At 72.5% G+C, this 114,722-nt stretch carries 104 protein-coding genes and 1 pseudogene (2 of these 105 cut by a window edge); 60 read left to right on the forward strand and 45 right to left on the reverse strand.

Translation table 11 applies throughout. The features are described 5' to 3' along the window. Nucleotides 1–11, reverse strand: the 5' portion of a protein-coding gene (locus tag K377_RS29070; RefSeq protein ID WP_111666535.1) for an ATP-binding protein. Its footprint begins 487 nt before the window's first position; 11 of the gene's 498 nt are visible here — the first part of the coding sequence; it begins with the start codon at nt 9–11; its stop codon lies off the left edge, out of view. Nucleotides 12–249: 238 nt separating this feature from the next. Continuing rightward, entirely contained in the window at nt 250–567 is a 318-nt protein-coding gene (locus tag K377_RS29075; RefSeq protein ID WP_111666536.1) for a hypothetical protein, read from the reverse strand. A gap of 373 nt (nt 568–940) precedes the next feature. Here K377_RS29075 and K377_RS29080 point away from each other — a divergent pair, with 373 nt between their 5' ends. Continuing rightward, the gene (locus K377_RS29080; protein ID WP_111666691.1) at nt 941–2,038 is read left to right on the forward strand and encodes a PLP-dependent cysteine synthase family protein; all 1,098 of its coding nucleotides are present in this window, start codon (nt 941–943) and stop codon (nt 2,036–2,038) included. 16 nt (nt 2,039–2,054) lie between these two features. Here K377_RS29080 and K377_RS29085 read toward each other — a convergent pair whose 3' ends face one another. Further along, nucleotides 2,055–2,543 carry an SRPBCC family protein gene (locus K377_RS29085; RefSeq protein WP_111666537.1) on the reverse strand — a complete coding sequence of 163 codons (489 nt, stop codon included), beginning with the start codon at nt 2,541–2,543 and terminating at the stop codon, nt 2,055–2,057. A 106-nt stretch (nt 2,544–2,649) separates the two neighbouring features. Then, the gene (locus tag K377_RS29090) at nt 2,650–3,486 is read right to left on the reverse strand and encodes a DeoR/GlpR family DNA-binding transcription regulator (protein WP_111666538.1); all 837 of its coding nucleotides are present in this window, start codon (nt 3,484–3,486) and stop codon (nt 2,650–2,652) included. 213 nt (nt 3,487–3,699) lie between these two features. Here K377_RS29090 and K377_RS29100 point away from each other — a divergent pair, with 213 nt between their 5' ends. Beyond that, a complete protein-coding gene (locus K377_RS29100) occupies nt 3,700–6,048 on the forward strand; it encodes a hypothetical protein (protein WP_111666539.1) in 2,349 nt (782 codons plus the stop codon). On the opposite strand, the gene K377_RS29105 is transcribed toward K377_RS29100, so the two are convergent. The 4 genes from K377_RS29105 to K377_RS29120 form a co-directional block, all read right to left on the reverse strand. Next, nucleotides 6,018–8,426, reverse strand: a complete 2,409-nt coding sequence (locus tag K377_RS29105) for a right-handed parallel beta-helix repeat-containing protein (protein ID WP_111666540.1) — start codon at nt 8,424–8,426, stop codon at nt 6,018–6,020. The two genes, K377_RS29100 and K377_RS29105, sit on opposite strands and share 31 nt — an antisense overlap. 127 nt (nt 8,427–8,553) lie before the next feature. Next, the gene (locus tag K377_RS29110) at nt 8,554–9,159 is read right to left on the reverse strand and encodes a hypothetical protein (RefSeq protein ID WP_181512670.1); all 606 of its coding nucleotides are present in this window, start codon (nt 9,157–9,159) and stop codon (nt 8,554–8,556) included. Between the two features lie 178 nt (nt 9,160–9,337). Then, nucleotides 9,338–10,165, reverse strand: a complete 828-nt coding sequence (locus K377_RS29115) for an MOSC domain-containing protein (protein WP_111666542.1) — start codon at nt 10,163–10,165, stop codon at nt 9,338–9,340. A 75-nt stretch (nt 10,166–10,240) separates the two neighbouring features. Then, a complete protein-coding gene (locus K377_RS29120) occupies nt 10,241–10,699 on the reverse strand; it encodes a DUF6643 family protein (protein WP_111666543.1) in 459 nt (152 codons plus the stop codon). Nucleotides 10,700–10,887: 188 nt separating this feature from the next. On the opposite strand from K377_RS29120, the gene K377_RS29125 reads away from it, so the two are divergent. Beyond that, complete coding sequence (locus K377_RS29125) at nt 10,888–12,108, forward strand: TerD family protein (protein WP_237551939.1); 1,221 nt, start codon at nt 10,888–10,890, stop codon at nt 12,106–12,108. A 9-nt stretch (nt 12,109–12,117) separates the two neighbouring features. Here K377_RS29125 and K377_RS29130 read toward each other — a convergent pair whose 3' ends face one another. Next, a complete protein-coding gene (locus K377_RS29130; protein ID WP_111666545.1) occupies nt 12,118–13,284 on the reverse strand; it encodes a glycosyltransferase in 1,167 nt (388 codons plus the stop codon). Between the two features lie 58 nt (nt 13,285–13,342). On the opposite strand from K377_RS29130, the gene K377_RS29135 reads away from it, so the two are divergent. Together K377_RS29135 and K377_RS29140 are read left to right on the forward strand one after the other, a co-directional pair. Next, nucleotides 13,343–14,125, forward strand: coding sequence for a glutamate racemase (locus K377_RS29135; protein WP_161195172.1), 783 nt, complete (start codon nt 13,343–13,345; stop codon nt 14,123–14,125). A 76-nt stretch (nt 14,126–14,201) separates the two neighbouring features. Then, the gene (locus tag K377_RS29140; RefSeq protein WP_111666546.1) at nt 14,202–14,765 is read left to right on the forward strand and encodes a hypothetical protein; all 564 of its coding nucleotides are present in this window, start codon (nt 14,202–14,204) and stop codon (nt 14,763–14,765) included. Between the two features lie 23 nt (nt 14,766–14,788). On the opposite strand, the gene K377_RS29145 is transcribed toward K377_RS29140, so the two are convergent. Further along, a complete protein-coding gene (locus tag K377_RS29145; protein ID WP_258395154.1) occupies nt 14,789–15,838 on the reverse strand; it encodes an O-antigen ligase in 1,050 nt (349 codons plus the stop codon). A 178-nt stretch (nt 15,839–16,016) separates the two neighbouring features. Next, nucleotides 16,017–16,538 carry a MaoC family dehydratase gene (locus tag K377_RS29150; protein ID WP_111666547.1) on the reverse strand — a complete coding sequence of 174 codons (522 nt, stop codon included), beginning with the start codon at nt 16,536–16,538 and terminating at the stop codon, nt 16,017–16,019. A gap of 158 nt (nt 16,539–16,696) precedes the next feature. On the opposite strand from K377_RS29150, the gene K377_RS29155 reads away from it, so the two are divergent. Further along, the gene (locus K377_RS29155) at nt 16,697–16,975 is read left to right on the forward strand and encodes an SHOCT domain-containing protein (protein ID WP_258395155.1); all 279 of its coding nucleotides are present in this window, start codon (nt 16,697–16,699) and stop codon (nt 16,973–16,975) included. A 19-nt stretch (nt 16,976–16,994) separates the two neighbouring features. Here the strand turns inward: K377_RS29155 and K377_RS29160 are convergent, their stop codons facing one another. From K377_RS29160 to K377_RS29170, 3 genes are all read right to left on the reverse strand, one after another. Beyond that, nucleotides 16,995–17,879 (reverse strand): universal stress protein, encoded by an 885-nt coding sequence (locus tag K377_RS29160; RefSeq protein ID WP_111666548.1) that lies wholly within the window; start codon nt 17,877–17,879, stop codon nt 16,995–16,997. A gap of 25 nt (nt 17,880–17,904) precedes the next feature. After that, nucleotides 17,905–20,268 carry a phosphoketolase gene (locus K377_RS29165; protein WP_111666549.1) on the reverse strand — a complete coding sequence of 788 codons (2,364 nt, stop codon included), beginning with the start codon at nt 20,266–20,268 and terminating at the stop codon, nt 17,905–17,907. Between the two features lie 71 nt (nt 20,269–20,339). Then, nucleotides 20,340–21,203 carry a universal stress protein gene (locus K377_RS29170; RefSeq protein ID WP_111666550.1) on the reverse strand — a complete coding sequence of 288 codons (864 nt, stop codon included), beginning with the start codon at nt 21,201–21,203 and terminating at the stop codon, nt 20,340–20,342. Between the two features lie 167 nt (nt 21,204–21,370). On the opposite strand from K377_RS29170, the gene K377_RS29175 reads away from it, so the two are divergent. From K377_RS29175 to K377_RS29195, 5 genes are read left to right on the forward strand one after another with little or no spacing between them, the layout of a single operon-like run. Continuing rightward, nucleotides 21,371–21,880, forward strand: coding sequence for a hydrogenase maturation protease (locus tag K377_RS29175; RefSeq protein WP_111666551.1), 510 nt, complete (start codon nt 21,371–21,373; stop codon nt 21,878–21,880). A gap of 16 nt (nt 21,881–21,896) precedes the next feature. After that, nucleotides 21,897–22,262, forward strand: coding sequence for a HypC/HybG/HupF family hydrogenase formation chaperone (locus K377_RS42870; RefSeq protein ID WP_111666552.1), 366 nt, complete (start codon nt 21,897–21,899; stop codon nt 22,260–22,262). Continuing rightward, complete coding sequence (locus tag K377_RS29185; protein ID WP_111666553.1) at nt 22,259–22,993, forward strand: CBS domain-containing protein; 735 nt, start codon at nt 22,259–22,261, stop codon at nt 22,991–22,993. The genes K377_RS42870 and K377_RS29185 overlap by 4 nt, the downstream gene beginning before the upstream one ends. Before the next feature lie 29 nt (nt 22,994–23,022). Next, complete coding sequence (locus K377_RS29190; protein ID WP_111666554.1) at nt 23,023–23,565, forward strand: flavodoxin domain-containing protein; 543 nt, start codon at nt 23,023–23,025, stop codon at nt 23,563–23,565. A 4-nt stretch (nt 23,566–23,569) separates the two neighbouring features. Beyond that, the gene (locus K377_RS29195; protein ID WP_111666555.1) at nt 23,570–24,127 is read left to right on the forward strand and encodes a hypothetical protein; all 558 of its coding nucleotides are present in this window, start codon (nt 23,570–23,572) and stop codon (nt 24,125–24,127) included. An 18-nt stretch (nt 24,128–24,145) separates the two neighbouring features. On the opposite strand, the gene K377_RS29200 is transcribed toward K377_RS29195, so the two are convergent. The 3 genes from K377_RS29200 to K377_RS29210 are packed head-to-tail and all read right to left on the reverse strand — an operon-like array spanning nt 24,146 to nt 28,220. Further along, on the reverse strand, nt 24,146–26,584 hold the full coding sequence (locus tag K377_RS29200; protein ID WP_258395156.1) for a glycoside hydrolase family 65 protein: 2,439 nt from the start codon (nt 26,582–26,584) through the stop codon (nt 24,146–24,148). Then, a complete protein-coding gene (locus K377_RS29205; RefSeq protein ID WP_111666556.1) occupies nt 26,581–27,327 on the reverse strand; it encodes an HAD family phosphatase in 747 nt (248 codons plus the stop codon). The genes K377_RS29200 and K377_RS29205 overlap by 4 nt, the downstream gene beginning before the upstream one ends. 41 nt (nt 27,328–27,368) lie before the next feature. Next, nucleotides 27,369–28,220: a universal stress protein gene (locus tag K377_RS29210; protein WP_111666696.1), complete on the reverse strand. Its 852-nt coding sequence runs from the start codon at nt 28,218–28,220 to the stop codon at nt 27,369–27,371. 44 nt (nt 28,221–28,264) lie between these two features. On the opposite strand from K377_RS29210, the gene K377_RS42875 reads away from it, so the two are divergent. The 9 genes and pseudogenes from K377_RS42875 (at nt 28,265) to K377_RS29255 (ending at nt 36,351) form a co-directional block, all read left to right on the forward strand. Beyond that, a complete protein-coding gene (locus K377_RS42875; protein WP_375605972.1) occupies nt 28,265–28,651 on the forward strand; it encodes a 4Fe-4S dicluster domain-containing protein in 387 nt (128 codons plus the stop codon). Beyond that, entirely contained in the window at nt 28,648–29,112 is a 465-nt protein-coding gene (locus K377_RS29220) for a Crp/Fnr family transcriptional regulator (protein ID WP_111666558.1), read from the forward strand. Before K377_RS42875 ends, K377_RS29220 begins: the two co-directional genes overlap by 4 nt. After that, nucleotides 29,109–29,924: an FAD/NAD(P)-binding protein gene (locus tag K377_RS29225; RefSeq protein ID WP_111666559.1), complete on the forward strand. Its 816-nt coding sequence runs from the start codon at nt 29,109–29,111 to the stop codon at nt 29,922–29,924. Before K377_RS29220 ends, K377_RS29225 begins: the two co-directional genes overlap by 4 nt. A 141-nt stretch (nt 29,925–30,065) precedes the next feature. After that, nucleotides 30,066–30,716, forward strand: a complete 651-nt coding sequence (locus K377_RS29230; RefSeq protein WP_258395157.1) for a CBS domain-containing protein — start codon at nt 30,066–30,068, stop codon at nt 30,714–30,716. Beyond that, a pseudogene (locus K377_RS29235) lies at nt 30,716–31,194 on the forward strand (hypothetical protein). The gene K377_RS29230 and the pseudogene K377_RS29235 overlap by 1 nt, the downstream one beginning before the upstream one ends. Before the next feature lie 67 nt (nt 31,195–31,261). Continuing rightward, complete coding sequence (lnt, locus tag K377_RS29240; RefSeq protein WP_111666560.1) at nt 31,262–32,887, forward strand: apolipoprotein N-acyltransferase; 1,626 nt, start codon at nt 31,262–31,264, stop codon at nt 32,885–32,887. 25 nt (nt 32,888–32,912) lie between these two features. Further along, nucleotides 32,913–33,407, forward strand: coding sequence for an NUDIX domain-containing protein (locus tag K377_RS29245; protein WP_111666561.1), 495 nt, complete (start codon nt 32,913–32,915; stop codon nt 33,405–33,407). Nucleotides 33,408–33,491: 84 nt separating this feature from the next. Beyond that, the gene (locus K377_RS29250) at nt 33,492–34,280 is read left to right on the forward strand and encodes a 3-hydroxybutyrate dehydrogenase (RefSeq protein ID WP_111666562.1); all 789 of its coding nucleotides are present in this window, start codon (nt 33,492–33,494) and stop codon (nt 34,278–34,280) included. A 133-nt stretch (nt 34,281–34,413) separates the two neighbouring features. Then, entirely contained in the window at nt 34,414–36,351 is a 1,938-nt protein-coding gene (locus K377_RS29255) for a GAF domain-containing protein (protein WP_111666563.1), read from the forward strand. A 44-nt stretch (nt 36,352–36,395) separates the two neighbouring features. On the opposite strand, the gene K377_RS29260 is transcribed toward K377_RS29255, so the two are convergent. Next, a complete protein-coding gene (locus K377_RS29260; protein WP_111666564.1) occupies nt 36,396–37,787 on the reverse strand; it encodes an MFS transporter in 1,392 nt (463 codons plus the stop codon). 351 nt (nt 37,788–38,138) lie between these two features. On the opposite strand from K377_RS29260, the gene K377_RS29265 reads away from it, so the two are divergent. The 4 genes from K377_RS29265 (at nt 38,139) to K377_RS29280 (ending at nt 43,728) form a co-directional block, all read left to right on the forward strand. Continuing rightward, nucleotides 38,139–40,355 carry an MMPL family transporter gene (locus K377_RS29265; protein ID WP_111666698.1) on the forward strand — a complete coding sequence of 739 codons (2,217 nt, stop codon included), beginning with the start codon at nt 38,139–38,141 and terminating at the stop codon, nt 40,353–40,355. 117 nt (nt 40,356–40,472) lie between these two features. Further along, nucleotides 40,473–41,783: a sensor histidine kinase gene (locus K377_RS29270; protein ID WP_111666565.1), complete on the forward strand. Its 1,311-nt coding sequence runs from the start codon at nt 40,473–40,475 to the stop codon at nt 41,781–41,783. Next, entirely contained in the window at nt 41,780–42,436 is a 657-nt protein-coding gene (locus K377_RS29275; protein WP_111666566.1) for a response regulator transcription factor, read from the forward strand. The genes K377_RS29270 and K377_RS29275 overlap by 4 nt, the downstream gene beginning before the upstream one ends. A 194-nt stretch (nt 42,437–42,630) precedes the next feature. Continuing rightward, complete coding sequence (locus K377_RS29280; RefSeq protein WP_111666567.1) at nt 42,631–43,728, forward strand: hypothetical protein; 1,098 nt, start codon at nt 42,631–42,633, stop codon at nt 43,726–43,728. A gap of 53 nt (nt 43,729–43,781) precedes the next feature. Here the strand turns inward: K377_RS29280 and K377_RS29285 are convergent, their stop codons facing one another. Continuing rightward, a complete protein-coding gene (locus tag K377_RS29285; RefSeq protein ID WP_111666568.1) occupies nt 43,782–44,501 on the reverse strand; it encodes a TetR/AcrR family transcriptional regulator in 720 nt (239 codons plus the stop codon). An 85-nt stretch (nt 44,502–44,586) separates the two neighbouring features. Between K377_RS29285 and K377_RS29290 the strand changes: the two genes are divergently transcribed. Both K377_RS29290 and K377_RS29295 read left to right on the forward strand, forming a co-directional pair. Then, a complete protein-coding gene (locus K377_RS29290) occupies nt 44,587–45,429 on the forward strand; it encodes an NAD(P)H-binding protein (protein WP_111666569.1) in 843 nt (280 codons plus the stop codon). 269 nt (nt 45,430–45,698) lie between these two features. Continuing rightward, on the forward strand, nt 45,699–46,340 hold the full coding sequence (locus tag K377_RS29295) for a hypothetical protein (protein ID WP_111666570.1): 642 nt from the start codon (nt 45,699–45,701) through the stop codon (nt 46,338–46,340). Nucleotides 46,341–46,366: 26 nt separating this feature from the next. On the opposite strand, the gene K377_RS29300 is transcribed toward K377_RS29295, so the two are convergent. Next, nucleotides 46,367–48,133: a hypothetical protein gene (locus K377_RS29300; protein ID WP_111666571.1), complete on the reverse strand. Its 1,767-nt coding sequence runs from the start codon at nt 48,131–48,133 to the stop codon at nt 46,367–46,369. A gap of 3 nt (nt 48,134–48,136) precedes the next feature. Further along, nucleotides 48,137–48,919, reverse strand: coding sequence for a hypothetical protein (locus K377_RS29305; protein WP_111666572.1), 783 nt, complete (start codon nt 48,917–48,919; stop codon nt 48,137–48,139). A 253-nt stretch (nt 48,920–49,172) separates the two neighbouring features. Here K377_RS29305 and tsaD point away from each other — a divergent pair, with 253 nt between their 5' ends. Continuing rightward, complete coding sequence (gene tsaD, locus K377_RS29310) at nt 49,173–50,225, forward strand: tRNA (adenosine(37)-N6)-threonylcarbamoyltransferase complex transferase subunit TsaD (RefSeq protein ID WP_111666699.1); 1,053 nt, start codon at nt 49,173–49,175, stop codon at nt 50,223–50,225. 118 nt (nt 50,226–50,343) lie between these two features. Further along, on the forward strand, nt 50,344–51,096 hold the full coding sequence (locus K377_RS29315; protein ID WP_111666573.1) for a trypsin-like serine protease: 753 nt from the start codon (nt 50,344–50,346) through the stop codon (nt 51,094–51,096). Between the two features lie 6 nt (nt 51,097–51,102). Here the strand turns inward: K377_RS29315 and K377_RS29320 are convergent, their stop codons facing one another. From K377_RS29320 to K377_RS29330, 3 genes are all read right to left on the reverse strand, one after another. Continuing rightward, complete coding sequence (locus tag K377_RS29320; protein WP_111666574.1) at nt 51,103–52,002, reverse strand: NAD(+)/NADH kinase; 900 nt, start codon at nt 52,000–52,002, stop codon at nt 51,103–51,105. Next, nucleotides 51,999–53,009 carry an SPFH domain-containing protein gene (locus K377_RS29325; RefSeq protein WP_111666575.1) on the reverse strand — a complete coding sequence of 337 codons (1,011 nt, stop codon included), beginning with the start codon at nt 53,007–53,009 and terminating at the stop codon, nt 51,999–52,001. The genes K377_RS29320 and K377_RS29325 overlap by 4 nt, the downstream gene beginning before the upstream one ends. A gap of 89 nt (nt 53,010–53,098) precedes the next feature. Further along, entirely contained in the window at nt 53,099–54,142 is a 1,044-nt protein-coding gene (locus tag K377_RS29330) for a LacI family DNA-binding transcriptional regulator (protein WP_258395158.1), read from the reverse strand. A gap of 224 nt (nt 54,143–54,366) precedes the next feature. On the opposite strand from K377_RS29330, the gene K377_RS29335 reads away from it, so the two are divergent. The 14 genes from K377_RS29335 (at nt 54,367) to K377_RS29400 (ending at nt 74,631) form a co-directional block, all read left to right on the forward strand. After that, entirely contained in the window at nt 54,367–55,533 is a 1,167-nt protein-coding gene (locus K377_RS29335) for a Gfo/Idh/MocA family protein (RefSeq protein WP_111666577.1), read from the forward strand. Further along, on the forward strand, nt 55,530–56,453 hold the full coding sequence (locus K377_RS29340) for a PmoA family protein (RefSeq protein ID WP_111666578.1): 924 nt from the start codon (nt 55,530–55,532) through the stop codon (nt 56,451–56,453). Before K377_RS29335 ends, K377_RS29340 begins: the two co-directional genes overlap by 4 nt. Continuing rightward, nucleotides 56,447–57,175 carry a cupin domain-containing protein gene (locus K377_RS29345; protein ID WP_111666579.1) on the forward strand — a complete coding sequence of 243 codons (729 nt, stop codon included), beginning with the start codon at nt 56,447–56,449 and terminating at the stop codon, nt 57,173–57,175. The genes K377_RS29340 and K377_RS29345 overlap by 7 nt, the downstream gene beginning before the upstream one ends. 79 nt (nt 57,176–57,254) lie before the next feature. Continuing rightward, nucleotides 57,255–58,580: an ABC transporter substrate-binding protein gene (locus K377_RS29350; protein WP_111666580.1), complete on the forward strand. Its 1,326-nt coding sequence runs from the start codon at nt 57,255–57,257 to the stop codon at nt 58,578–58,580. Next, entirely contained in the window at nt 58,577–59,542 is a 966-nt protein-coding gene (locus K377_RS29355; protein WP_111666581.1) for a carbohydrate ABC transporter permease, read from the forward strand. Before K377_RS29350 ends, K377_RS29355 begins: the two co-directional genes overlap by 4 nt. Then, nucleotides 59,539–60,408 carry a carbohydrate ABC transporter permease gene (locus K377_RS29360; protein WP_111666582.1) on the forward strand — a complete coding sequence of 290 codons (870 nt, stop codon included), beginning with the start codon at nt 59,539–59,541 and terminating at the stop codon, nt 60,406–60,408. The genes K377_RS29355 and K377_RS29360 overlap by 4 nt, the downstream gene beginning before the upstream one ends. 6 nt (nt 60,409–60,414) lie before the next feature. Further along, entirely contained in the window at nt 60,415–61,032 is a 618-nt protein-coding gene (locus K377_RS29365; protein ID WP_111666583.1) for a hypothetical protein, read from the forward strand. Nucleotides 61,033–61,082: 50 nt separating this feature from the next. Next, nucleotides 61,083–62,885: a sugar-binding domain-containing protein gene (locus K377_RS29370; protein WP_111666584.1), complete on the forward strand. Its 1,803-nt coding sequence runs from the start codon at nt 61,083–61,085 to the stop codon at nt 62,883–62,885. Between the two features lie 122 nt (nt 62,886–63,007). Beyond that, nucleotides 63,008–66,136, forward strand: a complete 3,129-nt coding sequence (locus K377_RS29375; protein WP_111666585.1) for a discoidin domain-containing protein — start codon at nt 63,008–63,010, stop codon at nt 66,134–66,136. A 142-nt stretch (nt 66,137–66,278) separates the two neighbouring features. Continuing rightward, the gene (locus tag K377_RS29380) at nt 66,279–67,142 is read left to right on the forward strand and encodes an ABC transporter ATP-binding protein (RefSeq protein WP_111666586.1); all 864 of its coding nucleotides are present in this window, start codon (nt 66,279–66,281) and stop codon (nt 67,140–67,142) included. Further along, a complete protein-coding gene (locus K377_RS29385) occupies nt 67,139–68,122 on the forward strand; it encodes an iron-siderophore ABC transporter substrate-binding protein (protein WP_111666587.1) in 984 nt (327 codons plus the stop codon). The genes K377_RS29380 and K377_RS29385 overlap by 4 nt, the downstream gene beginning before the upstream one ends. A 4-nt stretch (nt 68,123–68,126) precedes the next feature. After that, on the forward strand, nt 68,127–70,199 hold the full coding sequence (locus K377_RS29390; RefSeq protein WP_111666588.1) for an iron ABC transporter permease: 2,073 nt from the start codon (nt 68,127–68,129) through the stop codon (nt 70,197–70,199). Between the two features lie 127 nt (nt 70,200–70,326). Continuing rightward, nucleotides 70,327–72,546 (forward strand): NADP-dependent isocitrate dehydrogenase, encoded by a 2,220-nt coding sequence (locus K377_RS29395; RefSeq protein WP_111666589.1) that lies wholly within the window; start codon nt 70,327–70,329, stop codon nt 72,544–72,546. Between the two features lie 123 nt (nt 72,547–72,669). Next, nucleotides 72,670–74,631 (forward strand): M13 family metallopeptidase, encoded by a 1,962-nt coding sequence (locus K377_RS29400; RefSeq protein WP_111666590.1) that lies wholly within the window; start codon nt 72,670–72,672, stop codon nt 74,629–74,631. Between the two features lie 103 nt (nt 74,632–74,734). On the opposite strand, the gene K377_RS29405 is transcribed toward K377_RS29400, so the two are convergent. The 6 genes from K377_RS29405 to rho all read right to left on the reverse strand — a co-directional run bounded on the left by K377_RS29405 (nt 74,735) and on the right by rho (nt 81,104). Beyond that, nucleotides 74,735–75,445, reverse strand: coding sequence for a dienelactone hydrolase family protein (locus tag K377_RS29405; RefSeq protein ID WP_111666591.1), 711 nt, complete (start codon nt 75,443–75,445; stop codon nt 74,735–74,737). A 117-nt stretch (nt 75,446–75,562) separates the two neighbouring features. Next, nucleotides 75,563–77,071 (reverse strand): MFS transporter, encoded by a 1,509-nt coding sequence (locus tag K377_RS29410; protein ID WP_111666592.1) that lies wholly within the window; start codon nt 77,069–77,071, stop codon nt 75,563–75,565. Nucleotides 77,072–77,289: 218 nt separating this feature from the next. Then, complete coding sequence (locus K377_RS29415; RefSeq protein WP_111666593.1) at nt 77,290–78,498, reverse strand: hypothetical protein; 1,209 nt, start codon at nt 78,496–78,498, stop codon at nt 77,290–77,292. A 314-nt stretch (nt 78,499–78,812) separates the two neighbouring features. Continuing rightward, the gene (locus tag K377_RS29420) at nt 78,813–79,328 is read right to left on the reverse strand and encodes an inorganic diphosphatase (protein WP_111666594.1); all 516 of its coding nucleotides are present in this window, start codon (nt 79,326–79,328) and stop codon (nt 78,813–78,815) included. A gap of 75 nt (nt 79,329–79,403) precedes the next feature. Then, the gene (locus K377_RS29425) at nt 79,404–79,904 is read right to left on the reverse strand and encodes a GNAT family N-acetyltransferase (protein WP_111666595.1); all 501 of its coding nucleotides are present in this window, start codon (nt 79,902–79,904) and stop codon (nt 79,404–79,406) included. A gap of 30 nt (nt 79,905–79,934) precedes the next feature. Next, entirely contained in the window at nt 79,935–81,104 is a 1,170-nt protein-coding gene (gene rho, locus K377_RS29430; RefSeq protein ID WP_111666596.1) for a transcription termination factor Rho, read from the reverse strand. Nucleotides 81,105–81,475: 371 nt separating this feature from the next. On the opposite strand from rho, the gene K377_RS29435 reads away from it, so the two are divergent. Both K377_RS29435 and K377_RS29440 read left to right on the forward strand, forming a co-directional pair. Further along, nucleotides 81,476–82,195 carry a class I SAM-dependent methyltransferase gene (locus tag K377_RS29435; RefSeq protein WP_111666597.1) on the forward strand — a complete coding sequence of 240 codons (720 nt, stop codon included), beginning with the start codon at nt 81,476–81,478 and terminating at the stop codon, nt 82,193–82,195. A gap of 230 nt (nt 82,196–82,425) precedes the next feature. Next, complete coding sequence (locus K377_RS29440; protein ID WP_111666700.1) at nt 82,426–83,457, forward strand: C40 family peptidase; 1,032 nt, start codon at nt 82,426–82,428, stop codon at nt 83,455–83,457. 22 nt (nt 83,458–83,479) lie between these two features. Here the strand turns inward: K377_RS29440 and K377_RS29445 are convergent, their stop codons facing one another. After that, nucleotides 83,480–83,992 (reverse strand): NUDIX hydrolase, encoded by a 513-nt coding sequence (locus K377_RS29445; protein WP_111666598.1) that lies wholly within the window; start codon nt 83,990–83,992, stop codon nt 83,480–83,482. Nucleotides 83,993–84,067: 75 nt separating this feature from the next. On the opposite strand from K377_RS29445, the gene K377_RS29450 reads away from it, so the two are divergent. Next, nucleotides 84,068–84,832 (forward strand): NAD(P)-binding domain-containing protein, encoded by a 765-nt coding sequence (locus tag K377_RS29450; RefSeq protein WP_111666599.1) that lies wholly within the window; start codon nt 84,068–84,070, stop codon nt 84,830–84,832. Nucleotides 84,833–84,838: 6 nt separating this feature from the next. On the opposite strand, the gene K377_RS29455 is transcribed toward K377_RS29450, so the two are convergent. Beyond that, nucleotides 84,839–86,062, reverse strand: coding sequence for an esterase family protein (locus K377_RS29455; RefSeq protein ID WP_111666600.1), 1,224 nt, complete (start codon nt 86,060–86,062; stop codon nt 84,839–84,841). A 162-nt stretch (nt 86,063–86,224) separates the two neighbouring features. Here K377_RS29455 and K377_RS29460 point away from each other — a divergent pair, with 162 nt between their 5' ends. Beyond that, nucleotides 86,225–88,003 carry a phosphatidylglycerol lysyltransferase domain-containing protein gene (locus K377_RS29460; protein WP_111666601.1) on the forward strand — a complete coding sequence of 593 codons (1,779 nt, stop codon included), beginning with the start codon at nt 86,225–86,227 and terminating at the stop codon, nt 88,001–88,003. On the opposite strand, the gene K377_RS29465 is transcribed toward K377_RS29460, so the two are convergent. Then, the gene (locus K377_RS29465) at nt 87,930–88,862 is read right to left on the reverse strand and encodes an oxidoreductase (RefSeq protein ID WP_111666602.1); all 933 of its coding nucleotides are present in this window, start codon (nt 88,860–88,862) and stop codon (nt 87,930–87,932) included. The two genes, K377_RS29460 and K377_RS29465, sit on opposite strands and share 74 nt — an antisense overlap. Before the next feature lie 82 nt (nt 88,863–88,944). Here K377_RS29465 and K377_RS29470 point away from each other — a divergent pair, with 82 nt between their 5' ends. Together K377_RS29470 and K377_RS29475 are read left to right on the forward strand one after the other, a co-directional pair. After that, a complete protein-coding gene (locus K377_RS29470; RefSeq protein ID WP_111666603.1) occupies nt 88,945–89,574 on the forward strand; it encodes a TetR family transcriptional regulator in 630 nt (209 codons plus the stop codon). A gap of 85 nt (nt 89,575–89,659) precedes the next feature. Continuing rightward, a complete protein-coding gene (locus tag K377_RS29475; protein ID WP_111666604.1) occupies nt 89,660–90,454 on the forward strand; it encodes a VOC family protein in 795 nt (264 codons plus the stop codon). Between the two features lie 3 nt (nt 90,455–90,457). Here K377_RS29475 and def read toward each other — a convergent pair whose 3' ends face one another. Beyond that, on the reverse strand, nt 90,458–91,111 hold the full coding sequence (def, locus tag K377_RS29480) for a peptide deformylase (protein ID WP_111666605.1): 654 nt from the start codon (nt 91,109–91,111) through the stop codon (nt 90,458–90,460). A gap of 177 nt (nt 91,112–91,288) precedes the next feature. On the opposite strand from def, the gene K377_RS29485 reads away from it, so the two are divergent. Then, complete coding sequence (locus tag K377_RS29485; protein WP_111666606.1) at nt 91,289–92,044, forward strand: GNAT family N-acetyltransferase; 756 nt, start codon at nt 91,289–91,291, stop codon at nt 92,042–92,044. Here K377_RS29485 and K377_RS29490 read toward each other — a convergent pair. Continuing rightward, nucleotides 92,017–92,445, reverse strand: coding sequence for a MarR family winged helix-turn-helix transcriptional regulator (locus K377_RS29490; protein ID WP_181512672.1), 429 nt, complete (start codon nt 92,443–92,445; stop codon nt 92,017–92,019). The genes K377_RS29485 and K377_RS29490 overlap by 28 nt on opposite strands. A gap of 293 nt (nt 92,446–92,738) precedes the next feature. Here K377_RS29490 and K377_RS29500 point away from each other — a divergent pair, with 293 nt between their 5' ends. The 3 genes from K377_RS29500 (at nt 92,739) to K377_RS29510 (ending at nt 96,572) form a co-directional block, all read left to right on the forward strand. Next, entirely contained in the window at nt 92,739–93,836 is a 1,098-nt protein-coding gene (locus K377_RS29500) for a tyrosine-protein phosphatase (RefSeq protein ID WP_111666609.1), read from the forward strand. A gap of 91 nt (nt 93,837–93,927) precedes the next feature. Next, the gene (locus tag K377_RS29505) at nt 93,928–95,943 is read left to right on the forward strand and encodes an NADPH-dependent 2,4-dienoyl-CoA reductase (protein ID WP_111666610.1); all 2,016 of its coding nucleotides are present in this window, start codon (nt 93,928–93,930) and stop codon (nt 95,941–95,943) included. 98 nt (nt 95,944–96,041) lie between these two features. Beyond that, a complete protein-coding gene (locus K377_RS29510) occupies nt 96,042–96,572 on the forward strand; it encodes a PadR family transcriptional regulator (RefSeq protein WP_111666611.1) in 531 nt (176 codons plus the stop codon). A gap of 61 nt (nt 96,573–96,633) precedes the next feature. On the opposite strand, the gene K377_RS29515 is transcribed toward K377_RS29510, so the two are convergent. Together K377_RS29515 and K377_RS29520 are read right to left on the reverse strand one after the other, a co-directional pair. Beyond that, complete coding sequence (locus K377_RS29515; RefSeq protein WP_111666612.1) at nt 96,634–97,125, reverse strand: hypothetical protein; 492 nt, start codon at nt 97,123–97,125, stop codon at nt 96,634–96,636. A 161-nt stretch (nt 97,126–97,286) separates the two neighbouring features. Beyond that, nucleotides 97,287–98,288, reverse strand: coding sequence for a fibronectin type III domain-containing protein (locus K377_RS29520; protein ID WP_258395161.1), 1,002 nt, complete (start codon nt 98,286–98,288; stop codon nt 97,287–97,289). A gap of 208 nt (nt 98,289–98,496) precedes the next feature. Here K377_RS29520 and K377_RS29525 point away from each other — a divergent pair, with 208 nt between their 5' ends. Then, a complete protein-coding gene (locus tag K377_RS29525) occupies nt 98,497–99,216 on the forward strand; it encodes a glycoside hydrolase family 75 protein (RefSeq protein ID WP_111666613.1) in 720 nt (239 codons plus the stop codon). 31 nt (nt 99,217–99,247) lie between these two features. Here the strand turns inward: K377_RS29525 and K377_RS29530 are convergent, their stop codons facing one another. The 3 genes from K377_RS29530 to dhaK are packed head-to-tail and all read right to left on the reverse strand — an operon-like array spanning nt 99,248 to nt 101,309. Beyond that, complete coding sequence (locus tag K377_RS29530) at nt 99,248–99,661, reverse strand: PTS-dependent dihydroxyacetone kinase phosphotransferase subunit DhaM (protein WP_111666614.1); 414 nt, start codon at nt 99,659–99,661, stop codon at nt 99,248–99,250. Then, entirely contained in the window at nt 99,658–100,269 is a 612-nt protein-coding gene (dhaL, locus tag K377_RS29535; RefSeq protein WP_111666615.1) for a dihydroxyacetone kinase subunit DhaL, read from the reverse strand. The genes K377_RS29530 and dhaL overlap by 4 nt, the downstream gene beginning before the upstream one ends. 47 nt (nt 100,270–100,316) lie before the next feature. Continuing rightward, nucleotides 100,317–101,309 (reverse strand): dihydroxyacetone kinase subunit DhaK, encoded by a 993-nt coding sequence (gene dhaK, locus K377_RS29540; RefSeq protein ID WP_111666616.1) that lies wholly within the window; start codon nt 101,307–101,309, stop codon nt 100,317–100,319. A 349-nt stretch (nt 101,310–101,658) separates the two neighbouring features. Here dhaK and K377_RS29545 point away from each other — a divergent pair, with 349 nt between their 5' ends. Further along, entirely contained in the window at nt 101,659–101,946 is a 288-nt protein-coding gene (locus tag K377_RS29545) for a hypothetical protein (RefSeq protein ID WP_111666617.1), read from the forward strand. 72 nt (nt 101,947–102,018) lie between these two features. On the opposite strand, the gene K377_RS29550 is transcribed toward K377_RS29545, so the two are convergent. After that, a complete protein-coding gene (locus tag K377_RS29550; RefSeq protein ID WP_111666702.1) occupies nt 102,019–102,252 on the reverse strand; it encodes a hypothetical protein in 234 nt (77 codons plus the stop codon). A gap of 235 nt (nt 102,253–102,487) precedes the next feature. Here K377_RS29550 and K377_RS29555 point away from each other — a divergent pair, with 235 nt between their 5' ends. From K377_RS29555 to K377_RS29570, 4 genes are all read left to right on the forward strand, one after another. Then, nucleotides 102,488–102,670, forward strand: coding sequence for a hypothetical protein (locus K377_RS29555; protein WP_111666618.1), 183 nt, complete (start codon nt 102,488–102,490; stop codon nt 102,668–102,670). A 94-nt stretch (nt 102,671–102,764) separates the two neighbouring features. Next, on the forward strand, nt 102,765–103,136 hold the full coding sequence (locus K377_RS29560) for a hypothetical protein (protein ID WP_111666619.1): 372 nt from the start codon (nt 102,765–102,767) through the stop codon (nt 103,134–103,136). A 294-nt stretch (nt 103,137–103,430) separates the two neighbouring features. Next, a complete protein-coding gene (gene arr / locus K377_RS29565) occupies nt 103,431–103,841 on the forward strand; it encodes an NAD(+)--rifampin ADP-ribosyltransferase (protein ID WP_111666620.1) in 411 nt (136 codons plus the stop codon). Between the two features lie 144 nt (nt 103,842–103,985). Further along, nucleotides 103,986–104,687: a hypothetical protein gene (locus tag K377_RS29570; protein WP_111666621.1), complete on the forward strand. Its 702-nt coding sequence runs from the start codon at nt 103,986–103,988 to the stop codon at nt 104,685–104,687. Between the two features lie 32 nt (nt 104,688–104,719). Here K377_RS29570 and K377_RS29575 read toward each other — a convergent pair whose 3' ends face one another. From K377_RS29575 to K377_RS29590, 4 genes are all read right to left on the reverse strand, one after another. After that, nucleotides 104,720–108,637 (reverse strand): WD40 repeat domain-containing protein, encoded by a 3,918-nt coding sequence (locus tag K377_RS29575; RefSeq protein WP_111666622.1) that lies wholly within the window; start codon nt 108,635–108,637, stop codon nt 104,720–104,722. A gap of 5 nt (nt 108,638–108,642) precedes the next feature. Further along, nucleotides 108,643–110,031, reverse strand: coding sequence for a hypothetical protein (locus K377_RS29580; RefSeq protein ID WP_111666623.1), 1,389 nt, complete (start codon nt 110,029–110,031; stop codon nt 108,643–108,645). Beyond that, nucleotides 110,028–111,161 carry a hypothetical protein gene (locus K377_RS29585; RefSeq protein WP_146614770.1) on the reverse strand — a complete coding sequence of 378 codons (1,134 nt, stop codon included), beginning with the start codon at nt 111,159–111,161 and terminating at the stop codon, nt 110,028–110,030. The genes K377_RS29580 and K377_RS29585 overlap by 4 nt, the downstream gene beginning before the upstream one ends. A 127-nt stretch (nt 111,162–111,288) precedes the next feature. Continuing rightward, nucleotides 111,289–112,971, reverse strand: a complete 1,683-nt coding sequence (locus K377_RS29590) for a hypothetical protein (protein ID WP_146614771.1) — start codon at nt 112,969–112,971, stop codon at nt 111,289–111,291. Nucleotides 112,972–113,082: 111 nt separating this feature from the next. On the opposite strand from K377_RS29590, the gene K377_RS29595 reads away from it, so the two are divergent. Both K377_RS29595 and K377_RS29600 read left to right on the forward strand, forming a co-directional pair. Beyond that, complete coding sequence (locus K377_RS29595) at nt 113,083–114,027, forward strand: hypothetical protein (protein ID WP_111666626.1); 945 nt, start codon at nt 113,083–113,085, stop codon at nt 114,025–114,027. A 120-nt stretch (nt 114,028–114,147) separates the two neighbouring features. Then, on the forward strand, nt 114,148–114,722 hold the 5' portion of the coding sequence (locus tag K377_RS29600) for an HAD family hydrolase (RefSeq protein ID WP_111666627.1). 130 nt of this gene lie beyond the right edge of the window; 575 of the gene's 705 nt are visible here — the first part of the coding sequence; the start codon lies at nt 114,148–114,150; its stop codon lies beyond the right edge, outside the window.

Here is a 114,722-nt window from a genome sequence, read left to right on the forward strand (position 1 = left end):
TGGCTGATCACGGCTGCGACTCCCCGAATTGAGTCCGGAAGAAGACGAGATCGGATCGAGCGGAGCGACCGCGGTGTGACAGGGTCGCCCGCTGCAGTGTCCGGCGGGCTGGTTCGCAGCGTCATCGCCGGTAAACCCTGAGTAGTGATGTGTGACCAGCGTGACCCAGGGGGTGCGGGCGTGCAACTTCGGCCGGTGACGCTCGTGCTCCGGTGAGCGATGAGGGAGGCGTGCGGGCGGTCGGCGACCCTACGTCGCGCGCCCCGTCGCCTTGCGCACGGCGTCGATGAAGCGGCGGGCCGCGGGCGGTCCGGCGTCCCCGGTGTGACCGCCGCCGAGCCGCAGCAGGTAGCGCCTGCCGTCGACGTCGGCGGTCGCGCGGTCGTCGGAGCCGAACCAGGGCTTGCCCGCGCGGACTTCGCCCAGTGGCGCGCTGTCTATCTCGCTGCCGTAGCTCGTGAGCAGTTCCAGCCTGCCGCCCGTGATCCGGACCTGTCCGGCCCGGGTCAGTGAGCGCAGACGGCGCCCGATCCGCACGCCCGTCGCCGTGAACTCCGGCTCCGTCATGCCGCGTCGCCCCCTCTGAGTGCGTTGGTGCGGTGCAGTCTGCACGCACCGGGCCAGGAGCACCAGTGTGCATGTGGACGCGGCGTGAAGCAGTGGGCGCAAACGGATTTCGCGCCCCCTCCCCACGCCTTCCCGCCCATGGGGCCAGGCGTGCCTTTGAGGCTCCCAAAGATGCGTTTATGCAGGTGAGAAGCGTGTGGAAGGTGTCTATGATCGAGGCGTCCGGTCACGTTCGACCGACCCGGCAGCGGTTTCTTCGACGCCTCTTCGGGGGGTCCCGTCGGAGCGGACGCTCGGAACGAAGCGAAGGAGCCGCGTGGTGAGCACCGTCGATCAAGGCCGCACCGGGGACGGGCGCCCGCCCGCGGAGCCGATGCCGACGCTGGACGTCGACCACACGGATCCCGGCTACCGGAGCTGGCTGAAAGAAGCAGTGCGCAAGGTTCAGGCCGACAGCAACCGCTCGGCCGACACCCACCTGCTCCGCTTCCCGCTTCCCGAGCACTGGGGCATCGACCTCTATCTGAAGGACGAGTCGACCCACCCCACCGGAAGCCTCAAGCACCGCCTCGCGCGCTCGCTCTTCCTCTACGGTCTGTGCAACGGCTGGATCCGCCCGGACCGCCCGGTGATCGAGGCGTCCAGTGGCTCGACCGCGGTGTCGGAGGCGTACTTCGCCAAGCTCGTCGGGGTCCCCTTCATTGCGGTGATGCCGCGTACGACGAGTGCCGAGAAGTGCCGACTGATCGAATTCCACGGCGGGCAGTGCCACTTCGTCGACGACTCCAGGACGATGTACGAGGAGGCGGCCGCCCTCGCGGCGCGTACCGGCGGCCACTACATGGACCAGTTCACCTACGCGGAGCGGGCGACGGACTGGCGCGGCAACAACAACATCGCCGAGTCGATCTACCGGCAGATGGAGCTGGAGCGCTACCCCTGCCCGGCCTGGATCGTCGCCACGGCCGGCACCGGAGGCACCTCGGCGACCCTCGCGCGCTACGTCCACTACATGCAGCACGACACCCGCATCTGCGTCGCCGACCCGGAGAACTCCTGCTTCTTCGAGGGCTGGACGACGAACGACCCGGACGCCACCAGCGACTGCGGCTCCCGCATCGAGGGCATCGGCCGCCCGCGCATGGAGCCGAGCTTCGTGCCCGGCGCGATCGACCGCATGATGAAGGTCCCCGACGCGGCCAGCGTCGCCGCCGTTCGCGCCCTGGAGGTCACCATCGGCCGCAAGGCGGGCGGCTCGACCGGTACGGGCCTGTGGAGCGCCCTGAAGATCGTCGCGGAGATGGTCGCCGAGGGCCGCAGGGGCAGCGTGGTCACCCTGCTGTGCGACCCGGGCGACCGCTACCTGGACAAGTACTACTCGGACCAGTGGCTGGCGGAACAGGGCCTGGACGTGACGCCGTACCTGGAGGCGATCAACAGGCTGCTCACGTCGAGCGCCTCGGAGGCCTGAGTTCCGGTCCCCGACGTCACGCGGCGGCGGTGGCCAGCCGCCGCTCCAGCTTCGCCACCGCGTCCCGGAACGCCCGGCCGAGACCGGAACGCCCCACCTTCACGCCCGCCAGGAACAGCGCGGCCCCGTCGGCGGCGAACGTCCACTGCACCCGCGAACCGCCGGGCACCGGCGTGATCCGCCACTCCTCCAGGAGGGCCCGCACCCCCGGCGCGTTGGCCTCGTCGACCCGGTACGCGTAGACCTCGTCGGGCCGCGCGGCCACGATCGTCTCCAGGAACCGCCCGCCGCCCTTGAGCCGTATCTCCCGCCGCGGCCCGTCCGCCCCGGCCTCGGCCGGCCGCGCCAGGGTCACCGCGGAGAACCACTGCGGCCAGCCCTCGACGTCCTCCGCCAGCGCCCGGTACACGGCGGCGGGCGGCGCGGCCACCTCGCGGGCGAACACCAGTCGCAGGGGAGCGGTCTCGATGAAGTCGAGACCGACCGGGAGAAGATGACGTGCCATGAGCGCTCAGCCCCCAAGCAGGACGACGATACAGGCGCCGGGCCGGCCCAACGGGCAGCAGGATTAGACCAGTTGACCGGGTACGGTCACCATAGCTGGCGGCCCGTCAGATGTCTGCACCACCCGGAGCGGAATCGGGGTCACCGGCCACGACCAGCCGCATGTGCTCGGAGATCTCTGTGCGGGCGTCGACCGGCAGCCCCGCGTCCGTCACCAGCGTGTCCACCTGATCGAGGGCGGCGAACGAACTGAGGCCCACCGTCCCCCACTTGGTGTGGTCGGCGAGCACGACCACCCGCCGCGCGGACTGCACCAGGCGCCTGTTGGTCTCCGCCTCCGCCAGATTCGGCGTCGACAGGCCCGCTTCCGGGCTTATCCCGTGCACCCCGAGGAACAGCACGTCGAAGTGGAGTGCCGCGATCGCCTGGTCGGCCACCGGCCCCACCAGCGAGTCGGACGGCGTGCGCACCCCACCGGTGAGGACCACCGTCGCCGCGCCCTGCCGGGTCCCCGCGGTGCGCTGCGCGACGTGGAACACGTCCGCCACCCGCACCGAGTTGGTCACCACCGTCAGGTCCGGCACGTCGATCAGGCGCTGCGCCAGCGCGTACGTCGTCGTACCCCCGGACAGCGCGATCGCCGTACCGGGCGCGGCCAGCGGCGCCGCCGCCCGCGCGATGTCCTCCTTGGCCGTCAGCTCCAGGCCCGACTTGGCCTCGAAGCCCGGCTCGTGACTGCTCGCCTCGACGACCGGGACCGCGCCGCCGTGCACCTTCTCCAGCACACCCTGGCGGGCCAGCGCGTCCAGGTCCCGCCGGACCGTCATGTCGGAGACGCCGAGCTTCCTCGTCAGCTCGTTGACCCGGACGCCGCCGCGGCGCCGGACCTCGTCGAGGATCAGAGCGCGGCGCTGCTCAGCGAGGAGGTTCTGATTCTCGCTCACGTCCCGTCGGGTCCCTTCGCCTCGTCCCCATCACCACCCGGCCGCTCGGCCCCGGGTGCCGTCATCCTCGCACGCGCCACCGACACCCGTCCCACCGCCCGCACCCGCCACCAGCGCGTACGGCTCGAAAGGAGCGAGGAGATTCCGTGACGAGGGGTGCACGAGGGGGCGCCGAGGCGGAATCCTTGAGTCTGCAAAGAACGGGGGACGCACATGACCACGGCGCCTGAACAGCACACCGGAACCGGCGCGGTCGCCGACGAGACCGCCCTGGAACTCCTCGTCCACGGAGTGGGCGGCACCACACCGCAGGAGATGCTCGACGACCCGCGCACCGTCCGGGTGTCGGGCGATGCGACGGCGGCCGTCTACCGCCGCGCCGAGGACGTCGACGCGGAGACCAGGCCCGACGACTACCGGGGCAGACCCGTGCCCGAGGCGTACGTGTGGTGCAACCTCACCTCCGGCAACGGATCACGGGCGCTCTGGCTCGTTCTGCTGCCCTTCATGGTGGTCAACCTCGCCCACTGGATGCGGCCCAACGCACTCCGCAGGACCGGCACCGTACGCCTCTACGGCCTCCTCGTCCGCCTCGCGGGCCTCACCCTCACCGTGCTGCTCGTCGCCGCCGCCTGCGCGGTCGCGCTCGACCTGACGGCCTGGCAGTGCGCGGGCACACCGGCCTGCGCCGAGCGCAGGACCTGGCTCGGATTCCTCGCCGACGGCTGGTGGAGCCAGCCCGGCCGCCGCCTGGCCCTCGCCGCGCTCGTACCGACCGCGCTGACCGTCTTCCTCTGGTACCTCTCGCACCGCACCTGGAGCGCGTACGAGGCACAGCGCCCGCTGCCCCACCAGCCTGACCCCGAGGGCAGCGACGGCTCCGCGGACAACGCGCTGGCGCGGCCCGGATTCTGGTACGGACGCCGCATGGTCTCCCGGCTGCGCGCCGCGCACACCGCCGCGGGGCTGCTCACCGTGACGGCGGCCGTCGGCACGTCGGCCGCCCGCTACGACCGCCGCGCCGGCGGCCCCGTGCTCCTCGACGTCCTGGGGCACGTCTTCTCCGGCGCCCTGATCGCGGGCCTCGTCGCGGTCCTCGCCGTCGTCGTCCTGCGCGGCCGCACCGAGGACCGGCTCGACCTCCACCTGGACCGCACCCTGGTCCGCGTCCTGCCCTACGGCGCGCTCACCCTGCTCGCCCTGACCCTGGTGTACGCGGGCTGGTCCCGCCCGTACTGGCACTCCTCGGGGCGGCTCCCGGGCGACGCGGCGTTCGGCGGGATCGCGCTCGCCCAGGTGGCCCTCGTCGTGGCTCTCGCCGTGGTGGCCAGGGCGATCTACCGCACGGCCGTCGACCGGCGCACCGCCCTGCGGGGCCTCGGCGGACCCGCCACCGCGATGCTGGCCTGCGGCCTCGGCGGCGTGATGACCGGCGGCGTCGCCCAGCGCGTCGCCGACTGGCTGGACGGCACGAGCGGACTGATCCCGGGCCCGCCCGTCCTGCTCTCCTGGCAGGCGTCCGTCATCCCCCCGCTGCTGGTCGTCGTCGCCGTCATGTGCGCCGTCCTCGCCGTGCGCACGGCCCGCATCAAGAAGGCCGAGACGGTCCGGGTCGAGGCCGACTACCACCTCGACGAGCACGCCGGTGCCTCCGGGGAGCGCCCGGACGCCGCCCGTACATCGGCCATCGCGGGCACGCGCGCGCGTGCCGCCCTCACCGACCGGGCCCCCGTGATCATCGGCGTGGTCTCGGCCGTGTCCCTGCTCCTCGGCGCGCTGGCCGTCGCCGGGGCCTGGTTCACCGGCAAGCTCCCCGGGACCGCCACCGAGGGCACGTTCCCCCTGCTGGAGGGCGCCGCCGACACGGCACAGGCGCTCGGCTCCTGGCTGATCGGCGCCGGCTTCATACTGTTCGTGACCTGGGGCCGCCGCGCCTACAAGGACCCCGCCGCCCGCCGCACCATCGGCATCCTGTGGGACGTGGGCACCTTCTGGCCGCGCGCCGCCCACCCCTTCGCACCCCCGTGCTACGCGGAACGCGCGGTACCCGACCTGACCTGGCGGATGGCCACCTGGACGCGCGCGACCGGCGGCCGGCTCATCCTGTCCGGCCACTCACAGGGCAGCGTCCTCGCGGCAGCCGCCGCCTGGCAACTGCCGCCCTCGGTACGGCGACGCGTCGGACTGCTCACCTACGGCTCGCCCCTGGAGCGGCTGTACGGGCGCTGGTTCCCGGCACAGTTCGGACCGGCGGCCCTGGCGTCCCTGCACCGCCAGGTCGACTGCTGGCGCAATCTGCACCGTGACACGGACCCCATCGGCGGCCCGATCGGCCTGCCCGGCGACTGCGGCCCCACGGTCGACCACCCGGCCCTGCTGGACCCGCTCGCCTACGGCCGCACCGAGCAGCACCCGCTGCCCGCCCCGATTCTCGGCCACGGCGACTACCAGGCCGACCCGGTCTTCGCCGAGGAGCGGGCCCGGCTGCTGGCCCGCCTCAAACACGCGGTGCCCACGCCGCGAACCCAGGGTCAGGGCAGCTCGGGCAGGTCCTCCGGGTAGAGGAGCGTGAGGTCGTCCGTGCTCGGTTCGCCGAGCTGGGCGACCCGCCCCGCGTGCTGCTCCACCATCGACTCGAACGTCTGCCGGGCCGTACGGCCGTTGCCGAACGCCGGGCCCTTCGGGAGCGCCGTGAAGTACTTCAGGAGCGCTTCCGAGGTCCCGGTGCCGAGGCGGTACTCGTGCTCGTCGGTCTGCTGCTCCACGATCCGCAGCAGCTCCTCGGGCACGTAGTCGGAGAAGGTGATGGTCCGTGAGAAGCGGGACGCCACACCGGGGTTGACCGACAGGAACCGCTCCATCTCCGCCGTGTAGCCCGCGACGATCACGACGACCGCGTCCCGCTGGTCCTCCATGAGCTTCACCAGCGTGTCGATCGCCTCACGGCCGAAGTCGCGGCCCGAGTCCTCGGGGGAGAGGGCGTACGCCTCGTCGATGAACAGGACGCCGCCATGGGCCCGCTGGAACGCCTCCTGGGTGCGGATCGCGGTCGAGCCGATGTGCTCGCCGACCAGGTCGACCCGGGACACCTCCACGAGGTGCCCCTTGTCGAGCACACCGAGGGAGGCCAGGATCTCGCCGTACAGCCGGGCCACCGTCGTCTTGCCGGTGCCGGGGGAGCCGGTGAACACCAGGTGACGGCGGACCGAGGCCGCCTTGAGGCCGGCCTCCTGCCGTCTGCGCCCCACCTCGATCATGTCGGTGAGCGCCCGCACCTCGCGCTTGACGCTCTCCAGGCCCACCAGCGTGTCGAGTTCCCCGAGCACGGCCTGCGACGTGCGCGCGGGCGTCTCCTCCTCGGCGGGCGCCTCGGCCCGCTGGTCGGGGACCTGGCTCAGCAGGCCGACGGTCTGGGTCGCGGACTGCGTCTGCACTGCGGGCTGCGGCGCGGCGGACGCACCCGGCCTTATCCCGCCGCTCTCGTCGCTCGTGCACTCCTCGACGAGCGGGCCGTCCTCGGAGAACTCGTAGCCACCGCGCGCACACCGCTCCGTGCGGCACTTCTTGAGGGTCGTGCGGCAGCCGTCGATGACATGGAAGCCGTAGCCCTCGCTGCCCGTCACCCGGCAGCCCTGGAACGTGCCCCGGCCGCCCGCGGAGACGTAGAAACCGGCCTCCGCCGGGGACGTCACCGTGCAGCGCTCGATGGTCGGGTCGGCGCCCTTGGTGACGATGACGCCCGTCTGGATCGCGTCGACCGTGCAGTTCGCCAGCGTGCCGCCGCTGCCGTGGTCGCGGAACCAGGCGCCGGTCGCGGCCTCCCGGATCCGGCAGTCGTCCAGCTGCGCCGTGGCCCCGTCGCTCACCGACACCGCCGTGTTGCGCACCTGCGACAGGTCGCTGTCGACGACGTCCACGCGCGAGCCGCGGTCCAGTACGAAGAGCGCGTCCGGCACGTCGTGCACCCGGCACGCGTCCAGCACGGCGGTCGCGCCGTCGCTGACCCACACCGCGGGGTAGTCGCCGGTGCTGTCGTGGATCTCGCACTGATTGGCGTCCACTCGCGTGCCCGGGTCCCACACCGACAGACCGTTGCGCCCGAACTGGCGGACGGTGGAACGCGTCAGCGTCAGGACGGACCGGGAGCGCAGATCCACCGCGTTCTCCGGGATGTCGTGGATGTGGCAGTCCGCGAGGGTGAGCACCGCGTCCGTGTCGAGCGTGATCCCGTCCGAGGTGGTGCGGTGCACGTCGCAATTGGTCAGATGGGCGGTGGCCCGGCCGGTGATCTGCACGCCCGAGCCCTTGATCTCGTAGATCTCGCAGCCCACGGCCTCCAGGCCGCTGTGCTCGCCCGTCGCCGAGAGCCCGGCCCCGGAGGCGTGGTGCACCCGGCAGCGCTCCAGACGCGGGTGCGCCCCGCCGCGCACCGCCACCCCGGCCTGCCCGGCCGCGACGACCTCGCACTCCTCGAAGACACCGCCCCCGCCGTCCAGGACCGCGATGCCGATCCCGCCGGGATTGTCGACCGTGCAGCGCCGCACGGTGGGGCGGGCCCCGCCGCGGACCTCGATGCCGGACGCGGACCGGGTCACCACCCGTACGTCGACCAGCTCCGGAGCGCCCTCCTCGACGAGGAGCGCGGGCGCCGCCGAGTCCTGGCCCTCCACATGGAGGTCCTGGACCGTCGCCGAGGCCCGGACGGTCAGCGGCACCCCGTCGACCGGCGCGATGCGCACCGATCCGGGGGAGCCCTCGGGACCGCGCAGCGTCACCGCGCGCTGCACGATCAGATTCTCCCGGTACGTGCCCGGGGCGACGGTCAGCACGTCGCCGTCCCCGGCCGCTTCGAGAGCGGCGGCCAACGACGGGTACTCACCTGTGCGGCGCCGCCACCGTGATGTGCCGGTGTGCGTCACCTGGACCGTGCCCTGTGCCATAACGGTGCTGTGCCCCCACCTCGTCGTACGCGGGTCCTGCTCACGCCCTGACGGGCGCTCTTCCTGAGAAAGGTGGGTCCACCGTAGCGCGCGCGGAGCACGGCAGTTGACCGGAGTCGCGACCCTGTCAGCTGCCCGTGCCGGTCCTGCCCCAATCAGGGCCCGCTATGTCCCAGGCGTGGTCCCAGCGCGCGTACCGGCGCCGGACCATCCGCCACACGACGAGCCTGCGCGTGCCCTCGAAGAGACCGCCGACGGCGACGGCCGTGCCGAAACCGGCCAGTACCGCGTGGGTCGTCGCCGTGGCCCGGTCGAGCGGACGGCCGACCACCCGGCCCCGCTCGTCGGTCCACAGCGGGAAGGTGTCCCCGCGGTGCGGGGACTGGAGCGCGGCGATGACGCGGTCACGGTGCGCGGTGCCGTCCGGCGCGATCCAGGTCGCGACGACGCGGCTGTGCGCGTCCCGCGCGGTGGACGTCTCGGGGTCGGAGTCGAGGGGCGGCTGCGCCACTTTCCGTACGACGGTCGCCGTGATCTCGTGACGCCGGCTGTGCTGCTCGTCCACCGAGCGGTACAGCGCGTCACGGGAGAGGGAGCCCGCCACCGCGCCGGCGACGGGCGCGGCGACGACGATGAGGACCAGCGCGATCAGCGCGATCCAGGCCTCGGCAAGATCGGTGCCGCGGCGCAGTGGGTTGTGCCGCCAGCGCCAGATTCCGATGACCGCCCGCACAGCCTGCACCCCCTTCCACGTCCGTCCTCGCCTCGGACGGCAGCGCCTCCGCGCGGGGGAGCGAGGAAAGGGACCTCGCGCCGCCCGACCGGCTCGCCGGTGTCTCCGGCACTGCCATTGTCCCTCAACGAGTCTGTCGCGCCGCCGGGTTCCCCATCCGGGTGACGGTTATTCGACGCTATTCGACGACGGTGAGCGGATCTCCGAGCCGGATCGACCCGGACGACTCCGGAACCAGGTTCGTCCCGAAGCACAACTGGTCGCCGAAGCGCCGGTGCCGGGCGAGGGTGCGCAGCGGTTCCTTGCCACGCTCCGCGGTCTCCTGGTTCGTGGTGGTCACCACGCAGCGGCCGGACTTCTTGGTGATACGGAACGTGACCTCGCCGATCGTGATGCGTGTCCAGTCGTCCTCGGCCCAGGGGGAGGTGCCCGAGACGACCACATTCGGCCGGAAACGGTTCATGGGGAGGGGGCCCTCGTCCGCGTGATCGCCCTGGGCGATGAGGGAGTTGAGGGCATCGAGGGAGGAGAGGGTGGTGAGCAGCAGCGGATAGCCGTCGGCGAAGCTGACCGTCTCGCCGGGCCGGGCGTACGCGGGATCGATCGGGCGGCGGGACGCCGGATCGTCGAGGTGCATGAGCCGGACCTCGGTGTCCAGACAGGCGCTCCACCAGGCGTGCGCCTCGTCCGCCGCGGCCACGGCCTCCACCTTGTCGCGCCACACCTCGATGACGGTCGTCGGGCCCGGCTCGGGCACCTGTACGGTCAGCGGCCGCGTCCCGGGCGCGGACAGCCGGAGGGCGCCGCCGGGCAGCAGGCCGGCGGAGGCCAACGCGAGGCGCGGATGCGGCCGTTGCGTAATGATCTTGCCTGCCGCGTCGACCAGGACCCAGCGACGGTCACCCGCGAGCCCCCACGGTTCCACGACCGCCTCGTGCGGTGCGTGCCCCCGAACCGCCTTCAGCGGGTAGACATGGATCGAACTGAGCACGGGCTGCTGCGACATGGGGCCATCTTGCCAGCAGGCACCGACAACCCCATGTGCGGGCCGTGCGCAGGGGCCGCGGTGACGGCCCCCGGATCAGTAACCGCGGTACTGCTGACGGTTGTACGGGTCCTCGTACGGTGCGGGCGCGGGCCGGGGCGCGGCCGGGCGCATCGCCTCGTAGCCGGTGCCGGGAGCCTGCCGCTGCGGCTGGGGCTGCTGGCCCTGGTAGCCGCGCGGGGCGGCCGTCTGCTGCGGGATGTACGCGGTCGGTGCGGCCTGCATGTGCGCGGGCTGCATCGGCGCCTGCATCGCCGGGGACTGCTGCTGCGGATAGCCGTACTGCGGCGCCGGCGCGGAGGGGCCGGCGGGCAGTGCGGGCAACGCGGCCGGAAGCGCCGGGAGATGGCTTCCGGTGTCGTACGCGGAGGGGACCCGGATCGGGGCGATCTGGGGTGTGCCCCGCTCGGCGACGAGGGAGTCGTAGATCGGGGTGTCCGGGAAGGACGGCGCGGAGTAGTAACCGCCGCCATAGGTGGAGCGGGGGGAGGTCATGGCACATAAGTTAAGCCCACGATGTGGTCGATGGGGTAGCCCGATAAGAGGGTTCTTTTGCGTGTCGGGTGTGACCGTGCGTCCCCAATGCGAGCGAACTCGTCAAAAACGGTCGTTGTGCGGCGTTAGATTCGTGTAAGGGCCGAGATCTCGGCGGGTACATCAGCGAGCCTGTGATGGGGGCCGACATGACGATGGGCAAGGGAACGAATGTCGCCGTGCAAGCCTCGGCGGTCCGGATCGAGCTGGGCTGGCGCGGCGGCCCCGGTGTGCCGGACGCGGACGCCTCGGCGCTGTTGCTCGCCTCCGGACGGGTCCGCTCCGACGCCGACTTCGTGTTCTACAACCAGCCCGCTCACGCGTCCGGCGCGGTACGGCACGAGGGCAAGACGACCACGGGCGGTGCCGTGACGGACACGCTGTCCGTGGATCTCGCGCGTGTGGAGCCGGACATCGAGCGGGTCGTGCTCGCCGCCTCGGCCGACGGCGGCGCGTTCGGCAGCGTTCCCGGTCTGCACATCCGCGTGCTCGACGCGGCCTCCGACGCCGAACTCGCCCGCTTCGACAGCACGGACGCCACGGTCGAGACGGCGTTCGTCCTGGGCGAGCTGTACCGGCGAGAGGGCGCGTGGAAGTTCCGCGCGGTCGGCCAGGGCTACGACAGCGGCCTGGCCGGGCTCGCCACCGACTACGGGATCACGGTCGACGAGCCGCAGACGGCGGCCGCCCCGCCGCCGATGCCCACGGCGCCGCCCGCCGTCACCGCGCCGGTCCGCCTCACCAAGGTGACGCTCACCAAGGCCGCGCCCTCGGTGTCTCTGGCCAAGCAGGGCGGCACATCGGGCGCGATGCGGGTGAACCTCAACTGGGAGGTGCGCAAGCAGTTCAGCGGCTGGGGCAGCAAGCGCGGCCGGGCCGTCGCCCGCCACCGCGACCTCGATCTCGACCTGTGCGCCCTGTACGAACTCACCGACGGCCGCAAGGGCGTCGTCCAGGCCCTGGGCAACGCCTTCGGATCGCTGCACCAGCCCCCGTACATCCACCTCGACGGCGACGACCGCACCGGCGGTGTGGCCAGCGGCGAGAACCTCACGATCAACCTCGACCACAAGAATGCGCTGCGCCGCGTCCTCATCTTCGTGACCATCTACGAAGGCGCGCGCAGCTTCGCCGACCTGCACGCCACGGTCACCCTCGCGCCCCTGGGCGGAGCGCCGATCGACTTCTCCCTGGACGAGTGCACGGTCCCGTCCACGGTGTGCGCGCTCGCCCTCATCACCAACGACGGTCGCGACCTGACCGTGCAGCGCGAGGCCCGCTACCTCGTGCCCGAGCGGGGTGTCAGCCCGCAGCGCACCGTGGACCGCGCCTACGGCTGGGGCATGGACTGGACCCCGGGCCGCAAGTAGCGGGCCGGGTCAGGACGTGGCGTCCGGCCGGGCGTACGTCCGGCCCTTCCACGCCGCGCCCCGCCCCCGGTAGTGCTGCACGGCGGAGTCCACCGTCATCAGGAGGTACAGGAACGCGGTGAACGGCAGCAGGGGAGCCAGCCACAGCGTCTGCCGGTAGTAGCGCAGCATCGGGATGTACGTCGCCGTCATCACCGCCCACGCGAGACCACCGAGAAGCGCCACCGGGCCGCTGCGGGCGACGAGGCCGAGGAACACGGCGGCGGGCGGCACCAGGTAGACCAGCGCGAGCCCGAGCACGGTCCCGAGCAGGACCAGCGGGTTGTGCCGCAACTGCGCGTACGCGCTGCGCGACACCATGCGCCACAGGTCCGTCAGACGCGGGTAGGGGCGCACGCTGTCCACGTGCTCGGCGAGACCGAGCCAGATGTGGCCGCCGGAGCGCTTCACGGCCCGCGCGAGCGACACGTCGTCGATGACGGCCTGGCGGATGGCGTCCGGGATCCGCGCCCGGTCGGCCGCCTCGGCGCTCAGCAGGACGCAGCCGCCCGCCGCCGCGGCCGTGCGCGACTTCCGGTCGGCGATCCGGCGGAACGGGTACAGCTGGGCGAAGAAGTACACGAACGCCGGGACGACCAGCCGCTCCCACCCGCTCGCCACCCGCAGCCTGGCCATCTGCGACACCAGGTCGAAACCGCCCGCGCCGGCCGCCGCCACCAACTCCCGCAGGCTCTCCGGCTCATGGGCGATGTCCGCGTCGGTCAGCAGCAGGTACTCCGGGCCCCGCGCGCGTGCCAGCGTGATCCCGTGCCGGACCGCCCACAGCTTGCCGGTCCAGCCCGCGGGCGGCTCGCCGGGGGAGTCGACCGTCAGCGGGAGCCCGCCGTAGCGGTCGGACAGCGCGCGGGCCAGCGCGCCGGTGCCGTCCGAACTGCCGTCGTCGATCAGGAAGATCTCGGCGTGCCCCGGGTACTCCTGGGCGAGCAGGGAGGGCAGGCTCTCGGGCAGCACCTCCGCCTCGTCACGGGCCGGGACCACCACACAGACGTCCGGCCACCGCACCGGATCCGTGCGCGGCGGCAGCCGCAGATCGGTGCGCCAGAAGAACCCCTGGCACAGCAGCAGCCACAGCCATGCGGCGAGTGCGGCCGCGGTGATCCACACAACGACGTCCATCCGCCGCAGTCTGCCCCACCGGCGCGGTTCTGTCGGACCGATCGTCTATGGTTTCCGGGTGAAGATCGCGCTCATGGACTCGGGAATCGGACTGCTCGCGGCCGCCGCCGCGGTACGGAGCCTGCGGCCCGACGCCGATCTCGTGCTCTCCTCGGATCCGGACGGCATGCCCTGGGGCCCGCGCACCCCGCAGGACGTCACCGAGCGGGCGCTCGCCGTCTGCGAGGCCGCCGCCGCGCACCGCCCCGACGCCCTGATCATCGCCTGCAACACGGCGTCCGTGCACGCCCTGCCCGCGGTCCGGGCCCGCCTGGAGCCGGAGATCCCCGTCATCGGCACCGTCCCCGCGATCAAGCCCGCGGCGTCGGGCGGCGGCCCCGTCGCGATCTGGGCCACGCCCGCCACGACCGGCAGCCCGTACCAGCGCGGCCTGATCCGCGACTTCGCCGCCGGTGTCGAGGTCACCGAAGTGCCCTGCCCGGGCCTCGCCGACGCCGTGCAGTGGGCCGACGAGGACGCCATCGACCGCACCGTCGCGGCCGCCGCCGCGCTCACCCCGCGTGACGTGCGGACTGTCGTCCTCGGCTGCACCCACTACGAACTGGTGGCGGAGCGTATCCGCGCCGCGCTGGAGCAGCCCGGCGCCGAGCCGCTCACCCTCCTCGGCAGCGCGGGGGCGGTCGCCGCGCAGGCGCTGCGCAGGGCGGGCGACACGGCCCGTACGAAGACCGGGCACAGCGGGCTCACCGTCCTCCTCAGCGGCCGCGAGGAAACGCTTCCGCAGGCGGCGCTCACCTACGCCGAGGGCCGGGCGTTGCAGACCGTCAGCCACGCCGGGTGACCGCGGCCACCGTTCCGGAGCAGTGACTCTCCGCGAGGCGGTGCCTCCGCGGCGGAACATGAGTAGTCTCGAGTGCATGAGGAAAGACGCCGCCGACGCAGCTCCCGGGCGACGCACGTCCGACCGGGTGACCGAGATCTGGACCGGCCGCGCGCACAACCGTGTGCAGTGGCTGCTCGCCCTGGGCGGCCTCGCCTGCCTGGCCCTGGGCATCGAGCTCGCCGTGGACAGCTCCTGGGCCACCGGGATCGCCGCCCTGGCGATGTCCGTGGTCGGACTGATCGCCGTCGGCCTGCTGGTGCTCTTCGGCACCCTCGCGTTCCTGCACGTCGCGGTGAAGGTCGACAAGGACCACCTCGAAGTGCGCTGCGGCCACGTCGGCCTGCCGCGCCGCCGGATCCCGCTCGCCCATGTCGTCGACGCCGACTTCGCGCCGCGCGTCACCCCGCGCCAGTGGGGCGGCTGGGGCTACCGCTGGCGTCCCGAGATCGGCACCGCCGTCGTCGTCCGGCGCGGCGAAGGCGTCGTGCTCAGCCTCGGTGACGGCCGGAAGTTCACGGTGACCGTCGACGACGCCGAGAGCGCGGTGCGCCACATCCGCGACCGGCTGAAGCCGGCTCCCGCGCGGCCGGTGGCCTGACGCCCCGCTCGCCCGTCGACCGATCAGCCTCGGCCGCCCCGGACAGGTTCCGGGGCGGCCGCGTCGTCCACCGGCTCGTCGCCGAACGGCACCGCGGTGGCGATGCCCGCGAGCAGCCCCGCGCCCGCCGTCACGGCCGTGAAGCTGAGCGGATTCCCGACCGTCGCCAGCACCGCCACCCCCGTCAGGGCCGCTCCGGCCGTGAGCACCACCGGGGTCGGGCGGGTCGAGCGCCACAGCACGTACAGCAGCCAGCAGTACGCGGCCGCGAGCAGCGCGAGCCCGACGAAGCCCTGTTCCGCCGCGACCTGGAGCACGGCCGAGTGCGGTCGGGCGTCCGGTACCGAGGGCGCCGTGTACAGGGTGGACACCGTGCCGAACTCCTCGAACCGGCCCGGTCCCGCCCCGAGCGCCGGATCGGACGCGGCCAGGTCCAGCGCCCGGTGCCACAGCCGGACACGGTCCTCGGACAGCTCGCTCTCCAGGAACGACGCCGGCCCCGGCGGCAGGGCGCCGCCGGCGAGCGCGACGCCGAGTCCCGCCACCGCGGCCGTGCCGACGCCGAGGCCCAGGAGCGCTCCCGCGCGGTGCCGGAGCCGGGCCGCGGCGAGCGCGCACAGGACGACGCCGCCACTCGCCGCCGCTCCGGCCGCGGATCCGGCCACGGCACCCACCACGACGGTGCCGGCCGACAGCAGATGCAGCGCGACCCGCATGCGCCGGGTCCGTGACGCCCAGGCCGCGCAGGCCAGGGCGCCCGTCGACAGCACCAGCAGCGCGGCCGTCGCCCCGGCGCCGCCCAGCGGGCCCGAGGTGTTCGGGGCGGGCACCGCCTGCGGGGACGCGACGGCCAGGCCCAGACCGGCGGCTCCGACCACGCAGGACGTGGCGACCGGGGCGAGCCCGCCGGCGATCCGCCCGCCCGCGTATCCGGCGGCGACGGCCAGGACGGCGAGCAGTACCCCTTCGGGGCGGCCCGCCCGCGCCGTCGCCGTGATCAGTGACCATGCCGCGCAGCCGCCGAGCACGGCGATGCCCACGACGTCCGACGCCCCGCGCCGTCGCCGCTCCACTCCCGGCCCGGTACTCGTGGACCACCCCGTCGATCCCAACCCCGTCGCCCCCCGACTGAGACGGGCCCCGCACGCGCATGGCCGGATCAGGCACCACGCCGGGGACTCGGGCACACGGTAACGGCTGGTGCGGCGCTTTGGGCCGCAGTTGCGCAGGAACGTTCCTGGCGCGGTTGCGTCAGTGCTGCGGCGCGGGTCGGCCGGCGTCGCGGCTGCGCAGCAGGTTCATCGCGGTGAGCGTGAGGACGGTCTCGTCGTGCTGGTTGAGCACCTCGACGTCGGTGTGCACGATGCCGCGGTCCGGCTTGGAGCGCGAGAGCCGCGCCGCGCGGACCGTCGTACGGATCGACAGCCGGTCCCCGGGACGGACCGGACGGGTCCAGCGCAGCGTGTCGATGCCGGGCGAGGCCAGACTGGCGATCCTGCTGACGTAGTGGTCGGCGTAGAGCCGCATCATCACCGACGCGGTGTGCCAGCCACTGGCGATGAGCCCGTCGAACGGCCCCGCCGCGGCGGCGACGGGGTCGGTGTGGATGCTCTGCGGATCGAACTCCCCGGCGAACCGAAGGATGTCCGCCTCGGTCACCGCGATGCTCCCGTACCGGTAGGTCGCACCGGGGACGTAGTCCTCGAAGTACCGAGCCTCCACGGGGGTGGTGAAGTCGGGGCCGATGGCGGAGGTCACTGGAGTCGTCGTCATCGGCGCACGCTAGCCCATCGGGCGCGCTGTCCGGCGCGCGGTGTTGGCCCCTTCGGCCCATGACGGGGCCGGAGTTCGGGGCCACGGTGGAAGCGAGGCGCAGGTACCGCGGGGCGCCGGGCCTCCCGTGCTCTGGGCCCGTGAGGGAGTGAGCGACTGTGCTGTTCTGGAACGAACACGACGCCGGAGGATGGGCCTGGTTCGCCATGTCGGCGGGGATGCTGCTGTTCTGGCTGCTCGTGGGCGTGATCGCCGTGCTCTCGTTCCGGGCGCTGTCCCGCCCGGAGCGGACCGTGCCGACCCGGGAGGCCGCACCCGGGACGATCCTCGACGAACGGTTCGCGCGCGGTGACATCGACGAGGACGAGTACCGGCGCCGGCGGGCCGTCCTGAGCGGACGGCCCGCCGGCGAGGGCGACCGGCTGCGGAAGCGATGAGGTGGAAGGAGGCCGCTCCTCAGTCGTGGGGCACCAGCAGCACGGGGCACGCCGTGCGGTGGATCAGGGCGTGGGCGACGTGGCCCAGGCGGGCGCCCGCCGCCGTCCGGCGTCCGACGAGCACGAGCCCCGCGGTCTCGGCCGCCATGAGCAGACGGTGGGCCGGATGGCCGTATTCGAGACGCTCCACGACCTGAATCTCGGGGAACTTGTGCCGCCACGGCCGCAGCGTCGCATGCAGCATCTTCAGCCGTTCCGTCTCGGCGCCCGCGGCGTCGCCGGGCGGTGTGGTCCCGGGCGTGCAGCCGTGCAGCACCGGCAGCGTCCAGGCGTGCAGCACCTGGAGATCCAGGCCGCGCACCGCCGCCGCTTCGAAGGCGTGAGTGAGCAGTTCGTCGCCGGGGTGCGCGAGGTCCAGGCCGGCCAGCACGGGACGGTAGGGCGCCGGGACCGGCCCCGTGCGCTCGTCCTCGGGGCGCTGCCCGGCCCTGACGAGGGCGACCGGGCCGGTGGCGCGGGCACAGACGGCGGCGGCCACCGAGCCCACGAGGAAGCCGGTGAAGCCGGACAGGCCGCGGGAGCCGAGCACCAGCATCGTCGACGTGGCGGCGGCGTCGAGCAGCACGGGCACCGCGGCGCCTTCGGTGTGGCCGAACCGGATCTCCAGCGCCGGGTGCGCGTAGGAGAGCTGGCGCGGCAGATCGTGCAGGGCGGCGGCCGCCCGCTCGGCCGGGGCGTCCAGCTCCGGAAGGCCGGACGGCCCGGCCGCGCCGGGACCCGCGTGCAGCAGGCGCAGCGGCAGACTGTGCCGTACGGCTTCGCGGGCGGCCCAGTCGGCGGCGTCCCGGCTCTCGGGGGAGCCGTCGATGCCGGCGGTGATCGGGCGCGCGGACAGGGGTGACATGAGGCGGACCTCCTCGGGGCGCGGGTCAGCCGGTCCAGGACCAGGCTGCGACGTCGGGCAGATCGGTGCCGTGCTCGCGGATCCAGGTGTGGTGCCGGGTCCTGGCGTCGGCCATCCGCTGGCGGACCGCCGCCGCGCGGACGGCGAGTCCGGGCACCCGGTCGATGACGTCCATGACGAGGCGGAAGCGGTCGAGGTCGTTGCGCACGACCATGTCGAACGGCGTGGTCGTGGTGCCCGACTCCTTGTAGCCGCGCACGTGGAGCCGGGCGTGGCCGGAGCGGCGATAGGTGAGCCGGTGGATCAGCCAGGGATATCCGTGGTAGGCGAAGATGACGGGTTTACCGGGGGTGAACAGGGCGTCGTACGCGAAGTCGGCCATCCCGTGCGGGTGTTCGTCGTGCGGCATCAGGCGCGTCATGTCGACGACGTTGACCACACGCACCGTCAGCTCCGGCAGGTACCGGCGCAGCAGCGAGGCCGCGGCGAGGACCTCCTGCGTGGGCACGTCCCCCGCGCAGGCGAGGACGGCGTCCGGCTCCCCGGAACCGTTCTCCGTGCCCGCCCACTCCCAGATCCCGGCGCCGCGCGCGCAGTGGGCGCGGGCCTCGTCCAGCGAGAGCCAGTCGAAGCACGGCTGCTTCCCGGCGACGATCACATTGACGTAGTCACGGCTGTGCAGGACGTGCTCGGCGACGGACAGCAGTGTGTTGGCGTCCGGCGGCAGATACACCCGGACGACATCGGGACTCTTGTTGAGGACGTGGTCGACGAAACCGGGATCCTGGTGCGAGAAGCCGTTGTGGTCCTGACGCCACACGTGTGAGGTGAGCAGATAGTTCAGCGAGGGGACGGGGCGCCGCCACGCCAGCTGCCGTGCCGTCCTGAGCCACTTGATGTGCTGGTTCACCATCGAGTCGACGATGTGCACGAACGCCTCGTAGCAGGAGAACAGCCCGTGCCGTCCGGTGAGCAGATACCCCTCCAGCCAGCCCTGGCACAGGTGTTCCGACAGCACCTCCATCACGCGGCCGTCCCTCGCCAGGTGCTCGTCCGTCGGCCTGGTCCCGGCCTGCCACGCCTTCCCTGTCACGTCGAACAGCGCCTGGAGCCGGTTGGAGGCGGTCTCGTCCGGTCCGACCACACGGAAGTCGCGGCGCCGGGCGGTGTCCCGCATGACCTGTGCGAGCAGATCACCGAGGACACGGGTCGGCTCGTGGAGCGTGGTGCCCGGCTTGTCGACGGGGACGGCGAAGCGTTCGAGCGGGGCGAGGGGCAGGCGCCTGGTCAGCAGGCCGCCGTTGGCATGCGGGTTCGCGCCCATGCGGCGGGTGCCCTCGGGTACGTGTGCGAGGACCGGGGGAGTGGGCCGGCCCTGCGCGTCGAAGAGTTTCTCGGGCCGGTACGAGCGCAGCCACTTCTCCAACTGGGCCAGGTGCTCGGGATTTTCGCGCACGTTCGCGAGCGGCACCTGGTGCGAGCGCCACGTGTCCTCGACGGGTTCGCCGTCCACCGTCCGCGGGCCCGTCCAGCCCTTCGGGGTGCGCAGCACGATCATCGGCCAGCGCGGTCGCGCCGTGTTTCCCGCCGTACGTGCCTCGTGCTGGATCCGCGCGATCCGGTCCAGGCAGTCGTCGAGGGCCCGCGCCAACTCCCGGTGTACGCGCAGGGGTTCGCGCCCCGTGACGTGGACCGGCTCATGACCGAATCCGCGCAGCAGGTCGTCAAGTTCGGACTCGGGCAGCCGGGCCAGCACGGTCGGATTGCCGATCTTGTAGCCGTTGAGGTGGAGGATCGGCAGGACCGCGCCGTCGTGCACCGGGTCGACGAACTTGGTGGAGTGCCAGGACGCGGCGAGCGGACCTGTCTCGGCCTCGCCGTCGCCGACCACGCACGGCACCAGCAGCCCCGGATTGTCGAGGGCCGCGCCGTAGGCATGGGCCAGGGAGTAGCCCAGCTCGCCGCCCTCGTGGATCGAGCCGGGGGTCTCCGGCGCGACATGGCTCGGGACGCCGCCGGGGAAGGAGAACTGCCGGAACAGCCGCCTCATCCCGGCGGCGTCCCGCGTCACGTCCGGGTACACCTCGGTGTAACTGCCGTCCAGCCACGCGTTGGCGAGCACCGCGGGGCCTCCGTGGCCCGGGCCCCAGACGCACAGCGCGTCCAGGCCGCGCGCCCTGACGGCACGGTTCACGTGGGTGTGCACGAGGTTGAGTCCGGGCGAGGTGCCCCAGTGGCCGAGCAGGCGCGGCTTGATGTGTTCGGCCGCCAGCGGCCGGGTGAGCAGCGGGTTGTCGAGCAGATAGATCTGTCCCACCGACAGGTAGTTGGCGGCGCGCCAGTGCGCGTCGAGCGCGGCCAGCCGGCTCTTCGTCGGGTCCTTCGCCATCGGGATCCTCCGCAAAGGGGCTCGGGTACAGGAGCGTGAGGTGTGCGGCGCGGGTGTCCCGCGCGGGCCGGTCAGTCGTGCGGGACGACCGCGACCGGGCACGCGGAGTGGTGCAGCACGGCATGGCCGACCGGACCGAGCTGCAGCCCGAACCCGCTCCTGCGCCGCCGGGCGCCGACGACGAGCAGATCCGACCGGTCGGACGCCGACACCAGGACGTCGCGCGCGGGCCCCTCCTGCTGCACGGCGTGCACCGGCACCGAGGTGTACCGCTCGGCGGGATCGTGCAGCGCGGCCGCCAGCTCGTTCTCCGCGTGCACCACATGCGCCGCGCGGTCGTCGGTCGGGAAGTCGGGCAGCTCGTGGGCGGGGCAGCGCCAGGCGCGCAGCGCGACAAGGCGCGACCTGCGCAGCTCGGCGGTCCGAAACGCGAACTCTGTCGCGGCGGCGGCCCGTTCGGGCTCCCCGATGCCCAGGGCGACCTGACCGTAGCCGCCCCGCACGTTTTCGTCGTGGCCCCGGACCACGACGACCGGGCACTGGGCGTGCGCGGCCACCGGCAGGCTGACCCCGCCGAGCAGCAGCCCGCCGAACGTGCCGTGCCCACGGCTGCCGACCACCAGCACACCCGCGTCGTGCGACGCCTCGATCAGCGCGGTGGCCGGATCGTGCGCCACCACCTCCGCGGTGACGCCGAGCTCGGGGGCGCGCTTGGCGGCCCGTTCGACGGCTTGCGCGGCGATGTACTCCGCGTGCCGCTGTACGGCCCCGCGGTCCGTGCCGAACGACGGCCTGCGGTCCTCGTAGTGCCCCCACCGGGAAGCATGCAGCACCCGCAGTGCGCCGGCGCGCCGAACGGCCTCGTCGACCGCCCAGTCCAGCGCCTGAAGGCTCGGTTCCGAGCCGTCGACCCCGATGATCAGCGGATCTTCCACGGTTCTCGCCTCCTCGCCGGCGGACCCCGGCGGGGGCCGTCGTGCACACGCTGGCACCGGGCGCGCGCCGGGTGGAGGGGCGAACCGGTCCCGCTGGACGGGTCGTTCGGCCCGTGCGCCGAAGCCCCGGCGCGCACGACAGTGGGAGGGAACGAAGGAGCCGGCCGATGGCAGCCAGGGCGGGACGCACACGTATCGCGGTGATCGGAGTGGGCAACATGCTCCGGCGCGACGAGGGCGTCGGCTGGGCGGCCGTCGCCCTCCTGGAGGAGCGGGCGCGGCACAGGCCGCTGCCGCCGGGCACGGCCCTCGCCGTCTGCGACGGGGACCCCGGACGGCTGATCGGACTCTGGGAGGGCGCGGAGCTGGCCGTCGTCCTGGACACCGCGCACACTCACCCCGGCCGACCAGGACGTGTGCACCGCATCGCACTCGACGCCGCACACCTGAACCGCCCGTGCGCGGCGGGCTCGCACGGCCTCGGGCTCGCCGGGGCCGTCGAACTCGCCCGGTTACTCGGCCGGTTGCCGGGCCGCCTCGTCGTGTACGCGGTCGAGGGCGCCGATCACTCGCTCGGTACGCGGATGTCGCCCGAGGTCAGGGCGAGCGTGGCACACCTGGCGGCCGCGGTGGAGGACGAGATCGTGCGGCACCGCGACGCCGCCGCCCACCGGTGATCTGGGAGGTGGCCGAATGGGGTGCGTCGCCGTGTGCGCCGACATCTGCGTACGCCGTGAGGTCTGCCTGGAGTACACCCCCGTAGCCGCTGTGGACACCCCTGTCGTCGTCCACGTCGGGTTCGCCCTCACCACCCTCGACGAGGCCGAGGCACGGCGCACCCTCGACGTGCCGCGCGCCAGGGCCGATACGGCCTCGGGCGAGCTCGGCGAACCCCTGCCGCCCGGGGCCGGACAGCGCCCCCGGGGCCGGTCGGCCCCGCCTCGTTGCCCGGGATACCCCTCACGGACGACGAGCATCCGGCGGACGCTGGATGAGAGCCGCGGTGCACCCCGCCGCTGTGCGACGAGGGCGGCACGGGCAAGGAGGCGGAGGACATGAAGCACAGCAAGGTCGGTTCGGTGATGGTGGGAGACGTCGTACGCGTCGTCGACGGCACCCCGTTCAAGGAGGTCGCGCGGCTGCTGAACCAGCACCGCATCAGCGGCCTGCCGGTCGTCGACGACAACGAGCGGGTCGTCGGAGTGATCTCCGAGACCGACCTGCTGACCCGCGAGGCACAGTCCGCGCGGCCGGACCCGCCCCCGCACCGGCCGCACTGGCCGCGGGCCGCCCGACGCGGCGGGCGTGCCGAGCGGCAGAGGGCACGGGCCCGTACGGCGGGACAGCTGATGTCCGCGCCGCCGGTCACCGTGCACGCCGACGACACGATCGCCGAGGCCGCCCGCACCATGGCCCGCCGCAAGGTGGAGCGGCTGCCCGTCGTCGACGAGGAGGAACGGCTCGTCGGCATCGTCACCCGCCGCGATCTGCTCCAGGTGTTCCTGCGGCCGGACGACGAGATCCGCCGCGAGATCGTCGACGAGGTCCTCGTGCGCGGCCTGTGGCTGACACCGCAGACCGTGTCCGTGCAGGTGCACGAGGGCGTCGTCACCCTCGACGGGCAGCTGGAACGGCGCAGCGAGAAGGACATCGCCGCACGGATGACCGGCCACATCGACGGCGTGATCGGTGTCGTCGACAAGCTGACCTACCGGCTCGACGACTCGCGTCTGCGCCCCGACGAACCGGCGGTGCACGGCGTCGCCGACGACTGGCTGCGCAAGCTGTGACGCCACGATCCGAAGGAGGTCGCGAGACGATGGTGAAACCCGGGGAGCCCCGCGTACTGGTCGCCTACGGGTCGAAGAACGGCTCCACGGCCGAGATCGCCGAGCGGATCGGCGAAGCGCTGAGCAAGGCAGGCTGCGCCACATCGGTGTACCCCGCGCGCGAGGTGTCCGGAGACGTCGCCGCGTACGACGCCGTGGTGCTCGGCGGCGCGCTCTACTCGGGCCACTGGCACCGCGACGCCCGCCGCTTCGTCCGGCGCGCCGGGCCGCGGCTCGGCGCCCGGCCGCTGTGGCTGTTCAGCAGCGGTCCGCTGGACGCGTCGGCCGCCGAGCGCGACATCCCGCCGGTGCGCGGCGTGCGCCGCGTCGCGGGGCGGCTCGACGCGCGCGGGCACATCACCTTCGGCGGGCGCTTGGACGAGCACGCCCACGGCCGGACGGCCCGGACGATCGTCCGCGCGGGCAGGGGCGGCGACTTCCGGGACCTCGGCCAGATCACCGGCTGGGCCGAGCTGATCGCCCGCGATCTCCTCGCCGCCCGAAGCGGTCCCGGAGACACGGAAGGGACGTGACGTCATGCGGTGGGGTTGGCTGCTGCGCAGGAACCCGCTGCTGCGCCGGTCCGATGTGGTCGAGGCCTGGACGGTGCTGTGCGTGACCGCGTCCGTGCTCGTCGGCGCGCCCGTCACCGCCCTCGCCGTCGGCGCGCCGGTCGTCGCGGGGGTGCGGGCCGACTCCCGCGTCCAGCACCGGGAGCGGCACCCGGCGAGCGCCCGGCTGCTGCGGGACGCCCCGCCGGCGGTGACCTGGGCCGGCTCGTCGGGCTCGGTCAGAACGATGCACCAGGTGCCGGTGCGCTGGAGGACGGCCGACGGCACCGTCGTGACCGGTACCGCGCGGGTGCCCGCCGGCACGACCAGCGGCGAGCCCGCCAGGATCTGGCTGGACCGCCGGGGCCGGCTCACCGAGGCGCCGCTGGACACCTCCGACATCTGGCTGCGCGGGGTGTCCGCGGGCGCCGCAGCCGGGAGCGGCGTGGTCACCGTGGCCCTGCTCGCGGGCTGGTCGGTGCGCCGCCACCTGGACCGCGGGCGGCTCGCCGCGTGGGACCGCGCGTGGGCGGCCTGGGTGTGACGGCCCGCCGGACACCGCTCAGCCGGGCGGGCCGAGGCCGTCGGTCTCCGGGGCGGCGGAGAGCAGCAGCTCGCACGATTCGCCCGGCCGCACCGTGACGGCCCGGTCCGGCAGCTCCACGCGGATCGGTTCCTGGTCGGAGACCGGCACGGTGAGCCGCAGCCGCCCGTGCGAGAGCCGCAGCCGCACACCCCAGTGACCCCGGTAGCGGATCGTGAACCCGTAGCCCGGATCGGTGAGTTCGGGCAGCGGCGCGGGATCCAGCCACAGGGCGCCGTCGCCCGTCCGCAGCCCCGTGAGCCCGCGCTGCACCAGGTCGAGCGTGCCCGCCATGGCGCCCAGATGGATGCCCTCTCCGGTGGTCCCGCCCTGCACGTCGGCGATGTCCCCGCTCAGCGCCTCGCGCACGAACGTCCAGGCCTCCGACCGCCGTGCCCGCGCGAGCACCCAGCCGTGCACGAGACCGCTGAGCGTGGAGCCGTGGCTGGTGCGGCGCAGATAGTGGTCCACCGTGCACCGCCAGCCGGCGTCGTCCAGCCGGTAGCCCAACTGGCCCAGCAGGGAGGCGAGTTCGCGCGGTGCGAAGAGGTGGCCGAGCATCAGCACGTCGGCCTGTTTCGAGGCCTGGTAGCGGTTGACGCTGTCGCCCTCGGCCTCCAGGATCCGGTCCAGGCGCCGGATGTCGTCGTACCTCTTGCGGTACGCGTCCCAGTCCAGCTCGGCCAGATCCGCGTACCCCTCGAACTGGTCGATGACGCCGGAGCGGAACGGCACGTACAGCCGGTGTGAGACGTCCCGCCAGACCTCCGCCTCGCCGTCGTCGAAGCCGATCCGCTCGGCGAGTTCGGCCCGCCGCGGCTCCGGCAGCGTGGCCAGGAGATCGAGCGCGCGGGCGAGCACCCAGGCGGCCGTGACATTGGTGTACGCGTTGTCGTCGACGCCGGGCCGGTCCGTGTCCGGGTACGCGTCGTGGTACTCGTCCGGGCCGACGACGCCGCGGATCCGGTAGCGGCGCAGGTCGTCGTCGTACTCCGCGCGGTCCGCCCAGAACCGGGCGATCTGGATCAGCGTCTCGGCGCCCTTGGTGTGCAGGAACTCGGTGTCGCCGGTCGTCTGCGCGTACCGCCAGATGTTGTGCGCGATCGCCGAGCCGACGTGCTGCTGGAGATGGGTGTGGTCGGGCAGCCAGCGCCCCGAGCGCGGGTTCAGGTGCAGCCGCTGGGTCTCCTCGCGGCCGTCGCTGCCGCTCTGCCACGGATACAGGGCGCCCCGGTGGCCGGCGTCGCGGGCGGCCCGGCAGGCGGCGCCGAGACGGCGGTGGCGGTAGGCCAGCAACGCCCGTGACACCTCGGGGAAGTGCAGGTCGAGGTAGGGCAGCACGAAGAGCTCGTCCCAGAAGACGTGGCCGCGGTAGGCCTCGCCGTGCAGTCCGCGCGCCGGGACGCCCACGTCGAGGTCCGCGGTGTGCGGCGAGAGCGTCTGGAGCACGTGGAAGAGGTGCAGCCGCAGGATGCGGCCCGCCTCGCCCGGCACGTCGAGTTCGGCGCGCCGCCACAGCTGGTTCCAGGCCGTCAGATGGGAGGCGAGCAGCTCGTCGAACCCGGGCGCGCGGCCCACCGCGTCGACGGCCGCCCACAGCGGGTCGCTGATCGCGGGGGTCCGGGAGGTGTACAGCGCCACGGTCTTGTCCACGGTGACCGTGCGCCCCGCCGTCACCGGCAGGTGGAGGAGCTGCCCCGCGCAGGCCGTGTGCTGGTGCAGCACCTGAGCGCGCACCGGGTCGGGCGAGGTCGTACGGGCCGCGAGCGCGATCCGCAGATCGGAGGTGCGGGTGCGGCAGCGCAGGGTCATGACGCGCGGACCGGCGCAGCCCGGGTGCACGTCGACGAGGTGGGCGCCGCTCAGATCGCCGTAGCGCGGCACCCCGGCGTTGCGCACCGTGCCGTGGATCGCCGACTCCACATCCAGCTCGCCCGACCAGTTCTCCGGTGTGAACTCCGAGCGCAGGAGCGCCAGTTGCGGCTCCGCCATGTGGACGAGGCGGACCTGCCGCACGGTGACGCGGCGGCCGCGCGCGTCCTCGTACCGGGTGAAGCGTTCGAACACCCCGCGCTCCAGCCGCAGGGTGCCGCGGTGGGCGAGCACCCGGGAGCGGTCCGGGTGCAGCCAGCCGGCCGCGCCGCGGTGGTCGTGGGGGCGCAGCCGCAGGGCGAGCCAGTCGGGCAGGTTGACCATGTCCTCGTTCTCCACGGTGCGACCCGCGATGTGCGAGGTGAGGCGGTCGTAGCAGCCCGCCGCGTACGTGCCCGGGTAGTGGACCTCGTCCGCGGTGCACTCGGGCAGCGCGCCCCGGGTGGCGAAGACGCCGTTGCCGAGTGTGCACAGCGCCTCGCGCAGCCGTTCCCGGGCCGGGTCGTACCCCTCGTAGGACCATGTGGTGGGCCCCGTCGGGATCACCGGACAGCCCCTTGCGTCACCAGTTCTCCGAGATCGGGGACGACCACGTCCGCCCCGGCGGCGACGAGCCGGCCGCGGTGCGTGGGGCCGCCGACACGGTCGACGCCGACGACGACGGCGAAGCCGCCGCGCCGGGCCGCCGTCACCCCGGACACCGCGTCCTCGACGACCGCGGTGGCGCCCGGCGCGGTCCGCAGCCGGCGGGCCGCCTCCAGGAACAGATCGGGGTGCGGCTTGCCGCGCAGGCCGAGTCGGGCCGCCTCCGTGCCGTCCACCACCGCGTCGAACAGGTCCACCACATGGGCGCGGCGCAGGAGTTGCCCGGCGTGCCGGGACGCCGACGCGGCGGCGAGCAGCACGCCCTCGGACAGCAGCGTGTGCAGCAGGTCGACGGTGCCCCGGAAGGCGGGTACCGGCGCGCCCGCGCGCAGCCGCTCACCGTAGGCGCTGTCCTTGGCCTCGGCGATCGCGTCGACCACGGCGGGTTCGGGCCGCACCCCGCGGGAGACGAGGAACGCGGTCGCGCCGTCGCGGCGCGCCCGGCCGTCCACGTACAGCGGGTAGTCGACGAGTACGTCGAACGGCCGCTGGTCGTCCGGCCGTTGCGGCGGGTGCTCGCGCAGGAACGTGTCGAACGCGCCCTTCCAGGCCGCCGCGTGCAGATGCGCCGAATCGGTGATGACACCGTCGGTGTCGAGCACCACCGCCGCTACGCCGTGCAGCGGTGCGGCGATCCCGCTCATGAGCCTGCTCCTTCCGGAGGGGGGAGGGTTGTGGATCCCGGTCAGTCGCCGTGCCGGGGGACGACGGCCACCGGACATCGCGCATGGTGCAGCACCGCGTGGCCCACCCGGCCCAGTTGCAGACTGATGTGACCGTGCCGCCGCCGGGCGCCGACCACCAGCAGATCGGCGGCGGCCGACCGGTCGATCAGGACGCGCCGCGCCGGACCCTCGACCACATCGGTGCGCACCACCACGTCGGGGTGCGCGCGGGAGGGCTCGTGGACCGCCAGGGCGACCATCCGTTCCGCCTGCTGCCGCTGAGGGCGGGCCTGTTCCCCCGCGGCCTTCTCGTACGCGGGTGAGCGCCAGGCGCGTACGGCGTCGAGGACACATCCGCGTGCCGCCGCTTCCTCGAAGGCGAACCGGAGCGCGGAGCCGCCGGAGGCCGTCTCGCCCACGCCGAGCAGGATCCGTTCGTGCCCACCGGCCAGGGCCACCGGATCGCCGCGCACCACGATGACGGGGCAGGCGGCGCGTGCGGCGACCGTCAGGCTGACCGAGCCGAGCAGCAGTTCCCGCACCGGGCCGCGCCCGCACTCCCCGGTGACCAGGGCGCGCGCGTTACGGGCCGCGTGCAGCAGGGCGTTCGGGGCCTCCTCGGGCCGCACCACGGTGGAGATCCGCAGCTCGGGGCGGCGGGCGTGCGCGCGGCCGCACGCCGTGACCAGGAGCCGCTCGGCGCCGTCGCACCCGCCGGGAGCCCCCGGATCGGTTCGCTCGTAGCGGTCCCACAGCGACGCGTGGACCAGCCTCAGCGCGCACGAGTGGCGGCCCGCCTCGTCGGCCGCCCAGTCGACCGCGCGCAGGCTCGACTCCGATCCGTCGACCCCCACGACCAGAGGAAGCTCCACGGCGAACACCACCTCTCGGCACGGCGTCGCGGCCCGCTCCCACTGTGGCACCGCGCGCCGGTGGACGGCCCCTCGCGGGGGACGTTCCGCCCCGGGCGAACGGGGACCGCCGCCATCGGGCCGGACGGCGGGCCGCCGAAGGCGACCGGGCCGCGGCAGGGACCGGTCGGCCCCTGCCGCGGCCCGCTCCGCACGCCCACGGTGGAGGTGAGGGTCCGACGCGGCGGACGAGGGGAGATGACCATGCGGGGCTCGTACGGGCCACCGCGCGCAGTCGTTTCCAGTGGTGGCTCACCCATCAACTCTCCACCTGGCCAGCCCAGTTCGACTCGCCGGGATGTGCCGGCTGCGGCCGCTGCGTCACCTGGTGCCCCGTCGGCATCGGCATCACCGAAGAAGTCACCGCGCTCGCGAAGGAGGCAGGACGATGATCGCGACGACCACCCCGAGGATGGGGCAGGCGCTCCCCGCCGCACACCGGGGCCGCCTGATGAGCGTGGCACGGCAGGTGAACATCCCCGAGGGAGCCCGCCTGTTCGAGGAGGGCGGCCGCGCCGACCGCTTCTGGATCATCCGCTCCGGCACGGTGGCCCTCGACATGCACGTACCCGGCCGCCGTTCCGCCGTGATCGAGAGCCTCGGATTCGGCGAACTCGTCGGCTGGTCCTGGCTGTTCGAGCCGTACCAGTGGCAGCTCGGCGCGGAGACGATGAGCCCGGTGCGGGCCCACGAGTTCGACGCCGCGCTGGTGCGGGACATGTGCGACGCCGACGCAGACCTGGGCCGCCAGGTCGGCCACTGGGTCGGCGAGGTGCTCAGCCACCGGCTGCACGCGGCCCGCGTCCGCCTCCTGGACCTGTACGCCCCGCACGGCAGCGGATTCCCGCGATGACGACGTGCCCGGTGCCGGTCGGCTACCGGGTGTCCGACCGCTGGGACGAGACGCACGACACCGTCACCCTGCGCCTCGAACCGGCCGGACGCCCGCTGGCCCCGTTCGCGCCGGGCCAGTTCGCGATGGTCTGCGCGTTCGGCGTGGGGGAGATCCCGGTGTCGGTCAGCTCGCTGCCGACCGTCGGCCACGGACTCGCCCACACCGTGCGCGAGGCCGGCCCGGTCTCGGCCGCCCTGTGCCGCAAGCGGATCGGCGACACCGTCGGCCTGCGCGGACCGTTCGGCACCGGCTGGGGCCCGGAGCAGGCGTACGGGCGTGATGTGCTCGTGGTCGCCGTGGGGATCGGACTCGCGCCGCTGCGCCCCCTCGTGCGGCACGCGGTGGCCGAGCCGTCCCTCTACGGCCGCGTCAACGTCCTCGTCGGCGCCCGCACCCCCGGCGATCTCATCTCCCGCGTGGAGACGCGGCGTTGGCCCACCGCGTACACCGGCGTCACCGTCGACCACTCGGACCGCTACTGGCGCGGCGAGACCGGCCCCGTCACCCGGCTGCTCGACGGCGCGCACTTCGACTCCGCCCGCACCACCGCCTTCGTGTGCGGACCCGAACCGATGATCCGGGGCACCGCCCGCGACCTCGTCCACCGCGGCGTGCCCGCCGACCGGATCCGGGTCTCCCTGGAGCGCGCCATGCGCTGCGCCACCGGCCACTGCGGGCACTGCCGGCTCGGACCGGTCCTGCTCTGCCGCGACGGACCCGTCATCGGGTTCGACCGCGCCGACCCCCTCCCGTCCACCAGGGAACTGTGACGCCCATGAGCACCCTGTCGCCGGCCGCCTTCACGCCGCCCTCCGGTGACGGCCTCCGCCGACTCGCCCTGCATCTCCCGCTCCACCCACTTCCTCGACCCTCACCGTCGAGCGAGTCCCACCGGCCCCGAGGAGGCTGCCGTGAGCGTCAGCCCGCACATCGTCAGTGACGTCATGACCCACACCGTCGTGGCCGTCGGCCGCGACGCCCTCTTCAAGGACATCGTCGAACTCATGGACCAGTGGAAGGTCGGCGCCGTCCCGGTCCTGGAGGGCGAGAGCCGCGTCGTCGGAGTCGTCTCCGAGGCCGACCTGCTGCCCAAGGAGGAGTTCCGCGACGCCGACCCCGACCGGATCGAGCAACTGCACCGTCTGTCCGACCTGGCCAAGGCGGGCGCGGTCAGCGCCGGCGAGCTGATGAGCAGCCCCGCCGTGTGCGTGCGCCCCGACGCCACCCTCGCCGAGGCCGCCCGCATCATGGCCCACCGGAGGGTGAAGCGACTGTCCGTCGTCGGCGCCGGGGGCAGCCTCGAAGGCATCGTCAGCCGCTCCGACCTGCTGAAAGTGTTCCTTCGTCCCGATGAGGAGATCGCCGAGGAGGTGCGGCACACCGTCGCCGCTTACCTCTTCCCCGACGAACAGATCACTGTCGTCGTGGCCGACGGCGTGGTCACCTTCGGCGGGACCCTGCGCAACCGCAACCTGGTGCCCGTCGCGGCCCGCCTCGCGCGCGCCGTCGAAGGAGTCGTCGACATCCGCATGGACTTCACCGGACCCGCACCGGCCGACTGATGACGTACCGGGCGGAGTACCGCGATCCGGTCCTGGCACGGCCGACTGCTTGCCGAGCTGACGGCCACAGCCACCCGCCGTGGCGGATCACGGAAGTGCGGGGCGGGCGGAGGCACACCCTGGTCCGCCAGGGCATCGACGCCGTCCTGCCCGCCGGGATCCGCATGATTAGCGGTCCCGGATGCCCGGTCTGCGGCACCCCGCTGGAGACGCTCGACCGGGCCAAGGCGATCGCCGCCATGCCCCGTACCGTGTCACCGGCTTCGGCGACATGCGGCGCGTCCCCGGCTCCACCACCGACCTGCTGTCCCTGCGCGCCCGCGGCGCCGACGTGTGCGTCGTCCAGAGTCCGATGGACGCTGTCCGGATCGCGGCGCGGCTGCCCGGACGCCAGGTGGTGTTCCTCGCCGTCGGCTTCGTCGGCGCGGGACGCCTTGTCGACATGCCGACCTGGGAGCTGCTGCCGCGCATCTGCTGAGGCCGCCGTTCCAAGGGGCCGAAGCCCGCCCGGCCAGCGGTACAGGCGTGCGCCGTACACTCCCCGGGTGACCGCCACCGCACCTCCCGTCGCCCCGTCCGACGAGCCCGACGCACGGCCCGCGCGCCGCTCCGGCCTGCGCCGGTTCGTCCCCGTCGTCCTCGCGGCGATCGCCGGACTCCTCCTGTACGTCACCTTCCCGCCGCGCGAACTGCCGTGGCTCGCCCCGGTGGCGTTCGCCCTGTTCGGCATCGCCGTGCACGGACGGCGGCTGCGGGCCGGATTCGGCCTCGGGCTCGTCTTCGGGCTCGCCTACCTGGTGCCGCTGCTGTCCTGGACGGGCGTGGACGTCGGCCCGCTGCCGTGGCTGGCGCTCGCCGCCGCCGAGGCGCTGATCCTCGCCCTGGCGGGCCTGGGCATCGCCTACGTGTCGCGGCTGCCACTGTGGCCGCTCTGGGCGAGCGGTGTGTGGATCGCGGACGAGGCGCTGCGCGCCCGGTTCCCGTTCGGCGGGTTCCCCTGGGGCAAGGTCGCCTTCGGGCAGCCCAGCGGCGTGTTCCTGCCGCTCGCCTCGCTCGGCGGCACCCCGCTGCTCGGCTTCGGCGTGGTGCTCTGCGGCTTCGGTCTGGGCGCGCTCGTCCTGCGCGTGCTCCGCCTCAAGAAGGAGCGCGAGAACAGCGGCAGCCGTCTGCTGCGCGACCGCGGGATCGTCGCCGCTGCCGTCTGCGCCGTCGCCCCGGTGATCGCCGGAGCGGCCGCCATGCCGCTCGTCTCGAACGACGCCGAGGCCGGCACCGCCCGCGTCGCGCTCATCCAGGGCAACGTGCCGCGCATGGGCCTCGACTTCAACGCCCAGCGGCGGGCCGTGCTCGACTACCACGTCCGCGAGACCATGAAGCTCGCCGCCAAGATCAAGGCGGGCACCGTGAAGAAGCCCGACCTCGTGCTGTGGCCGGAGAACTCCTCCGACATCGACCCGTACGTGAACATGGACGCCTACGAAGAGATCCAGAAGGCCGCCAAGGCGGTCGGCGCCCCGATCTCGGTGGGCGCCGTCGTCACCGACAAGAACGGTGACGCGCGGAACCAGCTCATCCTCTGGGACCCCAAGACCGGCCCCGGAGCCACGTACAACAAGCGGCACCTGCAGCCCTTCGGTGAGTACATGCCGTACCGCGGCTTCTTCCGGATCTTCAGCAAGGACGTCGACCGGGCGGGCAACTTCGTCCCCGGTGACAAGGCCGTCGTCTTCGACATGTCGGGCACCGAGGTCGGCAACGTCACCTGCTACGAGGCCGCGTTCGACGACGTGGTCCGCGACCAGGTGAACGAGGGCGCCCAGATCCTTTCCGTGCCGAGCAACAACGCCACGTTCGAGCGCAGCCAGATGACCTACCAGCAGCTCGCCATGGACCGGGTCCGCGCCGTGGAGCACGGCAGGGCCGTGATGGTCCCGGTGACCAGCGGCGTCAGCGCTGTCATCCGCCCCGACGGGTCGATCGCCCAGAAGACCGGCATGTTCGAGGCGGACACGCTGCTCGCCGAGGTCCCCAAGCGGACCAGCAAGACGCTCGCCACGCGCGCGGGTGTCTGGCCCGAGGCGCTGCTGACCGCTCTCGGCGTCGGCGGTCTCGCCTGGGCGGTCGTCCGGTCCCGCAAGGGTCGCGGTGCCACGGCCCGATCGAAGGGCTGACGGGCGAACGGTTAGGGTCGCGCACATGGCTACCCCTGAATACATCCGCGCCATCCGTGCCACGGCGGGCCACCAGCTCCTCTACCTGCCCGGCGTCACCGCCGTCGTCTTCGACGACCAGGGACGGGTGCTGCTCGGCCGCCGTGCCGACACCGGCCGGTGGGCCGTGCCGGCGGGCATCGCCGAGCCGGGAGAGCAGCCCGCGGACGTCGCCACGCGCGAGGTGTTCGAGGAGACCGGGATCGAGTGCGTCGCCGAGCGCGTCGTCCTCGTACAGGCCCTGAAGAGCCCGATCACCTACCCCAACGGCGATCAGTGCCAGTTCATGGACATCACTTTCCTGTGCCGGGCCACCGGCGGTGAGGCCCGCGTCAACGACGACGAGTCGCTTGAAGTCGGCTGGTTCGACCTGGACGCGCTGCCGCCCCTGGACGAGCACGGATCGTTCAGGATCAAGCAGGCCGAGCAGGAGGGGCCCACGTGGTTCGAGGGCGGCGCGGGCGGTACGACCACCGTCTGACGTGGCCGGAACCCATGCCTGAGCAGTGAAGTGTGGGTTCGGGCCACATCGGGGCGTGCCGGGGGACTGCCTAGGGTGCGGACCATGACCCCGCTCTCGCCTGCCATCGCCCCCTCCGCCGTACCCCTCGACCTCGGCGGACGCACCGCACTCGTCACCGGCGCCGCCGGCGGCATCGGCCGGGCCTGCGCCCTGCGCCTCGCCGCCGCGGGCGCCAAGGTGCGCGCGGTGGACCGGGACGCCGCCGGACTCGAACTGCTCGCCGAGGAGGCCCCGGGGATCGAACCCCGTGTCCTGGACCTGACCGACCTCGACGCCGCCGAGGCCGCGGCGGCCGGCACCGACGTCCTCGTCAACAACGCGGGCATCCAACTGGTACGCCCCGTCGAGGAGTTCCCGCCCGACGTGTTCCACACCGTGCTGACCCTCATGGTGGAGGCTCCGTTCCGGCTGATCCGCGGCGCGCTCCCGCACATGTACGGGCAGAACTGGGGCCGCATCGTGAACGTGTCGTCGGTGCACGGACTGCGCGCCTCCGCCTACAAGTCCGCCTACGTCACCGCCAAGCACGGCCTCGAAGGGCTGTCGAAGACGGTCGCGCTGGAGGGCGCCGCGCACGGTGTCACCTCGAACTGCGTGAACCCGAGCTATGTGCGCACCCCGCTCGTCGAACGGCAGATCGCCGACCAGGCCACCGCGCACGACATCCCCGAGGAGCAGGTGCTGACCCAGGTGATGCTGCGGGACAGCGCGCTCAAGCGGCTCATCGAGCCGGAGGAGGTCGCCGAGGCGGTGGCTCATCTGTGCTCGCCGCAGGCGTCGTTCATGACCGGGACGTCGATGATCCTCGACGGCGGCTGGACAGCTCACTGACGCGGTGACTGCGCACTTTTCAGGCTATTCACGGCTTCTGCGGTCACTCTGAGGAGTGGCCGCAGTTCTGTGATCGTTCGAGTTGTCCACAGGGCTGGCGGGGCCGGCCGTACGACGGGTAATCCTGTTGAGCATGTCGCACCCTCAACCACCATCGGCCGCGGCCGCCGACCCGCTGGACGCCGGGGACCCGCAGGCCCCGTTCCTGGAGCTGCTCGCCCGGGGCGCGTCCGCCGACGCCTACGAGCAGCCCGTGCTGCTCGCGCGCGCCGACGGCGCTCCGGCCGCCCGGATCGCGGCCCTGGAGGCCGCCAAGCGGCTCGCGCTCGGGGTGCGCGAGGAGATGGAGGGCAGACGGCGCCGCGAGGCCGAGCTGTCCGCGCTGTTCGAGACCGCGCACGACCTGGCCGGACTGCGCGACCTCGACGCCGTCCTCCAGGCCATCGTGCAGCGCGCCCGCTCCCTGCTGCGCACGGACGTCGCGTACCTGACGCTGAACGACCCGGTCAGGGGCGACACCCGGATGCGCGTCACCGAGGGCTCGGTCGCCGCACGCTTCCAGCAGCTGCGGCTCGGCATGGGCGAGGGGCTCGGCGGCCTCGTCGCCCAGACCGCCCGCCCGTACGTCACGGACAACTACGCGCAGGACGTCCGGTTCCAGCACACCAGCACCATCGACGCCGGCGTCGGGGACGAAGGGCTCCAGGCCATCCTCGGCGTGCCGCTCATGCTCGGCTCCCAGGTGATCGGCGTGCTCTTCGCCTCCGACCGCAGGACCCGGGTCTTCGAGCGTGAGGAGATCGCGCTGCTCGGCTCCTTCGCCGCGCTCGCGGCCGCTGCCATCGACGCGGCCAACCTGCTCACCGAGACCCGTGAGGCGCTGGCCGGCCTGGAGCGGGCCAACGAGATCATCCGCGACCGCAGCGGAGTCATCGAGCGCGCATCCGACGTGCACGACCGGCTCGCCGAGCTGGTGCTGCGCGGTGGTGGCGTGCACGACGTGGCGGCCGCCGTCTCCCAGGTCCTGGACGGCACCGTGGAGTTCACGGACGCCGAGGCGGCCCCCGCGGAGGCTCTGGAGGCGTCCCGCGCCGAAGGGCACGCGGTGCGCCGGGACCAGGACTGGGTCGCGGCCGTCGCCGCCGGCGGCGAGCTGCTCGGCGCCCTGGTGCTGCGCGGCCATCCGGGGCTCGACCCGGTCGACCAGCGCACCCTGGAGCGCGCCGCCATGGTCACCTCACTGCTGCTGCTCGCCCGGCGCTCCGCGTCCGAGGCCGAACAGCGCGTCCGCGGCGAGCTGTTGGACGACCTGCTCGATGCCCGCGACCGGGACCCGCGCCTCCTGCGCGAGCGGGCCTCCCGGCTCGACGCCGACCTGGACGCCACCCACGTGGTGCTCGCGGCCCACCTGGAGACCGTCGCGGACGACGCCGAGGAGGAGGCGGCCGCGCGCCGCCGGCTCGGGGCCGCCGCCGGGCATCTCGCGGCCACCCGGCACGGACTGGCCGCCGCGCGGGACGGCGGCACGGTGCTGCTGCTCCCGCTGGCCGCGGACGACACGGCCTCCGCAGTCGCCTCCCTGGTCGCCAAGCGGCTCTCCGCGGCGATCCACGAGACGGTCACGGTCGGCGCGTCCTCGCCGGTCGACGGGCTGGCCACCCGCACCGAGACGGCCGCCGTCGCCTGTGCCGAGGCGCGGCGCTGCCTCGACGCGCTCCGGGTCCTGGGCCGGGCGGGGGAGGGCGCGGCGGCCGAGGACTTCGGATTCCTGGGACTGCTGCTCGCCGACAGCCGGGACATCCCCGGTTTCGTGACCCGCACCATCGGCGAGGTCGTCACCTACGACGCGCGCAGAGGCACCGATCTGGTCCGCACCCTCGACGCCTACTTCGCGGCCGGATCGAGCCCCGCCCGCACCAAGGACGCCCTGCACGTCCATGTGAACACGGTGGCGCAGCGCCTGGAGCGGATCGGCCATCTGCTCGGCCCTGACTGGCAGGCGCCCGAGCGCTCCCTGGAGATCCAGCTCGCGCTGCGGCTGCACCGGCTGTCGGGCCCGGACATACGCTGACCCCGCACGCCCGGCGGGGCGTACGGGGTCAGCGGGACCGGCTGTCAGACGCGGTGCGGCTCCTCGGCCGACCGGGGCGCCCCGATCCGCTCCGTGCCCTCGGCCCCGTCGACGTCGGCGAGGTCGCGGTGGCGGGTCTCCTTGGCGACGGCGACGGCGATCAGGGTGATGACCGCGGCGGCGATCACGTACAGCGAGATCAGCGTGGACTCACCCGAGCTGTCGAGCAGCGCCGTGGCGATCAGCGGGGCCGGCGCACCGGCCGCGACCGAGGCGAACTGCGCGCCGATGGAGGCGCCGGAGTAGCGCATCCGCGTGGCGAACATCTCGGAGAAGAACGCGGCCTGCGGGGCGTACATGGCGCCGTGCAGGACCAGTCCGACCGTGACCGCGAGGATCAGGTTGCCGAAGCTCGCCGTGTCGACGAGGGAGAAGAACGGGAACATCCACAGGCCGACTCCGGCGGCCCCCAGCAGATACACCGGCCGGCGTCCGATCCGGTCCGACAGGGCGCCCCAGGCCGGGATCGCCGCGAAGTGGACGGCGGACGCGATGAGGACGGCGTTGAGCGCGGTCTGCTTGGAGACGTCGGCCGCCTGGACGGCGTAGACGAGGATGAAGGCGGTGATGACGTAGTAACTGATGTTCTCGGCCATGCGGGCGCCGATGGCGACGAGGACGTCGCGCCAGTGGTGACGCAGCACCGCGACGAGCGGCATCTTCTCCACCGCTTCGGCGTCGGCGGCCTTGCGGGCCTCGGCGCGGGCCAACGCGTCCTTGAACACCGGCGATTCGTCGACGGAGAGACGGACCCACAGCCCGACCATGACCAGCACCCCGGACAGCAGGAACGGGATGCGCCAGCCCCACGAGGTGAACGAGGCGTCGGACATCAGCGCGGTGAGTGCCGACAGCACACCGGTGGCGAGGAGTTGGCCCGCCGGCGCGCCGGTCTGCGGCCAGGACGCCCAGAACCCACGGCGCTCGGCGTCCCCGTGCTCGGACACCAGCAGCACCGCGCCGCCCCACTCGCCGCCGAGCGCGAATCCCTGGACCAGCCGCAGCGCGGTCAACAGCACCGGCGCGGCCGATCCGACCGTGGCATGCGTGGGCAGCAGCCCGATCGCGAAGGTGGCGCCACCCATCATCAACAGGCTGATCACCAGCAGCTTCTTGCGCCCGAGCCGGTCACCGTAGTGCCCGAACACCAGAGCACCCAAGGGCCGGGCGGCGAACCCGACGGCGTACGTGAGGAAGGAGAGCAGAGTACCGACGAGCGGGTCGGAATCCGGGAAGAAGAGCTTGTTGAACACGAGCGCGGCGGCGGAGCCGTAGAGGAAGAAGTCGTACCACTCGATCGTGGTGCCGATGAGGGAAGCGGCGACGATGCGCTTGAGATTGTTGGGGGTTGGCGGAGCGGATGCTGCGGAGGCCATGTGCGCCACTTCCTCGAATGCGGTGGGGACGGGTGGGTGTCGGCACACCGTAGAAACATGCAGGTCAAGCGCACATGTGGTGGGGCAACATAGTTGGGGCTGCGGGTATGCGTGCAGCCGCTATGACAACTCGGAACAGGGCGGCGGGCCGACACGGACAGGACACCGGACCGGTTGGGCCTCGCGGTCCGTACACCCTGGGGAGGACAGCGGGCCGGCACCCCGGTACTACGGCTCCCGCACGATTCACCCCCACAGGCCCAAGGGATCGCGGTGCGGCGTTCCTAGCGTGGAGGCCGGGTCGCGATGCGGCCCTGTCCCGTCATCTCGCACGCCTTCCGGGAGTTCTCCGTGGCCACGTTCCTCTACCGGCTGGGCCGGTTCTCATTCCGGCGGCGAAGGCTCGTCCTGATGTTCTGGATCGCCGTGCTGGCCGTCGTCGGGATCGGCGCCGCGGGGGCCTCCGGGAACACGACGGACAGTTTCAGCATCCCGGGCACGCAGTCCCAGAAGGCCCTCGACCTGCTGAACGAGGAGTTCCCGCAGGCGTCGGCCGACAGTGCCACGGCCCGGGTGGTCTTCGAGGCGTCGGACGGCGGGAAGCTGACGGCGGGCGACGACAAGGCCGAGGTCGAGGCGCTGGTCGCCGACCTCGGCGAGGCCCACCAGGTGAAGACGGTGGCCGACCCGTACCGCAGCGGCACCGTCAGCGAGGACGGCTCGATCGGCTACGCGCAGGTGACGTACGCGGTCGGGGACGCCGACGTCAGCGACCGGGCGCGCACGGATCTGGAGGACATCGCCGCCAAGGGCGAGCAGGCCGGCCTGCACGTCAGCATGGGCGGCTCGGCGGTCGCCGCGCAGGCCGAGCAGAGCTCGACCGAACTGCTCGGCCTGTTGATCGCCGCCGTCGTCCTGGTCATCACCTTCGGCTCCCTGGTCGCGGCCGGCCTGCCGCTCCTCTCCGCGCTGTTCGGCGTCGGCCTCGCGATCCTCTCCATCACCCTCGCGAGCGCGGTCATGGACCTCAGCTCCAGCACCAGCACCCTCGCCCTCATGCTCGGCCTGGCGGTGGCCATCGACTACGCCCTGTTCATCGTCTCCCGCTACCGGGGAGAGCTGACGAACGGTCACGACCCGCAGGAAGCGGCGGGCCGGGCCCTGGGCACGGCGGGCTCCGCGGTGGTGTTCGCCGGACTGACCGTGATCATCGCGCTGGCCGGGCTGAGCGTCATCGGCATCGGGATGCTCACCGACCTCGGGCTCGGCGCCGCGTTCGCCGTGGTCGTCGCCGTGATCATCGCGCTCACCCTGCTGCCCGCGCTGCTCGGCTTCGCCGGTGGCCGCATCGCGCACGGGAAGCTCACGAGCCGCAGGATGCGGTCTGTCCAGCGCGGCGAGCGCGAGCCGATGGGGGTCCGCTGGTCGACGTTCGTCCTGCGCAACCCGGTGAAGGTGCTGGTGACCTCGGTGGCCGGACTGCTGCTGCTCGCCGCCCCGGCCCTGTCGCTCGAACTCGGCATGCCCAGCGACGAGTCGGCCACGCCCGGCAGCACCCAGCGCATCGCGTACGACACCATCAGCGACGGGTTCGGCCCCGGCTACAACGGCCCGCTGTCCGTCGTGCTCGACGCCCGCGGCAGCGACGACCCCAAGGCCGCCGCCCACGACGCGGTCGCCCTGCTCGACAGCCTGCCCGACGTCGCCTCGGTGAGCCCCGCGGCCTTCAACCAGAGCGGTGACGTCGCCCTCATCAGCGCCGTGCCCGGCTCCTCGCCCAGCAGCGAGAAGACCATCGACCTGGTCTCCGACATCCGGGACCGGGGCGCCGCGCTCCAGGACGACACCGGCGCCGAACTGATGGTCACCGGCACCACCGCGCTCAACATCGACATCTCCGACAAGCTGAGCGGCGCCCTCGTCCCGTACCTGTGCGTGGTCGTCGGCCTGGCGCTGATCCTGCTGATGCTGGTGTTCCGCTCGATCCTGGTCCCGCTCAAGGCGGCCGCCGGTTTCCTGCTGAGCGTGCTCGCGACCCTCGGTGTCGTCGTCGCGGTCTTCCAGAAGGGCTGGTTCGCGGACGTCTTCGGAGTCGACCAGACGGGCCCGGTCGTCAGCATCCTGCCCATCTTCATGATCGGCGTCGTGTTCGGGCTCGCCATGGACTACCAGGTCTTCCTGGTGACCCGGATGAGGGAGGAGTACGTCCACGGGGCCGAGCCGCAGGAAGCGGTCGTCGCCGGATTCCGGCACGGCGCCCGGGTCGTCACCGCCGCGGCGGTCATCATGATCGCGGTGTTCTCCGGGTTCATCCTCAGCGACCAGGCGATCATCAAGTCCATGGGGCTCGGTCTCGCCGCCGCCGTCCTCCTCGACGCGTTCGTGGTGCGGATGACCATCGTCCCGGCGGTCATGGCGCTGCTCGGCCGGCGTGCCTGGGCGCTGCCCGGCCGCCTGGACCGGCTGCTGCCGAACGTGGACGTGGAGGGGGAGAAGCTGCGGCACCTGCTGGACGACGCTCCCGAGAACGCGGCACACCCCGAGCGCGTGCCCACCGGAAAGGGCTGAGCGACCGGCCGTACCATCCGAGGCGGGGCGCCCCGCCCCTCCCGTGACCAGCCGTTCCGCCCGCCGGCCTCCGCACGGAGACCGGCGGGCGGACCCCGTCGGAAGAGGACGTACGACGTGACCACACCGACCGCGGCCGAGCCGACCGGCTCCTCGGTCGAACCCGAGGTACTGCTGGGCGGGGCGGAACGGCCCGCGGACGTCCTGGTGATGCGCGGCATCCGACGGATCATCGAGGCCGACCAGCACCATCCATGGGTCAGGGGCTGGGGCGTGCCGCTGCTCTGCGCGCTCTTCGGCATCCCGTCCCTGCAGAACGCGGACACCGGTCCGGGGCCCGGCGTGCCCGTCCTGGTGGCCCTGTCCCTCGCTTTCTGCGTCCCGCTGTTGTGGCGCGGGACGCGGCCCCTCCTGGTCTTCGCCGTCACCACGGCGGTCGCGCTGGTGGCGATCGGCCTGGACGCCAACACCGGTTCCGCGGCGGCGCCGGTGGTGGCCCTGCTGAACGTGGGCCGCGCCGTGCGGCCCGTGTCGCTCGCGGTCTGTGTGGCGATCGCCGCCGCGCAGACCGCCCTGTCCACCGTCGTCCGCGGCGACGTGGACGACATCGGCCTGCAGACCTGGGTGGTCGCGCTCATCCAGGCGGCCCTCGTCGTGGCCGTCGCCGCGGCGGGCCTGGTGGCCCGGGTCGTGAACGCCTACATCAGCGCCCTGCACGAACGCGCCGTGCAACTGGAGGTCGAACGCGACCAGCGGGCCCGGCTCGCCGCCGCCACCGAGCGCGCCCGCATCGCCCGGGAGATGCACGACATCCTGGGCCACACCCTCGCCGTCATCGTCGGCCTCGCAGGCGGCGCCGCCGGACTGACCGAGGCGAAACCCAAACGCGGCGCCGACACCCTGCGGCTCATCGCCGACAGCGGCCGCGGCGCCCTGGCCGAACTGCGCCGCCTGCTCGCCGTCATCGGCGACGACGAACGGATCGCCCAGGAGGGCACTCCGCTGGCGCCCCAGCCCGGCCTCACCGATCTGGACCCCCTGCTCGCACGCGTCCGCGCCGCGGGACTCACGGTCACCCTGCACACCGCGGAGGATCTGCCCGACCTGTCGCCCGGTCTCCAGCTCGCCGTCTACCGCGTCGTCCAGGAAGCGCTGACGAACACCCTCAAACACGCGGCCCCCGACACGACGGTCCGGATCGCGCTCACCGCCGACGGCACCTCCCTGCTGCTCACGGTCGACGACACCGGCCCGACGAGGACCGCGCGCGCCAACGACGACGGCCGCGGTCTGGTCGGGATGCGCGAGCGGGCCGCACTGTACGCGGGGACCGTGACCGCGGGCCCCAACGACCAGGGAGGATGGAGCGTCCGGGCCCGTTTCCTGATCGCGGCCACCTCTGCACCCACGGAGAAGCACTCCTCATGACCACCGTGCTCATCGTCGACGACCAGGCGCTGCAGCGGCTCGGCTTCAGCATGCTCATGGAGCAGCATCCCGATGTGAGCGTGGTCGGCGAGGCCACCCACGGCGCCGAGGCGGTGCGGATGACCGCCGAACTGCGCCCGGACGTCGTCCTGATGGACGTGCGCATGCCCGGCATGGACGGCATCGAGGCGACCCGCCGCATCGTGCGGTCCGGCGGCCGGTCCCGGGTCCTCGTACTGACCACCTTCGACCTCGACGAGTACGCCTACGCGGCTCTGCGCGCCGGCGCCAGCGGCTTCCTGCTCAAGGACGCCCTGCCCGACGAACTGATCTCGGGCGTCCGGGCGGTCGCGGCGGGCGACGCGGTCATCGCCCCGGGACTGACCCGCAAACTCCTCGACGCCTTCGCCGACCGGATCCCGGGCCGCAGCGCCGAACAGGAGGCTCGCCTCGCCGCGCTGACGGACCGCGAGCGCGAGGTGCTCACCGCGATGGCGGGCGGCTGGAGCAACACCGAGATCGCCGACCGTTTCTCCCTCGCCGAGTCCACCGTCAAGTCCCACGTGAGCCGGGTGCTGGCGAAGGTCGGGGCTCGGGACCGCGTCCAGGCGGTGATCTTCGCCTACGACGCGGGACTGGTGAAGCCGTCCTGAGTGCCGCGATGATCGAGCCGGCCGTGGCGGTCGCCGGGAGTCGGGGCTGTGACGGAGCATTTCCCGGATGACCGAAACCGCATGCCCCGACACGGCATCTGGCGCATCTACGCGTTGACCGCGCCGCTCCGTGACGTTTGCATGTCGGTGGTTCCCCGTACGGGGAACCGAGGCGAACGGTGTCTGGGGGAGACATGCGCGGAAGTGCGAAGCGGGTTGCGGTCAGACGGGGGCGGGTCGCCCTGAGCGCGGCGGCGGTGGTCTGCGGGGTCACGGCGGTCCTGCCCGGAGCGGCCTGGGCCGGGCCCGCCGACGCCCACACCATCGGCGTCGAGAGGATCAGCGTCGCCGCCGACGGCACCCAGGCCAACGACGATTCCACCGGGGCGTCGATCACACCGGCCGGCGACCGCGTCGCCTTCTCCTCGTACGCGAACAACCTCACTCCCGGCAACACGGGCAGGAACGACCGGGTGTTCGTCCGTGAGCTGGCGACGGGGCAGAACCAGCAGTTCGGCGGGCCCGCGTCGGGGCCGCCCATGCTCAGCAGCGACGGACAGGTTCTCGCCTATCTGGCACCCAGGTTCGACTCCATGGCCCTCTACCAGAACCATCTGAGCCTGGGATGGTCGTCCGCCTACACCTGCTCGCTCAGCCGCTGCGAGGCGTCCATGGGCGCGAGCGAACGCCATCAGGCGTTCGGTGTCAGCTTCAGATACCCGGAGCAGAACCAGCGCGTCGAGGTGCGCAGACCGGACACCGGCGAGCTGCAGACCATCGACATCATCCACAACACCGCACCGATCCGGCCGTCCATCAGCGGCGACGGAACCCGTCTCGCCTACCAGGACGGCGGTGAGCAGGACATCCTCCTGTGGGACTGGGCCGACAACAACGTCGCCTACCCGATCGAGGGCCCGGACCGGGCGGCCGAGCTCGTCCAGCTCAGTGACGACGGCAGCAAGATCGTCTACCGCTCGGGCCCGGACACGTACGTCCACGACGTCGCCTCCGGCACCGCCCTTCAGGTACCCGGCGTGAAGGGCGTCGCCATCGACCCCACCGGCCGCTACCTCCTGCACACCCCGTCCGGTTCGACCGGGCCGGCACCGCTGACGCTGCGCGACCTCCAGACGGGCACCGACGAGACCGTCACCGACCGCCCCGCCACGGCCGGGATCGACGCGGTCAGCGCCGGCGGGCGCCAGGTGGTCTTCCGGTCCGCAGCCGACGATCTCGTCCCCGACGACACGAACGGCAAAGCGGACATCTTCCTCAGCACCCTCCGCTGACGCCCGAAGCGGCCCGGGCGGACCCGCACCGGGACGATCTGCCTTCTGTCACGTCACCCGGTCGCCGTGACGCGGTCGAGCCACTCGACAAGCAGCAGGCGTTCAGACTCGCTGAGCATCTCCAGGCGGGGCGCGTGGGCGCGGAGGGCGACGGCCGCTGTGAGGGGTCCCTCAGGTGTCCGGGCGGGAGCGTCGGTCAGGATGCGACCGAGGACGGCGTCCATCATCGCCTCGCCCAGAGCGGGGTCCCGCTGCTCCTGCGCGGTTGCCAGCAGCGTCTGAACCGTGCCGACGCCGGCCGCCTGGATGAGGTCCACCGCGTGCGGTTCGGGGACCCGGAGTCGCCCGGCCGCCGCCAGCCGGCGCACACGTGTCTCCAGGATCTGCTTTCCCCTGCGGGCAGCCGGTGAGTCGCGTACCCGATCGGGGTCGCTCAGCAGCCGGAAGATCGCCGGGTTGGCCAGGCCGAACTCGATCTGCTTGTGCCAGCTCGCGCGCAGGTCGTCCAGCGGGTCCACGTCGGTCGCGGTGGCGGCCGCGACACTGGCGGCCTTGTCCGAGACGAACGCGGCCATGACGTGCTCGGCCACCGCCTCCAACAGGCCGTCCTTGTCGCCGAACAGACGGTAGATGGTCGGGGCCTGGACCCCGGCGCGCTCGGCGACGCCGCGGGTGGTCACCGCGCCGGGCCCCTTCTCGCGCAGCAGCGAAGCGGCGGCGTCGACGATCGCCGCCCGCGTGTCCGTCCGGCCGGTCCGGCCCGCATCACTCATGAACCGAAGATAACAGCGACTTGCTATCGCTGATGGCCGGGGTTACGGTGAGTGTGATTCCAGCGATAACGAAGGAGGCGTATCAATGATAATCGTGACCGGTGCGACCGGAGCCCTCAACGGCGCGACCGTCGACCATCTCCTCGAACGGCTGCCCGCGAGCGAGATCGCGATCGTGGCGCGCGACACCGCGAAGGCGGAGCGCTTCGCCCGGCAGGGAATCGAGGTCAGGTACGGCGACTACGCCGACCCGGACTCCCTGCCCAAGGCGTTCGCGGGCGCCGACCAGCTGCTGCTCGTCTCCTCCAACGACCCGACCGCGGACGCGACCGCCCTGCACCGTGCGGCCGTCGACGCCGCTGTCGAGGCCGACGCGAAGCGGATCCTCTACACCAGCCACCAGGCCGCCGCGCCGGACAACCCGTTCGCGCCGGGACGCGACCACTTCGCCACCGAACAGATGCTGGCCGCCTCCGGCACGCCGTGGACATCGCTGCGCAACGGCTTCTACGCCCACAGCCTCCTGTGGCTCGCCGGACCGTGGCGCGAGACGGGCGTCATCGCCGTGCCCGGCGACGGACCGGTGTCCTGGACCTCCCGCGACGACGCCGCCGAGGCGGCCGCCCGGATTCTCGCTTCTCCCGGCGCCCACGACGGCCCGGTCACCCTGACCGCACCCGCGGCCCCGACCTTCGCCGAACTCGCCGACATCGCCTCCGAACTGTCGGGGCGCACCGTCCGCTTCCAGCGGATGGACGAAAGCGACTGGATCGCGGCGCAGACCGCCGCCGGGCAGCCCGAGCACATGGCCCATTTCCTGCTGGGCTTCTACCGGGCCGCGCAGGCCGGCTTCTTCTCCGGTACCGACCCCCTCCTCGGTGACCTTCTCGGCCGCCGACCGGCCACCGCGCGCGATGCCCTGGGGTAACTCCGGGAAGAAGGGAGGGAACGTCAAGTGGCCTTCGAGTTAACGGGAATTCGCGGAATCTCTAACGCCGCGAATATCCAGTCGGTTTCCTTCTTGTTGAGGGCTGATCCGATCCTTTCCGCACGTCGGCGTCCCTATGCTGATCCAGCTTCGCCAGGAAGGCGTTGCGGCTGCCGGCACGCCCAGGGAGGGGCGTGAAGGCAGCTTGGGGGGCGGAGGAATTCCTCCGGCCACCCTTGTGCCCGTGTGAGGAAAGCCGAGGAATTCCCGTGAGACGTACGACTTCCGTTCTGTTGTCCCTGAGCGCCTTGGCGGCGGTCACCGGACTGGCCGTTCCCGCGGCGGTCGCCGCCCCGGTGAGCGAGCGGACCGTCCCCGCAGGCTGGGAGACGGTGGACCCGTCCGACCTGGCACATGTGACGGACGGGGCGGACGCCCGGCGCAGCGCGCGCTCCGCCGAGCCCGAGCGACTGGCCCTGCAGTCGGCCCGCAACAGCCGCTTCGTGGCCACCGAGGCGACCTACCCGGCCCCGAATACCGGTGTGCAGCGCGCCCGTTCCGCCGCGGTCGGCGGTTCCTGGGAGAGCTACTCCTTCGAATGGGACGAGGCGACCGAGACCTACGCGCTGCGCTCCCTCGCGAACAACCGCTACGTGGCCGTGGAGAAGAACTACACCGGCAGTGCGCAGAACATCCTGCGCGCCCGCTCCACGAGCGTGGGCGGCTGGGAGCGGTTCTACCTGTACTACAACGCGGAGCTGGACCGCTACGCGCTCCAGTCCACGCTGAACGGCCGCTTCGTCGCCATGGAGAACAGCTACACCGGTTCCCTCCAGTACGCGCTGCGCGCCCGCTCGACCGAGGTCTCGGGCTCGTGGGAGCAGTTCTCCCTCTACAGCATCGACTCCTGACGTCACCCACCCGGGCCGGCCGCTCGTCAGTCGACCGCACCGGGGGTGATTCTCCCGGTGTAGCCGCCGTCGCTGCTCCAGGCCAGCTCACCTGAGCCGATCCTGCGCAGTTCGACGGTGTCGGGGCAGTAATGGCTCCCCTCCAGGACCATGCCGGGCAACGGCGCCTTCTGATTCCCGGGGTGGAAGACGAGGGTGCCGTCGGCCCGGACGGTCGGGCCGTCGAGGGTCGCGGTGCAGCCCCTGTCGCCCAGGATCTTGAGGTTGCCGCGCAGATCCCGCACGGTGGGTTCTGCCGCGGCGCCGGGTGACAGGGTGACGAGGACGCGGTAGCGGTCAGCCCGGTCCGTGCCGCCGGAGATCTCACCGCTCCACGGCGCGGCCAGGGCGTACACGTCCTCGGGTCCGAGGGCGGCCGTCGCCGAGGGGGCCGGTCCGGACGAGGGCGGCGTCGACCGGACCGTGCCCGGTGACTCCGAGGGCGCCGCGGACGGTACCGAACGCGCCGGGGACGGGGCGCCGGAGCCACTCGGGCCGAAGGTGAAGAGCCCCGCCGTGTGGATCGGACCCTGGCCGGTGAGAGCCGGGACGACCACACGCCCCTTGAGGGCGGCGCACGGGCCGAGATAGCCGGACTCGGCGAAGGCGCGCAGGCGATGCGGTGTCCAGTGTGCGCCGTCGCGGGACACCCAGAGGGCCGGGTGGAACAGCTCGTTGACGAGCACGGAGCCCGTGGCCACGAAGGTGTCACCTACCACGAGGAGGTCGGTCACGACGCCGGACCCCGGCTTCGCGTCGGCGGGCACGGGCAGGGCGGCGACGTCGGACCAGTGACCGCCCCCGTCCGTGGAGCGCAGGAGCACGGACCGTGTCATGTCGTCGCCGCCGCCGTCGAGGGCCCCTTCGCCGTCGGGTGCCGGCGTCGCCCCGGTCTCGGACGTCACCTCCCGGCGTCCGCTCAGCAGCACGGTGTCTGCGTGCACGGCGGCGTCCGCGACCTCGCCGACCAGGTTCCCCGGCAGCGACGGCGTCAGATCGCGCAGGGACGCGCCGTCGTCGGAGACCCGGTACAGCGCCGGACGCGTCGCCCCGTTCGGATCGCAGACCCCGGTGATCACCGCGTCGCCCGTGTCCGGCGCGTCGGCCCGGCCGCGCAGGCCGCAGCCCTCGGGCGCCCGCGCGTCCACCGCCTGCCAGCGGCGGGCGTCACCGGCCAGACGCCACAGCGCCCGCCCGTCCACGGAGGCGTAGAGATGCGCGCCGTCCGTGAAGTAGGAGGGTCGCCCGGTCGCGGTGGGGTCGGGCGGATCGAGCAGCCGCCAGGTCCGTCCGTCGGCCGAGAAGAAGGCGGGCGCGGAGGACACGACGCCGAGGCCGCCCGACGAGTCGATGCCCTTTCCCGCCACGACGAAGCCGCCGTCCCAGGCCATCAGGTCGGTGAACTCGCTGTACCACCCGGCTCCTCGCCCGACCGTGCGCAGATCGCCCTTCTTCCACGTGACGGCGTCGGTGGAGTACCAGGCGTCGAGGTCGTAGCCGTCTCCCGACGGCTCGGGCGCGTCCCCGGCGGCGACCAGGACCCCCTTGCCGGAGGCGATGGCCCGCGGGTTGAACCCGCCGTCCCGTGCGCCGGCCACGGCCTTCGCCTCGGTGTACGACCAGGTGCGGGTCGGCGTGCCTGCGTCGTCCCGGCCGTCCCGCGCCGTGAACCACCACAGCCCGCAGCCGAGAAGGGCGAGCACGAGGACGACGCCGAGCGCCCCCGCGCTGCGCCGGGAGATGCGCACAGCCATCGCTCAACCCCGCTTTCCGCACGCGGACTTGGTACTGGTGTGGGTGTCCACCAGTTCTCGGCCCGTACCGGACTCCTCGGGCTGGACGTCGTACACGGGGACGCCCGCGACGCCGCCCGCCGACCGGAAGGGCCCCAGGTTCTTCGTCTTCCTCTCCCCGCCCACCATGTAGGCGACGGTCAGCGTCCAGGTGTAGGAGGCGGCGCAGGAGCGCACGTCGACCGTCACGTACGCCGGGTCGTCCTTGGTGACGCTCCTGCCCGTGAGCATCGAGTTCCCCGGCACCGCCTGCGCGGCCTCCTTCCCGTCCACGACGTCGCGGAGTTCAGCGCGGTCGAGGTCGAAGCGCAGCACGGAGGATCCGCCGCCGGCTCCGCCGCAGGAGCGGGTCTTCTGCAGGACCCAGTCGTACGCCGTCGCCCTGGTGCGGTCCTTCACGTGCGGCACGACCGAGTTGACGGTGATCTTGCCCTTGCCCTTGGTGCTCAGCGTGAGGTTGAGGACGCCGTGCTCCCAGGAGACGCCGGTCTCGTTCGCCACGACGAGTGCACGTGGATCCTTCTCGAAGTCGTCGAGTTCGACGGAGGTGACCGGTGGACCGCCCTTCCTCATCGCGACGGCGGACACCCTGTCGCAGCCGTCGGCGGCGGGCCACCCGGGCAGGATGTCGAGCGTCTCGGGTGGCGGAGGATCGACCTTGTCCTTCACGAAACTGACGGTGCCCGTCAGGAACAGCGGGACGACCGTCGCCACCAGCACACCGATCACCATGGCCGGGAGGCCCATCCGTTTCCACCAGGACTGAGCCGGTGCCGTCGCGGGCCGTTGTGGTCGCTGCGGCGGTCTTGTCATCCGTGCCATGCCGATCCCCCTGTTCCCCCTGTGAGGTGCTTATGGCCCGGGCAGATGCCAGGGAAACCCTCCGAACCGGGTCAGGCCGGGCCTTCCGTACCCCAGGGCCACGGCGTCTCTAGTTGCACATATATTGCAACTACACAAAGAGTGCAGAAGAGTGGAGTGGGTCGTGGTGGGCGGACCGGTGGTGCTGGGGATCGAGTCGTCGTGCGACGAGACCGGCGCGGGCATCGTGCGGGACGGGAAACTGCTGGCCCACGTCGTGGCGTCGAGCATGGACGAGCACGCGCGGTTCGGCGGGGTGGTGCCCGAGATCGCCTCGCGCGCCCACCTTCAGTCGTTCACGCCGGTCGTGCGCCAGGCCCTGGCCGAAGCCGGGCTGCGGCTCGGGCAGATCGACGCGGTGGCCGTCACCACCGGGCCGGGCCTGTCCGGCGCGTTGCAGGTCGGTCTGGCCGGCGCCAAGTCCCTCGCCTACGCCGCCGGGGTGCCGCTGTACGGGGTGCACCACTTGGCCGGGCACGTCGCCGCCGACACCCTGGAGCACGGTCCGCTGCCCGAGCCCTGTGTGGTCCTGATCGTCTCGGGCGGTCACACCTCACTGCTGCTGGTACGTGACCTGGTGCGCGAGCCGATCCTGCACCTGGGCGACACCCTCGACGACGCGGCCGGCGAGTGCTTCGACAAGGTGGCCCGCATCCTCGGCCTGCCCTACCCGGGCGGGCCCGCCATCGACCGCGCCGCCAAGGCGGGGAACCCGGACGCGGTCACCTTTCCTCGTCCGCTGACCAAGGCCGGCGACGATCCGTACGCGTTCTCCTTCTCCGGGCTGAAGACGGCCGCGGCCCGCTGGGTGGAGCAGCACCGGCTGCGCGGCGCGGAACCCTCGGTCGCCGACGGCGCCGCCGCACTTCAGGAAGCCGTCGCCGACGTCCTCACCCGCAAGGCTCTGCGCGCGTGCCGGGACCACGACGTGCGCACGCTGATCGTGGTCGGCGGTGTGGCCGCGAACTCCCGCGTACGGGCCCTCGCGGAGGAGCGTTGCGCGGCGGCCGGGATCGAGCTGCGCGTGCCGCCGATGACCCTGTGCACGGACAACGGCGCGATGATCGCGGCGGTCGGCGACCTGCTCGTACGCTCCGGAGCCGAGCCCGCGCCCCTCGAAGTGTCCGTCGACCCGTCCGCACCCCTGGAGTACGCCGCCCTCACCCCGCTGCCCGCCCTCGCCGCCGCCTGACGACGAAGAGCGATCCGGCGCGGTGCGCCACGGAAAGCGAAGGACGCGCACGATGCGGGGCGCACCGGTACTCGGCGGATGACGGGGAAACGCCGTCACTCGTGCCACAGTCGGACCGATGAGGCGAACGACAGAGCGGACGCGGCGGATCGGCGGGACGGCGGCAGCCGTCCTGATGCTGCTGACCGGCGCCGTGGCCACCGCCGGCCCGGCCGCGGCGGTGATCGGCGGAGCCCGCAGTGCGTACGGCCCGTGGGCGGTTCGGATGTTCGTCGACGGCAAGCCCGAGTGCACCGCGACGGCGGTCGCCCGCCAGTGGATCATCAGTGCCTCGCACTGCTTCTACGAGCAGGCCGAGCCCGTCGCCGACCGCCGGATCACCTTCCGCGACGGCGCGCTCGACGTGCGCGAGGGCACCGTGGTGCGACCCCTGCCGGGCAAGCGGGTGGGCAGCGCGGACGCCGACATGATGCTCGTCAAGGTGCCGCCGATGAACGTCCGCGTGGCACACCTGTCCACCGCCCCGGCCCGTCCCGGCGCCGTGGTACGGCAGTTGGGCTGGGGCGCCACCTGCACCGACGACGAGAACCGCTGCCAGTCGCCGGTGCTCAGGGAGTCGACCCTGCGCGTGCTTGAGCCCGAGGACCCGCGCTGCGAGGGCTACACCGTGCCCGGCGGCTCGGACTTCTGCATGGGCAAGGTCGTCGGCATCCCGGCGGGCGGCGATTCGGGCGGGCCCGTGATGAGCATCGGGCCGCGCGGCACGGAGACCCTCCTCGGCGTCTTCTTCGGCTCGGACCGCGAGGCGACGGCCGGCGCCGGTGACGTCTCGCGTCAGCTCTCCTGGATCAGGTCCGTGATCCGCGGCTGAACCCCCTCACCCCACGAGCCGCAACCGCTCGTCGCACACTCCCACCCGCACCGTCTGCCCCCAGGTCAGCTCCACCGCGTCGGCCTCCATCCCGTCGCCGAAGGCCACCAGCCGCTCCGACTCCACGGTCAGCGACAGCCGGGCCCGTGACGTCAGTTCGCCCGCGTTCAGCCGGGTTCCCGTGACCGGGGACGGCCACGCCTCGCGGACGAACCACAGCAGGCGGTCGTCCGTCGGGCCGGGCAGCGGGCCGGCCCCGCCGCGCTCCTGCCACACCGACCGGATCCACCCGGTCGCCCCCGTCCCCGTACCGATGAGGACTCCGGAGGAGGCCTGGGCCTCGACGACACCCCTGTCGCCGTCGAGGCCCAGGCGGTAGCGGGCGGTGCGGTGGCCGGACGCACCGACATAGATCTCGTTGAGGGCCACGAGACGCTGGGCGTCGTCGGTGACGGCCTCCACCATGGTCAGTTCGTCGACCCCGCGGCTCTCGTCCAGCGCGGCGGGCAGCAGCCGGGTGACGTCCGCCGACCGGTGACGCACCAGCACCCCCGGATTGCGCCCCGGATCCGCGTCGACGCCGATCACCGGCCGGTCGCCCACGTACTGGGCGACGTTCGCCACCAGCCCGTCCTGACCGACCACGACCACCACGTCCTGCGGCGCGAACAGGAACCGGTCCAGATCCGCGCGCTCCACCTGCGCCCGCCGCCAGCTCAACGGCACGGCGGAGGCCGCCTCGGTCAGCGCGTGCTGCGCCCGGCGGTGCCGCTCGGCGACCTCCGCGATGTCACGGCCCCGGGACGAGAGGAAGAACGCCGCCTGCCCGTGAGTCCCGTGGTGCGCCACCAACTCCTCGTACTCGGTGGTGCGATGGACCAGGACGGCCCGGGGCGCGAGGCTCATGCCGACTGCCCGCCGTCCGTGCCGAAGCGCGCGAGAAGGCCGGTGAGCACGTCGGGGGAGACGGTCACGCTCTCGATCCGCGGCAGGTTCTCGGCGAGCCGGGTGCCGGTGAGCGCGTGCAGCGTCGCGACGTCCGTCTCGTCGTGCACCCGCAGCCAGGCGGCCTGCGCCTGCGCCCGTGCCTCACCGGCCTCGCGCGCGGCCTCCGCCTCCGCGCGGGCGAGACGGACCTTGCGGTCGGCCTCGGCCTGGACGCGTACGGCGTCGGCGGCCGCCTTCTCCTCGGCCTCGCGCCGGGAGTTCGCACCGCGCTGCTCGACCAACTGCTCCTCCCTGCGGGCCAGTTCGATCTGACTGGCCAGCTCGTTCTCCGCGATGGTGCGTTCGCGCTCGACGGCGACCGCGCGCCGTTCGTACGTCGCCTTGTCCGCCTCCTGCTGGATGCGCTCCCGGGCGGGGGTGCGCAGGGCCCGCTCCACCTCGGGCTCGGGGCGCAGCGCCATCACGCGGACGGCGACCACAGCGATGCCCGTGGCGGGCAGCCGCGGCTCCTCGTGCAGCCCCGTCGAGACGGCGTCCCGGACCGCGGGCACCCCGTCGACGAGGGCGGACGCCAGCGTGGTGCGGGCCAGCACGTCGAGCGCGTGCTGCTGGGCGGTCTCCGTGAGGAGGGTCGCCAGCTGCTCCAGCGGAGCGCCGCGCCAGACGCCCGAGTCCGGGTCGACGGAGAAGTCCAGGTGCTCGGCCGCGACGGCGGGATCGCCGATCCGGTAGGTCACCGTGGCCTGCACCGCCACGTCCTGGAAGTCGGCGGTCCTGGCGTGGAACGTCATCGCCAACTCGCGGTCGTCCACCGGGACTTCGGAGATCGCGGCGGACAGCGGACGGAACCAGAAGCTCAGGCCGGTCCCGTCGTGGGCCAGCTGCCCCGAGCGGTGGTGGCGTACGTGGTTGGTGGGTGCGGTGCGCAGGTGGCGCCAGCCGAACCGCTTGGTGATGTCTGCCATGACGAAGCCCTCCCGTTAGAGTCATTGTGACTTTAATTCGGGAGTCGTTTGTCGTCAAGCAGACGAGAAAAGAAAGAGTGCCGGAAGCCCTACAGCGCCACCTCCGTGCGGACGCCCAGCGTCGATTCACGCGCCTGGAGCGCGTGCGGAGCCGTATGGACCTCGAACGGGAGCGGCTCCTCGGCCCCGATCCGGGCGGCGAGACACCGCACGGCGAGGGAGGCGATGGCCGCCTTGTCGGGCACGACGGACGTCAGGGACGGAGTGCAGTACGCGCCCTCCTGCGATCCGTCGACGCCGACCAGGGCGACGTCCTCGGGGACCCCCATCCCGGCCTCGAACGCCGCGCGTTGGGCGCCGATCGCCAGGGTGTCGCTGAAGCAGAAGACCGCGTCCGGGCGGTCGGCGGGCGGTAGCGCGAGCAGGGCGCGCATCGCGGCCAGCCCGTTGGGCCGGTCGAACTCCCCGATCGTGGGCGCCAGTCGGGGATCGAAGGACAACCCGGCTTCGTGCAACGCCGTCTGATACCCCGCCAGGCGCTGACGGCTCGTCGCCGACCCCTTGCGGTCCGCGCCGATCGCGGCGATCCGGGTCCGGCCCAGGCCGGCCAGATGGGCCGTCGCGTCCTGGGCCGCGCCCGCGTTGTCGATCAGGACATGGTCCGCGCCGACGCGCTCGTCCTCGTAACTGCGCTCGCCGAGCAGGACCAGGGGCACCTCGCTGGCCACCGGGGCCAGTTCGGTCGCGGAGACGTGCAGCGGTGACAGGATCACGCCGTCGAGCAGCGACGCGCTCACCCCGGTGGCGAGCCGCAGCTCCTCCGCAGGGTCGCCGAGGGTCTCCTCGATGAGGACGGTCAGGCCGAGCGCCGTCGCCTCGGTGCGTACGTGGTGGGCGAGTTCGGCGAAGTAGGGCGTCGTCAGCTGCGGGACGGCCAGTGCGATCAGGCCGCTGCGTCCCGTGCGCAGCCGCCGGGCCGACGGATTGGGGCGGTATCCCAGGTCGCGGACGGCCCGCAGCACCCGCTCCCGCGTCGCCGGAGCCACCTTCGGCGCCTCACGTACAACGTTGGAAGCCGTCTTGATGGAGACCCCCGCGAGTTCCGCCACGTCCTTGAGTGTCACTGCGCGCACCAACCCGTCCCCTTCCAGGAGTTTTCCAGATTATGCATGCTCAGAAGGGTGTTGTGAGGGTCGGGCGGTGACCTGAAGTTGATTGCGTCCGGAGGGTTGACCCTGCGGAGACATGGCGGTTACAACGTTGGAACGCATTCATGGCAAGCGCTTGCTGTCGCGGTCGCTCGCCTGTGCTTCTCCTCCAGCTCGATCCATCCGCCTGTCCGACGAGAGGGTCCGACATGTCCCCGCAAGGTCCGAAGACTCCGCTGCGCACGGCCGTGGTCGGTGCCGGTGGGATCGCCCGCGGCAGCCACCTGCCCGCGCTGCGCACGCTCGCCGAGGAGGGCGCGACGGAGATCGTGGCCGCGGTCGACGTGAACGAAGCGGCGGTGCGGGCCCTGGCCGAGGAGTTCGCGATTCCCCACGCGTCGACGGACCTCGACGCGATGCTCGCCGAGGTCCGCCCGGACCTCGTGGTGCTCTGCACCCCGCCGGCCGTGCACCGCGAGCAGTCCGTGGCGGCGCTCAAGGCCGGCGCGTGGGTGTGGTGCGAGAAGCCGCCGTGCCCCTCGCTGGCCGACTACGACGCGGTCGAGGCCGTCGAGGGAGGGGGCGGCAGTGCCCCGTACGCCTCGATCGTCTTCCAGCACCGCTTCGGCTCCGGCGCCCGGCACGTGCGGCGGCTGCTGCGCGAAGGCGCCTTCGGACGGCCGCTCGTGGCGCACTGCCAGACCACCTGGTACCGGGACACCGCCTACTACGCGGTTCCCTGGCGCGGCCGGTGGGCCACCGAGGGCGGCGGCCCGGCCATGGGGCACGGCATCCACCAGACGGATCTGCTGCTCGATCTGATGGGGCCCTGGTCCGAGGTGCGCGGCATGGCGGCGCGGCTCGTGCACGACGTGGAGACCGAGGACGTCTCCACCGCCCAGGTCCGCTTCGCCGACGGCGCCGTCGCCACGGTCGTCAACAGTGTGCTCAGCCCGGACGAGGTCAGCCGTATCCGCATCGACTGCGAGCGCGCGACGATCGAACTCACCCACCTGTACGGCTACGGCAACGCCGACTGGCGCATCACCCCCGCCCCCGGTGTCACCGACGAGGAGGCCGCCGCCTGGCGGGACTTCGGCACCGACGAGCCCAGCTCGCACCTGGCCCAGCTGCGCGCCCTGGTGGCCGACATCGCGGCAGGACAGCGCCACCCGACCAGCGGCGAGGGCGGCCGTCGCACGCTGGAGTTCATCACCGCCCTGTACAAGTCCGCGTTCACCGACACCACGGTCCGGGCCGGGGACATCGGCCCCGGCGACCCCTACTACACCGCCCTGCACGGCGGCGCCCCCGGCTGGGCGCCCGGCGAGGACGCCCCGACGCACGACGCCCCCACGGAAGAGGCCCAGGCATGACGCTCGCACTCACCCACGCCCACGGCGACCGCATCACCGTGGCCCACGAGCCCACCGGCACCGAGCTGTTCGCCTACGTGTACCGCCCGGAGGCCGCGTGGGAGGCGCCCAAGCCCTACCTCCACCCGGTCCGCACCCTGTCCGGCGCCCTGGTCACCGACTACCGGCCCAACGACCACCGCTGGCACAAGGGCCTCCAGCTCACCGCCTCCCATCTGTCGGGCCAGAACCTGTGGGGCGGCAACTCCTATGTGCACGGTGAGGGTTACCTCCCGCTGCACGAGAAGATCGGGTCGATGGCGCACGTCGGCTTCGACGAGGTCTCCGCCACCGGCGACCGCGCCGTGATCGCCGAACGCCTCACCTGGCACCCGTACGACGGTGAGCTGTGGGCCGACGAGGAGCGCCGCCTGGAGGTCTCCCACCTCGACGCGGACGCCGGTTCCTGGTCGCTGACCTGGACCTCGGCCATCACCAACCGCCGTACCGAGCCCCTGCGCTTCGGCAGCCCCACCACGCACGGCCGCCCCGCCGCCGGGTACACCGGACTCTTCTGGCGCGGCCCGCGGGCCTTCCGCGACGGCCGGGTGTTCAGCGCCGAGTCGGACGGCGGCGACCTGATGGGCACGCAGGCCCCCTGGCTGGCGTACGTCGGCGAGCACGACGGACGCGACGGCCATGCGACGCTCGTCTTCGAGCACGCGGCGGGCAACGACCACGCGGGGGAGAAGGGGACGCATCCTGCGCACTGGTTCGTGCGCAGCGACCCGTTCGCCGCGGTCGCCCCTTCCTGGGCGTTCCACGAGGAGCTGGTCCTCGCCCCGGGCGACACGCTCACGCGCTCCTACCGGGTGACCGTCGCCGACGGCGCCTGGGACCGCGAGCAGGTCGCCGCTCGGATCGCCGGGAGCGCGTGGTGAGCGCCGGGTACGGCGGCTTCCCCGGGGCGGTTGGCATCTCGCGGCTGCGCGTGTACGACTGGCCCACCGTCGAGGGCCTGCCCGGCGGCGGCACCCCGCACCTCCATCTCGCGTGCAGCGAGGGGTACGTGGTCGTGGGAGGGCGCGGCCGGGTGCAGACCCTGACCCCGTCCGGGTACGAGGAGACACCCCTGGAGCCGGGCACCGTCGCCTGGTTCACCCCCGGCACGATCCACCGCCTCGTCAACGACGGGGAGTTGGAGATCACCGTCGTCATGCAGAACAGCGGACTGCCCGAGGCGGGCGACGCGGTGCTCACCCTTCCGCAGCACCTGCTCACCGACCCCGGCACCTACGCGGACGCGATCCGCATCCCGGGCGACGTCCCCGAGGCCGAACAGGTGGAGATCGCGCGGGCCCGCCGCGACCTGGCGACCCGCCGCTTCCTGGAACTGCGCGCCGCCACCGAGGACGGGGACCTGGCGCCCCTCGAAGCGTTCCAGCAGGCCGCGGCCGCACTGGTCCGCCCCCGGCTCGACGCGTTCGCACAGCGCTGGCGCGAGGGCGCGCAGGCCGCCGCGTCCGCGACCGGGGCCCAACTGGGAGCGCTGCGCGAAGGACGCACCGACCACTTGGCGCACGCCGCCGTCCAGGCCACCGGGCCCACCGCACGCGGCCGGTTCGGCATGTGCGGCCGGCTCGACGTCTACCCCGGCATCTGAAGCACCTCCGCGCGGTGCGGGCCACCGCACGGCCCGCACCCACTCTTCCGCCACCCCGCCACCCACCAGGAGGGCCTCCATGCCCGAGCCCCCGCGCCGCCACCTGCCGCGCCGGGCCGTCCTCGCCACGGCCGCCGTCGCACTCAGCACCGCCCTGACCGGCACGCTCTCCGCCTGCTCCGGCGCGAGCGGCGGGGCGTCCGGCGTCACCCTCACCTTCACCTGGTGGGGCAACGACGACCGGGCCGCCCGCACCGTGAAGGCCGTACGCCTCTTCGAGAAGGAACACCCCGGCGTCACCGTGCGGACGTCCTCCGGCGACTTCGGCGCCTACATGCAGAAGCTCGCCACCCAGGCGGCCGGCGGCGGCATCCCCGACGTCGCGCAGCTCGACTACCGGCAGATCTCCCAGTACGCGGGCGGCGACGCCCTGCTGCCGCTCGACCAGGCGGTCGGGGACCACACGATCCATACGTCCGACATGGACAAGGAACTGGTCCGCACCGGAGTCTTCGACGGCACGCAGTACGCCATGCCGATGGGCCGCGGCATCACCGGATACGCGTACGACTCCAAGCTCTACGCGAAGGCGGGCGTCCCCGCGCCCGAAGCCGACTGGACCTGGCAGGACTTCGCCGACGCCAACCAGAAGATCGCCGCGCTCGGCCTGAAGTCACCGGACGGACGGCACGTCGCCGGGTCCAACGACGGCGGCACCAACGAGGACGTGTTCGAGGACTGGCTGCGCAGCCGGGGCGGCAAGCTCTACGCGAGCCAGACCCGGCTCGGTTTCACCGAGGACGACCTCACCGCGTTCTGGACGTACTTCAACGACCAGCGCAAGCACGGCGCCGTCGCCCAGGCCGAGGACACCGTGCAGGCCGACAGCACCGAGTGGACGCCCATCGGACGCGGCCTCGCCGCCGCCGACTACACCTGGGACGCCACCTTCCCCGGCTACCCGGCGCTCCTCGGCGACCACGTGCGCTTCGCGCCCGTGCCGACCACCGACGGCCGCGCCGGCACCTACTTCAAGCCGTCGATGCTGCTCGGCGTCGGCGCGCACACCGCACACCCGAAGGAGGCGACCCAACTGGTCGACTTCCTCCTCAACGACAAGCGGGCGGGCGACATCCTCGGCTTCACCCGCTCTACCCCGCCCAACCGCACGATCGCCGCCCGCGTGGCCAAGACCCTCAAGGGCCCGGAGCTGGACATCTACCGCTACGGACAGGCGATGGAGAAGTACGGGGTCGACGCGCCGCCCGCCGCTCCGCCCCGGGGCGACGTCGCGATCCAGAACGCCTTCAACCGCAACTACCAACGCGTGATGTACGACCGGGCCTCGCCACGTGAGGCGGCCCGTGAGTTCATCGACGAGGCGAACCGGGAGCTGAGGTCATGACAACGATGTCGACCGAGGTGCCGACACGCACCGACCGGCCCGGGACACCGCGCCCGAAGAGCGCCCGGCGCCGCCGCCGCGAACAGCAGTGGCCCGCCTACGTGTTCCTGTCACCCTGGATGATCGGCGCCGTCGTCCTGACGCTGATCCCGATGGCGGTCTCGCTGTACCTGTCCTTCACGGACTACAACCTCTTCGACCCGCCGCACTGGGTGGGCCTGCGCAACTACACCGAGATGCTCACCGAGGACCCCCGCTACTGGCGCTCGGTCGGCACCACCCTGCTCTACGTCGTGATCGCCGTCCCACTCAAACTGGGCCTCGCGCTCGGCGCCGCGATGCTCCTCAAGAACCTCGGCCGGGGCCGCGCCTTCTACCGCTCCGCCTTCTACGCGCCCTCACTGCTCGGCGCGAGCATGTCCATCGCCCTCGTCTGGCGCGCCCTCTACAACGACGGCGGCACGGTCCCGCACCTGCTCGACTCGATCGGCATCCACACCGGCGGCTGGGTCGGCAATCCCGACCTCGCGATGTACGTCGTCGTCGCCCTGACGGCCTGGCAGTTCGGCGCCCCCATGGTGATCTTCCTGGCGGGGCTCCAGCAGATATCGCCCGACCTGTACGAGGCCGCCGCCCTCGACGGCGCGGGCCGCTGGCGGCAGTTCGTCTCCGTCACCGTGCCGATGCTCTCCCCGGTCGTCTTCTTCAACCTGGTCCTGGAGATGATCCAGTCCTTCCAGGTCTTCACCCCGGCCTTCGTGGTCAGCAACGGCACCGGCCGGCCCGCCGACTCCACGAACTTCTACACGCTGTACCTGTACGAGCGCGGGTTCACCGCCTCCCACATGGGCTACGCGGCGGCGATGGCCTGGCTCCTGCTGATCGCCGTCGGCGTCATCACCCTGATCCTGTTCCGGACCTCCCGGTCCTGGGTCTTCTACGCGGACGAGGAGGGGCGATGAGTGTCATCGCGGCCAAGAACGGCACGGCCAGGAAGCCGCGCGCGGGGCGCTGGCTGCCCCACACCATCGCGCTGGTGGCCCTGCTGGTGCTCCTCTACCCCCTGGCCTGGCTGCTCGCCACGTCCCTGAAACCGGCCGACGAGGTGGTGACCAGCCTCGATCTGTGGCCCAGCCATCTGGAGTGGTCCAACTACACCACCGCCCTGGACGGAGTCTCCGGCGTCAGCGTGACCCGGCTGCTCGGCAACTCGCTCACGATCGCGGTCGGCGCGGTCATCGGCAACGTCCTGTCCTGCTCCCTGGCCGCCTACGCGTTCGCGCGACTGCGGTTCCGGATGCGCGGGCCGATGTTCGGCTTCATGGTCGCGACGCTGATGCTGCCCCACCACGTCGTCCTGATCCCGCAGTACATCATCTTCAACCGGCTCGGCCTGGTGGACACCTACTGGCCGCTGATCCTGCCGAAGTTCCTCGCCACCGAGGCGTTCTTCGTCTTCCTCATCGTGCAGTTCATGCGCGGACTGCCCCGCGAACTGGAGGAGTCGGCGCGCATCGACGGCTGCGGCCCCTTCCGCACCTACTGGGCCATCACCCTGCCGCTGAGCCGCCCGGCGCTGATCACCACCGCCATCTTCACCTTCATCTGGACGTGGAACGACTTCTTCACACAGATGATCTATCTGTTCGCGCCGGAGAAGTTCACCATCACCCTGGCGCTGCGCAGCTTCGTCGACCAGTCGAGCACCTCGGCGTACGGGCCCATGTTCGCCATGTCGGTGATCTCGGTGCTGCCCATCGTGCTCTTCTTCTTCGTCTTCCAGCGCTACCTGGTGCAGGGCATGGCGACCTCCGGACTGAAGGGCTGATCGGCAATGACCAGGACAACCACCGCACCGGCCCGCCGCGGCCGGGAACCCGGGGAGGTCTTCGGCGCCGGGTTCACGATGTTCGCCGACATGCTCCTGATGGGGCTGCTCACCACACTCGTCTGTCTGCCGGTCGTCACCGCTCCGGCCGCGTTCGCCGCCGCATCGGGCACCCTGCGGCGGGCCGCCGAGACGGGCGCCCCGGCCGACCTCGGCGGGTTCGTCCGCCGGCTGCGCGCCCGTACGACCGTGCGCTCGCTCGCCGCCGGACTGCTGCTGCCGCTCGTGGCCGTGGTCGTCCTCGTCGACGCGGCCCTGCTCCGCAGCGACCTGCCCGGGGCCGCGGTCATGGCCCCCGCGCTCGTCCTGCTCACCCTGGGCGGCGCGGTCGTCGCCCTGCGTAGCACGGCCCTGCCGGAGGACAGTCAACTCTCGCTGCGCACCGGCCTGTTGCGCACCCTCGAAGACGCCCGGGGGAGTGCCCTGCTGCTCGCCGCGATCCTCCTCGCGGGACTGCTGATGTGGTCGACGCCGCTGCTGCTCCCGCTCCTGCCCGGACCGCTGGCCTTCGCCGCCACCGTGGTCGACCTGCGGGCTCCCGAGCGGTCCGGGGCGCCCGACTGAACAGCCGCGCCGCCGCACCCTCCTCCGCACGACGACACCGGAGTTCCTCGATGCACCACACCCACCTCGACGCCGCCGGCCACCCCCGCCCGCAGCTCGTCCGCGACCCCGACTGGCACGACCTGAGCGGACCGTGGGGATTCGCCCACGACGACGCCGACCTCGGCCGCCGGGACCGCTGGATGGAGCCCGACGTCACCGCCCCCTTCACCGCCACCGTCACCGTGCCCTACCCGCCCGAGTCCCGGGCGTCCGGCATCCACGACACCGGGCACCACCCGGTCGTCTGGTACCGCCGCACCGTCGACCTCACCCGGCCCGTGGAGGGCCGGCGTCTGCTGCTGCACTTCGGCGCGGTCGACCACCGGGCCGACGTCTGGGTCGACGGCCGCCGGGTCGGTCACCACGAGGGCGGGCACACCGGCTTCACCTGCGACCTCACCGACGCCGTCGACCGGGACGGCCCGCACGTCGTCGTGGTGCGGGCCGAGGACCAGCCCCTCGACCCGACCCAGCCGCGCGGCAAACAGGACTGGCGACGCGACCCGCACGTCATCTGGTACCACCGCACCACCGGCATCTGGCAGCCGGTCTGGCTCGAAGAGGTCCCCGCCGACCACCTCACCCGGATCCAGTGGACCCCGGACGTCGCCCACGCGCGCGTGCACTGCACCGCACGCCTCGACCGCTGGCCGGACGGGCCGCGCACCCTGACCGTACGGCTCGCCCACGGCGAGCGGATCCTCGCAGAGCAGCGGATCCGCACCGACCAGCAGGAGACGGCGTTCGAGATCACCGTGCCCGCCCTGCGCCACGGCCAGGACCTCGACGACCTGCTCTGGACGCCCGAACACCCGCACCTCGTCGACGCCACCGTGACCCTCGCCGACTCCGACGGCGCACCCCTCGATCACGTCACGTCCTACCTCGGACTGCGCGACATCGCCTGGCACGACGGCCTGTTCCTCCTCAACCACAAGCCGTACTTCCTGCGGTTCGCCCTGCAACAGGGCTACTGGCCCGACACCCACCTGGCGGCCCCCGCCGACGCGCTGCGCCGCGACGCCGAACTCGCCAAGGAGATCGGCCTCAACGGCCTGCGCGTCCACCAGAAGATCGAGGACCCGCGCTTCCTGTACTGGGCCGACCGGCTCGGCCTGCTGCTGTGGGAGGAGATGCCGTCCGCGTACGCCTTCGGGGCGGCGACCGTCGAGCGCGTGACCCGCGAGTGGACCGAAGCGGTCACCCGCGACCTCGGCCATCCCTCGATCATGGCCTGGATCCCCGTCAACGAGTCCTGGTCCGTGCCGAACCCCGCCGACGTCCCGGCCCAGCGCCACTTCATGGACGCGCTCTACCACCTCACCAAGGCGCTCGACCCCTCCCGGCCCGCCGTCTCCAACGACGGCTGGGAGATCTCCCGGGCCGACATCTGGGGCGTGCACGACTACACCCAGGACGCGGGCACCCTGCGCCGCCGCTACGGTCACGCGTCCCTGCGCCAGGGCGAGTTGCGCGAACAGTGGCCCGGCGCCAAACGCCTCGTGCTCGACGGCGCCGAGCACGACCGACAGCCCGTCGTTCTGAGCGAGTTCGGCGGAGCCACCTTCGAACCGGCGGCGGGGGAGGAGTGGTTCGGGTACGACACGGTCGCCACCCGGGAGGAGTTCACCGAGCGGCTGACCGGGCTCGTCTCGGCCGCTGTCGACTCCGGTCTCGCCGGGTTCTGCTACACCCAGTTCACGGACACGCTCCAGGAGACGAACGGCCTGCTCACCGCGGAGCGCGAGCCCAAGATCCCCGTCGCCGAACTCCGCGCCGTCCTCACCCGCGCCCGCTCGGCGTCCGACTGAACGCGGCCACAGCCTGGTGACCCGGAATCTCTTCCGTCCCATGCGTTGACGTACGTACACACCGACGCCGACCATGGGGCGGCCCCCTGCTGACAACGTTGTCTTGCGTGAGAGGACCACCCGTGCCGCCCCTGAACACCCCGATCGACCGCAGGCGCCTTCTCCAACTGCTCGGCCTCACGGGCGCGGCCGCCGTCCTGCCGGCCGGCTTCGGCCCGGCGAGCGCGCACGCGGCGACCGGCGCCACGGCCCCGCCGGACGACATCGCCGCCGTCTACCACCGCGTCCTGCTCCAGCACACGCGCTGGTCGGAGACCCAGTGGGACGAGGCCCAGGGCCACTACACGGCCAAGGACTTCGGATTCGCCGTCGTCCTCGGCAACGCCCTGCTGCTCACCCACGGCGACTACGACGCCGACCGCGCCGGTGTCGGCCGCGACGAACTCGCCCGGCGCACCCTGGCCACCCTGCGCCACTTCGCCGCATCGAACCGGCTCACCGGCGGCACGGAATGGGGCCGCACCCTCTTCTTCGACACCACCTTCCAGCTGTACTTCGTCCTCGCCGCCCGGCTCCTCTGGGACGACCTGGACGCCGCGACCCGCGCGAACGTCGACCGCATCACCCGCGAACAGGCCGCGTACACGCAGGCGTTGGGAACCGGCAACGACCCGGCCTCCGGCTCCTGGACGCCCAACGGGCTCGACGGCGGTCACGTCGGCGACACCAAGCTGGAGGAGATGGGCGTGTACGCCCAGTCCCTCGCCCCCGCCCTGGCCTGGGCGCCCGACGATCCCCGCGCGGCCGACTGGTCGGCCACGTACGGTCGTTGGTCGCGCAACGAGACGGGGCTGCCGCCCGCCGACCTCGCCAACCCCGCGCTGGTCGACGGGGTGCCGGTCGCGCGCAACACCGCCCGCAACCTCTACGACACGTTCATCGTGGAGAACCACGGCTCCTTCGGCCCGCACTACCAGGAGGAGCTGTGGCGGACCTCGGGCCGCAACGCCGCCCACTTCCTGACCGCGGGCCGCCCGCTGCCCGAGGTGCTCACGCACCAACCCAGCGGCCCCGCGCTGTGGCGGACCCTGCTCGGCGTCATGAGCGACGCGGGCGAACCGCTGATGCCGATGGTCAACGACCGCGAACACCTCTACGGCCGGGACGTGATCCCTCTGGCGTTCCTGTCCCAGGTCCTCGGCGACCGGGCCGCGGCGCGGGCCGAGCAGGAGCTCGCGGGACGTCTGGAGGCGTACCAGAAGTACCCGCCGGAGTACCGCCTGGCGAAGTTCTCCGGCGAGCCCAAGTACGAGCCCGAGGCGCGCGCCGAGATCGCCATCAGCTATCTGCTGCACGTGTGGGCGGCGGGCGAGAAGCGCAGGGTGACCCCGTTCTCCCGTGCCGAGCTGTTCGCCCATGCCGCCGGAGTGACCGACTTCGGCACCGGACCCGGACTGGTCTCCCACCAGTCGCCCGCGGCGTGGGCGGGCGCCGTCTCCAAGGCGGGCTTCGTGAAGTTCGCCTGGCAACCGGCGCACGACGACTGGCTGTTCAGGATCAGCGGCGCCACCCCCATGTTCCTGCCCGCCACCACCGGCAAGGTCGCCGGACGCACGGTCCACGTGTACGAGAAGGTCCGCGACGGCTTCGACGGCAGCGCGACCCTCCTTCAACTGGACGGCGGGCATGCCGGATTCACCACACTGCCCACCGGCTCCGTCGTCTACGCGAGCAGCGGCACGGCGGCGGGGGAGGGCCACCTGGAACTCCACAACCTCACCCTGCCGGGGATATCGGGACTCGACGGCGACCGCACCTACCGCTTCGAGGAGGGGAACGTCTCCGTCGCCGCGGCGGACGCCTCCCCTGCACCGAGCGCCGACGGCCGCGTCGACCGGCTGACCTTCCCGCGCACCGGCGTCCGCCACCTGAGGATGCTGGGCGTCCGCCCCGACCCGTCCTACGGATACTCCCTCTACGCCTTCGAGGCCCGCGCCGGCGCCGACACCGCGGACGTCGCCCGCGGCGGGACGGCGACGGCCTCCTCCGCCGACTCGGGCAAGGGCGCGAACCTCGCCGTCGACGGCGACGCGGCGACCCGCTGGGCGGTCTCGAAGGCCGAACGGCCGCGCGCCGACAGCTGGTTGGCGGTCGACCTCGGCACGGAAACGGAGATCACCGAGGTCACCCTGCGCTGGGAGGCCGCGGCGGGCCGCGCCTACCGCGTGCAGGGCTCGGCCGACGGCACCGACTGGCAGGACCTGGCCGCCTGGCCCACGCCCGACGCGAGCAGCCGGGGCCGCTGGCTGGACGTGGACGGCCGGGCCGGACTCGTCGTGCGCGGCACGGACCGCCCGCTGTCCGTCTACGGCGACACGGTCGTGCTGGCCGACGGCCCCGCTGCGCCGCTCGTCGTCGAGGGCTTCGCCGAGACCTCCGCGACACGACTGCGGGCGCTCGCCCGCGAGGCCGGGCCGACGGCGGAGCACGAGGCCGTTCGCGCGGCCCTGACCGACGGCCACCTCAGTCTCTTCAACCTCTCGGCCGACCCCGTCACGACACCGGTCACCGTCCCGCAGTCCGGGCGGCGCCTCGCGGTCTTCGAGGGCACGCAGACGGTGACCGGTGACGGCACGGCCTACGAGGCCCGCCTCGACGCGGCCGACGCACGGCTGCTGCCGCCCCGCTTCATCCTCACCCCGGACAGCGGCCGCACCCTGCCGTCGGGGCTGCGCGTCGAGGTGGACAACGGGGCCCGGCTGCGCCTCTCCGGCGCCGACACCCGCGTACGCGTCGAAGGGCAGGGCCACACCACCACCGTCACGGTCCGCGCCCGCAGGGAGACGACCGTCGACCTGCGCGGAGCCGCCGCCTACCCGCACCAGGACCTGGCCCTGGGACGCCAGGTCTTCCCCAACAGCCCGTTGCCCGAGGGGATGTCGGATCCGGCCGCGGCGGTCGACGGCGACACCGGCACGTCGTGGCGGCCCGGCCGCGACGGCCGGCTCGTCGTGGACCTCGGAGCCGTCCGGCGGATCGGCACCGTGGAGGCGCAGTGGACGGGCGGCGGGGCACCGGCCGGCCGCGTGCAGTTCAGCGACGACGGCATCGAGTACCGGGACGCGGGCCGGACCTCCGGACACGGTCCTGTACGGCGGCTGTCCGCCACGGGGGAGGCGCGCTATGTCGCCTTCCAGGTGGAGGGGGCGCCCTCGGAGCGGACCCGGCTGGTCCGGCTCACGGTGAAGTGAGGCCCAGCGGCGTGCGGTGAGGTTCCACCACGCGGCGGGGGTGCCGAGGTTCGGTGCCCCCGCCGCGGCCTGGAGACACAGCCTTCCCGCGGCTTCGCGCCCCCTGACATCCGCAGTGTTTAGGTTAGGCTAACCTTGCCGCGTGCATGGAGCTGAAGAGACCACCAGCGCGGCCCCGCGCCGCCATGGCCACGAACTGTCGGCAACCGACGTCACCGTGGCCTACGAGGGCGTCGACGTCGTCCACGGCGCCGCCATGACCTTGCGGCCCGGCGAAGTGACGGTCCTGGTGGGGCCGAACGGCAGCGGCAAGTCGACGCTGCTGCGCACCCTCGCCCGGCTGCAGCGCCCCAGGGCGGCGACGCTCGTGCTCGACGGCGAGATCGACGGGCTCGCGCTGAGCCCCCGCGACTTCTCCCGCCACGTCGCCCTGCTCACCCAAGGGCGGCCCACGCCCGGCGGGCTGACGGTGCGGGACGTCGTCGAGTTCGGCCGCTACCCGTACCGCGGACGCTGGGGCAAAGCGGACCCCGGCGGCCGGGAGGCCGTCGACCGCGCCCTCGCCCTGACCGGCGCCGCCGAACTCGCCGACCGCGGAGCCGAACACCTCTCCGGAGGGCAGCTGCAGCGCGTCTGGCTCGCCGGCTGCCTCGCCCAGGAGACCGGCGTCCTCCTGCTCGACGAACCCACGACCTACCTCGACCTGCGCTACCAGGTCGAACTCCTCGATCTCGTGCGGGACCTGGCCGACCATCACGGCATCGCCGTCGGCGCCGTCCTGCACGACCTCGACCAGGCCGCCGCCGTCGCCGACCGGATCCTGCTCCTCGACACGGGCCGGATCGTCGCGTCCGGCGCCCCCGAGGACGTCCTCACCGGCGAACGCCTCACCACCACGTACGGCATCCGCATCGAGGTCGACACCGACCCCCTCACCGGCCGGCTGCGCACCCGCGCCATCGGCCGTCACCACGAACGAACCGAAAGGTTGCGCACCACCTCATGAGACGACCCCTGATCGCCGCGGCGACCGCCACCGTCGCGGCCCTCGCCCTCGCCGCCTGCGGCACCACCGAGCCCGCCGCCGACGCCGACGCGAAGCAGAGCGCCGAGCCCATCACCCTGACCGACGCCTCGGGCGCCAAGGTGAAGCTCGACGGTCCCGCCAAGACGGTCGTCGGCACCGAGTGGAACGTCGTCGAGAGCCTCATATCCCTCGGTGTCGACCCGGCCGGCGTCGCCGACGTCAAGGGCTACAAGACGTGGGACAAGGCCGCCCCGCTCACCAACGACGCCAAGGACATCGGCACCCGCGGCGAGCCCAGCATGGACACCGTCGCCGCCATCAAGCCCGACCTGATCGTCGCCACGACCGACCTTCCGGCCGCGGCCGTCAAGCAGCTGCGCAAGATCGCCCCGGTGCTCACCGTCACGTCCGCCGACGCCTCCGACCCGATCGGCCAGATGACGGAGAACCTCGACCTGATCGCCGAGGCCACCGGCACCACCAAGAAGTCCACCCAGCTGAAGAAGGACTTCGAGGCGAAGCTCGCCGAGGGCAAGAAGGCCCTCGCCGACGCCGATCTGGCCGGCGCCGACTTCGCCTTCGCCGACGGCTGGGTCGCCTCCAACCAGGTCTCCGTGCGCCCCTACACCAGCGGTTCGCTGATCGGCGGCGTCAACGAGGAACTCGGTCTGAAGAACGCCTGGACCGTCAAGGGGGACAAGGCCTACGGCCTCGGCTCCACCGACGTCGAAGGACTCACCAAGCTCCCCGCCGACACGCACTTCGCCTACATCGGCAACGAGGACGACAAGAACGCCACCCCGTTCGACGGCGTCCTGAAGAAGGACAAGGTCTGGACGTCGCTGCCGTTCGTCAAGAAGGACAACGTGCACCGGCTGCCCGACGGCGTCTGGATGTTCGGCGGGACCGCGTCGATGAGCCAGTACGTCGACTCCGTCGTCGAGGCGCTGACCAAGTAACGCCATGGCCGTCACCACCACCGCTCCCGCCACCCGTCCCACGACGGCCGCATCCCGTACGGGCGCGGCCGCGGTGACGGCCGCACTCCTCGTCCTCCTCGCCGCCCTCGCGGTCGTCGACATCACCCAGGGCACGGCCGCCGTCGGCGCCCCCGAGGTGTGGAAGGCGCTCACCGGCCGGTCTGGCGACGGCGACGCGTCCGTCGTCGTCGCCTCCCGGCTGCCGAGGATGTGCGCCGGACTGCTCGTCGGCGCCCTCCTCGGCGCGTCCGGCGCCGCCCTCCAGCGCATCAGCCGCAACGCCATCGCCTCACCCGACACCCTGGCCGTCAACGCGGGGTCCTACCTCGCCCTCACCATCGCCGCCGCCACCGGCGTCTCGCTGCCGCTGTTCGCCTCGTCCGGCATCGCCTTCGTCGGCGGCCTCGCGGCGGCGGCCGTCGTCCTCGGCCTGTCGGGCCTCGGCGCCGGCACCGTCCGGCTCATCCTCGCGGGCAGCGCCCTCACCCTCGGCCTGAGCTCCGTCACCCAGGCGCTGATCCTGCTCTTCCCCGAGCGGACCGAGGGCCTGTACGCCTGGAACCAGGGCAGCATCGCGCAGAACGGCTTCGACGGCGTCCTGCAGATGGCGCCCGTGGGGCTCGCCGGTCTGGCCGGACTGCTGCTGCTCGCCCGCCGCGTCGACGCCCTCGCGCTCGGCGACGACGCCGCGCGCGGCGTCGGCGTCCCCGTCCGCAGCACCCGGGTCGGCGCCGTCGTCCTGTCCGCGCTGCTCTCCACGGCCGCCGTCACCCTCGCCGGGCCCGTCGGCTTCATCGGCCTGTGCGCACCCGCCCTGGTGCGCCTGCTCACCCGCAGGTTCCACCCGCTCACCAGGTTCCGCAGCGCCCTGCCGTTCACGGGACTCGTCGGCGCGGCCCTCGTCCTCGGCTCCGACGTGCTGTTGCGCGCCTGCGTCTCCGCGGACACCGCGGTGGCCGTACCCACCGGCGTCGTCACCAGCCTGGTCGGCGCCGTGTTCCTCATCGTCCTCGCGGCGCGGGTACGGGACGCGGGCGGTTCGGCCACGGCCGACCGGCTGCGGCTGCGCAGCCGGACCGTCGTCGTCGCCACCACGGCCGCGCTGGTCGTCGCGCTGATCGGCGTGAGCATCGCCGGCGTACTCCTCGGGGACACCAAGCTCCTCCTCGGCGACGTCGTCAACTGGACCCAGGGCAACGCGGGCCGTGCGGTCTCCTTCGTCCTGGAGACCCGCGTGCCCCGCGTCCTCGCCGCGCTTCTCGCAGGGGCGGCCCTCGCCCTCGCGGGCACCGTCGTCCAGGCCGTGACCCGCAACCCGCTCGCGGAACCGGGCGTGCTGGGCGTGACCAACGGCGCCGCCGTGGGCGCCGTCATCGTGGTCACGTCGATCTCCACGGCCGGGACCTGGGCCGTCGCCGGCGGCGCCTTCGCGGGCGCCGCGCTCAGCGCCGTCATCGTCTTCGGCCTCGCCGCGCGCGGCGGATTCCAGCAGAACCGCCTCGTCCTCGTCGGCTTCGGCGTCGCCACCGGGGCCGCCGCCCTGACGAGCCTGCTCATCATCCTCACCGACCCGTTCAACGCCACCAAGGCGCTGACCTGGCTCTCCGGATCGACGTACGGCCGCACCTACACCGACTCGCTGCCCCTCGCGCTCGTCCTCGTCGTGGGCATCGCCTTCGCCGTGAGCCGCCGCACCGAACTCGACCTCGTGTCCCTCGACGAGGACACCCCGCGCCTGCTCGGCCTCGGACTCGGCCGCGCCCGCCTCGGCTTCCTCGTCCTCGCCGTCCTGCTCAGCGCCACCGCCGTGGCCGCCGCGGGCACCATCGGCTTCGTCGGCCTCGTCGCCCCGCACGCGGCCCGCGCCCTGGTCGGCCGCCGCCACGCCCGCGTCCTCCCGGTCGCCCTCCTCCTCGGCGCCCTCCTCGTCTGCACCGCCGACCTGGTGGGACGCACCGTGATCGCCCCGGCACAGCTGGGCGCCGGCCTGATGACGGCCGTGATCGGCACGCCGTACTTCATGTATCTGCTGGCGCGGGGGAGGGGAGCGAAGTGAAACGGCTCGATCTTGCAGCCGGACCCCTTTCGAACATGACCCGGCCACGAGATATCTTGATGTCGAGCAATATTGCGCAGACTGAGAAAACTGCCGATGACATGGAAGACGTGGAGCGGAGCACCCGGTGACTGACTCGACCATCATTTACACGCACACAGACGAGGCCCCGGCCCTCGCGACGTATTCCTTCCTGCCGGTCATCGAGGCCTACGCGTCCACCGCCGGCGTAGGCGTCGAGACCCGTGACATCTCCCTGGCCGGCCGCATCATCGCCTCGTTCCCCGAGTACCTGAACGAGGACCAGCGGATCGCGGACGCCCTCGCCGAGCTGGGCGAGCTGGCCAAGACGCCGCAGGCCAACATCATCAAGCTGCCGAACATCTCGGCGTCCATCCCGCAGCTCAAGGCCGCCGTCGCCGAGCTCCAGGAGCAGGGCTACGCGCTCCCCGCGTACCCGGACGAGCCGAAGACCGACGAGGAGCGCGAGATCCGCGCCCGCTACGACAAGATCAAGGGTTCCGCCGTGAACCCGGTCCTGCGTGAGGGCAACTCGGACCGCCGCGCCCCCGCCTCGGTGAAGAACTACGCCAAGGCCCACCCGCACCGCATGGGCGCCTGGACCCCCGAGTCCAGGACCAACGTCGCCACCATGGGTGAGAACGACTTCCGCTCGACGGAGAAGTCCACCACCATCGCCGCCGACGGCGCCCTGCGCATCGAGCTGGTCGGGGACAACGGCACCACCACCGTGCTGCGCGAGTCCGTACCGGTCCTCGCCGGCGAGGTCGTCGACGCCTCCGTGCTGCGCGTCGCCGCCCTGCGCGAGTTCCTGACCGCCCAGGTCGCCCGCGCCAAGGAAGAGGGCGTCCTCTTCTCCGCGCACCTCAAGGCCACCATGATGAAGGTCTCCGACCCGATCATCTTCGGCCACGTCGTGCGCGCCTTCTTCCCGGAGACCTTCGCCCGCTTCGGCGGCGACCTGGCCGCCGCGGGTCTCACCCCGAACGACGGTCTGGGCGGCATCTACAAGGGCCTGGAGTCGCTCGCGAACGGCGCCGACATCAAGGCGTCCTTCGAGGCCGAGCTGGCCGCGGGCCCGGAGCTGGCCATGGTCGACTCCGACCGCGGCATCACCAACCTGCACGTGCCGTCGGACGTCATCATCGACGCCTCGATGCCCGCCATGATCCGCACCTCGGGCCACATGTGGGACAAGGACGGCAACGAGGCCGACACCCTCGCCGTCATCCCGGACTCCTCCTACGCCGGCGTGTACCAGGCCGTCATCGAGGACTGCCGCGCCCACGGCGCCTACGACCCGTCGACCATGGGCTCCGTCCCGAACGTCGGCCTCATGGCGCAGAAGGCCGAGGAGTACGGCTCCCACGACAAGACCTTCGAGATCCCGACCACCGGCACAGTCCGCCTGGTCGACACCGACGGCAACGTCGTGCTGGAGCAGACGGTCTCCGAGGGCGACATCTTCCGCGCCTGCCAGACCAAGGACGCCCCGATCAAGGACTGGGTCAAGCTCGCCGTCACGCGCGCCCGCGCCACCGGCGACCCGGCCGTGTTCTGGCTGGACGAGGGCCGCGCCCACGACGCCCAGCTGATCAAGAAGGTCGAGGCGTACCTGCCGGAGTTCGACACCGAGGGCCTGGACATCCGGATCCTCAACCCGGAGGACGCCACCAAGCTGTCGGTGGAGCGCATCCGCGAGGGCCTGAACACCATCTCGGTGACCGGCAACGTGCTGCGTGACTACCTGACCGACCTCTTCCCCATCCTGGAGCTGGGCACCAGCGCCAAGATGCTGTCGGTCGTCCCGCTGATGAACGGCGGCGGCCTCTTCGAGACGGGCGCCGGCGGCTCCGCCCCGAAGCACGTCCAGCAGCTGGTCAAGGAGAACTACCTGCGCTGGGACTCGCTCGGTGAGTTCCTGGCCCTGGCCGTCTCCTTCGAGCACCTCGCCACCACCACGGACAACGCCCGTGCGAAGGTCCTCGGCGAGACCCTCGACCGCGCCACCGGCACCTTCCTCAACGAGGACAAGTCGCCGACCCGTCGCCTCGGCGGCATCGACAACCGCGGCAGCCACTTCTACGTCGCCCTCTACTGGGCCCAGGAGCTGGCCAAGCAGACCGCCGACGCCGAGCTCGCGAAGGCGTTCGCGCCGCTCGCCGAGACGCTGGCCGCGAACGAGCAGAAGATCGTGGACGAGCTGATCGCCGTGCAGGGCTCCCCGGCCGACATCGGCGGCTACTTCCAGCCCGACCCGGCCAAGGCCGACAAGGTCATGCGCCCGTCGCAGACCCTGAACGAGGCGCTCGCCTCGCTCGCCTGATCCACCGCGGGCACCACTGCCCCGTCCGGCTCCGCGCCGGGCGGGGCAGTGCGCTGTTCACGCTGCGCGGAAGCCGCCGCAATTGATGCTGTTCACCCGCCCTGACCTGGGTACGCTGCCCGGATGAGCACTCTGGATGACGCGCGCTCGGGCATGGACCCGGCGATCCGACCGCAGGACGACCTCTTCGGCCATGTCAACGGCCACTGGCTGGCGACCGAGCCGATCCCCGACGACCGCTCCAGCTGGGGCCCCTTCGTGCAGCTCGTGGACGTCGCCGAGCAGCAGGTGAGGGAGATCATCCAGGAGATCGCGGCGGGCGGCTCCACGAGCCTCGACGCGGACGAGGCGCGGAAGATCGCCGACCTGTACGCGTCGTTCATGGACGAGGACGCCGTCGAGGCCCGCGGTCTCGACCCGGTCCGTCCGCTGCTCGCCGAGGTCGCGGCCCTCACCGACGTGCGGCAGCTGGCCGGCTTCATCGGCCGCTTCGAGCGCAAGGGCGGCTCCGGCCTGTTCGGCGCGTACATCGACTCCGACGACCGCGACTCGGACCGCTACCTCTACAACATCCTCCAGGGCGGCCTCGGCCTGCCCGACGAGTCGTACTACCGCGACGAGAAGTTCGCCGAGACCCGCGAGAAGTACGAGGCGTACCTCACCGAGCTGTTCCGGCTCGGCGAGCACGCCGACCCGGCCGCCGCCGCGCGCACCGTCCTCGCCCTGGAGACCCGGCTCGCCGAGGGCCACTGGGAGCGGGCCGAGACGCGGGACGTGCAGAAGACGTACAACCTGACGACGTTCGACGAGCTGACCGCGCTCGCCCCGGCGTTCGACTGGCGTGCCTACGTCGACGCGCTCGGCGGCAGCGACGACACCCTGGCCCAGTCCTGCGTGCGCCAGCCGTCCTACCTCGCGCACCTGTCGACCGTCCTCACCGAGACGCCCGTCGAGCAGTGGCGCGACTGGCTGCTCGCGCGCGTGCTGCGCACCAGCGCCCCCTACCTGTCCTCGGCGTTCGTGAACAACAACTTCGAGTTCTACGGGCGCACCCTGAACGGCACCCCGGAGCTGCGCGCCCGCTGGAAGCGCGCCGTGCAGTTCGTCGAGGGCGCCATGGGCGAGGCCGTCGGCAAGGAGTACGTCGCCCGGCACTTCCCGCCGGCGTCCAAGGCCCTCATGGACGACCTGGTCGCCAACCTCCTGGAGGCCTACCGGCAGTCCATCGGCGCGCTCGACTGGATGACCGACGAGACCAAGGAGCGGGCCTACGAGAAGCTCGCCACCTTCCGGCCCAAGATCGGCTACCCGGACACCTTCCGCGACTACTCCGCGCTGGGCGTCGAGGGCGACCTGGTCGCCAATGCCTACGCGGCCGACGCCTTCGAGCACGACCGGCAGCTGGCGAAGATCGGCGCGCCGGTCGACCGCGACGAGTGGTTCATGCTGCCGCAGACGGTGAACGCGTACTACAACCCGGGCACCAACGAGATCTGCTTCCCGGCGGGCATCCTCCAGAAGCCGTTCTTCTCGCCGGACGCGGACCCCGCCGAGAACTACGGCGGCATCGGCGCCGTCATCGGCCACGAGATCGGCCACGGCTTCGACGACCAGGGCGCGCAGTACGACGGCCAGGGCAACCTCAACGACTGGTGGACCGCCGACGACAAGGCCGCGTTCGAGACCAAGTCCAAGGCGCTCATCAGCCAGTACGACGCCTTCGAGCCGCGCAACCTGCCCGGCGAGCGCGTCAACGGATCGCTCACCGTCGGCGAGAACATCGGCGACCTCGGCGGCCTGACCATCGGGCACACCGCCTACCTGATCTCGCTCGAAGGCGCGGACGTGCCGGTCGACGAGGAAGGGATCAGCGGCTCGCAGCGGCTGTTCCTCAACTGGGCCTACTGCTGGCGCACCAAGCGGCGCAAGGAGCAGGAGCAGCAGTACCTGACCATCGACCCGCACTCGCCGCCGGAGTTCCGCGCCAACATCGTGCGGAACCTCGACGAGTTCCATCAGGCGTTCGAGACCGAGGCCGGGGACGGGCTGTGGCTCGATCCGGCCGATCGCGTGCGGATCTGGTGATCTGAGGGTTGGTGCGGCGGGGTCGGGAGGCCGACGCCTCCCGGTCCCGCCGTCTCGGGGCTCCGCCCCGGACCCCGCTCCTCAAACGCCGGAGGGGCTTGAATTACTTGATCGTCGTGCGCAGGAAGTCCGTCGTTGCTGTCCAGGCCTTCGCCGACGACTCCGCGTCGTAGACCTCCGGGCGGCCGTCGTTGAAGAACGCGTGGTCCGCCGGGTACATCCGGAAGTCCGGCTCGATGCCCGACTGTTCGCGGATCGTGCGGGCCAGGCCGTCCAGAGTGGGGACCGGGACCGTCTCGTCGCGCTCCCCGTAGTGGCCGAGGATCTGTGCCTCAAGGCCCGAGAAGTCGGGGACCTCGCCCTGGATGACGCCGTAGAACGGGACCGCCGCGCTCACCCGCGGGTCCTTCGCGGCCAGGTACAGCACGAAGCCGCCGCCCATGCAGAAGCCGACGGTGCCGACGGTGTCCGAGGTGACCTCGGGCAGGGCGAGCAGATGGTCCACGGCGCCCGACAGGAGTTCGACGCCGCGCTCCACCGGCAGCTCCTGCATCATCCGGAACGCCTCCTGGGAGTCGTGCGCCACGTTCCCGCCGTACAGGTCGGGGGCGAGCGCCACGAAGCCCTCCGCCGCGAGCCGGTCGGTGACGTCCGCGATGTGGTCGGTCAGGCCCCACCACTCCTGGATCACGATGACACCGGGGCCGCTGCCCGTGGGCGGCAGGGCCAGATAGCCGTGGGCGGGGGTGCCGTTGCTGTCGAACGTCACGTTCTGGTGGGCGGGCTTGCCGGTGGAACGGGGGGATTCCGACATGAGGTGACTCCTGTGTGGTCCGGTGATCACTCCCACCCTGCCACCCGGCCGCCCGGGAACGCCAAGGGGCCGCCGTCTCCCTGAGGACGGCGGCCCCTGGCCGGACGGCGGACGGCGTCACATGTGGACGACCGGTGCCGCCGCCGCGTCCTGCCGCACAGCCCCACGCCGGTACAGCAGGAAGGTGATGACCGCGCCGGCGGCGAAGAAGCCCGCCGACCACCAGAACGCGGTCGTGTAGCTCTCGATCGTGGCCTGCGCCTGGGTCAGCTTGTCCGCCGGGTTGCGGCCCGCGAGGTAGCTGGTGGCGGCGCTCGCCGCGAGGGTGCTCAGCAGGGCGGTGCCGATCGAACCGCCCACCTGCTGCATGGTGTTGACCGTCGCGGAGGCGACGCCGGCGTCCTCGGCGCCGATCCCGCTGGTGGCCAGCGACATCGCGGGCGGCATCACGGCGCCCAGGCCCGCGCCGATCACGAGCAGCTGCGGCAGTACGTGGGTGGAGAACCCGGAGTCGAGACCGATCCCGGTCAGCCAGGCCATGCCGAGCGCGGCGACGGCGAACCCGCCGGGAATGATGATCTTCGGGCCGATCCGCGGCACCAGGACCGTGGTGGAGATCTGCGCCATGACCATCAGCGTGGCCATCATCGGCAGGAACGCGACACCGGTCTTGGTGGGGCTGAAGCCCAGGTTCAGCTGCAGGTAGTACGTGAGGAACAGGAACACGCCGAACATGCCCGCACCGGTGATGAGCACGGTGATGAACGAGGCGGCGCGGTCCCGGTCGAGCAGGACGCGCATCGGCAGCAGCGGGTGCGCGGCCCGGGTCTGCCACCAGGTGAACGCCGCGAGGAGAACGCCGCCGGCGAGCAGGAAGCCCCAGGTCAGCGGGGAACCCCAGTCGTGGGTCTCCGCGTTGCTGAACCCGTACACGACCGAGAACAGACCGGCCGAGACGAGCACGGTGCCGGGCAGGTCCAGCTTGGAGCCCGCCGCGTCGCGGTGGTTGCTCAACAGCATCCAGCCGCCCGCGAAGGCGACGACCGCGAAGACGAGGTTCACGTAGAGCGTCCAGCGCCAGTCGAGCGCGTCGGTCAGGACACCGCCGAGCAGCAGGCCGACCGCGCCGCCCGCACCGGCGATCGCGCCGTAGACGCTGAACGCCTTGGCGCGCTCCTTGGCGTCGGTGAACGTCGTGTTCAGCAGTGACAGGGCCGCGGGGGCGAGCAGCGCGCCGAAGACGCCCTGAAGGGCTCGCGCCGTCACCAGCATCCCGAAGCCGGTGGAGGCGCCGCCGAGGACCGAGGCGCCCGCGAAGCCCGCGATGCCGATGAGGAAGGCCGGCTTGCGGCCGAAGAGGTCGGCGATGCGGCCGCCGAGCAGCAGGAGCGAGGCGAAGGCCAGCGCGTACGCCGTGACGATCCACTGCCGGTTGCCGTCGCTGAAGCCCAGGTCCTGCTGGGCCGAGGGGAGCGCGATGTTCACGATGGTCGCGTCGAGCACGACCATCAGCTGGGCGATGCCGATGATGCCGAGGATCCACCAGCGCTTGCGGGACACGTCGTGGGTGTCCGGCGTGCGCCGGGCGGAGGCGTCGGTGGCCTCGACCGCGGAGGTCTGAGACATGAGAGCCACTCCAGGGAAGTGAGGGTCGCGGCCGGATAAGCACCGCGTAAGCTAAGTGAACGAAACGGTTTCGTTCCGGTCCTGGATGATCGTAAGCCTCTCGCTAGCGAAACGGCAACGTTTCGCTGGGTGGGTGACCGAGGTAACACCCCGGAGCGCGCCGATGCCCGGCACTCCGTGGGGGAGTGCCGGGCATCGGCGGGCGCGCTGCGACTGGGTCAGCTGCCGCTCTTCGCCTTCTGCAGGGCGGAGATGCAGGTCGAGATCGCCTGCTGGAGCTCCTCCAGGCGCTGCAGCATGTCGTCCTCGACGATGTCGTCCATCTCCTCACCGTCGACGTCGTCGAAGGTCAGCTCCTCGAACGCCTTCGTCGCCTTCTGCAGGCTGCTGTAGAACTTCGCGCGCCGCTCCTGGACCCGCAGCTCGGGATCCTTCTCGACGGTCTCGGCGACCAGCGTGCGCACGCTGTCGTAGGCCTCCTGGGCCCACTCGCCCGTCTCCTCGTCCTCGTCCAGCTCGTCGATCAGGGAGAGGTGGCGCTCGGCCTCCTCGCGCAGCGAGCGCGGAGCCTCGATCTTCTGCCCCGCGGGCGTCTTGACCTGCCCCTCCTCGACGATCTTCCGTACGTAGTCGAGCTGGCCGCCGGTCTTGCTCTCCTCTGCGACCGCCTTCTTCAGGTCGTCGGTGCGCACGATGTCGCGGGCCATGCCCGTGCGCAGCACCGGGTCCTCGCCGAGCCGGTCCATCAGCGCCTTGCGGGCGGCCTCCGCCGTACCCGGGTCGGCGAGGATCGCGGCGCGCAGCGCGGTCGGGTTCTCCGCGACCTCCAGCGCCTTCGTCGGCCGGATGCCCTCCGCCTCGGCGGCCTCGGTGATCGCCTGGCCGCGCACGGAGGTGCCGCTGGAGCGCGACACGTAGTACGACAGCCAGACGTCGGCCTCGGGCAGCTCGATCTCGGCGCCCGGCGCGAGCGACTCGAACTGCGGCACGATGCCGTCGTCCGCCGCGCGGTCCCACGCCTTGTAGAAGCGCATGACCCGGTCGGCCGAGCAGCCGGCGAGCTCGGCGAACCGGCGCGCCGAGACCTTGGACGTCTCACCGGCCGGCTGCCCGCCGGGACGCACGCTGCGCGCCACCTTCAGCGCGAACGCCCAGCCGCCCGTGCGCGCGTACACGCCGAACTCGTGCGCGTCGCGGGTGATCGCCTCCGGTACCTCGGCGGAGTCGTTCTCGGCCTCTTCCTCCAGTTCTTCCGACTGCTCCGGCGCGGCGGCGGTGTCCGCCGGGGGCTGCCAGAAGTTGCCCGCCTCCTCGTCCGTCGTGCTCCCCTGTGCGTCGACCGCGGGCGCGGACTCGGCGGCCTGCGGCGGTACGGCGTCGTCGCCGGTCGGGGCCGCTGTTTCGGACGCGTCGATGGCTACGGTCACGTAGATGCTCCTGGGTGATCGGGCGCGGGTGGTTGACGGACCACTTTATCGCTCCGATTGGGCTGATTTGCGCGTCAGTTGTCGCGTCGCGCGTCCCGTCCCCCGGGACCGCCGCCGACCCCGTGCCGGGCCCGTCGCTCGAGGCTCCCCCGCCCACGACCGACGGGCCCGGGCCTCTACCGTGTGCCGCGGCGGGAGAGCGGGCGCACGGGAGGCTCTGCGCAGCAGCATCTCAGGACGGGCGCCTGGTGAAGATGGGCCGACCGACCCTGTCGCGGGGCCGAACGGCCCGGATTCCGTGGAGGCGCCCGGTGTCAGCCGGCGCCCTGCCCGCGCAGAGCCGCGCGAGCCCGGGCGATCTCCTCGTACGCCTTGTCGCGGCCCTCCCAGTGCGAGCCGTCCACCGACTTCCCGGGTTCCAGGTCCTTGTAGACCTCGAAGAAGTGGGTGATCTCCAGGCGGTCGAACTCCGGGATGTCCTCGATGTCCTGGATTGAGGTGTGGCGCGGGTCGTGGGCGGGGACGCAGAGGATCTTCTCGTCGGGGCCCTTCTCGTCGCTCATCACGAACATGCCGATCGCCCGGCACTCGACGGCGCAGCCGGGGAACGTGGCCTCGTCGGTCAGCACCAGGGCGTCCAGCGGGTCACCGTCACCGCCGAGCGTGCCCTCGACGTAGCCGTAGTCCGCGGGGTACTGGGTCGAGGTGAACAGCATCCGGTCCAGGCGGATGCGGCCCAGCTCGTGGTCCATCTCGTACTTGTTGCGGGAGCCCTGCGGGATCTCCACGATCACGTCGAACGCCCCGGCGTGTGCCTCACTGCCGCCCAAGGTGGCCTCCTTGCCCCATGGTCGCCCGTTTCGGTGCCCCCGAGTGTGCGCCGAAGGCGACGGGGGCGGAACCCCTCAGGCGCCGGAGTGAAGGGCGAACTCGAGTTCCGGCCGGTCCCAGGCGACGGCCGGGGGGCAGGCCGGAGCGGTGCCGGTGCGGTGGGCCCCCACGCTGCGGTAGAAGCCCTCGGCGGGCGGATGCGACACCACCCGGACGCGGTCGAGCCCGGCGGCGCGGGCCTCGTCCCGCATGTGGGCGACCAGCAGCCGCCCGATGCCGCGGCCCTGCGCCGCGTCGGCGACGAACATCAGGTCCAGCTCGGCCGGGTCGATCAGCAGCGCGTAGAAGCCGAGGATCCGCTCGCCGGCGTCCTCCGCCTCGTCGACCGCGACGAAGACCCGGTGGGTGTCGATGTAGGCGGGGCCCACGCGGTAGCCCTCGACCATCGCCGCGTACCGGCCCTCGTAGGCCCGGGAGCCGCGCACGAGACGGGTGAGCCGCTTGGCGTCCCGCGCGGTGGCCCGGCGGACCGTCACGGACGGCCCTCGTCCCGGGCGCGTAATGCTCGCAGTCATGACACGAGTATTACGTACCGGAGGGGCCGGTCATGCCGTGGGGACCGTCCCGTGGACCTGGCGCAGGAACGCGGCGTTGTCGGGGGTCTTGCGGAGCTTGTCGAGGAGGGCCTCGTAGCCGGAGCGTCCGTCGCGCCCCTGAAGGGCCCGGCGCAGTCCGCTCACGGCCGCCAGCTCGGCGGCGGGCAGCAGCAGTTCCTCCCTGCGGGTGCCGGACGGGGTGATGTCGACGGCCGGGAAGACGCGGGCGTCGGCGAGGGTGCGGTCCAGGCGCAGCTCCATGTTGCCGGTGCTCTTGAGCTCTTCGAAGTAGTAGTCGTCGGCGCGGGAACCGGTGTCCACCAGCGCCGTGGCGAGGATGGTCAGGGAACCCGCCTCCTCGGTGTTGCGGGCCGCTCCGAACAGCCGCTTGGGGCCGAGCAGCGCGGCCGCGTCGACGCCGCCCGACAGGGTGCGGCCGCCCTTGGACGACACCGCGGCGGCGTTGTTGTGGGCGCGGCACAGGCGGGTCAGCGAGTCGAGCAGGATGATCACGTCGACGCCGCGCTCGACGAGGCGCTTGGCGCGCTCCACGGCGAGTTCGGCGAGCGCGATGTGGGTCTTGGCGGGCCGGTCGAAGGTCGAGGCGAGGACCTCGCCGCGCACCGAGCGCCGCATGTCGGTGACCTCCTCGGGGCGCTCGTCGAGGAGCACCACCATCAGGTGGGCCTCGGGGTGGCGGTCGGCGATCGCGGCGGCGAGCTGCTGGAGCAGGACGGTCTTGCCGGTCTTGGGCGGCGCGACGATCAGGCCGCGCTGTCCCTTGCCGACGGGCGCGACCAGGTCGACGACACGGCCGGCGAGGCCGCCCGCGGGGCTGTCGAGGCGCAGCCTGCGGGCCGGGTGGAGCGGGGTGAGATCGGCGAACCGGGGACGGTTGCGCGCCGTCTCGGCGGGGAGCCCCTCGATGGTCTCGACCCGGGCGAGCGTGCGCGGCCTGCCGCACACCCCGGTGACGAAGTCACCGGCGCGCAGGCCGCGTTGGCGGATGAGCTGGGCCGGGACCTGGACGTCGTCCGACGTGGGGATCAGGCCGGGGGAGCGCAGAAATCCGGCCCCGTTCCCGGTGATGTCGAGGACACCGGCCGCGCCGACCGCGGCTTCGGTGGAAGTGGTGGGGGCGCCGGACTGCTCCGGCGCGCGGAGTGTGGTGGTGGTCATGGTCGATCAGGGTCCTTTCGCGGACTGCGGTCACGCGGACAAAGAGAGAGGGGGTGGGATTCCGGCGATACGGGCGACGGGCGGACAGGTCACGCCCGGCCGGCCGGGAGAAATTCCTGGAACAGGGGCGGGACGGAACCCGTCGGAACCTGTTGACCAGGGGTGATGCGCGCCAAGAGCGGTGGCGTCACATGTCGAGCACGATGACGTCGAGCGCTCGGGCGCCGATAAGAGAGATTCGGTACGGATGCCTCGCTGGCCCGATGGGCAGAAGAGGAGGCGTACACATGTACCACTCGCAAGGTACCACGCCACCCCCGGTGCGCGGCAAGCCCGGATTTCCGGGGGCCGCCGACCTATGCTGAGCGGCCATGTTCACCCCTCAGGGCCCGACCCTTCGCGAACTGGCCGTTCAGGCGCTGTCGTCGGTCGAGCGCGGCTACGACCTGCTCGCGCCGAAGTTCGACCACACGCCGTTCCGGACCCCGGACGCCATCCTCGACCCGGTCGCGCGGGCCCTGCGCGGCATGGGTCCCCACCGCACCGGGCTCGACCTCTGCTGCGGCACGGGAGCGGGCCTCGGAGTGCTGCGGGAGGCCGGCGTCGAGCGGGCCGTCGGGGTCGACTTCAGCGCCGGAATGCTGGACGTCGCACGACGGGGAGAGCCCACGGCGTCGTACGTGCGTGGGGACGCGCTCGCCCTGCCGTTCGGGCCCGTTTTCGACCTGTTGGTCAGCTTCGGGGCGTTCGGGCACTTTCTGCCGCGCCAGCAGGCGGAGTTGTTCGCCCAGGTGAGTCAGGTGCTGCGCCCCGGCGGGCAGTTCGTGTTCCCGATGCCCGCACCCGCGCGGCCGGGCTCGCGCGGCTACTGGGCCATGCTCGGCTTCGACGCGGTGATGCGGGTGCGCAACGCGGTGTGGCGGCCGCCGTTCGTCATGTACTACCGGGTGTTCCGGTTCGGCGATGTGTGCCGGGAGTTGGACCGCGCCGGCTTCGATCTGGAGCTGCGGGCCCTGCCCGAGCTGGGGGAGCGGCCGGACGGCAGCCCGCGGTGCGGACTCGTCGTCGCCACGCGCCGGGCCCAGGGGTGACGTTCACGCGACGTAGTGTCAAAAGCTCGTCACTGCACGTGAATTGTGTGCAAAGAATGCAGGGTATGACCGAGTTTTTTCACAACAGACTTTGAAATGGTCACGGGAAGGTCACTAGTGTCAGGGCTTCGACCTTCCACTCGGGCGATCACGCACATCAGGTGCGTGACGGTGGAGGGGCACCGTCCATGGGGTTTTTCCCGGGCGGCCGGAAGAAGGAGCTCGCCTTCGTGGCGTCCCACCGTCGACCCAAGCAGCCGAGCCGCACCCGTGTGACCGTGCTCACCGCGACCGCCGCCGCTGCCGTCGCCCTGACCTCCCAGGCCGCCAACGCGGCCCCGAAGCCCACGAAGAGCGAGGTCAAGGCCAAGGTCGACAAGCTCTACGAAGAGGCCGAGCGGGCCACCAACCAGTACGACGGGGCCAAGGAGAACCAGGAGAAGCTGCAGAAGCAGATCGACCGGCTCCAGGACAAGGTCGCCCGCGAGCAGAGCGAGCTGAACGAACTGCGCACCGGTCTCGGCGCGATGGCCAGTGAGCAGTACCGCTCCGGCGGCATCGACGCCTCGGTCCAGCTCTTCCTCTCCGCCGACCCGGACGACTACCTCGACAAGGCGTCCACCCTCGACTCGCTCTCCGAGCAGCAGCTGGAGTCACTGAAGAAGGTCCAGGCGAAGCAGCGCACGCTCGCCCAGGAGCGCGCCGAGGCCGCCGAGAAACTCAAGGACCTCGCCGACACCCGCACCGAACTCGGCAAGAAGAAGCGGGAGATCCAGGGCAAGCTGAGCGAGGCGCAGAAGCTGCTCAACTCCCTGACCGCCGCCGAGCGCCAGGAGATGGCCGACGCCGAGACCCGCGCCAGCCGCTCCTCCGCGAGCCGCGTCGACCTCGGCAACGAGGTGGCTGCCTCCAAGTTCGGCGCCGCCGCCCTGAACGCCGCGGCCAGCCAACTCGGCAAGCCCTACCTCCGCGGCGGCACAGGACCCAACTCCTACGACTGCTCGGGCCTGACCCAGTGGGCGTACGCGCAGGCCGGCGTCCAGATCTCCCGCGTCACCTACACCCAGGTCAACGAGGGACCCCACATCGGCATGAGCCAGCTCAAGCCCGGTGACCTCGTCTTCTTCAACAACACCGAGCACGTCGGCATCTACGCGGGCAACGGCCAGGTGATCCATGCCCCCTACCCGGGAACCGTCGTCCGCTACGAGTCGATGAGCACGATCGGCAGCTTCCAGTTCGGCGTCCGCGTCGCGGGCTGACGGGGGCGTCCCCCGCCCCGGATCAGCACCCCTCCGGTCCGGCCACCTCGACGACGTGGCCGAGATGCAACGGCGTTCGGTCCGGAGGGGTGGGGGCGAACAGGTCCGGCAGGAGTTCGGCCATGCGATGCGGACGCACGGACTCCTTCGTGACGGCGAGTTCCGGCACGGACCACCAGTGATGACCGTAACGGGCCTCGGCCGGATCGATCTCCATCCGGGCCCGCTCGTCGGCCGTGACACGCACGACGCGGTACTCCTCGTGCTGGTCGAACCCGCGCCCGTCCACATGGAAGACGGTGTGCCGCGTCCAGACGAGGGGGCCGAGCCGGGTGTCGGGCAGCGACAGCCCCGTCTCCTCACGGATCTCGCGCACGGCCGCCGCCGGATGGCTCTCGCCCTCCTCCACGCCCCCGCCCACGGTGAACCACCAACGGGCCCCCGTCCGCCGCGGATCGCGTCCGCACAGCAACAGCAGGCGGTCGCGGTCGTCGAGCAGGAGGACGCGGGAGGTGAGGCGCCGGGTCAGGGTCATGACCACCGAGCGTAGGCGGAGCGGTTGCGGGGCAGGACAGGGCGGGTGGAGCGGAGTCGGACGACGGGAGACGCGGTGCGCAGGATCGGTGTCATCGGGGTGGGCGAGCTGGGGCGGGCCCTCGTGGAGGGGGTGTGCGGTGGGAGGGGCGCGGCGCCGGAGGTGTTCCTGTCGCCGAGGAGCGCCCGTACCGTCGCCGAACTCGCCGAGCGGTACCCGTCCGTGCGCGTCTGCGCCGACAACCAGGAGGTCGTGGACCGCGCCGACCTCGTGATCGTCGCCGTGCGCCGGGCCGACCAGGACGCGGCCCTCGCCGGGCTGCGCGTGGCCGACGACAAGGTCGTGGTCAACGCCATGGCGGGCGTCCGCACCGACGCGCTGCGCCGGCTCCTCGGCACCGGCGCTCCGGTGATCAGGGTGATCCCGTTGCCGACCGTTCGCGAACGCCGGTCCGTGACCGTGACGTACCCCTCGCATCCTGAGGTGGACGCCCTCTTCGAGCATCTCGGCGGTGCTCTTCCCGTCGCGGACGAGGCCGCCTTCGACGTCTTCTCCGCGCTGACGGGGACGCTCACCACCCACCTCGCCTACCTCACCACGCTCACTGCCTGGGCGGCGGAGCACGACGTCCCCGCCGGCGACGCCGAGCGTTATGTGCGCGGACTGTTCCAGGGCCTCGGCCGCGCCCTGGGCGACGACAGCCGGGACCTGCGCAGGCTCGCCGCCGACCACGAGACCCCGAAGGGCAACAACGAACGCATCCGCACCACGTGGTTCGACGACGACAACGCCGACGCCCTGAAGAAGGCACTCGACGGGCTGCTCGCCGATCTCGGCTAGTCGGCGTCACCGCACCCGGGTCGGTGCCGCGGCCTGCGCCGTCCTGCGTGGTGGGCGCGGTGCCGGCGCCGTGTCCTGCGGGAACGTCAGCTGTTGTCCCATCCACTGCAACGCGGGCCCGATCTCCCGCACCCAGGTCGTGAAGTGATGGCTGCCGCGCGGCAGGATGATCCGGGCCGACGTCATCGGCGCCCGGACCGCCTTGAGGAACTGCAGCGTGGGCCCGTAGTCCCGCTCGCCCTGCCGGCTGCTGGCCACCAGGACCGACACGCGCGGCACCGGCAGATGGCGCAGCCGCCAGATCAGATCGTGCCCTTCCCTGCGGCGCGCGGCGAGCGGTCCCGAACCGAACAGGCTGCCCGTCGTCAGATCGTCGCCGACCTTGTAGTCGCCGGACAGCGTGGCGGCCGACGTGTAGACCTTCGGGTTCCGCAGCGCGAGCTGCAGGGCACAGCTTCCGCCCGACGAATAGCCGAGCGCACCCCAGGCGCTCGGGTCGTGCCCCACCCGGTACGCCGCCTTGACCGCCTCGGGCAGGTCCTCGGTGAAGAACGTCTCCGCCTGCGGGCCGCCCGGCACGTCCACGCACTCGGTGTCCCGGGGCGGCGCGATCGTCGGCCGCACCATCACGATCACCGTCGGCTGGAGCCGGTTGGCGCGCTCCAACTGCCCGGCGGTCTGCGGCACATGGAGGAACGAGGCCAGGTTCATGATGCCGCCCGGATAGCCGCTGATCGCCACGATCACCGGGAAGCGCTGCCGGTGGAACTGGCGCTGGAAGTACTGCGGCGGCAGATACACGAACGCCGGATCGATCGCGCGGGTGCGCCGCCCGATGATGCGCACCGACTCCACCCGCCCCACCTTCGCGGGCGGCCCCACGGGCAGCCCCTTCACGCGGTCCAGGCCCTGCGGACCGGCGGGCTGCACCAGCGCGGTGTGCCCGGCGTAGACGCCGCTTCCGGTGCCGAGTTCGGCGATGTGCGCGGGCGCCGTCGACACATGGCCGAGCAGTTCGTCCCAGGTGCCGTAGAACTCGAACTCGCCGTTCACCGCCACCGCGCACGCCACGAGCACGGCGCACTGCGTCACCACGATCGCCCCCAGCCTGCCGAGCACGGGCAGCGGTCCCCGGCTCGCGAGCCGGGGCCACAGCCACACCGTCAGACCCACGCAGCCCAGTGCCATCAGCACCGCCGCGTACAGCAACGCCCGACTCGTCAGCCCCATCCGCACTACTCCTCTCGCCCGGGGCGGCGCCCCGCCGAACCCGCAGCCTCCTCCGGTGAAGAGACCACGCGCGGCAGGCCGGTTGGCCACGGCGCGGCTTCTTACCCTCCTCCTCACCGGCTCTTACTCCACCGGTGTGCGGCGTCCCTACGCTCGGCGGCTGTGAAACCTCGCCCTGCCGCCGTGGCCGGTCACACGTGCCTGTTCATCGGGCTCCTCGACATCGCGACGGCCGTCTTCCCGCACGTCCGCGTCACCCGCATCGAGCGCATCGCGCCCTATGTCCCCGGGCTCGCCGACGACATCGCCCGTGCCGCCGCGCTCGCCTCGGGCCTCCTCCTCGTCCTGCTCGCCCGCGGCCTGCGCCGCCGCAAACGGCGCGCCTGGGAGGCCGCCGTCACCCTGCTCGCGGCGAGCGCCGTCGTCCAGGGACTGCGCCACCACGCGTTCGTCGCCGCCGCCGTCTCCGCGCTGCTGTGCGCCGGACTCGTCGTGTTCCGGGGCGAGTTCCACGCCCGCAGCGACCCGCGCGGCCGCATCCGCGCCCTCAGCAACCTGCTCGTCCTCGGCACCCTCAGCTTCGGCATCGGCCTGCTGATCGTCGGGGTGCGCGCGGGCGACGAGGCCGGCGGCAGCATCTCGTTCGGCGACCGGGTCCAGCAGGTGGCGTACGGGCTCGTCGGAGCCGGTGGGCCGCTGACGTACGCGTCCGAGGGCGTCGGCGACGCCGTGCACCTGTCGCTGCTCGCACTCGGTCTGGTCACCGGCGCCACCACGACGTACCTCGTGCTGCGTCCGGTGCGGCTCGTGCCCGCGGACGGCTCGGCCCGGCTGCGCGCCCTCCTCGACCGTGAGGGCCGGCGCGACTCGCTCGGCTACTTCGCGCTGCGCGGCGACAAGTCCGTCCTGTTCTCACCGACGGGCAAGGCCGCCATCGGCTACCGGGTCGTGTCCGGCGTCGCCCTCGCCGGCGGCGACCCGATCGGCGACCCCGAGGCGTGGCCCGGCGCCATCAAGGAGTTCCTCGGCCACTGCGAGCGGCACGCCTGGACGCCCGCGGTCATGGGGTGCAGCGAACTCGGCGGCCAGGTGTGGATCCGCGAAGGGGGCCTCAGGGCGCTGGAACTGGGCGACGAGGCCATCGTCGACTGCTCCGCGTTCAGCCTCTCCGGACGCGCCATGCGCAACGTACGCCAGATGGTGCACCGCATCGAACGCGCCGGATACTCCTGCCGCACCCGCCGTGTCCGCGACCTCGACGACGCCGAGAAACAGCAGTTGCGCGAGGCCGCCGCGGCCTGGCGGGGGAGCGCCACCGAGCGCGGGTTCTCCATGGCGCTCGGCCGCTTCGGCGACCCGGCCGACGGGGACTGCGTCGTCGTCACCGCCCACCAGAAGGACGCGGCCGGACACGAACAGGTCCGCGCCCTGCTGCACTTCGTGCCCTGGGGCGACGACGGACTCTCCCTCGACCTGATGCGCCGCGACCGCACCGCCGAACCCGGCCTGAACGAACTCCTCATCGTCGCCGCCCTGCGCGACGCGCCCGCCCTCGGCATCAGCCGCGTCTCCCTCAACTTCGCGGTCTTCCGCGCCGCGCTGGCCCGCGGGGAACGGCTCGGCGCGGGACCGGTGCTGAGAGTGTGGCGGTCGCTGCTCGTCTTCGTCTCCCGCTGGTTCCAGATCGAGTCGCTGTACCGGTTCAACGCCAAGTTCCGGCCCGAGTGGCAGCCCCGGTTCGTCGTCTACCCCACCGCCCGGGACCTGCCGCGCATCGGTTGGGCCTGCCTCCAGGCCGAGGCGTTCGTGGTGCTGCCCCGGCCCGCGGAGCGCCTGCGCCAGTGGACGCGGGCCCGGCGCCGGCCGTTCACCCGGCCACCGGGAGCGGGAACCGCACACCGGTCAGCCGCTCTGACACCTCCCACAGGCGGCGGCCGGTAGCGGCGTCCGTGGCGCGCGGCGCGGCTTCGACCCGGGCCGGCGCCCCGCGCAGCTCACCCTTGCCGCCCGGCGCGATGAACTCGCCGCCCCGGACGCCCGGTTCGGTCGCCGCGTAGAGCACGGGCAGCGCGCCGTCGGCCGGTTTCCGGGCGAGTGGCGCGAGCACCCGCCCGTAGAGCAGCCGGGCCGTCGCGACCGGAGTTCCCTTCTGCAGATTCGACGCCACGAACCCGGGATGCGCGAGCACGCTGCGCACGGGACTGTCGGTCAGCGCGAGGAGCCGGTGCAGATGCAGTCCGAAGACGGCGTTCGCGAGTTTCGACTGGTTGTAGTGCCCCATGGGGGAGTACGCGCGCTCCCCGTCCAGATCGTGGAAGTCGATCCGGCCCTGCCGGTGGTTGGGCGAACTCACCGTCACCACCCGGGGGTTGTCGCCCTGGTCGAGCAGCCCGAGCAGGAGCCCGGTGAGCGCGAAGTGCCCCAGATGGTTCGTCGCGAACTGCACCTCGTGGCCCTGCCCGTTGAGCGTGCGCGGCGGTGCCATCACCCCGGCGTTGTTGACGAGGAGGTCCAGCCGCTGCCGCCCGGCCCGCATCCCGTCGGCGAACGCGCGGACGGAGTCGAGGTCGGCCAGGTCCAGGTGGTGCACGTCGAGCCGGGCGCCCGGGAACTCGGCGGTGATCCCGGCGGCGGCACGGCGGCCCCGGTCGACGTCGCGCACCGCGAGCACCACCCGCGCGCCGTGCCGCGCGAGCGCCCGTGCGGTCGCGAGCCCCACCCCGCTGTTCGCCCCCGTGACGACGGCCGTGCGGCCGCTCTGGTCGGGGATCCGGTCGTCTGTCCATCGCTCCCGTGTCATGTGGCACAGATTGACGTTGATGGCACTTGGTGTCAAGAAGTGCTTCCGGTGCCATCGAAGGCACGGCAGGTACGATGCGGGGGTGAGCACCCGAGCTGAGTCGACCCTGGCCGAGCGCAAGCGGCAGCTCGTCGCCGACGAACTGACCGAGGCAGCGCTGCAGTTGCTCGCCATCAGAGGCTTCGACGCTGTCACCGTCGACGAGATCGTGGCGTCCGCCGGGGTCTCGAAGCGGACGTTCTTCCGGTACTTCAGGTCCAAGGAGGACGTCGTCGTCCAGTTCCTGGCGGGGATGGGCGACGACATGCGGACCGCGCTCGCGGCCCGGCCGGCCGACGAAACGCCGGCCGAGGCGCTGTTGCAGACCGTCCGCGTGCCCGTCACCACCTGTGCCGCGGACTCGGAGCGGGCGCTGCGCGTGGTCCGGCTGATCCTGCGCACCCCGGCGCTGCTCGCCAGGTTCCTGGAGCGCCAGGACCGCTGGCGCGACGACCTCGCGGCGGAGCTGGCCCGCAGGACCGGCCGCGACCCCGCCACCGACCTCTACCCGGCGCTGGCCGCGGGCGCCGCCCTCACCGCGTTCCACGTCGTCCTCCAGCGCTGGAGCGCGGGCGACGCGGCGCGGGACCCGGTGGCCCTCCTCGACGAGGCGTTCGCCGTGGTGGCGCCCGCCCTCGATCCCGCGCCCCCGCGGGCGCCGGCACACCGATAGCGGACCCGGGCCCGCGCGCCTAGCGTGGGTACCGAAGCCGCCGGGCCCATCGCCGCCCGGCACCCCCACGGAAGGGTGTCGCGTCATGTCCGTACGTCCCGAGGGCACGCCCATCTGGGCCGACGCCATGTATCCGGACCTGGAGGCGGCGAAGGCCTTCTACAGCGAGCTGTTCGGCTGGACCTACGATCCGGGGGCCGCGGAGTTCGGCAACTACACGCAGGCCAAGAACGCCGACGGCAAGCACGTCGCCGCCCTCGTGCCGCAGATGCCCGGCGCGGAGGGCGTCCCGCCGTCCTGGAACCTCTACCTCGCCGCCCCCGACGTCGCTGCCACCGCAGGGAAGGTCACCGGCGCGGGCGGCACCCTCATGATGGAGCCGATGCCGGTCGCCGACTTCGGCACCATGGTCACCGTCCAGGACCCGGCGGGCGTCATGTTCAGCCTCTGGCAGCCCGGCACGCACGAGGGCTTCGAGGCGGTCAACGGACCCGGCGCGTTCTGCTGGGCCGAGGTCAACACCCGCGACGCCGCCAAGACCGACGCGTTCTTCACCTCCGTCTTCCCCTACGACGCCAAGAAGGTCGCCGACGAGGAGGTCGACTTCCACGTCTGGATGCTCGACGACGCGCCCGCCCTCGGCCGGATGCAGATGGGCGACAACTTCCCCGAGCACGTGCCGTCGTACGTCAACGTGTACTTCGTCGTCGAGGACTGCGACGACGCCGTGGCCACCGTCCAGCGACTCGGCGGCAAGCTGCACTTCGGGCCGATGGACAGCCCGTTCGGCCGGATGGCCTCGGTCGCCGACCCGCAGGGCTGCGCGTTCTCCGTCATCGACGTCACGAAGACCCAGGGCGAGATGCCGCCCATGGAGTGACGGTCAGCCGGACTCCGGCAGCGGGAACCCCAGCTCGGCCGCGGCTTGCCGGGGCGTCGGCTGCGCCCAGCGCTCCACCGCCTCCTGGGTCTGCGTGGACGACAGGGAGCGCAGTTCGGCCCGGTCCAGGTACAGCGTGCCGTTCAGGTGGTCGGTCTCGTGCTGCACGATCCGCGCGGGCCAGCCGCCGACCTCCTCGTCGACGGCGCGCCCGTGCTCGTCCAGGGCGCGCAGCCGCACCCGCTCGTGCCGGGCGACCACCGCCTGGTAGCCCGGCACGCTGAGGCACCCCTCGTAGAACGCCACCCGGCGCCCGCCCGCGTCCTCGTACGACGGATTGACCAGCACCCGGAACGGCAGGGGCACCCGGCCCCGGGCCGCCCGCACCTCCTCGGTCACCGTCGCGGCGTCCTCCAGCACCGCGAGCCGCAGCGCCACCCCGATCTGCGGCGCGGCGAGCCCGACGCCCGGCGCCGCGTGCATGGTGCGGCGCATCACCTCGACCAGCCGGGCGAGGAGGACGTCGGAGAGCTGCCCGTCGACGGGCTCGGCGGGGCGGCGCAGCACCGGGTCGCCGGCGGCGACGATCGGCAGGGTGCCCTCGTCGGCGGTGGCGAGCAGCGCCTCGACCTGGTCATGGAGTGGCATCGTCGGCATCGCGCCAGCATGCCAAGCGCGATCACCGCCCGGCAACGCCGGACCGTGCGACCGGCATGACGGCGCGATGAACACATTGCAGGCTCGTGAACACCCTGCGCGCACGGGAATGAAATGACCCGACCATTGGGTTTGATGGTGCCGGGACACGATTCACCACGCGCGAAGGGGACCGGCATGACGCAGACGTACGAGGAGCACGGGGGCGACGCCCTTCCCGTTCCCGGGACGCACCCGCTGGACAATCCCGCGTACGCCGCGCTGACCGGCCCGCACGCGCACTTCGCCGAGCGGAGCGGCCGGGTGCTGCGCTATCCGTCCGATGTCACGCCGTGGGTGGCCCTGCCCGACGACGTCACGGCCGCGGACTGGGCGGACCTCGCCGCGTTCGCCGACGCCGACGGCGCCGTGCCGGTCCTCGGCACGAGCGCGGAACTGCCCGCGGGCTGGGACGCCGTCTTCGACATTCCCGGAGTGCAGTTCGTCGACGACACCGTGGACGCGGCGCACGACCCGGAGGCGGTGCGGCTGACCGAGGCCGACGTGCCGGAGATGCTGGACCTGGTGGCCCGCACCCAGCCGGGGCCGTTCGAGGTGCGCACCATCGAGCTCGGTACGTATCTGGGGATTCGGCGCGACGGTGTGCTGGCCGCCATGGCGGGGGAGCGGCTGCACCCGCCGGGCTTCACCGAGATCAGCGCGGTCTGCACCGACCCCGCGTTCCGGGGGCAGGGGCTCGGGGGCCGTCTGGTGCGGGCCGTGGCCGCCGGGATCCGGGAGCGCGGCGAGACGCCGTTCCTGCACACCGGTGCGGCCAACACGAACGCGATCCGGCTGTACGAGTCGCTCGGCTTCCGGCTGCGGCGCACCACGCGGTTCCGCACCGCGCGGGTGCCGGCGGGTCTTCAGTCCTCCCGCGCGGCCTCGTTGTAGCGCACCAGGTAGTCGGCGAACCGGGCGAGATCGTCCGCCGGCCAGTCCGTCAGGCGGTCCCCGAAGAGCCGGCGGCGGCTCACCGTCACCTGCCGCAGGATCTCGGCGCCGGCCTCTGTCGGGTGCAGGACCTGGACCCGGTGGTCGTCCGGGGCCACCCGTCGCACCACGAGGCCGGAGCGTTCCAGCGCCGAGACCTGGCGGCTGACCGTCGACTTGTCCAGCGCGTAGTGCGCCGCGAGGTCCGTGGCTCGGCAGCCGCCCCGCTCGTCGAGATGGCTGAGCAGGGTGTACGACACCAGCGACAGCTCGGGGTGGATCCGCGCCGCCGTCGCCCTCGCGCGACGCGAGAAGGACGTCAGCTCCCGCTGAATGACCTCCACGGCCGATTCCCGCTCCACGACGGCTCCTTTCACCCGTTTCGTTGCAGTCTACAACTGGGCTGCGTCGTGCTTCGTCTGCGGCTCCATCTCATCGGGAGGCGGCGCGGAGCGCCTGCCTCAGGGGCGCGGGGAACTGCGCGAGAAGCCCCACCGGGCCGCAGGTGAACGACAAGCCACAGGCGCGGGCCCCCTTGTCACCCGTCACAACCCCACCGCCCCCGCTTTGATCCACGCTCCAGTTCAAACCGGCGCCCCCCGTCGACATCATGGCTGCCGAAGTCGCCGCCCCCACCGCGAGGAGACGCCCGACCATGCAGCCCAGACGCCTGACCGCGGCCGCCCTGGCCACCCTGGTCCTCACCGGCACCGCCGCCCTGGCCCACCCGGCCCTGGCCGCCGGGCCGAACACCCCCACCGCGACGATCACGGAGCGCGCGGCAGCGCAGACCGTGCCGTTCACCCAGGCATCGGCCCGCCTCGCCGCCGACGGCTCGTACACGCTCTCCTGGTCGTCACCGGCGGCGAACGTCCAGGTCACCGCGCACACCAAGCCCGACGCGACCGACCCCGGCACCCCTCTCGGCAGCGCCGCGGGCACCGGCACCCTCACCGTCCCCGCGGGCACCCTCGCGGCCGACCGGCGCTGGTACTTCGAGCTGACCCCCGACACCGGCGGCGCCTACGTCGTCGCCGAACGCTCCCTCGGCATCGCCTCCGCGAAGAACTTCCGCGACGCCGGCGGCTACCGCACGGGCGACGGCCGCTGGGTCAAGTACGGCATCGTCTACCGCAGCAACAAGCTCAGCAGCCTCACCGCCGCCGAGCAGCAGCGCATCGTCGACCAGGGCATCACCCGCGACATCGACCTGCGCAACTACTTCGAGCGCAAGGACGAGCCCGACAAGGTTCCCGCGGGCGTCACCTACCAGGTCGCCGACGTGGTGTCCCTGGCGCACGGGGTGAGCTTCCACGACCCGGCCCTGATGACCCTGGCCCAGGCGATCGCGGCCGGACTGTTCTCCGGCTCCTCCGACCTCGGGCAGTCCATCGGCTACCCGTTCATGGTCAACTTCGTCGGCGCCGACCACGCCTTCAAGGACCTGCTCACCGCGGTGAACAGCAACGCGGGCGCCACCGTCTACCACTGCTCCGCGGGCAAGGACCGCACCGGCTGGGGCACCGCCGTGCTGCTCACCCTGCTCGGCGTCCCGCGCGCCACCGTCGAGGCCGACTTCCTCGCCAGCAACGACTACACGGGCAACCCCGACGCGGTCGAACTCTCCTGGCTGCGCGCCGCGTTCGACGAGGTCGACCACATCTACGGCAGCTTCGACGCGTACCTCCACAAGGGCCTCGGCCTGGACGACGCGACCATCCAGAGCCTGCGGAACCGGCTGCTGACTCCCTGAGGCGTGGCGTACCTCTCTTCTGCAACTTGTTGCATAAACGTGCCGGCGTCGTCTACAACAGTCACGACGTTCGCCGCGCACGGAGGGCCCCATGAGCCGTTACCCCCACCTTCTCGCCCCGCTCGACCTGGGCTTCACCACCCTGCCCAACCGCGTCCTGATGGGCTCGATGCACGTGGGCCTGGAGGAGGCGGAGAACGGCTTCGCGCGGATGGCCGAGTTCTACGCGACCCGCGCCCGGGGCGGTGTCGGCCTGATGGTCACGGGCGGCATCGCCCCGAACGAGGCGGGCCGCCCGTGGGGCGGCGGCGCCAAGCTGACCACCGAGGCGGAGGCCGCCCAGCACCGCGAGGTCACCGACGCGGTGCACGCCGCGGGCGGCAGGATCGCGATGCAGATCCTGCACTTCGGCCGCTACGCCTACCACGAGGACCTGGTCGCGCCGAGCCCGATCCAGGCCCCCATCAGCCCGTTCGTCCCGAACGAGCTGAGTGACGCCGAGGTCGAGCAGACCGTCGAGGACTTCGCGCGCACCGCCGAACTCGCCAAGTCGGCCGGATACGACGGCGTCGAGATCATGGGCTCCGAGGGCTACCTCATCAACGAGTTCATCGTCGCCCACACCAATCGGCGCACCGACCGCTGGGGCGGCAGCTACGAGAACCGCATCCGCTTCCCCGTCGAGATCGTCAAGCGGGTCCGGGAGCGCGTCGGCGACGACTTCATCCTCATCTACCGCCTCTCCATGCTGGACCTGGTCCCCGGCGGCTCGACCCACGACGAGGTCGTGCAGCTCGCCAAGGAGATCGAGGCGGCCGGCGCCACCATCATCAACACCGGCATCGGCTGGCACGAGGCCCGCATCCCGACCATCGCGACGTCCGTGCCGCGCGGCGCGTACACCTGGGTCACCAAGAAGCTCATGGGATCGGTGTCCGTCCCCCTCGTCACGACGAACCGCATCAACACCCCGGAACTGGCCGAGGAGTTGCTCGCCGACGGCGCCGCCGACATGGTCTCGCTGGCCCGCCCGATGCTCGCCGACCCGGACTTCGTGAACAAGGCCGCCGCCGACCGCTCCGACACCATCAACACCTGCATCGGCTGCAACCAGGCCTGCCTCGACCACACCTTCAGCGGCAAGATCACCTCCTGCCTCGTCAACCCGCGCGCCTGTCACGAGACCGAACTCGTGCTCCTCCCCACCCGGACGAAGAAGCGCGTCGCCGTCGTCGGCGCGGGTCCGGCCGGGCTCGCCTGCGCGGTCTCGGCCGCCGAGCGCGGACACGACGTGACCCTGTTCGACGCCGACGCCGAGGTCGGCGGGCAGCTCAACGTCGCCCGCAAGGTCCCCGGCAAGGAGGAGTTCGACGAGACGCTGCGCTACTTCCGTACGCAGCTGGACCTGCACGGCGTCGACGTCCGGCTCGGCACCCGGGTCGCCGCCGACGACCTCGACGGCTACGACGACGTGGTCGTCGCCACCGGAGTCAAGCCGCGCACCCCCGTCATCGAGGGCGTCGACCACCCGAGCGTGGTCGGCTATCTCGACGTGCTGCGCCGGGGAGCGCCCGTCGGCGACCGCGTGGCCGTCATCGGCGCGGGCGGCATCGGCTTCGACGTCGCCGAGTACCTCACCGACGGCGGCGAACAGGCGAGCCAGGACCCGGCCACGTACTTCCGCCTGTGGGGCGTCGACATGGACTACGCCGACCGCGGCGGCCTCACCCGGCCCGAGCGGCCCGCCCCGCCGCGCCAGGTCCACCTCGTCCAGCGCAAGACCTCCAAGGTCGGCGCGGGCCTCGGCAAGACCACCGGCTGGATCCACCGCACCGAGCTGCGCCACCGCGGCGTCACGATGATCGCGGGCGCCACCTACGACCTGATCGACGACGCGGGACTGCACATCACCGTCGACGGCGAACAGTCGCTGATCCCCGTCGACACGGTCGTGCTGTGCGCGGGCCAGGAGCCGCTGCGGTCCCTGTACGACGACCTGGTGGCCGCGGGACGCACCCCGCACCTCATCGGCGGCGCCGACGTCGCCGCCGAACTGGACGCCAAGCGCGCCATCAAGCAGGGCACCGAGGTCGCCGCCGCCCTCTGAACCACTGGCCGAACCCCCTGAACCGGGTGGTCACGTGGCCGGGCCCGCCGGCCGCGTGACCACCCCTCCGTTTGAGAGACCCCCTCTAGGCTTACGCCATGTCACTGCCGCACGCGATCCTCACGGCCCTCCTGGAGAAGCCGTCGTCCGGCCTCGAACTGACCCGCAGGTTCGACCGGTCCATCGGCTACTTCTGGTCGGCCACGCATCAGCAGATCTACCGGGAGCTGGGCAGGCTGGAGCGCGACGGACTGATCCGCGCCCTGCCCGCACAGGCACCGGCGCGCGGACAGAAGAAGGAGTACGAGGTCCTGCCGGACGGGCGGGCCGAGCTGGCGCGCTGGACGGCGGCGCCGCAGGACCCCAAGCCGATGCGTGACCCGCTGCTGCTGCGCCTGCGCTCGGCGGCGGTCGTCGGAACGGCCGGTGTCGACGCCGAACTCCACCGCCATCTCGACCTGCACCGGCGGCAGTTGGCCACCTACCAGGAGATCGACCGGCGGGACTTCCCGCCGGAGAAGAACTCCGAGGCGGACCGGTTGCAGCACGCGGTGCTGCGGGCCGGGATCGACCTCGAGACGTTCTGGGTGCACTGGCTGGAGCGCACGCTGAGCGACCTCGGCGACTGACCTGCACCCAACGAGGAGGGCCGCCGTCCGCACACCGGACGACGGCCCTCCTGTCGTGGGCTCAGGCGCGGCGCCGCCGCAGGTACCAGACACCGCCGGCCACGGCGGCGGCCACCATGGTGCCGCCCGCGGCGTACGTCAGCGTGCCGAAGTCCTCGGACGCCCCGCCGAGACCGCCCCGGACACCGCCCAGCGGACTGGACGTCGCCGAGATCGTCGGACTCGCCGAAACGGTCACCGACTGGGTGCCCGCCGTCGAGTGGTCCGAGCACACGACCACGACCGTGTACGTGCCGGAGGAGACCCCGGTCCAGGTGGTGCTCCCCGACGTGAGCGCCATCTGCCGGCCCTGGGCGAAGTCGGCCTGGCCCGCGGCCAGGAGCGAACCGTTGCCGCCGTTCGTGCAGGCCGTGGTGGTGGCCGTCACCGTGGAGCCCTCGGTGGTGACCGTGATTCCCGAGGCGTGCGCCGCGGGCGCGGCCAGCGCGAGCGGCAGCGCGGCCGCGGCCGCGACGGTGAGCCCGGAGCGAGCGATGGTCGAGGTGATGCGCATGGTCTCTGCCCTCCGGCGGCACAGGAGGCGGTACGTCCCGTGCCCCGCCCGAGTCGGCAAAGCCCGTGCTGCCTGACGCCCAGCCAAAGTCCCTGCCGACGCGGCCGCATGCGGACCGGGGCCGGGCAGGTGACACGTTCCGTCGTCCGGCCCAGCCGCGGCTACTGACGACCGGTCACCGTCCGCTCCGGCGAGAACGCGCCCCAGGTCCCGTCCGGCAACTGCGCCCGTATCTTCACCCGGTGCCGGACATCGGCTGCCTCCCCGCCGTCACCTATGTAGAAGCTGTACTTCGCCGCGCCCTTGGGAGCGCTGTCCCCCCACACGACCGTGGTGGCCTGCTTCCCGTCGAGGTACACCTGGTACGCCGGAACGTCCCCGCCGGTGCGCGGCGCGGTCCAGGTCAGATCGATGTACGCGGCGCCGTCGGAGCGCCGCACGGCCGCCCGGAAGTCGGCGGGCGCGGTGTCGGTCCCCTCGCCCTCGCCCCGTGCGGTCGTCAGCCGCACCGGTTCGCTCGCGGGGGAGGTGTTGTCGGCGGCGTCCCGCGCCCGCACCGAGAAGGTGTACGCGGTGCCCGGCCGCATCCCCGTCAGCAGGGCCTCGGTCTCCGTCCCCGGGACGCTGTGGATCTTCGTCGTGCCCTGGTAGACGTCGTACGACACGACGCCCTTGTCGTCGTCGGCCTTCCGCCACGACAGCGACACCGAGCGAGGCCCGTCCGCCTCGCCGCGCAGTCCGGTCGGCCGTGTCGGCGCGGAGCGGTCCGCGGCGACGGCGGCCGGGGTCGTCACGGTGACCCGCCGGCTCGCCGGGCCCGGCTCTCCGTCCTTGTCGCGGGCCCGCACGGTGAACACGTACCGGGTCCGCGGCTTCAGCCCGGTGACATCGGTCATCTGCTGAGAGGCGGACAGCCGCTTCACCCGCACCTTGTCCCGGTAGACCTCGTAGCCCTCGATGTCGGCGGTGCTCGTCGGCCGGTTCCACATGACGTGCACGGAGGTGGCGCTGCCCGCCTGCGCGGTGACACCGAGCGGCTCCGACAGGGCGGGGCCGCCCGCGTCGTCGCCGGACGACAGCAGCCCACAGCCGGAGAGGACCGTCAACAGCGCTGTGGCGCAGACCGCTTGGGGGAGCAGCGGGCGTGGGGGGACGCGTCGCACGGGATGCCTTCCGCTCGGCGGAACCGAATTGGTACAGACCTGTATGGCATGGGTGACGGGTCCTCATCAAGAGGGGTGCGCGCCCGTCCGGCCCCCGTGCGGTGGACGCGGCCGCGCGGTCACCCCACATTGGACGGGTATGTCCCCCGGTCGTCCCGGCCGGCCCTACGCCGTTGTCCCGCATCCGTCCCCGACCGAAGGCTTGTGCGTGCACCCTCGATCCCTGGCCCTCGCCGCCGTGTGCGGCGCCGCTCTCCTCGCCCCGGCCGCGCTCCCCTCGGCGTCCGCCGAGCCGATCACCCCTCAGGAACCGGACGCCGCCCCGCAGTCCGTCTCCGGGCGGGGCGACGTCAGCGCCTCCGCCCTGCTCGCCGCGGCGCGCGGCTGCAAGCAGATCTCGCACGGCCGCTACCGCAGCGACGACGGAGCCCGCGCGACCGTCCCGGTGTGCGGGCGGCGCGGTGCCGTGTACTGGAAGGCCGACCTCGACATCGACTGCGACGGCCGCCCGGGCCGCCACTGCAACCGCCGCACCGATCCGCTGTTCCAGAACATGACGGCGTACCAGCAGTCCGACGGACTGCACTTGAGCGCGGAGCGGCTTCCCTACGTGGTCGTGCCGGGCGCGAGCCGCATCTGGAAGCCCGCGCGCTCCGGCGTCCGGGGCGGCACGGTCGCCGCGCTCGTCCACCGCGGCAAGGTGCTCTACGCGGTCGTCGGCGACACCGGCCCGAGCGACCTCATCGGCGAGGCCTCCTACGCGGCCGCCCGCGCCCTCGGCATCGATCCCGACCCGGTGCGCGGCGGCACCGCCGACGAGGTCACCTACATCCTCTTCCCCGGCACGACCGCCCGCCCCATCGAGAGCCGCACGGCGGCGGCGACGGCGGGACGGGCGGCGGCCAGGAAGTTCGTGACGGCCGACTGACGCGTCACGGCACGCGGTGGGGCCGTCCCCCTCATTCCTTGCGGTACGTGTACGCCTCGGAGGCTGTGGCCACCACCGCGTCGAGATCGGCACCGGCCGACGCGGAGACGACGGCGGCGACCGCGCCCTCCACGAACGGGGCGTCCACGAGTCGCGTCCCGTCGGGGAGTTCGTCCCCTTCCGCGAGCAGGGACTTCACGGTGAGCACCGCGCTGCCGAGGTCCACCAGGACGGCGACGCCCGCGCCCCGGTCGACCGATGCCGCGGCCGCCGAGATCAGCTCGGAGCTGGTGCCGAGCCCGCCGTCCTCGGTGCCGCCCGCCGCGGCGACCGGCGCGAGGGCGCCGCCCCCGGCGAGTCCGGCCGCGAGCCGGGCCACCGACTCGGCGACCTCCCGACTGTGCGAGACGAGCACGATGCCGACGGCCTTGTCCGGGGCGCTCACGCGGCGCCCCCTCGGGCCGTCTCGGCGAGCGCGCCGATCAGCAGCGCCGAGGACGTGGCACCGGGATCCTGGTGCCCGATGCTGCGCGGCCCCAGATAGCTGGCCCGTCCCTTGCGGGCCTGCAAGGGTGTCGTCGCCTCCGCGCCGTGCTCGGCGGCCGCCCGGGCCGCCGCGAAGTCTCCGCCGTCCAGCGCGTCCACGGCCGGCACCAGCGCGTCGAGCATGGTCTTGTCGCCAGGCGCGGCTCCGCCGAGCGCCGCGACCGCGTCGACCCCGGCCCGCAGCGCCGCCGCGAGATCGGCCTCGCTCACCTCGGCCGCGTCGCCGAGCGCCTTGCCGGTGCGGCGCAGCAGCGTCCCGTACAGCGGACCGGACGCGCCGCCCACCTTGGAGATCAACTGCCGTCCCGCGAGGGTGAGTACGCCGCCCGGTGTGTCCGGCGACTCCTGTTCGATGACCTGCGAGACCGCGGCGAAACCGCGCTGCAGATTGCTGCCGTGGTCGGCGTCACCGATCGCCGAGTCGAGTTCGGTGAGCCGGGTCGCCTCGTGGTCCACGGCCACCGCGGTCGCGAACATCCAGCGCCGGAAGAAGTCGGCGTCGAGCACGTGATCTCCTTGTCTGGTGGATACGTCGATGATCTCGGGCCGTACTGTCACCTGCCCCAGCGCAGCCCCGCCGTGCTGACCGGCGCGTCCCACAGCCGCAGCAGTTCCTCGTCCATCTCGCAGAGCGTGACGGAGGCGCCGGCCATGTCGAGGGACGTGACGTAGTTGCCGACGAGGGTGCGGGCGACCGGCACCCCGCGCTCGCCGAGCACCCGCTGCACCTCGGCGTTGAACCCGTACAGCTCGAGCAGCGGGGTGGCGCCCATGCCGTTGACGAGCGCCAGGACCGGGCTGCTCGGGTTCAGGTCCTCCAGCACGGCGTTCACGGCGAAGTCGGCGATCTCCCGCGACGTCATCATGGGGCGCCGCTCGCGTCCCGGCTCGCCGTGGATGCCGATCCCCAACTCCAGCTCGCCGGAGGGCAGATCGAAAGTGGGCGCACCCTTGGCCGGGGTGCTGCACGCACTGAGCGCGACACCGAAACTCCGCGAGCGCTCATTGACCAGCCGGGCCACGGCCTCCACCCGCTCCAGCGGCTGCCCCTCCTCGGCGGCCGCGCCCGCGATCTTCTCGACGAACAGGGTGGCCCCGGTGCCGCGCCGGCCGGCCGTGTAGAGGCTGTCGGTCACCGCGACATCGTCGTTCACCAGGACCTTGGCGATCTGGATGCCCTCGTCCTCGGCGAGCTCGGCGGCCATGTCGAAGTTGAGCACGTCGCCGGTGTAGTTCTTCACGATGAACAGCACCCCCGCGCCGCTGTCCACGGCGGCCGCCGCCCGCACCATCTGATCCGGCACCGGCGAAGTGAACACCTCACCCGGACAGGCGGCCGACAGCATCCCGGGCCCGACGAACCCGCCGTGCAGCGGCTCGTGCCCCGACCCGCCACCGGACACCAGCGCCACCTGCCCCGCAACCGGCGCGTCCCGCCGCAGGACCACCCGGTTCTCGACATCGACGACCAGGTCGGGATGGGCCGAGGCCATCCCGCGCAGGGCATCGTCGACGACGGTCTCGGCCACATTGATCAACATTTTCACGGGTACCTCCGGGTGACGTTGGCGACTGCTGCTCCGGCCTGCATCGTTCCTGGGCGGAGAGGGTGCGGGCGGTTCTGGATCTTGGCGGTCCCTGGTGGGTTGTGGTGGGGTTTCGCGGTACGGGTGCTGACCTGATGCTGACGTTTGTGACGGTTTGTCAGGTAGCGGTGGGCTGTGGTCGTCGCTCTGAGGCCAGTATCTGCGGATGCCGCGCGGGGAGCACCCGGCTGGGCCCGATCGGCGAGGTGAGCCGGTTCGGTGCGCCGGATGCCGCCTATCGGGTTGTCCCGTTTCACCCGATGTGTGGCGGTGCATGGGGTTATGTATGTCGACTCGTAGTCTCCGGCAGATGATCGTCGTGTTTGAGGACCACAGCGGCTATGTCGCCGTCCACCATGGCTGGGAGCGGTCCGTCGAAGGGGGAACCGCGCTCATGGCAGTGGCCGGCCTCTACGACCTTCTGGCGTCTGCCCGAGACGATGGAACCTCACACCTGCTCGCCACCGCTTCAGGGATGCCGGCCACGGTCGCCGACATCGATCAGGCCCTGGTGGAGATCGGTGAGTACGCCCAGGCCAAGGGGCTTGAACTGTCTCTGCGGGATGAGCCGCAGATGTGCGGTCGCGCCGGCGCGTGAGGGGCACCCCCTCGCTGCGGCGCGGGCCACCCTGCGGACAGCCGGGTCGGACCGCGCCGATCCGCGAGCGGCCTACCTCTCCGGCCTCGGAGAGTGCCGGGCGACCTGCCGGAGTTCCTTCTCCACCTCGTGGTGGTCGAGCCCTTCGGCGGCGGCGTACTCGGTCACGGCCTCCTGCGCGCGTGCCGCGGCGTCGAACCACACGGCCCGCTGCTGCTCGCGCTCTCCATCGTCGAGGTGCTCGATCTTCCGGCCCTCGTCGTCGGCGGCGCGCTGCAATGCGATCAGTTCCTCGGGTAGCTCCACGGGGCGGATCATAAGCAGGCCCCCGGCGAACGGCGCAGGCGGCACGACGAAGCCATGGCCCGGATCACCGGGCGCGGCACCCTGGAACAGGAGAAAGCGCGCAGGGCTTATCAGGAATCTCCTGGTCGCACAGCACCCTTGGGACTGAGGCGTATCCGGTACATCGGCGTCTACCGTCAGGGTAGAACGCGGTTTGTGGGTGAAGACTCGACCGCTGCCGACCAAAGGGGAGATCATGCTTGTCGCCATCGCGCTCATAGTCATCGGACTGCTGGTCATCGCAGCCTTGCTGCTGATCCTGCGCCGCCGCGGCGGCGAGGGTGTGCGCGGACACGCGGAGAGCACCGCCCAGCTGCGCGGCCAGTCGGACGGCTGGTCCGACGGCAACTCCTTCCGTCAGAAGTCGGGACCTCAGTGACCCCCGGGGACTGATACCGCTTCGTCGAAGGCGGTCCGGCGGGACAGGCGCGATCATGGGACTGGATCGACCGGACCGTTGAACAGGACATCCCATGACTTTGCAGGAAGGCCAGCGGGTCAAGCTGGCCGCCGATCTCCGCCTGACCGACCCGATCGAGGTGTCCGGAGCGGTCATCGGCATCCTCTCCCTCGCCGCCGACACGGCAGGGACCGTTGAAGAAGTCGTCGAACACGTCCGCGAGGACGCCGACGTCCGCGAGTACGAGCGACTCAAGTCGCTGCTCGACTCCTACGGTGACGGAATGCCCCCGGAAAGCAGGAGGCAGTTGGAGGAGAAGGTCGGCGCACTGCATCCGGCGTGGGCCGCGTTCCAGGAACAGGGGCCACTGGTCACGGTGCAGGTCCGCTTCGACAACGGACTCATCCTGAGCGCGTCACCGCAGGACCTTTACGTCTCCGTGTGAGCGGTGGCGTGGGCGCGCTCTCGCTACGTCACACGCTGCGCGTCCGGTGACGGCGAGCGAGTCGGGCTCCCGCGTCGCGATCCGGAAGGTCCGGACTGGTACTGCCCGGTCCGGATCACGGGCCATCCCGGTGTCAGCGAACGCGTGAAAGCGATCTTCTGAGTCGACTCGCCCTCGGGGAGAGCGACCTGAGACTGACGCAGGTCTCGACCATCGACACGGCCCCGCGCGGTCATGAGGTAGCGCACAGCCGATCCCGGAGGGGTCTGGGGAGGCAGCCCGTAGGATGCCACGGTGATCGATTTGCTGGATGAGGGGCCGTTCTTCCACGGCACAAAGGCCGATCTGAGGATCGGGGAACAGCTCAGGGCCGGATTCCGCTCCAACTATCGGCCCGAGATCGTGATGAACCACATCTATTTCACCGCGCTGCGCGACGGGGCCGGGCTGGCTGCCGAACTCGCCGCTGGTGACGGAGCGCCGCGTGTGTACGTCGTCGAGCCGACCGGCGAGTTCGAGAACGATCCGAACGTCACGGACAAGAAGTTCCCCGGGAATCCCACCCGCTCCTACCGCAGCAGGGAACCGCTGCGGGTCGTCGGCGAGGTCACCGACTGGGCTCGACAGACGCCCGAAGCGCTCCAGGTGTGGCGCGACCGGCTGGCAGCGATCCGCCGGGACGGCCGGGGAGAGATCATCAACTAGGGGCAGTCGCGTCGGGGACCACACGCGAAGGGTGAGAGCCGGCCCCGGCCCAACGAGCTGCAGAATTCGCTTTCTCCGGTGAAGGCCATGGCGTAACGTCGCGCTCTTCGCCGCTGGGCGGTGGAGTACCGGCAGGAGACTGTCATGTCTGATCCGCAGCAGCGGCTGCAGCGCGCGTTGGACGCGCTGGACGAAGCGTTCGTACCGGCGCGGGACTTCGTCCTCGACGGATGCCTGTACTGCTACGGCGAGGCGGATGTCGCCGCACTGGCCGGGCCGCCGGAGGCGGTGCCCGACGACCTGGTGACGACCCCGCTGAGCGAGGTGCCCTCGCACTGGGACAAGCCGGAGGAGATGCTCCGCCGGATGGTGCCCCGGATCGCGCGGCTTCTGGTGCGAGGCGAGACGTACCTCGACGAAGGGCTGATCGGGACGCGGTTCGTCCAGGCCGACTGGACGGGGTGGCCCCCGGCGGAGACGGCCGCGCTGCGGGAGCTGTGGTCGGCCTGGTGGGCGGCGACGCTCGACCGGTACCCCGCGCCCATGCCGGCGCACGACGTACTGAACATCGTCACGGTCGTCACGGGTGCACTGAGCCCGTGGCTGGACGTGTGGGAGCACGCCCGTACTCCCAGCGCGGACAGGCATCTTGAGGAGCTTGTCGATCTGTGGTGCTTCGAGGACCAGCTGTCCGAGCTGAAGCTGGGCTTCTACGACGAGTACGACGCCACCCCGGAGTTGCTGCCGTGGGTGCTCGGCCACGGACGCACACGGATCGGACCGAGCTTCGTCGCGCAGTTGGACGAGCTGGAGCAGTACTCGTCGTACCTGAATCCGCCGGGGTGACGGAACGAGGGCGGGCACGAATCGCGGAACCCTCACTCGTCCGGGCAGGCCGGATGCCACTCGGCGTCCTCGGCGTACCGGGCGAGTTCGGCGCGTGTGAGGCCCCGGTCGGTGGCCGCGCAGGCCGCGGTCACGGGGGCCTTGGCCGCCGTGACCGTTTCCGTCGCGTTCCGCTCGGCGAAGTTGGAGTAGCCCATCAGCACGCGACCCGGCTGGAGCGCGAGAGCCTCGGGCCACTCGCCGAACCCGGCCTTGCCGACGGACACCGGCTCCATCCCCTTGCGGAGGAACCAGACAGTCAGGTTCTTGTACGAGCGGCTCACCCCGAGCGCGCCCCATGAGCCCTCCGCGACGACGTCCATGTCGTGCACGCCCTTGGGGACCGGCAGGTTGTCGGCGCTCCGTGGTGCCGCGTCGCCGTCCAAGGTCCATCCCTTCGTGCCGGTGCGGAGCGTGTGGCCGTCCTCGCTGAACACGAGGCGGCCCGACCCCGCTCCCTTTTTGATCACGTGCGTTCTGACCGGATCTCCCGTTCCCGACAGGTCCCACACCGCCAGACCGGCCGCTCCGCCGTCCAGGACGAGCGTTCTGCCGTCGGGGGAGAGGACCCCTTCGCGCGGGTCGGGGGCGTCGGCCGAGGCGGACACGGAGGAGACGGAGGCCGCGGGCGAATCCGGAAGTGTGACCGTCGAGGCGATGTCGTACTCCTCGGGTCCCGCGCCGTCTCCGGGGATGTTGCCGGGTGTCGGTGTGCCGGGTGGGGGCGTTTCGTACTCTTCGGGTCCTGCGCCGTCTCCGGGGATGTCGCCCGGCGTCGGCGTTCCGGGCCCGTCGGTCACCGGTCGCGCGGCACCCTTCGAGAGGCGGTGCGCCTTCCCGGCCCGCGTGCCGTCGGCGTTCACGTGCCAGACCAACGCCTCTCCCTTGCCGGGCAGATCGGCGACCACGGTCCTGCCGTCCGGTGTGACCAGAAAGGCGTCGATCCCACCGGTCGCGTACCCGGAACCGTCCGCGCTCGGACCGGAGGCCTCCTGCGCGATGTCGGCGGGCAGTTCGAGCGTCGCATCGAGCTTGCGCGGGTGCTTGCGGTCGCTGACGTCCCACAGCGAGGCGACTCCCTGACGCAGGACCGCGAGCCGGGTGGCGTCCCGGTCGATTCCCAGGGCGTCGGCGGGCTCAGGCAGCGTGGCCAGGACGCGGTACGGGGGTCCGGAGGACGTGTCGAGCAGGACGGTCTCCTGTTCCTGCTGCTGGGTTCCGGACAGGTACTGGGTGGCGGCGAGCACCGATGCTCCGGCGGCGAAGGCGTGGGCCTTGAGCGAGCGTGGCGGATCCGCCACGGTGGCCGTGGAGATGTCGTCGACGGCCCAGAACCGCACGGTGCCGTCGTCCCCGCGCACCGCGAGACGTGACCCGTCGGGGTTGTACGCGAACAGCGGCGCCGACTCCTCGGTGACCGGGGCCGTCGACACCCGTCCGGGCTTCGTCCGCAGGACGGTGCCGGTGCCGAGGAGAATCACGCCGTCCTCGTCGACCGCCGCGCCCACGCTGTGCGGGCCGGGCACCATCCGCATCATTCCGCGCGAGGTCTCCTCGAGCACCGCCTTCCCGCCGGCGCCGCCCGAGTCCAGCCGCCACATCCGCACGAACTTGTTCCCCGCGCCCACGGAGGCCGCCAGAGGATGCGTCGTCGTGCTGTAGAGGATGTCGCCGAAATCCTCGTCGACGCCGAAGTCCAGGTCGCTCGTGGGATTGATGTCCCCTCCGGGCCTCGGGTCGTCCGCACCGGCGGACACCCCCGGATTGAAGGTGTACGCAGTGGGAAGCGCGGCCTTCGCGGCGTCGTGCACCCGGATCGTGGTGCCGTCGGTGACCGCCACCAGCTTGCCCGAGTGATTGACCGTCACGGAGCCGAGTTCGCTGCCCTCCTCGCGCGAGTAGCCCGCGAACCGGCCCGTCCGCCGGGGCGCCGCAGGATCCGTCACGTCGTACACCCTCAGTTCCTGGGACTTCTCCCCGTCGGCGTCCGCCGCGCCAGTGGGACCCAGGACGGCGAGAGTCCGTCCGTCGCCGCTGACGGCCGCGCGCAGCACCTGTCCGCCGGGCAGCGTGCCGAGACGGCGCGGGTGCGCCGGGTCGGCGAAACTCCACAGGTCGGCCCGGTGGCCGGTGGTGCCGATGAGCACGGTCGAGCCGCCGGGCGCGGTCAGGGGAAGCAGGACCGGGACGGGGTCCACGCGGTACGAGTCGGTGTCCGGGCCGTCGTCGCGTGGCGTGGACGCGGTCGCCGTCTTCTTGCGCGTCACCGCGTCCCACACGGTGACGCGGTCCTTCGTCCGGGTGAGGAACGTGCGTCCACCGCGCGTGTAGGCGATCGCCTCCGGCGCACCCCCTGCCCCTGCGGCGGGGATCTCGCCCCGGTAGCGGGTCTCCAGAAGAATGCGCAGCATGGCGTCGCGGGCGGTGCCGCTGGCGTCGATGCGGTGGGCCGTCAGGGCCAGCCGCAGGGCCTTCGCAGGGTCGGAGTCCTGGACCGAGGCGGCTTCGTTGAGCAGGCTGCGCGCCTGTTTCTGCCGCGCCTCGGCTCTGGCGTTCTGCCGCTGCTCGTAGGCGAGGTACGAAGCGAGGACCAGTCCCGTGACGAGCAGGGGACCGAGTACGAGGGCCAGGGTCTTCCAGCCGAACCTGCGGACATGGCGCGCGGCCCGCTGCACGTCGCCTGCGGTTCTGATCTCAGGACCGCCGGGGCGTTCGGCAGCGGCGCCCTGGGCCTCGGCACCGTCGCGCCCTGCGACGACGAGGATCTTGACGCCGTCGGCGGCGCCCACCTTCGCGCGGATGCCGGTCACGGACTCCAGCTGCCCGCCGGGGGTGACGGCCGCGCTGACGGCGTTCGACGGGGTGACGAAGCGGAGTGTGAGACGGCTCGTCAAGGGCCGGGCGAGTTCGTGCAGCAGCACCGCGAAGGCCGCGCCGAGGGAGGGACCGGCGATCCGGTGCCGCGCTCCGTCCCTGACCGCCTGCTCGGAGGAATCCTCGACGGCGGAGAGCGACCACAGTACGGTGCCGGTCAGTCTGCCGCCGGCCGCCTGCCACGCGTTGCCGAGGGCCTCGGTGAACGGCTCGTCCGCCGTGAACAGCGTCATCGTCGCGGGGTCCGGTACGAGACAGTGCGGACCGCCTCGCATGACCGTCAGCGAGAGGCGTCCGGAGAACCCGACGCCGTTGAGTTCGTACAGTGTCCGTACTCTCGCCGGTTTGCGGGTCCTGCCCGGCAGCCGTCCCAGTGCGATCCTGCACAGGGCCAGGGCGACGGCCGTGACCGCGACCGACGCCTCACAGCCCGGGGCACCGTCCGCGGCATCCCCCGTGCTCCTCTCACCACCGGTCCAGCCTGTCGTCCGCGCGAGCCGCGCCAACGCGCGCTCCAACGAGGCGTCGCCCTCGGCGAGTTGCCCCGGTGTCCACGGACCCGCCAGGCCGTGCGGGGACGCGCCCGACGACTCGTACCAGGCAAGGGCCACCGCGAGGCGGCCGGGGTCCGGATCGGGGTCGACCAGCTCCAGGGCGAGCCCGGCCTGGACCCGCACCGCGTGCAGGCCCGCCCACTCTCTTCGGCCGAACACCCTGAGTCCGGACACCTCGTTGAGCCTGCGCACCAGATCCGCGGGGGACTGGTGGCCGGTGAGCCCGCCGAGCCGGTCGTGCAGCTCGCTTTCGCCGGCGTACAGACTGCGCAGCTTGGCCGTGTCGCCGCCCTTCACCAGTCGGCCCAGCCAGGGCAGGAGCACGGAGCGTTCGCCGTACAGCGGTGCGCACACGGCGTCCGAGTCGGCGAGGTCCAGGGTGGGGTCCGGGTCGGTGCGGAGCGCGAGGTCGAGCTTGCCGAGGAACTCCTCCTTCGTCCGGTCCTCGTCCTGCTCCCGCCCCGAGCGCGACAGAATCGCCATGCCTCTCACTCCCCTTCGCCGTCCACCGCGTCCTCCACGGCACGCCGTACCGGATGGCCCGCGGTGAGGTCCGCCACGAGGTCCAGCCAGGCCGTCCGGTCGGAGGAGCGCGCCAGGCACGCCTGCGTGGCCCGGACCACGGCCGGATCGAGCGAGGGCACGTCGGCGCGGCCCAGCGGCGGACCCGACTGGTCGGCCGTGACCACATCCGGCGCTCCCTCCGCCACGGTCAGCACCAGGGCCCCGGCGCGTCCGCGGCTGCCCGCGCGCAGCAGTACGTACGCGTCCGTCGCCTCGGTCGCCCCGGTGATGCGCACCGGGAGCAGCAGCACGTCCCCGTACCCGTCGGACAGCAGGCGGTCGTACGTGTCGTCCCGGGGCGTCGCGGCCGCGACGTACATGCTGTTGTCGGAGGCGAGGGTGAGGGTGAGGGTGAAAGTCTCCCGCGCCACCGTTTCCCGGATGCGCTGCGGCTCGTCGGCGGCGGCGGGCGCGAACCAGGACCGCAGGCTCGCCGGCTCCCCGTACCTCAGCGCCCCCCACACGACCCCGCCGGTCCGGCTCGCTGTGCCCGGGGGGCCGTCGGCGTCCAAGGGCTCGGGTGCGGCTCGGGCGAGCCGGTCGACGGCCAGTTCGGACGTGCTGGACAGGAAGGGGTCCGCCCGGCCGACGGCCCCCAGAAGCTCCGTCAGCCGCTCTCGGGTCCGCTCCGGGATCCGGCCGGTCGCGGCCCCCGCGAGGCGTGTGCACAGAGTGGTCGTCGCCACCCGCCGCACCTCGGTGTCGCCCGCGTGCAGGGCCGCGTCGAGTTGTTCCAGAGCGGCGGTGAACCGGGACCCGGCGGGCGAGAAGTAGTGCCGAAGCCGCACGGTCCCGGCTGCTTCGGTTCCGCCCGGCGCGGGGTGGTCTCCCGCACCCTCTATCGCCGCGCGCACCCGGGCGGCCAGCCGGTCCACCCGCTCCCACGGCAGGATGTGGAAGCACTCCGGCACCGGCCGCCCCTCGGCCGTCATCCGGTCGAGCAGGCTGAACCGCAGCCCGGGGTCGGCGGCCCGCAGCTCTTCGGCCTCCGCCGGTTCCCATCGGTCGGCCGGCCAGCGCCGTTCGAGCGCCGCGACGGTGCGAGCGACCTCGGGACCGGCGGGCAAGGGCTGCCCCAGGTCATCGAGTTCGAACACCGCGCTCCCGGTCGCCGGTTCGCTCAGGGCGAGTGCGTGCCCGTCTCCGTCAAGGGGCAGTGCGACGCGCTGCCATCCGGAGGCGAAGCGCGGCAGGCTCCGGGCGTCGGTGCGCTCGTCGCCTTCGTTGAGGGGGCCCACCGGTGTCCAGCCCCCGCCGGAGGTGGAGACGGCGGCGCGTACCCAGGACGTCAGAGGGCGGTGTACGACGGTCATGCGCGTTTCCCCTCGCCGCTCGTGCTGCCGGGGTCACCGGTGCTTCCGCTCGGCTCCCCGGTCCCGTCGAGGCGGCGGATCAACGTCTGTGTCACCGGACCGAGTGCGACGGCCAGCTCGTGTGCCCGCTTCCGTCCCTCGGCGGGAACGGCCCTGCGCCAGCCCGATCTCAGCAGGCGCCAGTCCTCTTCGGACAGCCGGTCGTGCAGGTCGTCCGGCAGGCGCGCGGCCCACTCCCGAAGTCCGTCGGTGTCCGCGTCCGGGTAGCGCACGGCGAACTTGAGGAAGCGGACGAGCACTCCGGCGGCCCGTTCCGGCGGCCGCTCGGCGTTCCGGGTCGCCAGCACCTTCGGCCGGGAGCGCAGGTGGGCGAGCCCCACACCGGTCGGGTCGACGAGGACGCTGCGTCCGTGGTCGTAGTAGAGGCTGTTGACCGTCAGGTCGCGGGAGGTGACGTCCTCGGCGAGGCCGCCGCCGTAGGCGGAGGACAGGAAATCGGTCACGGCGAGCGCTTTGTACTCCAGAATGCGCCCGTTGCCCCCCTGCGGCGGCCGGGACAGGTGGACGACCAGGCTTGCGGGACTCACGGCCGCCCGGTAGTCGCCCAGGGCCGCGAGCCTGGAGCGCTCCTCGAGGTCCTGGAGCATGCGCAGGGGCGGCAGCGTCCCCGCGAAGTCCAGGTCGTTGGGGCGGGCCGCGGGGCCGATGTCGACGAGGTCGCGGACGGCTCCGCCGATCAGCCAGAACGCGTGGCCCAGGTCCGGGACCCGGGTCATCGTCTGCCGTACGAAGGCCCCTTCGGCACCGGACTCGTCCAGGCAGCCGTCGACGGCCGCGCCGATGCCGGGGGCCACCTCCTCGGCGGCGTGGAAGTCCTCCGGCGCGCACGTCTCGGCCGGGTGCGGCCCGGTGAACTCCAGGTGCACGTCGGCCGGTCCCGGGCCGTCCGGCGGCACGCACGGCGCCTCCCGGTCCCGCTCGCGCAGCAGCACCTCGCGCAGGGTGCCGTGCGGTGCGGCGGTGAGGCCGACGCCGAGGACGGTCTCTCCGTCCGCCAGATCGCCCCGCGCCACCGTCCCGTCGGACGCGCGCCGGTAAGGCGTCCTGAAATCCTGTCGTTCCACGGTCACCGGTACATGCCCCCATCGGCCACGCGCACGTCGCCGCCCTCGTGTCCCGCTCACCGAGCACTGTCGCTCCCTCGTTCGGCTCGTTCATGTCGCCGCGTCGCCGCGGCCCCCTGCCCTTCACGAGGTCTCACCCCCCGGACAGGGACCTCCCCAGACCCAGTCCCACCGCCGAGGCCAGCACCCAGCCGACACCGATCAGCGCATAGCTCAACCACTGTGTGGCGCCCACCGGTTGGAAGGCGGAATCCTGCCCCAGGCTCACCAGCGGCAGCAGGAGGTCCAGTGTGTACGCCACCGCGTGGAAACGTGGCGCTTTCTCCGGTTCCAGTGCCGTCGGCGGCAATGTCCCGAAGACCGCGGTGCCCAGCACGACCAGGACGGCGAGCCAGCCCAGGGCCCGCCAGGGCCGGAACCCGTAGCCAACCGTCACCTGGAGCAGCCCCTCCCACAGCCGCGCCGCCCCGCGCAGGCCCGCACGATGACGCACCTGTGACGCGTAGCGGATCCGACGCGCGTCCAGTGGACGTCCCAACATCAGGTAGTACTGGGCGAGTTGGGCGTACGGCTGAGTGGCAGCCTCCGTCGAGGGGTCGCGGGCCAGCCAGGCCAGGCGCGCTGGAGCGGGCAGCAGAGGGTGCAGCGATGCGTACGTCAGTCCCGCTACGCCGGCCCGGTCCGGCCAGTGGACCGGACCGTCGAGGAGCACCCCGACCGTGCCCTGCGCGAGATCCAGGACGGCCACGCGATCCACGCGCAGATCCAGGGTGTCGCGCACGTGGATTCCGGTGGCGGACACCGAGCCGGACGCCACGTGCAGGCCCTCCAGGCCGACGTCCGAGGCCGACATCCGGTCCAGCCGCAGTGCGACCGAGCCGCCCGGGTGGCCGATCCGGGCCCCGGTCAGGTCGAGGCGCGTACGCAGCTCCGCGCCGGCCAGACGCACCTCGCCGCTCGCGGTGAACGGCGCGGAGCACCACACCGCGCCGCGCACGCTGGCCCCCGAGGCGCCGAAGGCGATCCCGTCGGGACGGTCCAGCCGGGCCCCGGACAGCTGGATGCCTCCTGCCACATCGGCGTTGAACATGCGCAGTCCGCCCTCCACCACGAGGCGCCGGGCCATCAGCCGGTCGCCCAGCACCGCACGGTCCAGGACCACCGCGTCCGCGCCCGGCACCCGTACCCGGGCGTCGGTCATCCGCACCGGCCCGGCGATCCGCGCCCCGCCCAACTGCACGACCCCCGAAGCCCGCAGGTCCGTCAGGTCCAGCACCCCGGTCACCATCAGCCCGGCCCCCGCCAGCGCCACCCCGTCCGCGCCAGGGCCCAGCACGCTCCCGGAGAGCACCACGTCCGTCTCGGCCCGTGCCCGCTCCAGTCGCACCCCGCCCGCGACCACGCAGCCGCGCAGTTCCAGCGGGCCCTGCGTCCGGACCCGGTCCGCGTCCACGGAGGGCACCGTGCAGCCCCGCAGGACCAGGCCCGGCAGGGCGGCGTCCCGGCACACCAGCGGCGCGTCGAACTCGCAGTCCTCGAAGTCGATCCGCAGCACTTCCGGTGCCAGACCGCCCCCGGTCAGGTCGAGACTTCCGGTCACCCGTGCTCCGCGCACCCGCAGCGCCCGGCCGCCCCCGGTCCCTCCAGAGCCCCGCAGGAGGGCGGCGAGCACGGCCGCGCGCACCGTGCGCGCGGCCCCGCCCGCCCCCGTCAGGTCGGCCTCCGCCCCCTCGGCGAAGGCCCGGTCCAGCATGTCCTCCGCCGGATACGAGCCGGGCGAAGTCCGTATCCCCGTTGCGGTGTTCGGGGTGTTCACAGGTGGATAGGCTCCGATCGGGCATGGGCGGGTCCGCATCCGCGGTCTCGTACCGGCAGTGCACCACCGGTCCGTCGCAGTCGTGTCGCACGGAAGGAACGAGCGCACCGCATGGCAGCAACCGAGGACACGGCCGTACGCGCCGTCGCCGCGCTCCTGCGCCGCTTCCTGACCGAGCGGCCCTCCTACCGGGACCGCTGGGAGCACCGCGGGCTGCGCCGTGCGGGCGGCCCGCTCAGCGCCTCGGCGATCGCCCGCGTTCTCGCCCTGCACCTGTGGGAGACAGGGGAACGCCCCGACAGCGAGACGGACTTGGCGCGCCGCCTGAAGGACCGCGTGCACCGGGCGTTGGCGGGCGAGGTGCTGAGCCGGCAGACGCTGGAGTGGTTCATCGGCGCGTTCGAGGTGAACGGCGCCGACGCGAGCGAACTGCGCGCCCTGTGGTCCGGCGCCGTCGCCACTCCGGGCGGCGAGGACGCGGACGGCACGGTGCGGCACACCCTGCGGCTGCCGCAGTACCTGCCGCTACGACAGCGCCACCGCACGGTCGCGGTGTTCGAGCGGCACATCATCGGTCCCGACGGCACACCGCTGCGCCACCGCACCACCCGCGCCGTGATGGCCTGCGAGGACGGCGTCACCGCGTTTCCCTGCCGGCTGCCCGAGGGCGCGGTCGGCGTCACGGTGCTGCGGGGCGCACAGGCCCGCCCCCTGCGCGAGTTCTCCGGCAGCACGCCCGTGGTCGAACTGGCCTTTCCGGCCCCCCTGGTGGCGGGCCAGATCGTCTCCCTGGAGTACGAGGTGGGCTACGCTCCGGGCCGGACACCGGCCACGGAGTACCGGCGTGTCGCCCACGCCCGCGCCGACAACGTCGACCTCGTCGTGGAGTTCGCGCCCTCGCGACGACCGGCCCGCCTGTGGTGGGCGACCTGGGACCACCACCGGGGTGGCGCCCCGCTCACCGAGACCCCCGTGTCCCTCTCGCCGGACGGCTCGGCCCACCACTTCGTCCCGGCCCTGGAGCACGCGGCAGCCGGATTCCGCTGGTCCTGGTGATCCGGCGGCGGATCGCCGGGCGACAACCGAGACAGGAGGCGGTAGACACGCGAGCCCGCCGCTCCATAACATAGAGAACGTTCTGAATGTTGGTGTGGATCCATTCATGGAGAGGCCTGTATGACGAACGCGCTTGGTTTTGCCCGCCTGCGGCTGGTGGCGTTGAACATCGACGGTGTTCTGCTCAACGACACCTTCAGCCCGGTCATCCACCGCTTCATCACCGGTCACGGTGGCGCCTACACGGCGGACGTGGAGCGAACCGTCTTCTCCCAGCCGCAGAAGATCGCGGGGGAGCGGATGGCGGAGGTCCTCGGAGGCGAACTGACCGGCCCGCAAGCCCTCGCCGCGTACTTCCGGGAGCGGGAGGAGTACCTGCGAGAGCACCCGGTCACCGTCCAGCCCGGAGCCGTCGAGCTGCTGACGAGGCTGCGCGCGACGGGGCTGCGAACCGTCTGCTACGGAGGCCTGGACAAGGGCCACTTCGACCGCTTCCTCGGAGAGCACGCCGCCCTGTTCGACGGGCCGGGCTATGTCTGCACCGATGCCATCCGCCCCGGCCTCCGCGAGATCACCGCCGACGTCTTCTCGCTCAAGCACGACCAGGCGCTGTTCGTCGACGACGTCGCGCGGGTGGCGGAGGCCGCGCGCACGCACGGCTTCCCGTTCGTCGGTTTCCCCACGTCGTTCGAGCA

Source organism: Streptomyces sp. PsTaAH-137 (assembly GCF_003259365.1).
Classification (GTDB): Bacteria; Actinomycetota; Actinomycetes; order Streptomycetales; family Streptomycetaceae; genus Streptomyces.

Coding starts and splice junctions, on each gene's coding strand:
- K377_RS29075 (WP_111666536.1), bottom strand. CDS start 567: ATGACGGAGCCGGAGTTCACGGCGACGGGCGTGCGGATCGGGCGCCGT.
- K377_RS29080 (WP_111666691.1), top strand. CDS start 941: ATGCCGACGCTGGACGTCGACCACACGGATCCCGGCTACCGGAGCTGG.
- K377_RS29085 (WP_111666537.1), bottom strand. CDS start 2,543: ATGGCACGTCATCTTCTCCCGGTCGGTCTCGACTTCATCGAGACCGCT.
- K377_RS29100 (WP_111666539.1), top strand. CDS start 3,700: ATGACCACGGCGCCTGAACAGCACACCGGAACCGGCGCGGTCGCCGAC.
- K377_RS29105 (WP_111666540.1), bottom strand. CDS start 8,426: ATGGCACAGGGCACGGTCCAGGTGACGCACACCGGCACATCACGGTGG.
- K377_RS29115 (WP_111666542.1), bottom strand. CDS start 10,165: ATGTCGCAGCAGCCCGTGCTCAGTTCGATCCATGTCTACCCGCTGAAG.
- K377_RS29120 (WP_111666543.1), bottom strand. CDS start 10,699: ATGACCTCCCCCCGCTCCACCTATGGCGGCGGTTACTACTCCGCGCCG.
- K377_RS29125 (WP_237551939.1), top strand. CDS start 10,888: ATGACGATGGGCAAGGGAACGAATGTCGCCGTGCAAGCCTCGGCGGTC.
- K377_RS29130 (WP_111666545.1), bottom strand. CDS start 13,284: ATGGACGTCGTTGTGTGGATCACCGCGGCCGCACTCGCCGCATGGCTG.
- K377_RS29140 (WP_111666546.1), top strand. CDS start 14,202: ATGAGGAAAGACGCCGCCGACGCAGCTCCCGGGCGACGCACGTCCGAC.
- K377_RS29150 (WP_111666547.1), bottom strand. CDS start 16,538: ATGACGACGACTCCAGTGACCTCCGCCATCGGCCCCGACTTCACCACC.
- K377_RS29160 (WP_111666548.1), bottom strand. CDS start 17,879: ATGTCACCCCTGTCCGCGCGCCCGATCACCGCCGGCATCGACGGCTCC.
- K377_RS29165 (WP_111666549.1), bottom strand. CDS start 20,268: ATGGCGAAGGACCCGACGAAGAGCCGGCTGGCCGCGCTCGACGCGCAC.
- K377_RS29175 (WP_111666551.1), top strand. CDS start 21,371: ATGGCAGCCAGGGCGGGACGCACACGTATCGCGGTGATCGGAGTGGGC.
- K377_RS42870 (WP_111666552.1), top strand. CDS start 21,897: ATGGGGTGCGTCGCCGTGTGCGCCGACATCTGCGTACGCCGTGAGGTC.
- K377_RS29185 (WP_111666553.1), top strand. CDS start 22,259: ATGAAGCACAGCAAGGTCGGTTCGGTGATGGTGGGAGACGTCGTACGC.
- K377_RS29190 (WP_111666554.1), top strand. CDS start 23,023: ATGGTGAAACCCGGGGAGCCCCGCGTACTGGTCGCCTACGGGTCGAAG.
- K377_RS29195 (WP_111666555.1), top strand. CDS start 23,570: ATGCGGTGGGGTTGGCTGCTGCGCAGGAACCCGCTGCTGCGCCGGTCC.
- K377_RS29205 (WP_111666556.1), bottom strand. CDS start 27,327: ATGAGCGGGATCGCCGCACCGCTGCACGGCGTAGCGGCGGTGGTGCTC.
- K377_RS29220 (WP_111666558.1), top strand. CDS start 28,648: ATGATCGCGACGACCACCCCGAGGATGGGGCAGGCGCTCCCCGCCGCA.
- K377_RS29225 (WP_111666559.1), top strand. CDS start 29,109: ATGACGACGTGCCCGGTGCCGGTCGGCTACCGGGTGTCCGACCGCTGG.
- K377_RS29245 (WP_111666561.1), top strand. CDS start 32,913: ATGGCTACCCCTGAATACATCCGCGCCATCCGTGCCACGGCGGGCCAC.
- K377_RS29250 (WP_111666562.1), top strand. CDS start 33,492: ATGACCCCGCTCTCGCCTGCCATCGCCCCCTCCGCCGTACCCCTCGAC.
- K377_RS29255 (WP_111666563.1), top strand. CDS start 34,414: ATGTCGCACCCTCAACCACCATCGGCCGCGGCCGCCGACCCGCTGGAC.
- K377_RS29260 (WP_111666564.1), bottom strand. CDS start 37,787: ATGGCCTCCGCAGCATCCGCTCCGCCAACCCCCAACAATCTCAAGCGC.
- K377_RS29275 (WP_111666566.1), top strand. CDS start 41,780: ATGACCACCGTGCTCATCGTCGACGACCAGGCGCTGCAGCGGCTCGGC.
- K377_RS29280 (WP_111666567.1), top strand. CDS start 42,631: ATGCGCGGAAGTGCGAAGCGGGTTGCGGTCAGACGGGGGCGGGTCGCC.
- K377_RS29285 (WP_111666568.1), bottom strand. CDS start 44,501: ATGAGTGATGCGGGCCGGACCGGCCGGACGGACACGCGGGCGGCGATC.
- K377_RS29290 (WP_111666569.1), top strand. CDS start 44,587: ATGATAATCGTGACCGGTGCGACCGGAGCCCTCAACGGCGCGACCGTC.
- K377_RS29300 (WP_111666571.1), bottom strand. CDS start 48,133: ATGGCTGTGCGCATCTCCCGGCGCAGCGCGGGGGCGCTCGGCGTCGTC.
- K377_RS29305 (WP_111666572.1), bottom strand. CDS start 48,919: ATGGGCCTCCCGGCCATGGTGATCGGTGTGCTGGTGGCGACGGTCGTC.
- K377_RS29315 (WP_111666573.1), top strand. CDS start 50,344: ATGAGGCGAACGACAGAGCGGACGCGGCGGATCGGCGGGACGGCGGCA.
- K377_RS29320 (WP_111666574.1), bottom strand. CDS start 52,002: ATGAGCCTCGCGCCCCGGGCCGTCCTGGTCCATCGCACCACCGAGTAC.
- K377_RS29325 (WP_111666575.1), bottom strand. CDS start 53,009: ATGGCAGACATCACCAAGCGGTTCGGCTGGCGCCACCTGCGCACCGCA.
- K377_RS29335 (WP_111666577.1), top strand. CDS start 54,367: ATGTCCCCGCAAGGTCCGAAGACTCCGCTGCGCACGGCCGTGGTCGGT.
- K377_RS29340 (WP_111666578.1), top strand. CDS start 55,530: ATGACGCTCGCACTCACCCACGCCCACGGCGACCGCATCACCGTGGCC.
- K377_RS29350 (WP_111666580.1), top strand. CDS start 57,255: ATGCCCGAGCCCCCGCGCCGCCACCTGCCGCGCCGGGCCGTCCTCGCC.
- K377_RS29355 (WP_111666581.1), top strand. CDS start 58,577: ATGACAACGATGTCGACCGAGGTGCCGACACGCACCGACCGGCCCGGG.
- K377_RS29360 (WP_111666582.1), top strand. CDS start 59,539: ATGAGTGTCATCGCGGCCAAGAACGGCACGGCCAGGAAGCCGCGCGCG.
- K377_RS29365 (WP_111666583.1), top strand. CDS start 60,415: ATGACCAGGACAACCACCGCACCGGCCCGCCGCGGCCGGGAACCCGGG.
- K377_RS29370 (WP_111666584.1), top strand. CDS start 61,083: ATGCACCACACCCACCTCGACGCCGCCGGCCACCCCCGCCCGCAGCTC.
- K377_RS29385 (WP_111666587.1), top strand. CDS start 67,139: ATGAGACGACCCCTGATCGCCGCGGCGACCGCCACCGTCGCGGCCCTC.
- K377_RS29390 (WP_111666588.1), top strand. CDS start 68,127: ATGGCCGTCACCACCACCGCTCCCGCCACCCGTCCCACGACGGCCGCA.
- K377_RS29400 (WP_111666590.1), top strand. CDS start 72,670: ATGAGCACTCTGGATGACGCGCGCTCGGGCATGGACCCGGCGATCCGA.
- K377_RS29405 (WP_111666591.1), bottom strand. CDS start 75,445: ATGTCGGAATCCCCCCGTTCCACCGGCAAGCCCGCCCACCAGAACGTG.
- K377_RS29410 (WP_111666592.1), bottom strand. CDS start 77,071: ATGTCTCAGACCTCCGCGGTCGAGGCCACCGACGCCTCCGCCCGGCGC.
- K377_RS29425 (WP_111666595.1), bottom strand. CDS start 79,904: ATGACTGCGAGCATTACGCGCCCGGGACGAGGGCCGTCCGTGACGGTC.
- rho (WP_111666596.1), bottom strand. CDS start 81,104: ATGACCACCACCACACTCCGCGCGCCGGAGCAGTCCGGCGCCCCCACC.
- K377_RS29435 (WP_111666597.1), top strand. CDS start 81,476: ATGTTCACCCCTCAGGGCCCGACCCTTCGCGAACTGGCCGTTCAGGCG.
- K377_RS29445 (WP_111666598.1), bottom strand. CDS start 83,992: ATGACCCTGACCCGGCGCCTCACCTCCCGCGTCCTCCTGCTCGACGAC.
- K377_RS29455 (WP_111666600.1), bottom strand. CDS start 86,062: ATGGGGCTGACGAGTCGGGCGTTGCTGTACGCGGCGGTGCTGATGGCA.
- K377_RS29465 (WP_111666602.1), bottom strand. CDS start 88,862: ATGACACGGGAGCGATGGACAGACGACCGGATCCCCGACCAGAGCGGC.
- K377_RS29475 (WP_111666604.1), top strand. CDS start 89,660: ATGTCCGTACGTCCCGAGGGCACGCCCATCTGGGCCGACGCCATGTAT.
- def (WP_111666605.1), bottom strand. CDS start 91,111: ATGCCGACGATGCCACTCCATGACCAGGTCGAGGCGCTGCTCGCCACC.
- K377_RS29485 (WP_111666606.1), top strand. CDS start 91,289: ATGACGCAGACGTACGAGGAGCACGGGGGCGACGCCCTTCCCGTTCCC.
- K377_RS29500 (WP_111666609.1), top strand. CDS start 92,739: ATGCAGCCCAGACGCCTGACCGCGGCCGCCCTGGCCACCCTGGTCCTC.
- K377_RS29505 (WP_111666610.1), top strand. CDS start 93,928: ATGAGCCGTTACCCCCACCTTCTCGCCCCGCTCGACCTGGGCTTCACC.
- K377_RS29510 (WP_111666611.1), top strand. CDS start 96,042: ATGTCACTGCCGCACGCGATCCTCACGGCCCTCCTGGAGAAGCCGTCG.
- K377_RS29515 (WP_111666612.1), bottom strand. CDS start 97,125: ATGCGCATCACCTCGACCATCGCTCGCTCCGGGCTCACCGTCGCGGCC.
- K377_RS29545 (WP_111666617.1), top strand. CDS start 101,659: ATGATCGTCGTGTTTGAGGACCACAGCGGCTATGTCGCCGTCCACCAT.
- K377_RS29555 (WP_111666618.1), top strand. CDS start 102,488: ATGCTTGTCGCCATCGCGCTCATAGTCATCGGACTGCTGGTCATCGCA.
- K377_RS29560 (WP_111666619.1), top strand. CDS start 102,765: ATGACTTTGCAGGAAGGCCAGCGGGTCAAGCTGGCCGCCGATCTCCGC.
- K377_RS29570 (WP_111666621.1), top strand. CDS start 103,986: ATGTCTGATCCGCAGCAGCGGCTGCAGCGCGCGTTGGACGCGCTGGAC.
- K377_RS29575 (WP_111666622.1), bottom strand. CDS start 108,637: ATGGCGATTCTGTCGCGCTCGGGGCGGGAGCAGGACGAGGACCGGACG.
- K377_RS29580 (WP_111666623.1), bottom strand. CDS start 110,031: ATGACCGTCGTACACCGCCCTCTGACGTCCTGGGTACGCGCCGCCGTC.
- K377_RS29595 (WP_111666626.1), top strand. CDS start 113,083: ATGGCAGCAACCGAGGACACGGCCGTACGCGCCGTCGCCGCGCTCCTG.